At 49.5% G+C, this 115,343-nt stretch carries 110 protein-coding genes, 1 tRNA gene and 1 pseudogene (2 of these 112 only partly in view); 64 read left to right on the top strand and 48 right to left on the bottom strand.

Going from position 1 to position 115,343, the window contains the following annotated elements; all coding sequences use genetic code 11:
* Together K300_RS0108690 and K300_RS16580 are read right to left on the bottom strand one after the other, a co-directional pair.
* Positions 1 to 81: the start of a S8 family peptidase gene (locus K300_RS0108690; RefSeq protein WP_162139871.1), read on the bottom strand. 1,179 nt of this gene lie to the left of the window's left edge; 81 of the gene's 1,260 nt are visible here — the first part of the coding sequence; the start codon lies at positions 79 to 81; the stop codon falls past the left edge of the window.
* A 66-nt stretch (positions 82 to 147) separates the two neighbouring features.
* Positions 148 to 1,256 (bottom strand): annotated as a pseudogene (locus tag K300_RS16580) (IS3 family transposase).
* Positions 1,257 to 1,929: 673 nt separating this feature from the next.
* On the opposite strand from K300_RS16580, the gene gatC reads away from it, so the two are divergent.
* From gatC to K300_RS0108655, 6 genes are read left to right on the top strand one after another with little or no spacing between them, the layout of a single operon-like run.
* Complete coding sequence (gene gatC / locus K300_RS0108680) at positions 1,930 to 2,220, top strand: Asp-tRNA(Asn)/Glu-tRNA(Gln) amidotransferase subunit GatC (RefSeq protein WP_022851282.1); 291 nt, start codon at positions 1,930 to 1,932, stop codon at positions 2,218 to 2,220.
* Between the two features lies 1 nt (position 2,221).
* Positions 2,222 to 3,685: an Asp-tRNA(Asn)/Glu-tRNA(Gln) amidotransferase subunit GatA gene (gene gatA, locus K300_RS0108675; RefSeq protein WP_022851281.1), complete on the top strand. Its 1,464-nt coding sequence runs from the start codon at positions 2,222 to 2,224 to the stop codon at positions 3,683 to 3,685.
* Between the two features lie 12 nt (positions 3,686 to 3,697).
* A complete protein-coding gene (gatB, locus tag K300_RS0108670) occupies positions 3,698 to 5,137 on the top strand; it encodes an Asp-tRNA(Asn)/Glu-tRNA(Gln) amidotransferase subunit GatB (protein WP_022851280.1) in 1,440 nt (479 codons plus the stop codon).
* A gap of 14 nt (positions 5,138 to 5,151) precedes the next feature.
* Complete coding sequence (gene mce, locus K300_RS0108665) at positions 5,152 to 5,553, top strand: methylmalonyl-CoA epimerase (RefSeq protein ID WP_022851279.1); 402 nt, start codon at positions 5,152 to 5,154, stop codon at positions 5,551 to 5,553.
* Positions 5,554 to 5,555: 2 nt separating this feature from the next.
* On the top strand, positions 5,556 to 5,828 hold the full coding sequence (locus K300_RS15155) for a LysO family transporter (RefSeq protein WP_022851278.1): 273 nt from the start codon (positions 5,556 to 5,558) through the stop codon (positions 5,826 to 5,828).
* Positions 5,825 to 6,418, top strand: coding sequence for a LysO family transporter (locus K300_RS0108655; protein WP_022851277.1), 594 nt, complete (start codon positions 5,825 to 5,827; stop codon positions 6,416 to 6,418). The genes K300_RS15155 and K300_RS0108655 overlap by 4 nt, the downstream gene beginning before the upstream one ends.
* A gap of 1,310 nt (positions 6,419 to 7,728) precedes the next feature.
* Here the strand turns inward: K300_RS0108655 and K300_RS0108650 are convergent.
* Positions 7,729 to 8,700 carry an IS30 family transposase gene (locus tag K300_RS0108650; protein ID WP_022850132.1) on the bottom strand — a complete coding sequence of 324 codons (972 nt, stop codon included), beginning with the start codon at positions 8,698 to 8,700 and terminating at the stop codon, positions 7,729 to 7,731.
* A 501-nt stretch (positions 8,701 to 9,201) separates the two neighbouring features.
* Here K300_RS0108650 and K300_RS0108645 point away from each other — a divergent pair.
* Positions 9,202 to 9,387, top strand: a complete 186-nt coding sequence (locus K300_RS0108645; protein WP_022851276.1) for a hypothetical protein — start codon at positions 9,202 to 9,204, stop codon at positions 9,385 to 9,387.
* A 196-nt stretch (positions 9,388 to 9,583) separates the two neighbouring features.
* On the opposite strand, the gene tsf is transcribed toward K300_RS0108645, so the two are convergent.
* Together tsf and rpsB are read right to left on the bottom strand one after the other, a co-directional pair.
* Positions 9,584 to 10,456, bottom strand: coding sequence for a translation elongation factor Ts (gene tsf / locus K300_RS0108640; RefSeq protein WP_022851275.1), 873 nt, complete (start codon positions 10,454 to 10,456; stop codon positions 9,584 to 9,586).
* 2 nt (positions 10,457 to 10,458) lie between these two features.
* Complete coding sequence (rpsB, locus tag K300_RS15150; RefSeq protein WP_022851274.1) at positions 10,459 to 11,298, bottom strand: 30S ribosomal protein S2; 840 nt, start codon at positions 11,296 to 11,298, stop codon at positions 10,459 to 10,461.
* A 261-nt stretch (positions 11,299 to 11,559) separates the two neighbouring features.
* Between rpsB and lgt the strand changes: the two genes are divergently transcribed.
* From lgt to K300_RS0108600, 5 genes are all read left to right on the top strand, one after another.
* The gene (gene lgt / locus K300_RS0108630; RefSeq protein WP_022851273.1) at positions 11,560 to 12,528 is read left to right on the top strand and encodes a prolipoprotein diacylglyceryl transferase; all 969 of its coding nucleotides are present in this window, start codon (positions 11,560 to 11,562) and stop codon (positions 12,526 to 12,528) included.
* 147 nt (positions 12,529 to 12,675) lie between these two features.
* Complete coding sequence (locus K300_RS0108625; protein WP_022851272.1) at positions 12,676 to 14,274, top strand: outer membrane beta-barrel protein; 1,599 nt, start codon at positions 12,676 to 12,678, stop codon at positions 14,272 to 14,274.
* Between the two features lie 13 nt (positions 14,275 to 14,287).
* The gene (locus tag K300_RS0108620) at positions 14,288 to 15,061 is read left to right on the top strand and encodes a FecR domain-containing protein (RefSeq protein ID WP_022851271.1); all 774 of its coding nucleotides are present in this window, start codon (positions 14,288 to 14,290) and stop codon (positions 15,059 to 15,061) included.
* A gap of 448 nt (positions 15,062 to 15,509) precedes the next feature.
* A complete protein-coding gene (locus tag K300_RS0108610) occupies positions 15,510 to 17,909 on the top strand; it encodes a PKD domain-containing protein (protein ID WP_022851269.1) in 2,400 nt (799 codons plus the stop codon).
* A 517-nt stretch (positions 17,910 to 18,426) separates the two neighbouring features.
* Positions 18,427 to 20,406, top strand: a complete 1,980-nt coding sequence (locus tag K300_RS0108600; protein WP_022851267.1) for an ATP-binding protein — start codon at positions 18,427 to 18,429, stop codon at positions 20,404 to 20,406.
* Between the two features lie 98 nt (positions 20,407 to 20,504).
* On the opposite strand, the gene K300_RS15145 is transcribed toward K300_RS0108600, so the two are convergent.
* The 8 genes from K300_RS15145 to K300_RS16205 all read right to left on the bottom strand — a co-directional run bounded on the left by K300_RS15145 (position 20,505) and on the right by K300_RS16205 (position 27,149).
* Positions 20,505 to 21,359: a protoheme IX farnesyltransferase gene (locus tag K300_RS15145; RefSeq protein ID WP_022851266.1), complete on the bottom strand. Its 855-nt coding sequence runs from the start codon at positions 21,357 to 21,359 to the stop codon at positions 20,505 to 20,507.
* A gap of 5 nt (positions 21,360 to 21,364) precedes the next feature.
* Positions 21,365 to 22,588, bottom strand: a complete 1,224-nt coding sequence (coxB, locus tag K300_RS0108590) for a cytochrome c oxidase subunit II (protein ID WP_022851265.1) — start codon at positions 22,586 to 22,588, stop codon at positions 21,365 to 21,367.
* Positions 22,589 to 22,882, bottom strand: a complete 294-nt coding sequence (locus K300_RS0108585) for a cytochrome C oxidase subunit IV family protein (RefSeq protein ID WP_022851264.1) — start codon at positions 22,880 to 22,882, stop codon at positions 22,589 to 22,591.
* Between the two features lie 9 nt (positions 22,883 to 22,891).
* Complete coding sequence (locus tag K300_RS0108580; protein ID WP_022851263.1) at positions 22,892 to 23,491, bottom strand: cytochrome c oxidase subunit 3 family protein; 600 nt, start codon at positions 23,489 to 23,491, stop codon at positions 22,892 to 22,894.
* Positions 23,484 to 25,097, bottom strand: coding sequence for a cytochrome c oxidase subunit I (gene ctaD / locus K300_RS0108575; protein WP_022851262.1), 1,614 nt, complete (start codon positions 25,095 to 25,097; stop codon positions 23,484 to 23,486). The genes K300_RS0108580 and ctaD overlap by 8 nt, the downstream gene beginning before the upstream one ends.
* Before the next feature lie 3 nt (positions 25,098 to 25,100).
* Positions 25,101 to 25,976 carry an SCO family protein gene (locus K300_RS0108570; RefSeq protein ID WP_022851261.1) on the bottom strand — a complete coding sequence of 292 codons (876 nt, stop codon included), beginning with the start codon at positions 25,974 to 25,976 and terminating at the stop codon, positions 25,101 to 25,103.
* Between the two features lie 89 nt (positions 25,977 to 26,065).
* The gene (locus tag K300_RS0108565; RefSeq protein WP_022851260.1) at positions 26,066 to 26,371 is read right to left on the bottom strand and encodes a c-type cytochrome; all 306 of its coding nucleotides are present in this window, start codon (positions 26,369 to 26,371) and stop codon (positions 26,066 to 26,068) included.
* Positions 26,372 to 26,501: 130 nt separating this feature from the next.
* Positions 26,502 to 27,149 carry a class I SAM-dependent methyltransferase gene (locus tag K300_RS16205; protein WP_022851259.1) on the bottom strand — a complete coding sequence of 216 codons (648 nt, stop codon included), beginning with the start codon at positions 27,147 to 27,149 and terminating at the stop codon, positions 26,502 to 26,504.
* Between the two features lie 93 nt (positions 27,150 to 27,242).
* Between K300_RS16205 and K300_RS0108555 the strand changes: the two genes are divergently transcribed.
* Positions 27,243 to 27,593 carry a TraR/DksA family transcriptional regulator gene (locus K300_RS0108555; RefSeq protein ID WP_022851258.1) on the top strand — a complete coding sequence of 117 codons (351 nt, stop codon included), beginning with the start codon at positions 27,243 to 27,245 and terminating at the stop codon, positions 27,591 to 27,593.
* 178 nt (positions 27,594 to 27,771) lie between these two features.
* Here K300_RS0108555 and K300_RS0108550 read toward each other — a convergent pair whose 3' ends face one another.
* Together K300_RS0108550 and K300_RS0108545 are read right to left on the bottom strand one after the other, a co-directional pair.
* Positions 27,772 to 28,851: a KamA family radical SAM protein gene (locus K300_RS0108550; RefSeq protein ID WP_022851257.1), complete on the bottom strand. Its 1,080-nt coding sequence runs from the start codon at positions 28,849 to 28,851 to the stop codon at positions 27,772 to 27,774.
* Positions 28,852 to 28,862: 11 nt separating this feature from the next.
* Positions 28,863 to 30,179, bottom strand: coding sequence for a glutamine synthetase family protein (locus K300_RS0108545; RefSeq protein ID WP_022851256.1), 1,317 nt, complete (start codon positions 30,177 to 30,179; stop codon positions 28,863 to 28,865).
* 288 nt (positions 30,180 to 30,467) lie between these two features.
* On the opposite strand from K300_RS0108545, the gene K300_RS0108540 reads away from it, so the two are divergent.
* The 10 genes from K300_RS0108540 to K300_RS0108495 all read left to right on the top strand — a co-directional run bounded on the left by K300_RS0108540 (position 30,468) and on the right by K300_RS0108495 (position 48,267).
* On the top strand, positions 30,468 to 30,800 hold the full coding sequence (locus tag K300_RS0108540) for a hypothetical protein (protein WP_022851255.1): 333 nt from the start codon (positions 30,468 to 30,470) through the stop codon (positions 30,798 to 30,800).
* 288 nt (positions 30,801 to 31,088) lie between these two features.
* On the top strand, positions 31,089 to 31,583 hold the full coding sequence (locus K300_RS15135) for a YcjF family protein (RefSeq protein WP_022851254.1): 495 nt from the start codon (positions 31,089 to 31,091) through the stop codon (positions 31,581 to 31,583).
* On the top strand, positions 31,580 to 33,241 hold the full coding sequence (locus tag K300_RS15130; RefSeq protein ID WP_022851253.1) for a cyclic peptide export ABC transporter: 1,662 nt from the start codon (positions 31,580 to 31,582) through the stop codon (positions 33,239 to 33,241). Before K300_RS15135 ends, K300_RS15130 begins: the two co-directional genes overlap by 4 nt.
* A complete protein-coding gene (locus tag K300_RS0108525) occupies positions 33,238 to 34,116 on the top strand; it encodes a prohibitin family protein (protein ID WP_022851252.1) in 879 nt (292 codons plus the stop codon). Before K300_RS15130 ends, K300_RS0108525 begins: the two co-directional genes overlap by 4 nt.
* 12 nt (positions 34,117 to 34,128) lie before the next feature.
* Complete coding sequence (locus tag K300_RS0108520) at positions 34,129 to 35,304, top strand: ABC transporter substrate-binding protein (RefSeq protein ID WP_022851251.1); 1,176 nt, start codon at positions 34,129 to 34,131, stop codon at positions 35,302 to 35,304.
* 32 nt (positions 35,305 to 35,336) lie between these two features.
* Complete coding sequence (locus K300_RS0108515; protein ID WP_022851250.1) at positions 35,337 to 41,969, top strand: non-ribosomal peptide synthetase; 6,633 nt, start codon at positions 35,337 to 35,339, stop codon at positions 41,967 to 41,969.
* Positions 41,966 to 46,903 (top strand): beta-ketoacyl synthase N-terminal-like domain-containing protein, encoded by a 4,938-nt coding sequence (locus K300_RS0108510; protein WP_022851249.1) that lies wholly within the window; start codon positions 41,966 to 41,968, stop codon positions 46,901 to 46,903. The genes K300_RS0108515 and K300_RS0108510 overlap by 4 nt, the downstream gene beginning before the upstream one ends.
* A gap of 59 nt (positions 46,904 to 46,962) precedes the next feature.
* Positions 46,963 to 47,463 carry a YcjF family protein gene (locus K300_RS0108505; RefSeq protein ID WP_040463083.1) on the top strand — a complete coding sequence of 167 codons (501 nt, stop codon included), beginning with the start codon at positions 46,963 to 46,965 and terminating at the stop codon, positions 47,461 to 47,463.
* 3 nt (positions 47,464 to 47,466) lie between these two features.
* On the top strand, positions 47,467 to 47,628 hold the full coding sequence (locus K300_RS16890; protein WP_022851247.1) for a hypothetical protein: 162 nt from the start codon (positions 47,467 to 47,469) through the stop codon (positions 47,626 to 47,628).
* Positions 47,629 to 48,267, top strand: a complete 639-nt coding sequence (locus tag K300_RS0108495; RefSeq protein ID WP_022851246.1) for a 4'-phosphopantetheinyl transferase family protein — start codon at positions 47,629 to 47,631, stop codon at positions 48,265 to 48,267.
* On the opposite strand, the gene K300_RS0108490 is transcribed toward K300_RS0108495, so the two are convergent.
* From K300_RS0108490 to K300_RS15125, 3 genes are all read right to left on the bottom strand, one after another.
* Entirely contained in the window at positions 48,264 to 49,268 is a 1,005-nt protein-coding gene (locus tag K300_RS0108490) for a 2-hydroxyacid dehydrogenase (RefSeq protein WP_022851245.1), read from the bottom strand. The genes K300_RS0108495 and K300_RS0108490 overlap by 4 nt on opposite strands.
* A gap of 64 nt (positions 49,269 to 49,332) precedes the next feature.
* Positions 49,333 to 50,685, bottom strand: a complete 1,353-nt coding sequence (locus tag K300_RS0108485; RefSeq protein ID WP_022851244.1) for an NAD(P)/FAD-dependent oxidoreductase — start codon at positions 50,683 to 50,685, stop codon at positions 49,333 to 49,335.
* A gap of 12 nt (positions 50,686 to 50,697) precedes the next feature.
* Complete coding sequence (locus K300_RS15125; RefSeq protein WP_022851243.1) at positions 50,698 to 51,183, bottom strand: metallophosphoesterase family protein; 486 nt, start codon at positions 51,181 to 51,183, stop codon at positions 50,698 to 50,700.
* 25 nt (positions 51,184 to 51,208) lie between these two features.
* On the opposite strand from K300_RS15125, the gene K300_RS0108475 reads away from it, so the two are divergent.
* The 5 genes from K300_RS0108475 (at position 51,209) to coaE (ending at position 54,601) form a co-directional block, all read left to right on the top strand.
* Positions 51,209 to 51,799: a pyruvate kinase alpha/beta domain-containing protein gene (locus tag K300_RS0108475; RefSeq protein WP_022851242.1), complete on the top strand. Its 591-nt coding sequence runs from the start codon at positions 51,209 to 51,211 to the stop codon at positions 51,797 to 51,799.
* A gap of 86 nt (positions 51,800 to 51,885) precedes the next feature.
* Positions 51,886 to 52,962 carry a tRNA nucleotidyltransferase/poly(A) polymerase-related protein gene (locus K300_RS0108470; protein ID WP_022851241.1) on the top strand — a complete coding sequence of 359 codons (1,077 nt, stop codon included), beginning with the start codon at positions 51,886 to 51,888 and terminating at the stop codon, positions 52,960 to 52,962.
* Positions 52,949 to 53,707: a fumarylacetoacetate hydrolase family protein gene (locus tag K300_RS0108465; RefSeq protein ID WP_022851240.1), complete on the top strand. Its 759-nt coding sequence runs from the start codon at positions 52,949 to 52,951 to the stop codon at positions 53,705 to 53,707. The genes K300_RS0108470 and K300_RS0108465 overlap by 14 nt, the downstream gene beginning before the upstream one ends.
* Positions 53,691 to 53,957, top strand: coding sequence for a YkgJ family cysteine cluster protein (locus tag K300_RS0108460; protein ID WP_022851239.1), 267 nt, complete (start codon positions 53,691 to 53,693; stop codon positions 53,955 to 53,957). The genes K300_RS0108465 and K300_RS0108460 overlap by 17 nt, the downstream gene beginning before the upstream one ends.
* Before the next feature lie 2 nt (positions 53,958 to 53,959).
* Positions 53,960 to 54,601, top strand: coding sequence for a dephospho-CoA kinase (gene coaE, locus K300_RS0108455; protein WP_022851238.1), 642 nt, complete (start codon positions 53,960 to 53,962; stop codon positions 54,599 to 54,601).
* On the opposite strand, the gene K300_RS15120 is transcribed toward coaE, so the two are convergent.
* The 10 genes from K300_RS15120 to K300_RS0108405 all read right to left on the bottom strand — a co-directional run bounded on the left by K300_RS15120 (position 54,598) and on the right by K300_RS0108405 (position 62,890).
* Positions 54,598 to 56,550, bottom strand: a complete 1,953-nt coding sequence (locus tag K300_RS15120) for a LysM peptidoglycan-binding domain-containing protein (RefSeq protein ID WP_022851237.1) — start codon at positions 56,548 to 56,550, stop codon at positions 54,598 to 54,600. The two genes, coaE and K300_RS15120, sit on opposite strands and share 4 nt — an antisense overlap.
* A 506-nt stretch (positions 56,551 to 57,056) precedes the next feature.
* On the bottom strand, positions 57,057 to 57,842 hold the full coding sequence (locus tag K300_RS15115) for a glycosyltransferase family 2 protein (RefSeq protein WP_022851236.1): 786 nt from the start codon (positions 57,840 to 57,842) through the stop codon (positions 57,057 to 57,059).
* Entirely contained in the window at positions 57,839 to 58,294 is a 456-nt protein-coding gene (locus K300_RS0108440; RefSeq protein ID WP_022851235.1) for an Lrp/AsnC family transcriptional regulator, read from the bottom strand. The genes K300_RS15115 and K300_RS0108440 overlap by 4 nt, the downstream gene beginning before the upstream one ends.
* Positions 58,295 to 58,298: 4 nt before the next feature.
* The gene (locus K300_RS0108435) at positions 58,299 to 58,955 is read right to left on the bottom strand and encodes an endonuclease III domain-containing protein (RefSeq protein ID WP_022851234.1); all 657 of its coding nucleotides are present in this window, start codon (positions 58,953 to 58,955) and stop codon (positions 58,299 to 58,301) included.
* A 4-nt stretch (positions 58,956 to 58,959) separates the two neighbouring features.
* On the bottom strand, positions 58,960 to 59,211 hold the full coding sequence (locus tag K300_RS0108430; RefSeq protein ID WP_026836374.1) for a hypothetical protein: 252 nt from the start codon (positions 59,209 to 59,211) through the stop codon (positions 58,960 to 58,962).
* A gap of 19 nt (positions 59,212 to 59,230) precedes the next feature.
* On the bottom strand, positions 59,231 to 60,403 hold the full coding sequence (locus K300_RS0108425; protein WP_022851232.1) for an MFS transporter: 1,173 nt from the start codon (positions 60,401 to 60,403) through the stop codon (positions 59,231 to 59,233).
* 10 nt (positions 60,404 to 60,413) lie between these two features.
* Positions 60,414 to 61,565, bottom strand: a complete 1,152-nt coding sequence (locus tag K300_RS0108420; RefSeq protein ID WP_022851231.1) for a cysteine desulfurase family protein — start codon at positions 61,563 to 61,565, stop codon at positions 60,414 to 60,416.
* Positions 61,543 to 61,980, bottom strand: a complete 438-nt coding sequence (locus tag K300_RS0108415; RefSeq protein WP_022851230.1) for an RrF2 family transcriptional regulator — start codon at positions 61,978 to 61,980, stop codon at positions 61,543 to 61,545. The genes K300_RS0108420 and K300_RS0108415 overlap by 23 nt, the downstream gene beginning before the upstream one ends.
* Positions 61,964 to 62,632, bottom strand: a complete 669-nt coding sequence (gene cysE, locus K300_RS0108410; RefSeq protein WP_022851229.1) for a serine O-acetyltransferase — start codon at positions 62,630 to 62,632, stop codon at positions 61,964 to 61,966. Before cysE ends, K300_RS0108415 begins: the two co-directional genes overlap by 17 nt.
* A gap of 87 nt (positions 62,633 to 62,719) precedes the next feature.
* On the bottom strand, positions 62,720 to 62,890 hold the full coding sequence (locus K300_RS0108405; protein ID WP_022851228.1) for a 4Fe-4S ferredoxin: 171 nt from the start codon (positions 62,888 to 62,890) through the stop codon (positions 62,720 to 62,722).
* Between the two features lie 237 nt (positions 62,891 to 63,127).
* Here K300_RS0108405 and K300_RS0108400 point away from each other — a divergent pair, with 237 nt between their 5' ends.
* A complete protein-coding gene (locus tag K300_RS0108400) occupies positions 63,128 to 63,478 on the top strand; it encodes a hypothetical protein (RefSeq protein ID WP_022851227.1) in 351 nt (116 codons plus the stop codon).
* Positions 63,479 to 64,015 (top strand): NUDIX hydrolase, encoded by a 537-nt coding sequence (locus K300_RS15110; RefSeq protein ID WP_022851226.1) that lies wholly within the window; start codon positions 63,479 to 63,481, stop codon positions 64,013 to 64,015.
* Between the two features lie 111 nt (positions 64,016 to 64,126).
* On the opposite strand, the gene K300_RS16960 is transcribed toward K300_RS15110, so the two are convergent.
* The 6 genes from K300_RS16960 to K300_RS15105 all read right to left on the bottom strand — a co-directional run bounded on the left by K300_RS16960 (position 64,127) and on the right by K300_RS15105 (position 71,145).
* Positions 64,127 to 64,468 (bottom strand): hypothetical protein, encoded by a 342-nt coding sequence (locus K300_RS16960; RefSeq protein WP_022851225.1) that lies wholly within the window; start codon positions 64,466 to 64,468, stop codon positions 64,127 to 64,129.
* A complete protein-coding gene (gene hemW, locus K300_RS0108385; RefSeq protein ID WP_022851224.1) occupies positions 64,393 to 65,469 on the bottom strand; it encodes a radical SAM family heme chaperone HemW in 1,077 nt (358 codons plus the stop codon). Before hemW ends, K300_RS16960 begins: the two co-directional genes overlap by 76 nt.
* Positions 65,470 to 65,471: 2 nt before the next feature.
* Complete coding sequence (locus K300_RS0108380) at positions 65,472 to 66,542, bottom strand: glycosyltransferase family 4 protein (RefSeq protein ID WP_022851223.1); 1,071 nt, start codon at positions 66,540 to 66,542, stop codon at positions 65,472 to 65,474.
* Positions 66,543 to 66,544: 2 nt separating this feature from the next.
* Positions 66,545 to 67,357, bottom strand: coding sequence for a mechanosensitive ion channel family protein (locus K300_RS0108375; protein ID WP_022851222.1), 813 nt, complete (start codon positions 67,355 to 67,357; stop codon positions 66,545 to 66,547).
* On the bottom strand, positions 67,354 to 68,817 hold the full coding sequence (gene pap, locus K300_RS0108370) for a polyphosphate:AMP phosphotransferase (RefSeq protein WP_022851221.1): 1,464 nt from the start codon (positions 68,815 to 68,817) through the stop codon (positions 67,354 to 67,356). Before pap ends, K300_RS0108375 begins: the two co-directional genes overlap by 4 nt.
* Before the next feature lie 87 nt (positions 68,818 to 68,904).
* A complete protein-coding gene (locus K300_RS15105) occupies positions 68,905 to 71,145 on the bottom strand; it encodes an alkaline phosphatase D family protein (protein WP_022851220.1) in 2,241 nt (746 codons plus the stop codon).
* Positions 71,146 to 71,286: 141 nt separating this feature from the next.
* Between K300_RS15105 and K300_RS0108360 the strand changes: the two genes are divergently transcribed.
* The gene (locus K300_RS0108360) at positions 71,287 to 71,982 is read left to right on the top strand and encodes an aspartate/glutamate racemase family protein (RefSeq protein ID WP_022851219.1); all 696 of its coding nucleotides are present in this window, start codon (positions 71,287 to 71,289) and stop codon (positions 71,980 to 71,982) included.
* Between the two features lie 66 nt (positions 71,983 to 72,048).
* On the opposite strand, the gene K300_RS0108355 is transcribed toward K300_RS0108360, so the two are convergent.
* The 6 genes from K300_RS0108355 to rpsF are packed head-to-tail and all read right to left on the bottom strand — an operon-like array spanning position 72,049 to position 76,459.
* Entirely contained in the window at positions 72,049 to 73,278 is a 1,230-nt protein-coding gene (locus K300_RS0108355) for an LL-diaminopimelate aminotransferase (protein ID WP_022851218.1), read from the bottom strand.
* A gap of 4 nt (positions 73,279 to 73,282) precedes the next feature.
* A complete protein-coding gene (locus K300_RS0108350; RefSeq protein ID WP_022851217.1) occupies positions 73,283 to 74,224 on the bottom strand; it encodes a cation diffusion facilitator family transporter in 942 nt (313 codons plus the stop codon).
* Between the two features lie 4 nt (positions 74,225 to 74,228).
* Positions 74,229 to 75,128: a DUF2232 domain-containing protein gene (locus K300_RS0108345; protein ID WP_022851216.1), complete on the bottom strand. Its 900-nt coding sequence runs from the start codon at positions 75,126 to 75,128 to the stop codon at positions 74,229 to 74,231.
* Positions 75,129 to 75,174: 46 nt separating this feature from the next.
* Complete coding sequence (gene rpsR / locus K300_RS0108340; protein WP_022851215.1) at positions 75,175 to 75,405, bottom strand: 30S ribosomal protein S18; 231 nt, start codon at positions 75,403 to 75,405, stop codon at positions 75,175 to 75,177.
* Positions 75,406 to 75,427: 22 nt separating this feature from the next.
* Complete coding sequence (gene ssb / locus K300_RS0108335) at positions 75,428 to 75,886, bottom strand: single-stranded DNA-binding protein (RefSeq protein WP_022851214.1); 459 nt, start codon at positions 75,884 to 75,886, stop codon at positions 75,428 to 75,430.
* A gap of 33 nt (positions 75,887 to 75,919) precedes the next feature.
* Positions 75,920 to 76,459 carry a 30S ribosomal protein S6 gene (gene rpsF / locus K300_RS15100; RefSeq protein WP_022851213.1) on the bottom strand — a complete coding sequence of 180 codons (540 nt, stop codon included), beginning with the start codon at positions 76,457 to 76,459 and terminating at the stop codon, positions 75,920 to 75,922.
* A gap of 146 nt (positions 76,460 to 76,605) precedes the next feature.
* Between rpsF and K300_RS0108325 the strand changes: the two genes are divergently transcribed.
* The 16 genes from K300_RS0108325 to K300_RS0108250 all read left to right on the top strand — a co-directional run bounded on the left by K300_RS0108325 (position 76,606) and on the right by K300_RS0108250 (position 92,545).
* Positions 76,606 to 77,535, top strand: coding sequence for an RluA family pseudouridine synthase (locus K300_RS0108325; protein WP_040463636.1), 930 nt, complete (start codon positions 76,606 to 76,608; stop codon positions 77,533 to 77,535).
* A 138-nt stretch (positions 77,536 to 77,673) separates the two neighbouring features.
* Complete coding sequence (locus K300_RS0108320; protein ID WP_022851211.1) at positions 77,674 to 78,027, top strand: NADH-quinone oxidoreductase subunit A; 354 nt, start codon at positions 77,674 to 77,676, stop codon at positions 78,025 to 78,027.
* Positions 78,018 to 78,506, top strand: coding sequence for a NuoB/complex I 20 kDa subunit family protein (locus tag K300_RS0108315; RefSeq protein ID WP_022851210.1), 489 nt, complete (start codon positions 78,018 to 78,020; stop codon positions 78,504 to 78,506). The genes K300_RS0108320 and K300_RS0108315 overlap by 10 nt, the downstream gene beginning before the upstream one ends.
* Positions 78,506 to 79,003 carry an NADH-quinone oxidoreductase subunit C gene (locus K300_RS0108310; RefSeq protein ID WP_022851209.1) on the top strand — a complete coding sequence of 166 codons (498 nt, stop codon included), beginning with the start codon at positions 78,506 to 78,508 and terminating at the stop codon, positions 79,001 to 79,003. The genes K300_RS0108315 and K300_RS0108310 overlap by 1 nt, the downstream gene beginning before the upstream one ends.
* Positions 79,004 to 79,023: 20 nt before the next feature.
* On the top strand, positions 79,024 to 80,211 hold the full coding sequence (nuoD, locus tag K300_RS0108305; RefSeq protein WP_022851208.1) for an NADH dehydrogenase (quinone) subunit D: 1,188 nt from the start codon (positions 79,024 to 79,026) through the stop codon (positions 80,209 to 80,211).
* 11 nt (positions 80,212 to 80,222) lie between these two features.
* Positions 80,223 to 80,777, top strand: a complete 555-nt coding sequence (gene nuoE, locus K300_RS0108300) for an NADH-quinone oxidoreductase subunit NuoE (protein ID WP_022851207.1) — start codon at positions 80,223 to 80,225, stop codon at positions 80,775 to 80,777.
* Between the two features lie 13 nt (positions 80,778 to 80,790).
* Entirely contained in the window at positions 80,791 to 82,581 is a 1,791-nt protein-coding gene (gene nuoF / locus K300_RS0108295; protein ID WP_022851206.1) for an NADH-quinone oxidoreductase subunit NuoF, read from the top strand.
* Positions 82,582 to 82,590: 9 nt separating this feature from the next.
* Positions 82,591 to 84,867, top strand: a complete 2,277-nt coding sequence (locus tag K300_RS0108290) for a molybdopterin-dependent oxidoreductase (protein ID WP_022851205.1) — start codon at positions 82,591 to 82,593, stop codon at positions 84,865 to 84,867.
* A 31-nt stretch (positions 84,868 to 84,898) separates the two neighbouring features.
* Positions 84,899 to 85,882 (top strand): NADH-quinone oxidoreductase subunit NuoH, encoded by a 984-nt coding sequence (gene nuoH / locus K300_RS0108285; RefSeq protein ID WP_022851204.1) that lies wholly within the window; start codon positions 84,899 to 84,901, stop codon positions 85,880 to 85,882.
* Positions 85,883 to 85,892: 10 nt separating this feature from the next.
* On the top strand, positions 85,893 to 86,360 hold the full coding sequence (gene nuoI, locus K300_RS0108280; RefSeq protein ID WP_022851203.1) for an NADH-quinone oxidoreductase subunit NuoI: 468 nt from the start codon (positions 85,893 to 85,895) through the stop codon (positions 86,358 to 86,360).
* Positions 86,357 to 86,872, top strand: a complete 516-nt coding sequence (locus K300_RS0108275) for an NADH-quinone oxidoreductase subunit J (protein ID WP_022851202.1) — start codon at positions 86,357 to 86,359, stop codon at positions 86,870 to 86,872. Before nuoI ends, K300_RS0108275 begins: the two co-directional genes overlap by 4 nt.
* Positions 86,872 to 87,177: an NADH-quinone oxidoreductase subunit NuoK gene (gene nuoK / locus K300_RS0108270; protein WP_022851201.1), complete on the top strand. Its 306-nt coding sequence runs from the start codon at positions 86,872 to 86,874 to the stop codon at positions 87,175 to 87,177. Before K300_RS0108275 ends, nuoK begins: the two co-directional genes overlap by 1 nt.
* Before the next feature lie 9 nt (positions 87,178 to 87,186).
* A complete protein-coding gene (gene nuoL / locus K300_RS0108265; protein WP_022851200.1) occupies positions 87,187 to 89,100 on the top strand; it encodes an NADH-quinone oxidoreductase subunit L in 1,914 nt (637 codons plus the stop codon).
* 14 nt (positions 89,101 to 89,114) lie between these two features.
* Positions 89,115 to 90,614 carry an NADH-quinone oxidoreductase subunit M gene (locus K300_RS0108260; RefSeq protein WP_022851199.1) on the top strand — a complete coding sequence of 500 codons (1,500 nt, stop codon included), beginning with the start codon at positions 89,115 to 89,117 and terminating at the stop codon, positions 90,612 to 90,614.
* 13 nt (positions 90,615 to 90,627) lie between these two features.
* Positions 90,628 to 92,064, top strand: coding sequence for an NADH-quinone oxidoreductase subunit N (locus K300_RS0108255; protein WP_022851198.1), 1,437 nt, complete (start codon positions 90,628 to 90,630; stop codon positions 92,062 to 92,064).
* A gap of 19 nt (positions 92,065 to 92,083) precedes the next feature.
* Positions 92,084 to 92,545: a ferritin family protein gene (locus tag K300_RS0108250; protein WP_022851197.1), complete on the top strand. Its 462-nt coding sequence runs from the start codon at positions 92,084 to 92,086 to the stop codon at positions 92,543 to 92,545.
* Positions 92,546 to 92,915: 370 nt separating this feature from the next.
* Here K300_RS0108250 and K300_RS0108245 read toward each other — a convergent pair.
* Positions 92,916 to 92,989, bottom strand: a tRNA-Met gene (locus tag K300_RS0108245).
* A gap of 83 nt (positions 92,990 to 93,072) precedes the next feature.
* Between K300_RS0108245 and K300_RS0108240 the strand changes: the two genes are divergently transcribed.
* Genes K300_RS0108240 through K300_RS0108210 form a run of 7 tightly spaced genes read left to right on the top strand, consistent with a single transcriptional unit; the run spans position 93,073 to position 100,181 of the window.
* Complete coding sequence (locus K300_RS0108240) at positions 93,073 to 93,915, top strand: ATP-binding protein (RefSeq protein WP_022851196.1); 843 nt, start codon at positions 93,073 to 93,075, stop codon at positions 93,913 to 93,915.
* Entirely contained in the window at positions 93,912 to 96,785 is a 2,874-nt protein-coding gene (gene glnE / locus K300_RS15095) for a bifunctional [glutamate--ammonia ligase]-adenylyl-L-tyrosine phosphorylase/[glutamate--ammonia-ligase] adenylyltransferase (RefSeq protein ID WP_022851195.1), read from the top strand. Before K300_RS0108240 ends, glnE begins: the two co-directional genes overlap by 4 nt.
* The gene (locus K300_RS16200; RefSeq protein ID WP_081646933.1) at positions 96,760 to 97,302 is read left to right on the top strand and encodes a thiamine phosphate synthase; all 543 of its coding nucleotides are present in this window, start codon (positions 96,760 to 96,762) and stop codon (positions 97,300 to 97,302) included. Before glnE ends, K300_RS16200 begins: the two co-directional genes overlap by 26 nt.
* A 42-nt stretch (positions 97,303 to 97,344) precedes the next feature.
* A complete protein-coding gene (locus tag K300_RS0108225) occupies positions 97,345 to 97,752 on the top strand; it encodes a Fur family transcriptional regulator (RefSeq protein WP_022851193.1) in 408 nt (135 codons plus the stop codon).
* Positions 97,743 to 98,636: a metal ABC transporter solute-binding protein, Zn/Mn family gene (locus K300_RS0108220; protein WP_022851192.1), complete on the top strand. Its 894-nt coding sequence runs from the start codon at positions 97,743 to 97,745 to the stop codon at positions 98,634 to 98,636. The genes K300_RS0108225 and K300_RS0108220 overlap by 10 nt, the downstream gene beginning before the upstream one ends.
* Positions 98,633 to 99,388 carry a metal ABC transporter ATP-binding protein gene (locus K300_RS15085; RefSeq protein ID WP_022851191.1) on the top strand — a complete coding sequence of 252 codons (756 nt, stop codon included), beginning with the start codon at positions 98,633 to 98,635 and terminating at the stop codon, positions 99,386 to 99,388. Before K300_RS0108220 ends, K300_RS15085 begins: the two co-directional genes overlap by 4 nt.
* A complete protein-coding gene (locus K300_RS0108210) occupies positions 99,381 to 100,181 on the top strand; it encodes a metal ABC transporter permease (protein ID WP_022851190.1) in 801 nt (266 codons plus the stop codon). Before K300_RS15085 ends, K300_RS0108210 begins: the two co-directional genes overlap by 8 nt.
* Here the strand turns inward: K300_RS0108210 and K300_RS0108205 are convergent.
* From K300_RS0108205 to fmt, 4 genes are read right to left on the bottom strand one after another with little or no spacing between them, the layout of a single operon-like run.
* Positions 100,178 to 101,314 carry an RsmB/NOP family class I SAM-dependent RNA methyltransferase gene (locus K300_RS0108205; RefSeq protein WP_162139870.1) on the bottom strand — a complete coding sequence of 379 codons (1,137 nt, stop codon included), beginning with the start codon at positions 101,312 to 101,314 and terminating at the stop codon, positions 100,178 to 100,180. The two genes, K300_RS0108210 and K300_RS0108205, sit on opposite strands and share 4 nt — an antisense overlap.
* Before the next feature lie 11 nt (positions 101,315 to 101,325).
* On the bottom strand, positions 101,326 to 102,180 hold the full coding sequence (gene htpX, locus K300_RS0108200; protein WP_022851188.1) for a zinc metalloprotease HtpX: 855 nt from the start codon (positions 102,178 to 102,180) through the stop codon (positions 101,326 to 101,328).
* Complete coding sequence (locus K300_RS0108195) at positions 102,181 to 102,960, bottom strand: DUF116 domain-containing protein (protein ID WP_022851187.1); 780 nt, start codon at positions 102,958 to 102,960, stop codon at positions 102,181 to 102,183.
* On the bottom strand, positions 102,938 to 103,873 hold the full coding sequence (gene fmt, locus K300_RS0108190; RefSeq protein ID WP_022851186.1) for a methionyl-tRNA formyltransferase: 936 nt from the start codon (positions 103,871 to 103,873) through the stop codon (positions 102,938 to 102,940). The genes K300_RS0108195 and fmt overlap by 23 nt, the downstream gene beginning before the upstream one ends.
* Positions 103,874 to 103,976: 103 nt before the next feature.
* Between fmt and K300_RS0108185 the strand changes: the two genes are divergently transcribed.
* The 8 genes from K300_RS0108185 (at position 103,977) to K300_RS0108150 (ending at position 110,806) form a co-directional block, all read left to right on the top strand.
* Entirely contained in the window at positions 103,977 to 104,903 is a 927-nt protein-coding gene (locus tag K300_RS0108185; protein WP_081646932.1) for a DUF2860 family protein, read from the top strand.
* Positions 104,904 to 105,051: 148 nt separating this feature from the next.
* Positions 105,052 to 105,273, top strand: coding sequence for a 4Fe-4S dicluster domain-containing protein (locus tag K300_RS0108180; RefSeq protein ID WP_022851184.1), 222 nt, complete (start codon positions 105,052 to 105,054; stop codon positions 105,271 to 105,273).
* Positions 105,270 to 106,319, top strand: a complete 1,050-nt coding sequence (gene vorB / locus K300_RS0108175; protein WP_022851183.1) for a 3-methyl-2-oxobutanoate dehydrogenase subunit VorB — start codon at positions 105,270 to 105,272, stop codon at positions 106,317 to 106,319. The genes K300_RS0108180 and vorB overlap by 4 nt, the downstream gene beginning before the upstream one ends.
* Before the next feature lie 14 nt (positions 106,320 to 106,333).
* Positions 106,334 to 107,074 (top strand): thiamine pyrophosphate-dependent enzyme, encoded by a 741-nt coding sequence (locus K300_RS0108170; protein WP_022851182.1) that lies wholly within the window; start codon positions 106,334 to 106,336, stop codon positions 107,072 to 107,074.
* Positions 107,071 to 107,619: a 2-oxoacid:ferredoxin oxidoreductase subunit gamma family protein gene (locus K300_RS0108165; protein WP_022851181.1), complete on the top strand. Its 549-nt coding sequence runs from the start codon at positions 107,071 to 107,073 to the stop codon at positions 107,617 to 107,619. Before K300_RS0108170 ends, K300_RS0108165 begins: the two co-directional genes overlap by 4 nt.
* A gap of 203 nt (positions 107,620 to 107,822) precedes the next feature.
* Complete coding sequence (gene pta / locus K300_RS0108160; RefSeq protein WP_022851180.1) at positions 107,823 to 108,812, top strand: phosphate acetyltransferase; 990 nt, start codon at positions 107,823 to 107,825, stop codon at positions 108,810 to 108,812.
* Positions 108,813 to 108,835: 23 nt separating this feature from the next.
* Positions 108,836 to 110,086, top strand: a complete 1,251-nt coding sequence (locus tag K300_RS0108155; RefSeq protein WP_022851179.1) for an acetate kinase — start codon at positions 108,836 to 108,838, stop codon at positions 110,084 to 110,086.
* A 348-nt stretch (positions 110,087 to 110,434) separates the two neighbouring features.
* Positions 110,435 to 110,806 (top strand): hypothetical protein, encoded by a 372-nt coding sequence (locus K300_RS0108150; RefSeq protein ID WP_022851178.1) that lies wholly within the window; start codon positions 110,435 to 110,437, stop codon positions 110,804 to 110,806.
* Between the two features lie 71 nt (positions 110,807 to 110,877).
* On the opposite strand, the gene K300_RS16195 is transcribed toward K300_RS0108150, so the two are convergent.
* Genes K300_RS16195 through K300_RS16885 form a run of 3 tightly spaced genes read right to left on the bottom strand, consistent with a single transcriptional unit; the run spans position 110,878 to position 113,998 of the window.
* Positions 110,878 to 111,768, bottom strand: coding sequence for a GGDEF domain-containing protein (locus K300_RS16195; RefSeq protein WP_022851177.1), 891 nt, complete (start codon positions 111,766 to 111,768; stop codon positions 110,878 to 110,880).
* 5 nt (positions 111,769 to 111,773) lie between these two features.
* Complete coding sequence (locus K300_RS0108140) at positions 111,774 to 112,214, bottom strand: response regulator (RefSeq protein ID WP_022851176.1); 441 nt, start codon at positions 112,212 to 112,214, stop codon at positions 111,774 to 111,776.
* Between the two features lie 2 nt (positions 112,215 to 112,216).
* Positions 112,217 to 113,998, bottom strand: coding sequence for an ATP-binding protein (locus K300_RS16885; protein WP_022851175.1), 1,782 nt, complete (start codon positions 113,996 to 113,998; stop codon positions 112,217 to 112,219).
* A 127-nt stretch (positions 113,999 to 114,125) separates the two neighbouring features.
* On the opposite strand from K300_RS16885, the gene K300_RS0108130 reads away from it, so the two are divergent.
* Together K300_RS0108130 and K300_RS0108125 are read left to right on the top strand one after the other, a co-directional pair.
* A complete protein-coding gene (locus tag K300_RS0108130; RefSeq protein WP_022851174.1) occupies positions 114,126 to 114,575 on the top strand; it encodes a hypothetical protein in 450 nt (149 codons plus the stop codon).
* Positions 114,576 to 114,600: 25 nt separating this feature from the next.
* Positions 114,601 to 115,343 carry the beginning of a flagellar assembly protein A gene (locus K300_RS0108125; RefSeq protein WP_022851173.1) on the top strand. The gene runs 796 nt beyond the window's last position, so only the first 743 of its 1,539 coding nucleotides appear in the window; it begins with the start codon at positions 114,601 to 114,603; its stop codon lies beyond the right edge, outside the window.

Here is a 115,343-nt window from a genome sequence, read left to right as displayed (position 1 = left end):
CAACTCTTGAAATATAATATTTCCAATACCTTCACTTGAAATCACTAAGTAAAAAACAGAGAAGAATATGAGTATGCCCAAAACATTCTTATAATTCAATTTCATATTATCATTTCATAAATAGATGGAATTGTAATCCTCTCATTTTTAGCAGTAACTTATAGTAGAATATCTTTCTGTACTTTTTAGTTTTTGTATAGAAGTAATGCCTCCTATAGCAGTATTCAGCCTCTCATTGTTATATGTCCATAGCCAGTGAGTGGCATGATCTCTTAACACTTCAAGATTATCAAATATGTAATGTCCAAGCCAGTCATATCTCACAGTCCTATTATAACGCTCTATATAGGCATTCTGCTGAGGCTTGCCTGGCTGAATATGTTATACGTATATTACGCTTTTCTGCCCATACACGAAACTTGCTGCTCGTAAACTCAGAGCCATTGTCGCAGCGGATCATCTCCGGCTTTCCTCGCCACTCAATGATATTATCAAGGGAGCGAATAACTCTTTCAGTAGGCAAAGATAGATCGATCTCAATACCTAAACTTTCTCTATTATAATCCTCTAAAACATTGAGTAGCCTTACACTGCGACCATCTCCAAGCTGGTCATGCATAAAGTCTATTGACCATACCTTATTAACACTCTCAGGCTGAGATAACGGCTCCGGTTTCTCTCGCTGAATACGCTTTCTAGGCTTTATACGCATATTAAGTTCAAGCTCACAATATATACGATAAACATGCTTATGATTCCAGCCGAAGCCCCTTACATTGCGAAGATGACAAAAGCAAAGACCAAAACCCAGTTACGGTTGTTATGTGTCAACCGTATGAGCCAGTCTGCAATAAGACCATTCTCATCAGAAAGCTTTCTCTTATATCGATAACAACTTTCACTGATCCCGAATGCTTCGCATACCTGACGAATATTTAAGAGACCCTTATCAACCGCTGACACGGCCATCTCTTTCCGTTGAGACGGCCTTAAAACTTTTTTTCTAGCGCATCCTTCAGAATCTCTGTCTTGAGCTGAGATTCTGCGTACATCTTTTTGAGCTGTTTGTTCTCTTGCTCAAGCTCTTTTAGGCGATTCATCGCGGATACATCCATACCGCCATATTTAGAGCGCCATTTATAAAATGCTGCGCTGCTCATGCCATATTCTCGGCATAATTCAGGTACTGGTACACCATTCTCGGCTTCCTTTAAAATCTTAAATATCTGACTCTCGCTGAATCGTGACTTCTTCATGTAAAATCTCCTCCTTTTACTATAACGAGAAAATTCTACTTATAAATACTCCCTTTTTACGGGGAGATTACCGTGATGGCGGTGTCCTCATTTCGCTCTTTTTCCACCTGAAGTTTTGCTGATGCTGAGGAGTGTAACCGCATATCATACGTGAAAGTATTCAATATTTAGGATTACCTCATCTGTCACGTGCGGCCAAAACTTCCGGGCGGTTCCAAAAGAGCTCATTCGGCTGTAAAACATTCGGGGAAGATTAAGATCGTTTGTTGTGAAATCGGCAATTGGCTATTAGTAACAATCTAGCCGAAATACCTTTTCACGTCTCACGTTGTTTTCTCGTGTGTGTAAACGTTAGAGCTAGCTCGATTCAATTCTTACGATGAGGGTTGCTACCCAATAGGCTTCCATGGGTGGAAGCCTGTTAGGTATAGGCCTTTATCATTATCTTCAAAATGGGTTTTTAAGGGGATTCAAAGGGGAAAGTTTTCCCTAAAAATTTCCCCTTAGTCTTATTTTTAAATATTCACATTCGAAATACCTCACTAATTTTGAGTTAAAATATAGCTCTGTAAACCTCACTGCACTTGAAAAAACATTACATTTAACGCTATAATTCGCTTCGGCTCGTTTATTGGCCGAATTATTCAAACAAACTTCACAACGAGGTATTATCGTGTCAATCACAGATAGCGATGTTTTGCATATCGCCAATCTTGCCCGTCTTGAGCTCAAGGAGGGCGAGGTTAAGAAGTTCGCAGTTGAGCTGAACTCTATTCTCGGCTATATCCACAAGCTTGAGGAGCTTGATGTTACCGGTATTGAGCCAACATCCCATGTTCTTGAGCTGAGCAGTGTTATGCGTGAGGATGTGGCAAAACCCTCCCTTGGAACAGACAATGCCCTTGGCAATGCTCCCGATGCGGAACAGGGGCACTACAAGGTTCCCAGAGTGATAGAGGGCTGATATGAATATTATACAGATGAACCTGAACGAGCTCGCAGATGCTCTAAAAGATATAAAGCTTACCGCCGAGGAGATTGTCGGTGCATATCTGGATCGTATAAAGAGATACGATGAAGATGTTAAGGCGTATATCCATATAAATGAAAACGCCCTTGAAGAGGCAAAGGAGTGGGACAGAAAACGTCAGGCTGGCGAGGATGTACCCCGTTTTGCAGGCATTCCAGTTGCCCTTAAGGATCTGATCGTTACAGACAACATGCCCACAACCTGTTCGAGCAGGATCCTCGAAGGATTCAACGCACCCTACAGTGCTAACGTTGCTGAGCTGCTTAGAAAATCAGGCATGGTATTCCTTGGTAAGCTGAGTATGGACGAATTCGCCATGGGTTCTTCCAACGAGACCTCATACTACAAGCAGACCAGGAACCCGTGGGATCTTGAAAGGGTTCCCGGCGGTTCCAGCGGCGGCTCTGCGGCAGCTGTGGCGGCGAGGCTTGCCCCCGTTACCCTCGGCTCCGACACTGGCGGTTCCATACGTCAGCCCGCCTCCCTCTGCGGTGTTATAGGTATGAAGCCTACATACGGACGTGTTTCACGCTTCGGGCTCGTGGCCTTCGCCTCATCCCTTGACCAGATCGGCCCATTCAGCTGGAACGTATCCGATGCGGCGGAGGTGCTCTCCATCATTGGCCAGCACGATGAGAAGGATTCCACATCCGCACCTGTGGAGGGGGAGGACTACGCTTCCCTGATGCAGGGTGATGTAAAAGGGATGAAGATAGGTATACCGAAGGAGTTCTTCGCCGAAGGGCTTAACGAAGAGGTTAAGCAGAGGGTCGAAGAGGCTATCAGAAAGCTTGAGGATCTCGGTTGCGAAACCGTTGAAATAAGTATGCCCCATAACGATTATGCCGTTTCCGTGTATTACATCATTGCCACGGCGGAGGCCTCCAGCAACCTTGCAAGGTACGACGGCGTGAAGTACGGATTCCGCAAAGAGGCGGACAACCTCAAGGACATGTATTTCAGCACACGCTCCGAAGGATTTGGTGAAGAGGTCAAAAGGCGTATCATGCTTGGGACGTACGTTCTCAGTGCTGGTTATTACGATGCATACTACCTCAAAGCCCAGAAGGTGCGCACACTCATAAAGAAGGATTACGAATCAGCCTTTGAGAAGGTGGATGCGATAATCTGCCCCACTTCGCCCACTACGGCCTTCAAATTCGGTGAAAAATCCGATGATCCCCTTGAGATGTATCTAAGCGATATCTACACAATCTCCCTGAACCTGTACGGCGGATGCGGACTCTCCCTCCCCTGCGGGTTTGACTCAAAGGGGCTCCCCGTTGGATTCCAGATCCTCGGCGGACACTTCGAGGAAGGGAAGGTTCTCAGATTAGCAAAGGCATACGAAGACGCAGTCGGCGGATTCGGGCAGATACCCGGAACATTTGAAGGATAAGGCGGATATAAGATGAATTACGAAGCGGTTATAGGACTGGAAGTACACGTTCAGCTATCAACGGAATCGAAGATATTCTGCTCATGCTCCACAAAATTCGGCTCAGGCCCAAACTCCCAGGTCTGCCCCGTATGCATGGGTATGCCCGGTGTGCTTCCCGTTCTCAACAGGAACGTTGTGGACTATACGATGAAGGCAGGGCTTGCACTCGGCTGTTCCGTAGAGGAGAGGAGCATCTTTGCCAGAAAGAACTATTTCTACCCCGACCTCCCCAAGGGGTATCAGATAAGCCAGTACGAGCTCCCCATATGCCTCGGAGGAGAGCTTGAGGTTGAGCTTGAAAGTGGTGAGAAGAAGACCCTCGGCATAACACGAATACACATTGAAGAGGACGCCGGCAAATCGATACACGGTGAAAACCTCGGTTCGCCCGGCAACAGCTATGTGGATCTTAACAGGACAGGGGTGCCCCTCATAGAGATCGTCAGCGAACCGGACATGCGTAGCGGCGAAGAGGCCAGAGCATACCTCACCAAGCTGAAGACGATCATAAAATATCTCGGCATATCGGACTGCAACATGGAAGAGGGCTCGCTCCGCTGCGATGCAAATATCTCCGTACGCCCCGTAGGGCAGGAGAAGTTCGGCACAAAGGCTGAGATTAAGAACATGAATTCCTTCAAAAACGTGCAGAAGGCCATAGAATACGAGATAAAACGCCAGATCAAGGTTGTGAGCGAAGGGGGACACGTTGTTCAGGAAACAAGGCTCTGGGATGCGGCTCAGGGTATAACACTTTCCATGCGAGGGAAGGAAGAGGCTAATGACTACAGATATTTCCCCGATCCAGACCTTGTGCCAGTTGTTCTCAAAGCGGAGGATGTTGATAGGGCAAAGTCCGAGATGCCCGAACTCCCCGATGCTAAACGCATAAGGTTTATGGAGGAGTACTCCCTCCCCAAGGACGATGCTGTACTTCTCACAGGCGAACGTGCCTATGCGGATTTTTACGAGGCGGCAGTCTCCTCCCACAACAGCCCCAAAAGGGTTGCAAACCTTTTCACGGGAGATGTTCTCAGGGTTATAAACGAAAAGCAGTGCGAGATCAGCGAGGTAGGCATTTCGCCGGAAAGCCTTGCGGAGATCGCAAAACTGCTTGATGATAATAAGATAAGCGGAAACGCCGCCAAGAAGGTTTTTGAAGGCGTAATTGAATCGGGTAAAAGCCCGTCAGAGATCGTTGAGGAGCAGGGGCTTGCCCAGGTTTCCGATGAAGGGGAGATCGAGAAGATCGTTAAGGACATCATCGAAGCAAACCCCAACGAGGCGGAAAGGTTCAAGAACGGCGAGAAGAAGCTTCAAGGGTTCTTTGTGGGGCAGGTTATGCGAGCCTCCAAGGGTAAGGCGAATCCTAAGATCGTAAACGAACTGCTTAATAAACTGCTTTCCTAGTGCGGGAGGATATCATGCTGAATAAGATAGACCACATCGGCGTTGCCGTTAAAAGTCTCGAGGAATCCACCAAGTTTTACAAGATGATGGGCGTCGAACCCTACCATTTCGAAGAGGTGGAGAGCCAGAAGGTTAAGGTCGCCTTCATCAAGGTTGGCGATACAAACATCGAGCTCCTAGAGCCCACATCTGATGACAGCCCCGTGGCTAAGTTCATCGAGAAAAAAGGGGAGGGGATCCACCACATCTGCTACGATGTAGCAAGTGTACCCGAAGCACTCTCAACGCTCAAGGATGAAGGCCTGCGCCTCATCGATGAGGAGCCCAAACCGGGCGCCCACGGTAAGATGGTAGCCTTTGTGCACCCCAAGAGTGTCTGCGGTGTTCTTACAGAGCTGAGTCAGGACGCACATTAAACATGCTCTACTACGCTCTCGCCGTTCTGGCGGGGCTTGTACCGGCACTTCTGCTTCCCCAGGGCTGGTTTCTGAATGTGCGCAAGCACCTCTTTACAGCCAGCCTGGTAGCCCTCCTGTTTCTTATGGGAGTTGGCCTCGGGAGCGATCCGCAGATAATCGGCAAGCTCGGTAAATTCGGTATAGTCTCTTTTGTTATTGCACTATCATCAATAGTTTTCAGCGTTATCGCTGTGCTCATAATGGTGCGCCTTTTCGGGGGTAAGCAGAAATGATGGTACTGCTCATCGCCGCAGTTATCCTCGGTGCGGTTGCGTCATTCTTCGGTGTTGTGCCCGAAGTCCTTAATGCTAATAATGGTATACTCGTAGAGATAACCCTGTATCTGATGCTGTTTCTTATCGGTTTCGACCTCGGTAACAACCGGACATCATTCTCCAGCATGTTCAAAGCGGATAAGATGCTCCTCATCGTGCCTGCAGGAACTATACTCGGCACACTCTTCGGCGGATTCCTCTGCGCATCTATCGTGAACCTCTCCGGACAGGATGCAATGGCCGTTGCCGCTGGCTTTGGCTGGTACTCTTTCAGCGCAGTCATCCTTGCAAAAGTCAAAGGCGCAGAACTCGGAGCAATCGCATTCCTCGCAAACGTAATGCGTGAATCTCTCAGCCTGTTCCTGATACCGGTCATAGCAAAATACCTCGGTCCATACGCCGCCATAGCTCCGGGAGGTGCCACAACTATGGACGTAACACTCCCCATAATCGAAAAATACGCCGGAAGAAGAGCCGCTATCATCGGCTTTGTCCAAGGTGTTATCCTCACCGGCATCACACCATTCGTTATCGAAATGATCGTTTAGGCTTATTGAGGATAATTCTCTCCTTGGAATGAGAGCAAGGGTGGCATATATCTATGATTACTAGTGTTTTTAATTAATAATATAAAGGAAAATATTTAGGGGAAACTTTCCCCTTAGGATCCCCTTAAAAACCCATCTTGGGATTTTTATAAAGGTTGATATATAATAGGCTTCCAAGGATGGAAGCCCTGAAGGCGAAAGGAAGAACAGCTCTGCTGGTCTGACGTAGCCGGAAGTACGAGAGAGCGGTGTTCCCCCCGCTCGAACAACAATGAAATTTCCATGGACGGGATATTCCATAGATTAGTAAAACTAAGAACGCAGGGAACTTTTTAGGGAACAAAGTTCCCCACACCCCTCAAAAACCCATTTTGATGGAAATATAAATATTGAGATCTAACAAATTTCACCCATGAAAGCTCATGCTAATCATGCAAGCAAGGTTGAAATGCAACAGGGCTTCCATGGATGGTAAATTCCATAGGTTAAATCAGACAAGCTCTTAATCTTCCCCGAATGTTTTACAGCCGAATGAGCTCTTTTGGAACCGCCCGGAAGTTTTGGCCGCACGTGACAGATGAGGTAATCCTAAATATTGAATACTTTCACGTATGATATGCGGTTACACTCCTCAGCATCAGCAAAACTTCAGGTGGAAAAAGAGTGAAATGAGGGAATCACCATCTCTTACGAATTTATGAATATAAATGAGTAACAATGGGGGCTGGAAAACCCTGAGGGAATAGTTTTGCATACTTTTCTAAAAAGTATGTGGCGCATAAGCGCAAGACTAACAAATTAGTGCCTAATTTCGAATGTGATTATGTAAAAATTAAGACTAAGGGGGAAATTTTTAGGGAAAACTTTCCCCTTAGAATCCCCTTAAAAACCCATTTTGAAGATAAATATAATGATTCATGTGTAGTACTCTTTCATCCATGAAAGCTCATGCTAATCATGCAAGCAAGGTTGAAATGCAACAGGCTTCCATGGATGGAAAATTCCATAGGTTAAATCAGACAAGCTCTTAATCTTCCCCGAATGTTTTACAGCCGAATGAGCTCTTTTGAACCGCCCGGAAGTTTTGGCCGCACGTGACAGATGAGGTAATCCTAAATATTGAATACTTTCACGTATGATATGCGGTTACACTCCTCAGCATCAGCAAAACTTCAGGTGGAAAAAGAGCGAAATGAGGGCACCACCATCACTTACGAATTTATGATAATAAATGAGTAACAATGACGGCTGGAAAACCCTGAGGGAATAGTTTTGCATACTTTTGCGTGCGAATTGTAAATTGAATCTTATCACATCTCTATGCCCATGCTATCAAGTACTTCCATAGTTGTCATATACCCAAATCTTTTCTTAGGCCTATTGTTGATCTCTTCTACTGCCCTGTATACATCTTCACTCTTTACATCTTTAAAGCTTGTTCTCTTCGGAAAATACTGCCGAAGAAGCCCGTTCATGTTTTCGTTAAGTGCTCTTTCATTAGGACTCATCGGATTGCAGAAATAGAACTGTACTCCTACTGACTTATAACCGTAAAACTCTTTACCTCTATCTACTGTTATGGATTTAAACTTAGAGCTGCCAAAGCGCCTTATACACTCTATTGCTGAGCGGTTATATTCTTTTATAGACTTGTTCTCAAGTTTCTCAGCCCATATAAAACCAGTACTTCTCTCTACAAAAGTTGCTATATAACCGCTTTTGTTGTAACCACTTATAAGATCGCTCTCCCATACTCCAAAACCCTCTTCTGGACGGTCCTCAATGCGAGGAAGGTCTGTCTTGGCTGAACGACTTCCTGCCTTTATACCTATAGTGCGTTTACGACCTCGGTGTGTCCTGAAATACTTGTGGTAGCCACGTAAGGGAACATCCCTGTACTCATGGTCAATACCCTTGCGTACCCATAAATATATGCTCTTAAATGATATATGTTTATCTGACTCACACGGATAATCTCTCTTTAAACGACCGGATATCTGCTCCGGTGACCAGTGTTGTTCTAGTTTCTCTCGGACATAGTTTAACAAAAATCCCTTATCCTTACGAAATCCGCCCTTAGTCTTTTTGCGCCTACGTAAGGCTCGAGAGTGGGATGCTTTAGCTCGATATCTGTTACAGCAATCCTTATTACGACTGATTTCCTGACTTACAGCAGATTGTGTAATGCCTAATATTGCGGATATTTTACGTTGTGAGTATCCCTGGCGAAGTAGACGCTCTAGTATTTCTCGATCTCTAATGCTAAGATGCTTATGGCTCATTGCTGTGCTCCTCCTTCGGGAGAAAGTTTTTGTGGTGAAGACTGCATGGCATGAGCCTTTTTTATTTCATATTAGTGATAAGATTGCTATTACAATCTGCGCGCCAAAAGTATGGCGTGCTTTAGCACGAAGCCAAATAAATTAGTGACTAATTTCGAATATAAGTATGAAAGTAAAAGATCGCAGGGAACTTTTTAGGGAACAAAGTTCCCCGCACCCCTCAAAAACCCATTTTGAAGATAAATATAATGATTGATGTGTAGTACGCTTTAATCCATGAAAGCTTATGCTAATCATACGTTTGAGGTTGATATATAAAAGGCTTCCAAGGATGGAAGCCCTGAAGGCGAAACTAAATTGAATTGTATTCAATTTATGTAGCCGGAAGTAAGCGGAGCGAAGGCTTTGCCGAGCGTAGCGGCAGGGAAATTATCAGGATGATGAATTTCCCAAATATTAATTAGTTACTTCCTTCTCACTTACGCAAGCGAGCTTTCATCCATGAAAGCTTATGCTAATCACATGTTTGAGGTTGAAACTAATCAAGCCAACATGGATGTTGGCTCTGAAGTGAAGAATATGGAGCTATGCTTCATATTCTGTAACGGAAGTAAGCGAAGCGAAGGCTTTGCCGAGTGTAGTGGCAGGGAAATTATCAGGATGATGAATTTCCCAGATATATCGTAGCCGGAAGTACGAGAGAGCGGGGTTCCCCCGCTCGAACAACAATGGAATTTCCATGGATGGAAAATTACATAAATCAAATCAGCCATAAAAAAGGCGGCTGTCCGTATAAACGTGCAACCGCCTTCATTCTATCTCTTGTTTTGCAGTTTGGATATAGCGTTGAATGCAACACTAATGGAACAGCAAGAACCTTTGCTTAGCTCTTGATCTGCTTCATAACCTCTTCCGCAAAATTCTCCTGCTTTTTTTCGAGACCCTCACCCATTTCGAAACGGCTATAGGAAACGATCTCTGCACCCTTGTTGCTAAGGAGCTTTTCGATGGTTACATCGGGATCCTTAACAAAAGGCTGGTTCACGAGGCATACCTCTTGAAGAAGCTTGTTAACCTGACCTTCAACGATCTTGGGGATGATATTCTCGGGCTTGCCCTGCTCCTTGAGCTTGGCAACGAAGATATCCTTCTCTTTGTCGATGAATTCCTGGTCTACCTGATCCTTGTTGAGATACTTGGGGTTGGAAGCTGCAACATGGAGGCAGATATCCTTGGAAAGATCCGCATCGCCACCCTTGAGGGATGTGATAACGCCGATTTTGCCGCCCATGTGGATGTATGTGCTGATGTTCTCACCATCAAGGCGTACGAACCTGCGTATGCTGATCTTCTCGCCAATGGTTGCAATCTTCTCGGTAAGCTCTTCCTCTACTGTTGAGCCGTCTGCAGTCTTGCACTTCATGAGGGCATCAACATCTGCGGGGTTCTGCTCTGCAACTATTTTTGCAAGCTCTGCTACGAAAGCTTTGAAATCGTCGTTTTTAGCTACGAAGTCTGTTTCTGTGTTAACTTCAATAATAGCGCCGACATTGTCTGCGCTGTATTCTGCAACTACACCTTCGGCGGCGATTCTGCCCGCTTTTTTAGCAGCAGCGGAAAGACCTTTTTTACGGAGAAACTCCACCGCTTTTTCAATATCACCGTCGTTCTCGGCAAGGGCTTTTTTGCAGTCCATCATGCCGGCTCCGGTTTTTTCACGGAGCTCCTTCACCATAGAGGCTGTGATCTGTGCCATGATTAGTTGTTCTCCTTTTCTGTATCTTTTTCTGTTTTCTCTTCTTCTGCGGGCTTTGCCTCCGCCTCAGCGGGAACGGATTCGTCAACGATTTCCTCAACGGGAACATCGTCCTGATCCTCAGCCGCTTCGCGTACTTCCTGCACAAGCTCGTCCTCACGGAGCTGCTTGCCTTCAAGGATAGCGTCTGCGATCCTGGTGGAAATAAGCTGGCATGCCCTGATAGCGTCGTCGTTACCGGGGATGGGGAAGTCTACAAGGTCGGGGTCGCAGTTTGTATCAACGATGGCTACAACGGGGATACCGAGCTTGCGTGCTTCGTTTATTGCGTTCTGCTCCATCTTGATATCGATGATGAACATGATATCGGGAAGCTCACCCATATCTTTGATACCGCTGAGGTTCTTCTGGAGCTTTTCATACTCTCTGCGGAGCCTTGCGATCTCTTTCTTTGTGAATCTGTCAACGAATCCGCTGGCGAACATCTCTTCGAGTTCCTTAAGCCTCTGGATACGTGTTTTAATAGTTTCGAAGTTTGTGAGCATTCCGCCGAGCCATCTCTGGTTTACGTAGTAGCAGCCGCATTTCTCAGAAGCATCTCTGATAGCTTCCTGGGCCTGCTTTTTAGTACCGACCATAAGGAAGGTGCTACCAGCTTTTGAGGCATCTCTGATGAACTCGTATGCGAGGTTGAAGCACTGCACAGTCTTCTGCAGGTCGAGAATGTAGATACCGTTTCTTGCACCGAAGACGTACTTTGCCATCTTCGGGTTCCAGCGCTTTGTCTGGTGTCCGAAATGCACACCTGCTTCGAGCAGGTTTTTCATAGAAATGTAAGACATGTTTCCTCCAAATTTGTTTATCCTCCGCCCCTGCCAAAGGGCACCGCAGCGTTTCATGTAGCGGCACATGCCCATATGGACGCAACTGGGGCGTGCGAAGTGGATCAGTTTTCTATCACTAACAAGGAGAAAGATCAACAGCTAATACGTCGGATAATGCCAAATTTTTGTAGAATTGATGTTATCCGCTTCACAGCACTTTACAAAGTACTTAGTTACGTTAATAATCAGAACCTCAAAGCTTATCGCAGGAGGTTGGGTTTGTTCCCCTATTTATTCAAGATCGGCTTCTTTGAGCTGCGAATTTACAGCCTAATGTACATTATCGGTCTTCTGCTCACAATATACTTCACCAGAAAAAGGGCGGAGAAGTTCGGTATAAAGCCAGCCGAAACCGAAAACTTTATCATATTCACCTTCATAATCGCCCTGCTCGGTGCAAGGATGTACTACGTCGCCTTCCGGTGGGACTACTACGGTGGCAACCCTTTAGAGATGATAGCCATATGGCATGGCGGCCTTGCAATCCACGGCGGTATAATCGGCGGTTTTATCGCCGCACTCTCCTACTGCTGGTACAAGAAGATCAACCCACTCATCCTCGGCGATGCCATGTTCCCTTTCCTTCTCCTGTCGCAGGGGCTGGGGCGTTTTGGCAATTTTGCCAACGGCGAGGCCCATGGTGTTCCCACGATGACGCCGCCTGATATTATATTCAGACTAAAAAACGTATTCCCCGAATTCTGGAGCAGTGTACTCTCCCAGGTGGGCCTTCAGGATACACCGAGGAGTGTTTCTATTCTATCTGAAATAATAAAACGGAAAGGGGGGGAGCTTATAGTTAACTTCGAAGGTAAGGCCTACTACCTCCATGAGTACTTCCCGTGGGGAATCAGCTTCCCCTCTAAATATAGAGGCCCAGCATACATGGATTTCGGCACGCTCCCTGTCCACCCCACATTCTTCTACGAGATGATCCTTAATTTCATAGGTTTTGCACTCCTCCTATATTTCTGGAAGAAGGATAAAATCATCGGTACAGGAATGATTACTGGAGGATACCTGATCCTTTACGGTGTTATAAGGGGCTTTGTAACAACATTCCGAGCGGATGATCTAATGCTCGGCGCTTTCCGTGCTCCGCATCTTCTTAGCGTCATAATGGTAGTTGTGGGCATCGGGTTCATCCTTAACTCCAGAAGACTGAAAGGCAGTAAAACAGCGGGGTAATTCACTTTACTTTGGACTCCCCCCCCTATAAAATAATGGTATAATGGAAAACGCAGTCGGAATGTGCCCTATGAGGTGCTCAGACCGTTGCGCTAAAGACAATCAGATCCCGCAAAGGGTGCGTTTCCTTTCGGGAGGGGGATCGTTATGTATTTTAAGAGAGCCGCAAAGATATGTCTGGCTGCCTCTGTTTTACTTACCGCTTCGCTGGCATATGCGGCGTATTATCCCGTTGCAGGGGAGTATTCACCCGCATATGAAAGGGTATTCAGTAAAATAAAGGCCGGAGAGTGTTCCGGCATGGATTCAGAACTCAGCAACCTTGAAGAGAAAGAGGGCGTTTCACCCGACCTTTACCTTGCAATATGCTACTTCGAGAAAGGCGACCAGGACGAAGGATACAAAACCATCAACAGAATGGTGGAGAACGAAGAGTACGACGAGGCCTTATACGTCCTTAACGAAATAGAAGGTAAGAGCTACCGTGATAACCGCCTTGCCAAGTATAAGGGTATAGCACTGTACAGCATGGGCAACCTTGAGGGGGCCCTTAATAACTTTAAGTCATACCTTGAAAAGGAGGATGACCCCGAGGTCTCCTATCAAATCACAGATATTTACACCAATACAGGTGAGCTTGAGTCAGCCAAAGAGGCACTTTCAAATATTCCTCAAAAGGATGACAGGTATCGTTACCGCAGTGGTGTAATAGCAATCAAAGAAGGGAAACTCCAGACAGCACTCTCAAACTTCCGTTACGTTTCAAAAGAGCCCTACCCTGAACTCTACAGGAAAGCTCAGTATTTCATAGCTGAGATATGCTCAGCCAATAAACGTTTCGGCTGTGCGGAAAAGGCCTATGGAAACATGGGTGAATCACCCTTCACCGCCGAGAAAAAGGAAGAGCTGGCCAAAAAGAAAAGGTTATTTTCCGGTCTCATAGGACTCGGCGAGCAGTATGACACAAACGTTACTGCCGTTGATGAGGACAAGGTTGAGAATGTTTCCGAAGAGGACAGCTTCAGGACCTACATAATCGCAGATCTCCGCTTGAACTTCTATGACTACGCCTACGATGAAATCAGAGCAGGGATGACAAACTACAAGTCATGGAACCACAGCGTTGAGGAATACAACGCCAGCAGCCATAAGTTCTATGGCTCTTTCTATAAGAGATACGACAGCTTCGAGCTCCTCCTGCCCAAGCTCAGCTACGCTAAAACCTACCTGGACGGAGATGAATACTCCGATGTCTTCAGCATTGAGGCAAAGGGTACATATAAGATGGACTCATGGAAGTTTATGCTCCCACTCAGGCTATCTGTTAAGGACTACCACTCAGACGTCCCCGAGGATTATAACAGGGATGGAAAACTCTACAAGGGTGGCTTAGGGGTTTCCAGAGCCTTCGGCGGCAAGTTTATTGCCGAGCTCACAGGCTACCTCGCAAAGGAGGATACGGACGGCGAATACAGAGAAAACACACAGACTGAGCTGAAGCTAAGCCTTGCCGCAAGGATAACCAGAAGCATCAACGCCCAGGCTGTTTTCGATACGATCCTCTACGATTATGACAATCTCGACCGCTCCGACAGATACAACAGCTTAAGCGCAACATTGATCTACAAGCTGAACGAGTCTGTTTTCTTTAATGGCGGATACACATTTAACAGCAACGACTCCGATGACGATATTAACGATTACACCAAGCACGTCTTTGAAGTCGGCGTAAACTACAGCTTCTAGGAGGTAAAAAAGTATGAGACTCCTTATATACACACTTTTAGCTACTATGCTGGCTATTCCTGCTTTTTCAGCCGACAGGGCCGGAGAGGTCAGCGACCTCCAGGGGCGTGTGGAGATTCTGCATGATCAGGAAGTCATGGGCAAGAGAGCAAGAACAGGCGCAGAGCTTGTGGTAAAGGATCTTCTGCGTACCAAAAGAAAAGGGTACGCCGAAGTTTCATTAATTGATGGCTCAGTGGTCAAGGTTTATGAAAAAACCCGGATGAAGATTAACGGAATCGAAAGGGGCGACGACTACAATGCCGATATCCAGAAAGGACGTGTGCTTTTCGATATCGCAAAGGTTGAGAACGTCACCGGAGATTTCCGTGTTAAAACAACCACATCAATCATCGGCGTAAAGGGTACAGCCTTTCGCATCGATGTTCTCCCCGAACTCACCAAAGTTACTGTAACCGAAGGTGTTGTTGAGGTAAGCAGGATCGATGCACCGGATGTTTCGGTTCTCGTTAACCAGGGAGAATCAGTGCTTATCCGTGAAGGTGATGAAAATCTCAACGTGCAGGAAGAACAGGTTGAGGACGAGGAAGAAGTCGGCGGATTTGAAGAACAGCCTGGAGACGATGTTGAGGAAATAACTGACAGCGAAGATATTACACAAACTATTGAAGACATTGAAGACAACACCGGTGATGTAGATGACATATATGAAAAACCGGAAGATAGAGAAGACCTTGTTGAAGTTCTCACAGGAACTGTTAAAATTAACATAGACTTCGAAAAATAAAGAGTAGTCTGTTCATAAAACGTCCTGTGTAAATGCCGAAAAAGGGGATCCCTATGGGGTCCCCTTTTTGGTGTCATAGTAAAACTAAGAACGCAGGGAACTTTTTAGGGAACAAAGTTCCCCACACCCCTCAAAAACCCATTTTGAAGATAATTATAAAGGTAGAAGTGAATCAAGCCTACAAGGCTATCGTTCAAAGCTGGAGTGAAACTCCAGATTTATACGTATACCTATTATAAGTGGTCATACCACTTGGCACTTTTCACCTGATTTTGATTGAATGTTAATATCAATTGCCGATGCAGCAAGGATATTTACGCAACCTATCAGCCATTAATCGCTGAGAAACGCCCATTCGCAGATCTTTTGAGCAGAGGATGTTTTATTGCATTGATCTATAGCGAGGGGTTAATATTAATCACCTAAATACCTACAGGAGGATCTTTTTATGAAGCGATTTGAAAGCAGACTTATCCTATCACTTCTGTTTGCCTTTCTACTCGTCTTTGCCGTGGCATGCGGCGGCGGTTCTGGAGACGGAACCACCGATGATGACGGCGGAACTGAGCAGACAGACAATGATACCGATGACAATGTAACAGCAGATGTACCCGAGATGAAGACAGCGGATGTATCTGTCACATTTACGGATCTTGATGGCAAAGGCCTTGACATGGACAACTACACAGTTACAACCATGTTCTCAGAGGCTTCAGTGGCAGGCGGAACAGCCAGAGCCGCAGAAGGTGTTACCGTCGTTGATACAGAAAAGGGACAGCTTATTTTCCTCGGTGACAACGACACGCCTATCGCACTCGCATATGTAACAGCCTCGGATGTTGCCGCAGGTTCAGCGGACTTCACAGTGGACTCCATCGCAAAGGGCCTTATCATGACCTCACCACTTATGGTTGGCTACAGCTCCGATGACAGAGATGAGATACTCAGCGCCGCTGTTCAGGATGCCCTTTATGACAACCTTACATCCGCAATCACAAGCGCTCTTGACACCGAACCTGAAAGCCTTCTCAACGAAGCCGTATTCCCCGAGGTTTATGAATATTCAATACTCCTTGTTTCAAAGGTGATTGAAGAGAAGACTGGTGTAAACGTATTGGCCGAGCCCAGCGCTGCCCCCGAAGTAACAGTCGGCTCCTCCTATGCGCCCTACCTTAGCGACATCAGCGGCGATCCCTTCTATCTTGTTAACCCGACTATGAACTTCTATGGAGCGACACTTGATGGAGAGTCATATCTTGTTCCTGGACGCTCAAAGGCATGGGTTCTCTGGGGTAACGAGGATGATCCTGTTACCAAGCAGGTTTCCGTTGGTGATGGTAACTACGACCTCAACTTCGTTAAGTTCGGCACAGATACCACAGCAGCCAAAATGGCGGCTACAGCGAACGTAATGAAGACGGCATGTCTCGTTTTCGACCTCTTCGTATGGTGTCCCGTAGAGAATCCTACAATCGCTACAGTAGTTGAGGGTGACAGCGGATTATACGATCTTGCAGGTCTGCTCGGAGGAGATATCCTTAATGCCTCACCCAAAGAGGTTTTCAGTATTCTCATAGAAGAGTTTTCCGACCCTATAGTTCTCGGTAAGCTCACAAGAGCACTCTACAAAAACGCAGACAACCCCGACGGAGCAGTGAAGTTCTTCAAGAGAGGGCGCAAGCTCCTCAAAGCCGCCGGCGCTATCATGAAGGTTATGAAGGCGTATGATGCTGCACAACAGCACATACCTTTCGCGCTTGATCTTGCCATCAAGCCCCTTAATGTGGACTTCTGCATTAACAACAACGGCGGTGTGCTCGGTGCAACATGCCAGTATGTTCCTCCCGTCGCAGATATTGACGCCAGCAATTCAGATAACGTAACAGTCGGTGATTCTGTAAACTTCACTGCTGAAGGCTCTACAGATATCAACTACGGCACAGTGGATCTCATGGCACGCTATGACTTCGATGGGGATGGAACCTATGATACAGACTTCTCCTCAACGCTCACAGCAAGCCATACATATAATAATGCCGGAAGCTATGATGTCAGGGTAGAGGTGAAGAACCCCGACAACCTCACCGGAACAGATGTTGAGACGATCATCGTTGAAGCTGTTGCAGCTGGCGGTGCGGCGAACCATATCAAGGCGTTCGGCGACTACTCACCATGGCAGACATCATCCTTCGAGGATGCTATGGCAGCAAACGGCTACACAGCAGGTACAGGCGAAAACCAGTATGAGATACTCCCATCTTCCGCCCTCGCCTCAACCACCCTGTATCCCGGCAAGGATCTGGTTATCATCCAGAATGATCAGGATCAGAACTACTACAACAACCTTGCCGCAAGCTACGACCGTGTTAAACGATTTGTAGATAACGGAGGAGTTCTCTTCTTCGAGGCATGCGATCAGGGCTGGAACGCTGGCTCACTCGCTAATGCAGGCATAACCTACCTCCCCGGCGATGTGATAACATTCAGTGCATACTACGACCCCACAAACTACAACGTTAATCCCACATCTGCACTCATGAGCGGTGTGCCTGAGACACTTACAGGTAACTATGCAAGCCACGAACGATTCCATAACATACCCGAAAGTGCAACTGTCTATATGACCGATACAGACAGCAGCGCAACACTATTCGAGTACGGCTTTGGCGACGGATGGGTTGTGGTAACCGGTCAACCCCTTGAGTACAACTATGTGTACAACACGGGCGAAACTGAAATGGGACAGATGTTCCCCAGAGTATTTAACTATGTTCTGGGTAACCTTACACAGGGAACAAATGGATACCAGTGTGTGCCCCTTGAACCCGCAAGGACATCTGCTCAATAACTTTTTATAATCAATTGAATGTTCTACAAAGGGCCCCCTTTTCGGGGGCCTTTTTTTGCTTAATAAGATGAGGTAATAAGAATTGAGTGGAGAGAAAAGCCTGAAATAATAACTAGTGACTAATTTCGAGTATAAATATTAAAGCAAAGATCGCAGGGAACTATTTAGGGTCTGGATTCAAAGAACTGCTCTTGGATAAAAGCTTCAAGGTTAGCTTTATCGCTGGGTATCTGGAGGATGAGAATCCGATGCGTACCGAGATTGTTTATGAAAAATGGTGAGTTTAATCAAAAAAAGCCCCCGAAAGGGGCTTTTATTTGATTACGCTACGTGCTCTTAAGCAAAACGGCATACCTTAGATAAACAAAAACCCATATATGCCTTAATAACATTCTTGCTTACAAAAGTTTCGCACACAGAATACGCAATATTAAATTTAATACTGCCTTTCATTTGACAGTAACATTAAGATTCCGTATATTACATGCAATATATTCACATAAGGTGAGGTAATGTTGTGGCAAATGATAAGGGAATTAAGCCTAGTGTTAATCTTTATGGATTTACAGATGAAGAACACAATATTATAACAAGCGCATGGGCTAACGAGCTATCAATCACGTACACCAAGAGTGATATTGATGTCAAAGGCTCTAAATATAAATGTTTTCTAATAAACCCAACAGAACACTACAGAGATATGTTCAACTTCAATAAAGAAATTGCTGTAGTTTTTTCTCCTTATAAACAGACCGACAGTAGGTTGCTTGAAGCAATTGCCATAATTAATAAGTCACACTCAAACCGTATTGATAAAATATGTTTAGTTGTAATAACAAAAGATATGAACCCTGAGGAATCTATAAAAGACATCGTAGATGACGTTGAGACACAAATTATTGTGCCTTTCTCCTACCAAGAATTTCAATTTCATGATGACTTTAGAATTAGAAATCGATTTATAAAGTACCTTTACAGTAGAGATCTATTTGCTTTCGAATCGCCACTGAAAACTGAAAGGTTTTTCTTTGGCAGAAAAGAAATTGTGGCTACGTTATTTAATAGATTCAAATCAAAAGAGCATTCTGGACTTTTTGGCCTTAGAAAAACAGGTAAGACTTCAATAATTTACTCTTTGAGAAGGCATTTAGAAAATGATAGCTATCCATATATCCATATTGACTGCCAAGATCCGGGCTTCCACCAAAGACGATGGAATGAGGCTCTCAGCTATATTTTCAGAAAGCAAGGATCTGAAGGGAAATATGAAACAATATATGATGACTCTCTATTCTCTGAAAAGGATGCTTCCTTTTATTTCGAAAAATCGTTGGTGGAGATATCGAAAAAGCACCAAAATAAACCCGTGCTTTTAATTTTTGATGAAATTGAGCACATGTCAAATGGGCTATCTCCTTCATATCATTGGAATGAAGGCAATGACTTTGTACTTTTCTGGCAATCAATAAGAGCAACTCTGCAAAGCAATCATAACTTAGGTTCTTTTTTAATTGCTGGCACAAACCCCACGTGCATTGAAAGTACTAAAGTTAATAATATTGATAATCCACTATATAATATCGTCCACCATGAGTATGTTGCTTCTTTTCAGCACAACGAAACAAGAGATATGGTTAGAACACTAGGACGCAGAATGGGACTTAAATTTGAAGAATCAGTTTTTCATCTTCTCAATGACGATTATGGTGGGCATCCTTTTTTAATTCGCCATATGTGTAGTCACCTCTTTTCTTCTTTCAAAAACGATACCAAGCCATTGACTATAACTAAAGACCATTATAAAGACAGCAAAGAGACTTTCCTGAATAATAGTAACAAATATTTCCAACTGATTCTTGAAGTACTTAAAACTTCGTATGATTTTGAATATGAATTACTGGTATTACTTGCTGAAGATGATATAGAAACTTTCAATGATTTTTGTAATCAACAACCTGATATAATTGGCCATTTATTAGGTTATAATGTCATCAAAAGAGGTAACAATAAATATGTCTTTAATATTGAAAGTATGAAAGAATACTTGCTAAAAGATACTCAGTCTCAACCATTAAAGTCTGATATGGACATAAAGCATTATATATTGGGAGAAAGGACTTATATTGAGGAGAATTTACGACAATTTGTAAAAAGCATTATTTACACAGCCTATGGTTCAGAATCAAAGAATATCATTTCCAAACATATGGATAAGAAAAGTACTAGTTCACTCTCATACAGAGAGTTATTTGATCCAAACAAAAATAAAATATACTTTAACATCTTGATCAAAATAATTTGCTCTGAATGGGACAAGTTTAAAAATCATATAAGTCTCGAAAAAAGTGATTTTACTTTTCACTTAGGAAACATAAATAAACTAAGAAAAGTTGACGCCCATGCATCGAAGATTAGCAAAACGGACTTAGAACAACTAAAACTATCTTTCAAGAAAGTTAAAGAAGAATTAGATAATTATAATTCATCCATTAAGTAACAATTGTGCTAAGCTATCAACATAATATTTTTTGAAAGAATGTCGACAACATTGTTCAATAACCCCCAAGGAATCAAGGATAGCTACATGTTCAAATATTAATAACCAAACAGGCGCACGATTAAATCGCCATTATTCATTAGTATCTTATCCACAACCGCCAGTGCGCAGACGATCATTATCGAGGCGTTGAGGACGGCGAAGGTTTTTCGTCCGTCTATAGAGACGTAAACAGCAGAGCCGATGGCGGTTACCCCGGCGAGGATGCGCACGGCATCGTTTGTTAACACTCCTCCAGCGGCGGCGAGAGCTATCATGCTTGCGTATGCGATCGTCCAAACGAGCATGAGCCTTCGTTTCAGGTATCCAGATGCGGTTTTCTGGGTCAAAAAACCTGCCTTTTCGTATTCATCGTAGTATCTTGCGGCGAGCAAAACAAAATGGGGTGTCTGCCATAAAAAGAAGAGAATCACAAACACCATGATCCGATAGTCGAAGGGTGCGCCGCCGCTTCCCGCCCATCCGATATAAAACGGTGCCGCTCCAGCTGTGGAACCGATCAGTAGTGCATATGGCGTTATGCGCTTCAGGGGAGTGTATACAAAGTTATACACTATCGTAACCCCTGTACCCGTAAGGAATGCGGGCAATCCGCCGAAGACATAAAGACCGCACAGTGAAAGCAGGATAAGCACAACTGCTATCCCCAGACCTATACCCGGAGCAAGCCTTCCAGAGGGGATAGGCCTATCCATGGTGCGCTCCATGAGGGCATCCGCATCCCGCTCCTGATACTGGTTCAGAGCCGAACAACCCGCTGAGAGTAAAACAGCACAGAGGCATACCAGATATGCGGAAAGATTGAGCGGAAAAATGTGGTACATCGACCCCGCAAGGGCCGCCAGACCCACCGCCAAACTGACGGCGGGCCTGTACAGCTTTATATGATTCATTTCACCTACTTAAGCGTGCTGAGGTACTCGATGAGCGCCTTCATCTGCTTCTCTTCAAGATAATCGTAGGCTGGCATTATGTTGTCATACCCTTTTACGATGTGCTCGCCGGGATTGTTGATGGAGCTGATAATATAGCGCGCATCGGCGGTCAGGGTCATATCCTTACCATCCTTTTCCACAAGGACCTCTCTGTCCATGAGTCCTTTGAATGTGGGTCCTGCGTAGATCTCTCCATTGGTGGAATGGCAACCGGTACAGCCTTCGTTTTCGGCTATCTGTCTGCCGAGCTCCACAAGGTTCGGCTCCTGTTTCTCCTCTTCCTGCTTACCTGTGAGAACATCGATCATGCGCTCGAGATCACCCTCATTGAGCGAGCCTTCATAGGATGGCATCATCGGGTCGTAACCCTTAACAACCTCTGCATTTGGTTGGAGGATCGCCCGTTTCAGGTATTCCTCATCCGCTTTGACGGTTTTCTCTGTCCCGTCCTCAAGAACCACAACGGTCTCCCGGTTGTAGATATCCTCAAAGGTAGGGCCCACAAGCTCGGAACCGTCCATGCTGTGGCAGTCAACACAGCCGTAATCCATCAGAACGGAGATGTCGGGACCTTTCTTTTCGGGCTCCTTCCCTTCCTCTTTCCATTCCTGGTATTCATCCTCGGGGAGCACATACACCTTGCTGAGCATAAAGGCATGACGCACACCGCAGTATTCCGCACATTGTATGTCATACTCATCCGGCTCGCCGGAACGGAACCAAGTGTATGTCTCCATCCCCGGGACCGTATCCATCTTGATGCGGAAAGCTGGCACATAGAAGCTGTGTATAACGTCGAGTGATGTCATCTCCAGCTTAACGGGTGTATGGGCTGGTACGTAAAGGTCACGGCTGGTTTTGCCGTCCGGATAGATAAACTTCCAAGACCACATCTTTGCCTCGACCTTAACGTTCATCGAATTCTCTGGAGCCTCACGCAGGGCTTTGTACCCCTCCCAGCCGTAGTAGAACATCGCCGCAACGATAAAGATGGGGATCACGGTCCAAAGGGTTTCTGCCAAAACATTGCCTTCTATATCGGCAGGTTCCGGATGGCGGCTCTTGTGGTATTTGAAAACAAAGAACACCATAAGGAACGTTATTATAAAAAGTATTATAAAGGACACGCTGAAGATGAATATAAACGCCGTGTCCACCTTGCTTACAGTATCTGCAACTGGATTCATCTATGAACCTCCCCTGAAAGACACATCGAAGAAGGTGAATCCGATGAATATCGCAAGCAGAAGGAATGTCATGAAAACAACCCCCTTAAGGTACGGCCTCTCATACTGTAGGTGCATGAAATACATGATAACCAGAAGTGACTTGCTTGTTGCGAGGGCAAGGGCAACCACGACGTTAAGATAGCCCAGGTCCACCTCAGCCATAACCACCGTTAGCCCGGTGAGGATGAGAAGCAGGACAAGGACGATAAACGCCTTCTTGTAACTAAGTATATGCTGTTCGTTCGCACTCATATAATCACCTCACAACACAAGATAAAACAGCGGAAAAAGGAATATCCAGATAAGATCCACAAGGTGCCAGTAAAGGCCACCGTTCTCGAGGAATACAAAATCCTCCTTATTGATCTTATCCCGCTGAATAAAATATACGGCAAACCCCAGAACAACGGCACCGATTATTACATGCAGGCCGTGGAGGCCGGTCATCAGGAAGTAAAGGCCGTAGAATATATTCTCACCCTGGCTCAATTCCTTAAGATGCTCCGAATCGGGGTATATTCCGTGGCTGAACTTTGCCTTCCATTCGAAAAATTTATTTACGAGGAAAATAAGCGAGCAGGCTATGGTTATATACACATACCTGAGACACGCCTTTTTATTACCAAGACGTATGGCCGTTATCGATATAGCCACAAAGAAGGAGCTTATGAGAAGGACAACGGTATTGACCCCGCCGATAACAACATCCAGCTCATCCCCCCCTTTATGGAACTCCGAGGGGAATTTGGCGAGATATATGGCATAGAGCAGAAACATTCCGCCGAAGAGTAGAATCTCCGTAAACAAGAAGAGCCACATACCGAGCTTTGCGCCTTCGTAATCCTTATGAATATTACTCATCAGGCTCTACCCCCTTGTAGTTATAGGGGCTTCTGGTGACCTCCGGCTCCTCTTCAAAGTTGAGAAGCGGCGGCGGAGATGGAACAAACCACTCGAGTGTTGCTCCGCCCCAGGGGTTTCTGCCCACCTTGGGCCCTTTACGCATTCCATGGAAGATGTTCACAAACATTATCAACAGTCCCACAGCAACTATCCATGAGCCAACGGTGGAGATAAAGTGTCCTCCGGTGTACTGGGGGAGATAGTCGTAGTATCGCCTTGGCATCCCCTGCAAACCTATGACGTAAAGTGGGAAATAGAGAACATTAAAGCCCACAAAAAGTATGAGCCATGCGATATTTGCGATCCGCTCGTTATACATGCGACCGTAGATCTTCGGAAACCAGAAGTGCATCGCCGCAAACAGTCCGAAGCCCGTTCCACCAAAGATTACGTAGTGGAAATGGCTGACAACAAAGTACGTATCGTGCAGGTGCACATCCGTTCCAGCGGAGCCGAGTAGAAGCCCTGCCAGACCACCCACGGAGAAAAGGAATATAAAGCTGAGGGCATAGAGCAGAGGTGTTCTTACGGATATGGAGCCCTTATACAGCGTAGCGGTCCAGTTAAAGACCTTGATAGCCGATGGTATCGCAACGATAAACGTCAGGAACGAGAAGATCAGTACCGCCGTATCGCTCATTCCACTGGTAAACATATGATGCGCCCACACGAGGGAACCGGCAAAGGCGATGGCGAGGCTTGAAAACGCTATCATCTTGTAGCCGAAGATATGCTTCCTTGCGAAAACGGGGATGATCTCGCTTATAACACCCATGGCGGGGAGGATCATTATATAAACCGCCGGGTGCGAGTATATCCAGAAAAGATGCTGATACAGGATCGGATCACCACCCTTGGCGGGATCGAAAAGCCCGACGCCGAGTATCCTTTCCGCCATAACGAGCAGTACGGTTATACCCAGAATAGGCGTGGCAAGAACCTGTATCCAAGCAGTTGCGTAGAGTGACCATGCGAAAAGTGGAATCCTTGTCCAGTTCATCCCCGGTGCACGGAGGCGGTGTATCGTTGTGATAAAGTTAAGCCCTGTCAAAATCGATGAAAAACCGAGGATAAATACTCCAAACACCGCCACGCTCACGTTCGTTGTGGTGAATTCGCTGAACGGCACATAGAACGTCCACCCTGTATCTGGGGGGCCCTGCCCTGTGAAAAGGGAGATGAGGGCAAAGACTGTACCTATGACATATAGCCACCACGAGAGCAGGTTCAGCCTCGGGAAAGCGACATCCTCCGCTCCAATGTGTATGGGGAGCAGAATGTTGCCGAAGGCCGCCGGTATACTGGGGATAACCACGATGAAGATCATGATCACCCCGTGCAGGGTAAAGACGGCGTTGTAGCTCTGGGCCTTCATTATCGTTTCGCCGGGTGCAATAAGCTCCATACGGATAAGAAGACCAAGAACCACGCCGACGATGAAGAAGGCGAGTACGAGGTAAAGGTACATAAGCCCGATCCGCTTATGGTCGGTGGTAAAAATCCAGGAGAGTATCCCCCGCTTCTCCTCGAAGAAGTTTGGTTGCGCTTTCACAGCATTATCCATAAACTATTTCCTTCGTTTACTTTTTTTGCCGCCGAAATAGAGGAATGCGACAAATATTATAATAAATCCGATAACGGCCACCGCCGTTACCCTCAGTATGTTAAAGACGTATGTCTGCCCCTGCGGGTCGTAGCTGAAACAGAAGCGGACAAGCTTCTGAACAGAAAGCCCCACCTTCCCCTCAGCCGCCTCGGTGGCTGCCAGGGTAAACTCAAAGGGGAGCACATCGGTACCGTAAAGATACCTTGCTATCTTCCCCTCTGGTGATATGGCAACGGTTGTCACTGCATGGACAAAATCCTTACCCCTCCTGTCGAAACGGAAGCCGATGGAATCCATAAAGAGGTCGATATTCTCTTTATCACCGGAGAGAAACAGCCATCCATCCTTGGGATAGTTGTTGTCCATAGCCTTGAAGTAGTTCTTCTTCTTGTTGGCGGCAATCTCCGGTGTGTCATACTCATCGAAGCTAATGGAAATCATCTTATAATCCTCGATGGGCTCCAGCTTTATATCAGGAAGGATCTGTGCCAGCCGGCTCTGCAGAAAGTTGCAAACGTTTGGGCAGGAATAATAAACAGGGGCCACAAGAACGGGCTGCTCCAGAAGATCTCCAAAACGAATCTCATTACCTTCGGAGTCCTTGAATACAGCATCAAGAGCCGCCTGCTGACCCAGCTTTTCCGTAATGCCAACGTTGAGCTCCTTCTTTTCCTCCTCGGTTATCTCTTGATGGACATGCCCTTCATCCTCCATATCCATGCCTTCATGACCTTCATGGTCCATGTTTTCGTGCTCCATCGCTTCATGGTTCATGTTTTTGTGTTCCATTGAAGCGTTGTCCATGGTGCTATGCCCGTCCATTGAGGTATTGTCCATAGCATGGTCATGCTCTTCTGCTGGTGAGGACACAGCTATAAGGAGAAAAAGCAGGAAAGTGCTCAATAAGAGTTTAGGCTTCATGGCTATCAGAATGTGGCGATGTAATCGGCGAGTGACTTAAGCTCCTCTTCGCTGAGCCTGCCCACTTGCCCTTTCATGATAACCTTCTTGCTTCCTCCGTAGCTTCCGTCAGCATAGCCCTTAAGCTTGCTAAGGATATCAGAGGCGGACTGTCCCTTAAGGGGCGCACTGGTTCCTAGGGCTTCCTTTGTACCATCTGCACCGTGACAGCTCATGCATTTGCTCTTGTAGAGTTCTTCTGCTCCGCTGGCGGCGAAGGCTGAAATACCAATAAAAATAATGAGGGCTGTTGCAATTAATAAATGTTTCATAGCACACTCCTTTTCAATAACCTTTATCAATCTTAACATGGCGTGTCACTCAGTCAATGAAAGCTATGTAAAGTAAGTAAATTGCTACAATTCTAATCGGATATAAGCATCCTCAACAATACTTTATGGGTTAGAGTCTTCCTGAAATAAGTGTCAGCCTGTCATCGAGCAGTAGGGGAGAATCTTTCACTTTATCACCGAGCAGCCTGTCCACCTCAAGGTGCTGTTCCTCCGTTCCGCCGTAATAATCCTCCAGCCAACGGTGCAGCTCATCAGCATCGGCGAATTCCCAAACGGGCTCAAAGGTTCGTAGCGGGTAAAAATCCGCATCATAGATACTCATGCACTTCTTCGCTTCGTAAAGCCGTCTGCTCTCTTCTATGTCAAATACAGCGCAGATCTTCATCAGCTCGCAGTTCTCCTCCGGCTCGATCAATACTATCTCGCCATCGGTGCGCAAAAGCCGGAACGCCTCGGAAAGGGCAGACTCCATATCGCTGACATGGTGAAAGCTAAGGCTGAAAAGCACAACATCGAACGAGTAGCTGTTAAGCCCTGTATCTTCGGCACTTCTACAGTAGAATTCGATATCAGGGAGAACAGCCTTCGCCTTTTCAATGGCAGAGCGATCTGGCTCAACGGCTTTCAAACCACGGCTGATATCCGCAAGAACACGGGTCATCCGGCCTTCACCGCAGCCGATCTCAGCCACATCACCCTTCAGAGGGGTATAATCCATCAAAACAGTATCAGTTATAGAGAATTTATCCTTGTCCATCACGCCAATATACCAAATCACCCCGAATAATCAATATCGCTGAGCCCGTGCATTTCAACTTGCATAGGCGGATATTTCCACTAAACTGTGCCGATGGACGAATTAAGCAAGGAACAAAAAGAGGAAATCCGAAGTATCATCGTAGAGATGATCGAATCCATTGAAAACGAGATCAACGCAGGGAAGGACGGCCAATCACCCATCGTGCCCGATACCGCCATCGGCAGACTCTCCCGCCTCGAAGCGATGCAGGCCGCCGGAGTCGCAGAACGTAGCCTCAATACAAAAAAAGCACGCCTCGGAAGACTCAAGGAAGCACTCAAGCGGGTCGACTCAGACGAAGATTTCGGCCTCTGTACCGAGTGTGAAGAACCGATACCTATGAAACGACTCCGCCTCGTACCCGAAGCAGTCATCTGCATACAATGCATGAATGAGCGTTAACATTATCGGATTCATCGCTTATTTCGTGTTTGACTGTTTATAGTAAAAACTTATGGGGTGCTTTTGGGGTCAAACCACCTCTTTTGACCACTACTTAAAAGTTGCACTTAATTATTGAATCCAGGTGAAAAAATGGTGAGTCTAATCAAATAAAAGCCCCCTTTCGGGGGCTTTTTTGTTATTCGGGTATGTTAGGTATCTTCGTTGTTTCACCTTTGTAGTTGCAGAGGGTATAGAACTCGTCGTCCTTCCCTTTGATATAGTAATCGGGCATGAGCGGAATCTTGCCGATATTAGTTGCGATGGCGTACATCGGCTGTGCGAGCCCTGTGGTGTGCCCTCTGATGGCATCCCGTATAAGCTCAGCGCCTTTCTCCACGGGGGTACGGAAGTGGTCGATACCGGGTGCGGGTTCGCAGTAGAATACATAGTAGGGGCGTATCCTTGTGCGGAGCAGTTTCTGGTGGAGCTCTCTGAACGTGGGTACGTCATCGTTGATCCCTTTGAGCAGAACCGCCTGATTACCCACGTTAACGCCGCTTGTCATAAGCCCGTAGACAGCCTTCTTTGTCTCCTCGGTGATCTCCTTCGGGTGATTAACCTGCGTGTTGAGCCAGATCGGCACACGCCTGTTTCCTTCGAGAACCTTCTTGAGACCGGGTGTTACCCTCTGGGGGAGCACAACGGGTGCCCTTGAGCCGAAGCGTATCATCTCCACATGGGGGATCTCCTCAAGCTTGCGGATGAGGTATTCCAGCTTATCATCGGAGAAGAGCAGGGGATCGCCGCCTGTTACGAGAACGTCTCTGATCTCCTCATGCTCTGCGATCCATCTGATCCCCTCGTCCACATCGAAGCTGAACTTGAGATCCTGATCCACCACAAGCTCCTTGCGGAAACAGTGACGGCAGTATATGCCGCAGAACTGGGATACGGTGAAGGCGACCCTGTCCGTATACTGTCTTGCGATGGTGTCGGGGCGTTTCTCCTCCGTTGCACGGTTCTCCTTCCAGACGAGATAGTCCTGCATTCCGAAGGTGTTTTCCATCTCGAGACGGTTGGGTACGATCTGCCTTCTTATGGGGCAGTTGGGGTCATCCTTATCCATGAGTGAGGCGAAATAGGGTGTTGTTCCCCATGTTGTTTTCATGTTGTCGATGGCCTCTTCCTCAGCCTCGGTGAGGTTGATGAATTTCTGAACCCTTTCCTTAGTATTAACAAAGTTCTTTAATTGTTCTTTCCATTCAGTATCAGGCATATTTTCCTCCCTTAAATACTTAGATATTTGTTATGCTCAAAATCAGTGATAGTGGTCCGGTATTCCTCCCACTCATTAACCTTGAGCGTCATATAGTTTTTGTAAAGCTCCTCGCCGAGCATCCCTTTGAGGAAACCGCTTCTCTCCGCCTCCATGAGCGCTTCGAAGAAGTCCCTGGGGAGATACTTTCTGTCGTAAACCTTCCTGCCCGATGACTTCTTATACGTACTGCCGGAGTCTGGCTTTCCTGCGCCGGTTCCTTTCCGTATGCCTTCAAGGCCGGCATTGATTAGCCCGGCAAACTGGAGATACACATTCCCCGCAGGGTCTGCACAGCGCAGTTCCATGCGTGTGGCTTTGGTGCTTTTCGCATGGGGTATCCGGACCATAGAGCTGCGGTTTCTAAGCCCCCACCCACGGATCACAGGTGCTTCCTTGTCCAGCACATAGGCTTTGTATGAGTTGACTGTGGAGGCCAGCAGGATGGAGATCTCCCTCGCCTTATCCGTTACCCCGCCGATGAAGTGCATGAGTGTTTCGCTTAGTCCATATTCCTTGTCTGGATCATGGCATATGTTGTCCCCGACATTGTCGAGTATGGATAGATGGATATGAAATGCGTTTCTATTCTCACCTGTGAAGGGCTTTGACATAAACGTTGCATGCAGACCGTGTCTAGCGGCCACCTCTTTGGTTACAAACTCGAAAAGGAGTGTCCTGTCCGCCATGCTGAGAGGATCGCCAGCTTCAAGGTTAACTTCATGCTGGGATGAGGTTACCTCGTGGTGGGTTTTTTCGTATTTTATCCCGCATTCAGCAAGGATGTTGACTATATCCTGACGTACAGCATCCCCCGCATCTGTGGGTGCGGAGCTGAAATAGCCGAGTGCGTCTGAGTGGATATCCTCTCCGAATTCATCATCCTGTAAAAGGAAGAACTCGTGCTCCGGTCCTGTTATAAACCTGAACCCGAACTCCTCAGATGCAGTATCTACTGCCTTTTCGAGGATGTATCTTGGGTCCAGTCCGGAGCGTGAGCCGTCCTGTTCGTACACGGAGCCGGCGAAGAAGCCTATCTTAACATCGCCGAAATCCACCAAACGGAAGCTCTCGGGGACGGGCTTCAGCACTCGATCGCTGTTATCAACAGTGGCAAGGCCCGGTATGGAGCTGCCATCGATACCTACGCCGTTTTCAATAATATCGCCGATATCATCGGGATTAATGTTTACAGTTTTCATCCTTCCGTGCAAATCCTTGAAGAAGATGCGTGTGGAGAAGGCGTCCTCCAGCTGGTATTTGATTCCGTCGTAATCATTTGCATTCATCTTTCAGCACTCCTGCTTAGATTAAAATAATAATGGGTTAAAAACCCTGTAAACAATAATCATAACACGATATTTCATATATGCAAAATCAACGGGTTATTAAAAAGGGTGCTTAAATATAAATAATTGTGTACACAAAACACTATTCAGGGAGAGATAGAGGTAAAAATGAGATTATCCAGGCGTTAAATGAAGGCATTTGTCAGAAAATATGGTTGCAGAAACTCCTATATTCTAGGCAATTACGCCGTTATATAGTTAATAGTCGTATGCTTGGGGTGAAAACCCATGAAGTATTGTAAAAATCACACTATGTTTCGCTTCGTTCATTTCAGTACGGTCGGATTGGTGGTGCGGATAGAAATTATCGTGATGAAAAGTGATTTAAAAAAAATTAAAAAAATCAGTGCTGGCACACTCTTTCCCGCTGATGAGCAGTATTCGTTTTATACCTCGCAACTGGAATGCATGGGCTTCTTCAGCCGGGAGGGTGTTCCTCCGGCTCCATTACTTGCCGGGTTTGTGAGAATCTATGGCAAAAGTTATGATGACTTTCGAATATATCTGGATTATGCGGCTACCATGAAAAAACAGCGGCGGAGAAATGGGATTAAGGCATGATGGGGCTTAACAAAACGAATACTGCTGAAAATGGGTGTATGCCGTATAGTGCTATATAGCTAGAAATTAAGCAGTATCGTCATGCTTGATTGGTCTGACCTTTAGCTTATCTTATTGATAACAGTTGTAAACATGCATTATTGAACGTAGTTCACGGAATCACACCGCAGGGAGTGCTCCGATCGTATACCGCTCGTATTTCTGTATATTCTATGACAATTTCGGGTTTTCTTCTTGATAATAAGTGCTACAATAAAAAGCAGTCAAAATCAAAAAGGAGTTTCAGACATGGACAAGCAGTTTCAGGCTATGAAAACGGTTCGTAATTATATGTGGTGGTCAATGGGCGCAGGGCTCATCCCCGTACCCTTTGTTGATCTCGCCGCAGTGACCGGCGTTCAGCTCAAGATGCTCTCCGACCTTTCCAAATACTATGATGATGTGGAGTTCTCCGAGTCCAAAGGGAAGGCGATAATCGCATCGCTCCTCGGCTCCATAATCCCCAACTCACTCTCAAGAGGGTCTGTGGGAAGTATTCTTAAAATGGTTCCCGTTGTGGGAAGCATACTTGGCGGTCTTTCCATGTCCATCTTCTCCGGTGCTTCGGCCTATGCTCTTGGCAAGGTTTTTATCCAGCACTATGAATCCGGCGGAACCCTCCTCTCCTTCGACCCCGATAAGGTAAAGGACTACTACAAAGAGTATTTCGAGGAAGGAAAGAAAGTCGCAGAGGATCTTGAGAAGGAGAAGAACCAGGAAAGCGGAGAAGAGAAGCAGGCTTGAAAGACTACTTTGCCAGTAAATCCGTAGAGTTCCTTCAAAGAGAATCGAGCGGGGTAGACAGGAAGCTGGTCATTATGACCGCCCTGTCGGGTATATCCAACGCTCTCCTTCTCGCTGTGGTCAACAAGGCAATCTCTCCGGATTTCCTCCAAAAGCCTGATCCTAAATACTTTTTGTACTTCGCACTATGTATAGGGATGTTCATTTACTCCCTTCGCTACCTCCTCTATCATTCCAGCGAAATCATAGAGGAGGCGGTGGACAAGGTCCGCACGAGGCTTGTGGACAAGGTTCTCAAGTGTGATCTAAGAACCCTTGAGACCATTGGCGATTCGGATATTTACACACGAATAAGCAGGGAAACCTCCTCCATATCCCAGAACATGCGCTCCATCTTCATGGCGGCACAGTCCTCGGTTATGGTTATGTTCACAGTGCTTTATATCGCCTTTATCTCCATTCCGGCCTTTTTGATAAGCATGTCCATGATCCTTTTCGCTACATATATATATCTGCGCAACCGGAAGACACTGGAGCAGAACCTGTATGAATCCTCCCAGGAGGAGGATGCGCTCTTTGACACGATAACCGATGTCCTCAGCGGCTTCAAAGAGCTTAAGATGAACAGGGCGAAGAGTGTTGATGTTCGCAGCCATTTCCGTAAGCGTTCAGGGGGTGTTCGGCGCACCAGAGCGAACGTGATGCTTGAGTTTGCAAATAACTATGTTTTTGCAGAGACGTTCTTCTACGTACTAATCGGAACGATAGTCTTTATCATGCCCGCCGTATCAAACGAGTTCGGCGATACCGTCGTTAAGGTGGTTACAGCTATACTTTTCCTGATAGGACCGCTAACCAACACGGTTATGCAGATCCCCATCCTTTCCGAGGTTCAGTTGTCGGTGAATAATATCTACGGCCTTGAGGACAAGATAGATACTCTTGTGAAGGGAGAGGATATTGATTCCGATGATAAGATAGAGAATGCGGAGAACTTCGATAAGATCAAGCTTAAGGAGCTGATCTTCTCATACAAAGACCCGGACGGTGCACCCTCCTTCACAGCAGGCCCCTTCGATTTCGAGATAAACAGGGGTGAAGTGCTCTTTATTGTCGGAGGAAACGGAAGCGGTAAGACAACGCTGATGAAGCTCATGACTGCCCTTTATTTCCCCGATGAGGGTGAAATTCTGCTTGATGATACGAAGGTTACGAGGCAGAATTCCCAGAGCTACAGGGAACTCTTCTCCGTGATCTTCGCCGAGTTCCACCTTTTCAGCAAGCTTTACGGCATGCAACAGGTCAACCCAGAAAAGGTGAAAGAGCTTCTGGAGCTTATGGAGATAGATCATAAGACGGATTTCAAAGACAGCGGCTTCACAAACTTGAATCTATCCACAGGGCAGCGCAAGCGTCTGGCTCTGATTGTTACATATCTGGAAGACAAAGAGATCTATGTGTTTGACGAATGGGCGGCGGATCAGGACCCCCACTTCAGGAGATATTTTTACTATACACTTGTGCCGGAGCTTAAGAAGCGTGGTAAAACAGTTATCGCCGTTTCCCATGACGATCGCTATTTCAGCGAAGCGGACAGGGTTCTCTCCATGGACTTCGGTCAAGTTACCGAGATTAGCAACGGACGGAGTGAAGGATGAACGAAGAAAGAATGGATGAAATAGCAGAGATAAAGGAGGGGGCCTTCAAAAGGTTCAGGAAGTTTATGAAGAACCAGAAGCCCTATTTTGTAATACTCCTGTTTATCGCCATTTTCGTCGTGATCTTCTACTTTGATATGATATTTATATCCATAAAGCCTGGTGAGCAGGGTGTTCTCTGGCGGCGTTTCGGCGGCGGTACTGTGGTGAACCGGATATACGGCGAGGGGTTGCACGTTATATGGCCCTTCAATAAGATGTATGTTTACAGCGTCCGCAAGCAGAAGATAAGCGATACCATCAAGGTGCTCACCCTCAACGGCCTCACCATTGAGGTTGAATACTCCGTTATATACTATCCGAACATACCGCTCCTCCCCATGCTACACCAGCGTGTGGGACCGGATTACCCGAAGACGATCATATTCCCCGAGGTGCGTTCGGTTATCAGAACAGTGATAGGCCAGAACAAGCCGGAGGATATATATACGACCCAGAAACTTATCCAGGACAGGGTCTCCGCACTCTCCAAGGCGAGGCTGGAGTCAAGGTTCATCGCCCTGGATTATGTACCCATAGAGCGGATAAGTCTTCCGATGAAGATCTCCGCAGCTATCGAATCGAAGCTGGCCCAGCAGCAGCTGGATCAGGAGTACGAATACAGGCTCTCCGTTGCCAAGAAGGAGGCGGCGAGGAAGCAGTTCGAGGCTGAAGGTCTTAAGAACTACAACAGACTACTTTCAGAGAGTATCGATGATAAGATCCTGCAGTGGCAGGGCATTATGGCAACGAAGGAGCTTGCAAAGTCCGACAACTCCAAGATCGTTGTTATAGGTGCGGGTGACGAAGGTCTGCCCCTTATCCTGGGGAAATAGGTTAGTCAGCCTATGAGGATAACTGCATACATACTCGGTCTGGTTCTGCTCTATTTTATAATAAGCGATCTCAGAACGCCTATGGATTATGGCGAGATGAGGACCCAGGCATTAAAAAACGACAACCTCACAGAGTTTAAAGTGGGTGTAGTCTGGCCTTTTTCAACCAATAACGACCTCTTCCTTGAGGGTATACAGCTGGCGGTGGAGGAGATCAACTCCATTGGGGTTCTCGGCAGGAAGATGCGTCTTGTGATAAAGGATACCGCCTCAAACAAGAACAAGGCGAGAAGTGCTGCGGATGGATTTATCCGGACAAAGGATATGCTTGCTGTGATAGGGCACTACGACAGCTCCATAGCGGCGGAAACATCCATAGGGTATGAGAAGGCCAAGCTCCTTTTCCTGGACACGGGAGCATTCGGCGCCTTTCTTTCCGGTCACGACTTCGAGTATTTTGTCCGTACCAGCGTAAACACCAAAATGATAGCTGAGAAGATGGTCAAAACCTTGGCGGAACAGGGGTATAAACGTATCTATATAGTGACGCAGGAGGATGAGTACGGTCAGGATCTCGCCTTTCATTTCAAATACTATATGGATCTTTACGATATGGACATCTGCCGGAACAGCTCCTATTTCCGATGGGAGTATGATTTCCACGAAATAATTCATGATATGAAGAGCGAGGATTGCGATCTCGTGTTCCTCACCGGCTATGAGCCATGGGCAGGCTATTTTATCCGTGATATGCGTGATATGGGGGTAACCCTCCCCTATGCGGCGGCGTTTACTGCCGTTGATAAGATGAGGGGGATAGCGGGGAACGCCCTCGATGATTCCATGTATTTTACATACTACGACCCCTATTCAGATGACCCTGAAAATGAGGTATTCGTCAGAAAATTCAGGCAGAAATACGGCGTAAAACCCGATGCATATGCAGCAACAGCCTATGATACTCTGCACATGCTTGCCGATTCCATAAGAACCACAGGCTCCTTCGAGCCGCTCAATCTATCATACTTTCTTAGATATATAGAGATGTATAACGGTGTGAACGGTTTTTACCGCTTCTCCCCCAATGGCGAGGTTCTAGAACGTCCATTCTACCTTATGCAGGTTAAGGGGGACAGGGAGATTATTCTGAATGAGCTGAAGCCGGAGTATAACCGCTCACTAAACTAGACACCCTTTTTTAATATGACATGGAGGCTGATATGTCCGGCAACTACAGGCTTTCCTCTCCGCAGGAGGCTATCTATGTTGACTCACTTCTGTACGGTCCCACTCCGAAATATAATATGGGAGGCTTTGCGCCCATAAGGGGGCACGTAGATGTCGAACTTTTCAAGAAAGCACACAGGCTTGCCCTGGGTGTTCACGATGCGTTTCTGACCAGACTTGAGTACACGCCTGACGGTGTTATGCAGAGTACTGGACACGAGCTTTATCCTCCTACGATTATCGACTTTTCCGATTCACCCAGTGCCTACAGGGAGGCCATCGACTGGGTTATGGACGATTTTAAGAACCCCGTTCCCATCGACGGTTACCCCCTTGGAGCGGATGTTCTCATAAAGGTGGATGAAGAGCTTTGGGTATGGTATCCAAAGTTTCATCATATAATAAACGACGCCTTCGGTCACATGCTCTTCACAGACACCCTGACCAGCTTCTACAATACTCTATTGGCAGGAGGGACACCCGAAAAGGATATCCTCAACTACCGTGATTTTGTGGAGGATGATGAGAAGTATTTCTCATCCCCGGGTTTTGAAAAGGGGGCAAAGTTCTGGAACGATAAGTTTGCCGATCTACCTGAGCCCATCTCCTTCACAGGTTCCAAGAGCGGCCTTAGTGAACGGGATACCCTCGGGACCAAACGTCTCACACTAAGCATGAAGCGCTACTGCTACAACGACATGCTCCGCATCTGTGCGGAGAACGATATAACTTCCTTCCATTTCCTTCTGGCTGTTAGCTATGCCTATTTTTACCGCACCAAGGGGCAGGATGATATTGTTATCGGCATGCCTATCCTTAACAGGAACAACCGGAAGTTCCGAAACACTTCAGGTATGTTTATGAGCATGATGCCCCTGCGCATAAAGATAGAGCCGGACTGGAGCTTCCTTGAGCTTGCACTGGCTGTAAGCAAGGAGCTGAGAGCATCCTATAGATACCAGCGCTATCCGCTGGGGCAGATCATTAAGGATTGCCGTACAAAGGAGGGCTTCACAGGGAACCTGTTTGACATAACCTTTGTTTACAGAAAGCTTAGCTATAACCAGAACTTCGGTGGCTCACCCATGAGCATGTTCACTCTGGACACGGGAGCGAGGGAGGAGAGCCTCTCCATAGAGGTGGATGAATACGATGACGGTGATGTAAACATCTTCTTCAACTACAATCCTTTTGTTATCCCCGACGAGGAGGCGGAGCATCTGGCCAGAGGTTTCGAAGCGTTGTTTCTGGATGTGTCCCTCGGCGGCGACAAGGCACTGGACGAGCTAAGGATCATGCCGGAGAAGGAGTACTGCGCAATCATAGGGAGCAAGAAGAGTATCCCCGATAAGCGTTTCGAGGAGATTTTCTTTGAGCAGGCTGTAAAAACGCCCGATGCGGAGGCTGTACGATGTGTCGGCCTAGGGCTTACATATAAAGAGGTAGAAACGCTCTCCTCCGGAATAGCGGGTGTGCTGGCCGTGGAATACGGAGTTAAGCCCGGTGACAGGGTCGCCTATCTTTCCGAGAGGAACGCCGTCTCCCCTGCCGTAATACTGGGCATATTCCGTTGCGGCGGTGTGTATGTCCCCATAGATCCCGTTTATCCCGAAGAGCGGATAAAGTACATACTGGAGGACTGCGGGGCAAGGTGTATAGTTGCGGACAGGGATCTCGACACAGGCGGGGTGCCCGTATATACCCCCAACATAACAGAGAACCGTTACGAGAACTTCATTCTGGAGGGTCTCAGTCCTGAAGACCCGGCATATATAATTTACACATCAGGAACCACAGGAAGACCGAAGGGTGTTTGCATACCCCACAGGGGGATCGTAAACACAGTAACTGCCCAAGCTGCTGCATGGGGAGCCGGAGCCGGAGAGCGCGTTCTGCAATTCGCCTCCCTCGGTTTCGATGCCTCCATGTCCGAGATAGGCATGGCGCTATTGTCCGGTGCCTCCCTCATAGTTGCAGACAGGGAGACAATTCTCGAACCGGAGCGATTCATAAGGCTTATGAGGCACGAGAAGGTGAGCGTTGCTACCCTCCCCCCATCCTACCTGAACAGCCTTGAAGGTGCAGATTTCCCATGGCTTAAAACGCTTATTACGGCGGGTGAGGCTCCCATTGAGCGGGATGTCCACAGGTATTCCTCCCGTCTGAGATATATAAACGCCTACGGTCCGACGGAAATTTCCGTCTGCGCAAGCTGGCATGAGGTTCCGGCGGACTACGAAGGTGGACTCATTCCCATTGGGCGTGCCATACCCAACGGAAGTATCTACATACTGGATAAAAATCTCCAGCCCCTCCCCCCAGGCTCGGTGGGGGAGATATGTGTCGGCGGAGCTGGTGTGGCACTCGGTTACCTTAACCGAGATGAGCTGACTGCAGAGAAGTTTGTGCCCGATCCCTTCTTTGAAGGGGGTAGGATGTACCGAACTGGCGATACGGGTCGTATGCTCCCCGACGGCAGCCTTGTTTTCACTGGCCGAAGGGATGCACAGGTTAAGATAAGGGGGCACAGGGTTGAACCCGAAGAGGTGGCTAGAACCCTTGAAACTGTTGAGGGAATCGATTCCGCCGTTGCGGATGCCCTTGGTGAAGATGGGGCAAAGTATCTCGCCGCCTGGTATACAGCTCCGGAGGAGCTTCCTGCTGAGGATATTAAAAGAGCCCTTGGCCGCAAGTTACCCCCTTATATGATCCCTTCAGTTTATACGCACATGCAGTCCTTTCCACTGAATGCAAGCGGGAAGATCGACCGGAACGCTCTGCCTTACCCCGAGAGGGATAAGCATGGTGGAGATACCGAGAAGCCTTTGGAAGGTGTAGATAAAACCGTTGGAGAGATCTTCGCCGATGTGCTGGGCATTGCTGTATCCTCCGCTTCTGCAAACTTCTTTGAGCTTGGCGGGCACAGCCTCGGCGCTGTTCGTGTCATGGGCAGGATACAGAAGGAGTTCGGCACTAAGGTGGGGCTCAAGGAGTTCTTCGCAAGCCCTACAGTGGGCGGAATCGCAGATATAATAAAGCAGAGGAACGTCCGGATGTTCAGCTCTATCCCATCCATTAAGTATGGAGCGGAGCGGGATATGACAGCCTCCGAGAGGAGGGTCTGGGTTCTTTCCCGAATGGAGGGGGGGAGCTCTGCATACAATATGCCTCTACAGTTCAGTATAGAGGGGGAGCTGGATCCCGCCCTTCTTTCCGAGGCGTTCACCGGTGCGGCTAGGAGGCATGACGCACTTCGTAGCTTTGCAGACCCCCATGAGCCCATTATGCATGTTGCAGAAAAGTGCGTTATAGATGTTAAGGTTATACATACAGAAGAGCTGGATCTTGAAACAAAGGAAGAGACAGCGAAGCCCTTCGATATAACAAAGCCCCCCCTGATAAGGGTTAACATATTCAAATCCTCCGAAGAGAGCGTTCTCTCTGTGGTTATGCACCATATTATATCCGACGGCTGGTCGCTCCAACTTCTTATAGAGGAGGTTCTTGAGAGGTACACAGCCCTGTCCATGGGGGATGAGCCTAAGCTTAAGGAATTAAAGGCGGACTACGCCTCCTTTGCCAGTTGGCTAGGGGATGAGATGCTGAGCGGTTTCGCCGCCAGAGACAGGGATTACTGGTTGGAACGATTCTCCGGCGATATTCCTGAGCTTGAACTCCCTGCGGATTTCCCAAGACCGGAGGTTATGGGCTTTAAAGGAAGATCCATTCACAGGATATTCGAGTCAGTAAGCTGGAAGGAACTTGAGGAGAGGGCTGCCAGACTGGGAGCGACACCATATACCCTCCTGCTCACAGCGGTTTACGGTCTTTTGTACAGATACACAGGAAGCAGGGATACGGTTATCGGCACACCCGTTTCGGGCCGGCTCCACCCCGATGTGGAGAACACCATCGGGATATTCATAAATACACTCCCGCTGAGGGTGGCCTTCAGCAGGGATGACAGCTTTATGAACCTGCTAGCAAGGGTTAAAAACACCGTGGCGGAGGCGCAGGATCACCAGAGCTGTGCCTTTGATGCCATTGTGAATGAGCTTGATATACCAAGAAAGGCAAACCGTCAGCCCCTCTTCGATACCATGATGATCCTGCAGGATACCGTTTCTGAAGAGATGCAGGGGGACGGCTTCAAACTGAAAACGAGGGGGCTTGAGACCTCCTCTTCGCTCTTTGATATGACATTCTTCTTCAGCCGTTCGGGTGATTCCCTGAGGCTGGACATTGAGTTTTCCACCGAGCTTTTCAAGCTCTCCACTGCAGAACGGACTGCGCATCATCTTGAGATTTTCCTGAGATCCGCCCTTAATGCACCCGAAAAACGCACCGCCTTCCTAGACTACATTCCCGAGGATGAGCTCGAAAGGCTCAGAGGTCTTTCCGTTGGCAGGCCTGCACAGCTCCCTGTACTCGATTTCCGCAACAGGTTCCTGGAGAACGGGCTGAAGCACCCCGATCGACCGGCCGTTGTCACTACCGAACGAACCGTAACCTACGGCGAGCTATGCTCAGATGCGATGGCAGTTTGTGCGGAGATAGTCAAAAGGGGGTTTGGAACCGGCGACACCGTGGCTCTCATGGCGGAGAGGGACGAGATCCTCGCCGCAGGTATGCTCGGGATACTTATGAGCGGCGCCTCCTATACATTCATGACACCGTACCACCCCGAGGAGCGACTTGCTTATATAGCAAAGACCGCAGGGGTGGAGCTGATAATAGCCGGAACCGATGTTCCGCTGAGCTTCAGGCAGATGGCCGTAAACTGCCGGGAACTGCCTAGGATAAATGCCGAACCGGTAGAGACGGGTGACTGTGCATACTATATATTCACCTCTGGAACCACTGGTACGCCGAAGGGGGTTCGTGTTTCCCATGACAACCTGCGAAACCTTGTTTATATGACAGAGCTGGAGAGCTATGCAGGTATTGAGTCACCCGTAAGGGAGATGGTCAGCGTTTCCGGAGCCTTTGATGTCTCTGTGAAGCAGGTGTGCTCTGCCCTTGCATGCGGTCACACTCTGTTGATGCCCCACGACGACCTTGTGCTAAATGCGGAGCTTCTCCTTGAGTATATACGTGATAAGGGTGTCACCCTTATGGATAACTCCCCCTCACTACTCTCCATGCTGATCTCAGCTGGGACATGCGAAACGGAACTCCCCGCACTCAGGCGTATGCTCATCGGCTCGGAGGCCGTTTCCTCAGGGCTTGTGGAGCAGTTTATGAATGCTCATCCCGATGTGGAGGTTGTTAACTGCTACGGACCAACCGAATGCACCGTGGAGTCTGTAAAGCTTCAGGCGGAAAGAGGCGTGGATTATCCGGCGGTGCTCCCCATTGGCACACCCTCGATAAACACAACTGCAGAGATTCTTGATGAGAACCTCAACCCCTGCGGGACAGGGATATACGGTGGTATATACCTCGGCGGGGCATGTGTGGGCATGGGCTATGCCGGGCAGAGCTCCACAGCTTTTATCGAGATAGACGGTAAAAGAGTATACCGTACAGGTGATGTGGGTCGCTGGAGCGAGCGTGGAGAGATAGAGTTCGCCGGAAGGAGCGATGATCAGGTTAAGGTTCGGGGATACCGCATCGAACCGAACGAGGTGGAGAACGCACTCCTCAATATTAAAGGTGTTTCCTCCGCCGCTGTTGTCCCCTTTGAAAGGGGTGGTATGACTGAGCTCGCCGGTTTCTATGCGGGTGAGCCGGAAACGACTGCCGTAAAGGATGCCCTGTACTCCCTTATCCCTGGCTATATGGTGCCGGCGGCGCTTGTTAAACTGGAAAGAATACCCCTTACCCCCGGGGGAAAAGCGGACAGGAAGGCTCTTTCGAAGATGCCCGTTGCCGCTGAAGAGGGCAGGGGGGAGCCGCTGGATGATAAATACCAGCAGGCTGTCTTCGATATATGGAAAGGTGTTCTTGGTCATGATGATCTCTCTGCCGAGGAGACCTTCTTCGAGGCAGGGGGTAACTCCGTTCTCTTGGTCAGGCTCCACAGCAGGCTCCAGAAGGAGTACCCCGATCTTTTCCGCCTTGCGGAGCTTTTCCGTTTCAGCACAATCGCATCTCAGGCTGATAGACTGCGATTAAGTATTGAGGGTGAGAAGATTCGTATAGAGGGTATCCCCCTTAGTGATGACATTAGAGAAACGAGGGCGGGCGGCCTCCTCCGGCTGAGTGCTCCTATGAATGGAAGGGCGAATCTTAGCGAAGGGGAAGGGGTTGCAACTCTGGCATACCTTTTTGCCGAGCTTTACGGTATGGAGCGGGCTCCTGCCGGCTCCGTAAAAGGGGATGTCCTCTGTTGGAACAACGTCGATTTTGATGATGCAGAAAGCATGGACGGCCTGATAGCCTCCGTAGAGGAAGGTTTAAAGAGGTGCCTGAGATACGGTGATGCAGTTATTGAGGGTATCCTGCCCGTTGTCCTCATAGGTGATGGAGATATGGACAGGCTGGCGGAGGTATTTGGTATCGTTTTTAAGCCGGAACAGAGCAGTATGCGGGCGGTTTTCTCCGAGAGGATCAAGCGTGACGAGGCTCTGCGGATGTGTGATGTATACGTCAGGATCCTTGATGCGGCAGGTAAGGTTATATGAAGAAGCTTCTGGATATAGATAAGAGTGAAAAACCTGAATTGATAATAGAGAACGAAGAGCAGAGGGGCGAGGTTGCCATTATCGGCATAGGCATCCGCATTGGTGACTGTACCGGCCCGGATGAGTTTTGGAAAGCCCTGATGGATAGGCGTGATTTTGTAACACCACCCAGCATTGAGAGGGTTCGTGATACTAAGATGATAGTAGACACAGCCGGTTGCGATTTTCTGGAGCTTGCCTATCTCAAGGACCATGACAAGTTCGACAGCCGCTTTTTCAGGATCCCTCCGCAAAAGGCCTCCCTCATGGACCCGCAGGAGAAGATCCTTCTGGAGACAGCGTGGCACGCCGCAGAGGATGCGGGCTATGCAGGTAGAGCCATATACGGGAGTAGGACAGGGGTTTTCATCGGCGGAAACGGAAGCTTCAACACATATGAGCGTGTGGTTTCGGATATTGATGATCCGAACACGCTTCTCGAGCTTCTCACCCCCTCCATGACTGCGGCGAGGATCTCCCATTTCCTCAACCTGAAAGGTCCGGCATCTGTGGTGGACACCGCCTGCTCTTCATCACTCACAGCTGTGCATAACGCATGCGTTTCCATATCCAGGGGTGAGTGTGAGACTGCCATAGCGGGTGCATGTAAGCTGGTTCTGGCCCCTTTGAGGAGCATAAACAGAACAGAGGTCGAATCCGCAGACGGCAGAACCAGGCCCTTCGATGAGATGTCTGACGGCACAGGGGGCGGGGAGGCGGCGGTGGCCGTGTTCCTTAAGCCCCTTGATAAAGCCGTTCGGGATAACGACAGCATATATGCCGTAATCAAGGGGAGCGGGATAAACCAGAACGGTCGCTCCCAGAATATAACCGCACCCGATGCTGAGGTGCAGGCGGATGTTATACGTGATGCATGGAAACAGGGGGGGATAGACCCCTCCCGGATGTCTTTCATAGAGGCCCACGGAACCGGAACGAAAATCGGAGATGTCATAGAGATAGAGGGGCTTGCAAAGGCCTTTGAAACATATACGGATAAAAGGGGTATCTGCCCCGTGGGCTCGGTTAAATCTAATGCAGGACACACAGATAACGCCGCCGGACTGCTGGGGCTTATAAAGGGGGCACTCTCACTGTACCACAGGATATATCCCGGAACTGTACATTTTAGCCGCCCGAACCCCCAGATTGATTTCGATAACGCACCAGTGTATCCAACCGGCGAACACACTGGGCTTGGTGACGGTGAGCTTTATGCAGGGGTGAGCTCCTTCGGTCTGAGCGGTACTAATGTGCATGTAACACTTGCAACCCCTCCGGAGAGGCGGAGGATTACGGAGGAGAGTAAACCCTATCTGTTCACCTTCTCCGCAAAGACACCGGAAGCCCTTCAAAGGCTTACGGAAAGTATGGATAGGTACGTAAAAGAGCATGATCTCCACCCCGCAGAGGTGTCGGCAACCCTCCTTGGCGGAAGGGAGCACTTTGAGCATAGATATATCTATGCGGACAGGGAGTATAGAAGCACCTCTGATACCTTCATGAATATTGATTATCAGCAGGCTTCCGGTTCACACCGCATCGTTAGGGACAAGAGGCGCAATGAGGATGGTTGTATAACCCCGGCAAAGGCCAGAGAGAAGGGGGAAGAGCTTGCGGCCATGCTCAGGGACGGACAGCTTCATTCAGTAAGGGAGATTCTTGATATCTATGCGGGCGGAGCCGAACCCCTCTTCCCCGCAGAACTCACCAGTGCCGGAAGGGTTCATCTCCCCCTTTACCCCTTCGAACGTGATAGACACTGGTTCGGCAGAAAGCAGAAAAGTAAACGTTTCAGCCTCTTTGACCACGAGGTAATAAAAACAGGAAGATTCTCCACATACAGGGCGAGCGCCGGATACTCCTCATCATGGATATTCAGTGACCACGAAATAGGAGGGAAACGGGTTCTCTCAGGGTCTTCAGTAGTGGACCAGGTATTTGAGCTGGCATGGCGGATATACGGAGACAAACCGAAGCTTGTGAGGGATCTGCGCCTGAACCACTTCCTTGAGGTTCCTAACGAGGGTGAGGTAGAGATTGTGGTCACAGTCCATCCCGGGGATAGGGGTGAGCACTGTGTGCTGGAGTACTGCCACAACGGCGAATGGCGCACAGTGGCGGAGTGGCGCATAGAAGTGCTTGATGAGAAGCCCAGCCGGATGCCCCGTACCGATATAAAAAAGGAATTTCCAAAGCCCTATGCCCTGAGGGAGGAGTTTAACCAAATGTATGGGGATGTTTCTGTAAGCGATAAATGGGACTGCCTTGAGTACGCAGGAGAGGGTGCGGATGGATGCGGATGCATAATCTCAGTTTTTCCCGAGTACAGACCCCTTGCGCAGGAATACCCCTGTTATCCTCCAGTCTCGGATATCGGCTTCAACTTCCATAGGGAAGCAAGAGAGTGTATACCGCTTCTCTTCCCGAAGATGAAGGTCTTCGGCACGGTTCCGCCCGACTGTCTGGCGTTCTCCCGCCTGAAAGGCTCGGATGACAGGTATGCTTATTTCGATGTAAAAGTTACGGACACCGATGGCAATGTCGTTGTGGAAATAGATGATTATACGATGATGCGAAGCCGTGGAGGGGCGGCGGGTTACTTCCATGTCAAGCAGTGGTGCGATGCCGGAGCCTTTGAACCGCAGGGAGATACACAGCCGGTACTCTGCTTTTTCGGAGGTGAGCCCGGTGATGTTGGAGAGGATGTGAAATCTGTTTGCTGGGATGACTACGAAGCACCCGTAGGGGTGGAGCGCATCTCCAAAGACAACCTCCAGAGCTTTGTGAGAAAATTCTATGCAACCCGGAACAGGCGAATCGTATATACGCTCCCCGATATTTTTATCGAGCCGGAACATACACTGGACAGGCTTTTTATGTTTCTCTCCTCCCTTGCATCTACGGGTGACGGTGAGCTGGAACTCATCATCGCCGGAAGGGAGCCCTCAGCTCCTCTGCATTCCTCTGCAGCTGCCATCGGCAGAGCCTTTGAGTTGGAGAGACCAAACACAAGGTACAGCTTTGTGCAAATACAGGATGAGAAACCGGAAGACCTATTCCAGCTCCTTGATGTGGAGGGTTTTCGCCTTCGTGTTAACGGTGACCGTATTGAGCGGGAGATACTCGCTGAAGAGCAGTCAGGTGGCCCTCTACCACTGAACGATGGGGAGAGGTATCTTATAACTGGCGGACTTGGCGGGATAGGGCTGTTCATGGCGGAATACATATCCGAAAGGGCAAACTGCGACATTGTGCTCGCCTCACGCTCCGGCTTTGCGAATGAGAAAGAATGGGACGCTCTGCTTACCCTCGAAGATGGATCATTCAGGATTGTTTCTGCACTGCGCAGGATTCAGAAGAACGGATGCAGAATCTTCACCGAAGCGGCGGATGTGAGCGTTATCAGAGATGTACAAAAACTCAAAGATGGCTACGGCCGCTTTGCCGGAGTATTTCATTTCGCAGGAACAGCAGAGGACAAGTTCCTTAGCTCGGCAGATATAGATGCGTTCAGAAAAACCCTTGCACCCAAGGTAAGGGGTGCGCTTAACATATGCGAGGTATTCAGCGATACGGATTTCACAATACTGGCCTCCTCCCTTTCCGCCATCACGGGAGCACCCGGACAGGCGGGGTATGCAGCGGCAAACGCCTTCCTAGATTCCCTTGCAGAAAGGGATGAAGCCGGAAGGATAAAATCACTGGCGTGGACAGAGTGGAAGGATGTTGGTATGGCCGCAGGCGTTGAGGTGGTGCGTGATGAATCCTTTGCCCCTCTTAGTAATCTGGAGGCGAAGCTGTGCCTCGACAGTATACCCGAATCGTCATACACCGCCGTTGGGAAAAGCACGGATCCCAACAAGACCCTCCTGATGGAGGGGAGCAGGATAAGGGAGACGTACTTCACCTCCGATGAGATTGCCGGGGATGAGCTTGGGGATATTGAGCTCACGGGTGCTGAGGAATTCACAAGTACCCAGAGGATAATAGCCGCCGTATGGGGGGAAGAGCTTGGGTATGATACGCTGGATCTTTACGATGATTATGAGGATCTTGGCGGAGATTCCATTACATCCCTCGGCATCCATGAAGACCTGCAGAAGCGGTTCGGCATTAAGTTCTCTTTCAATGAGCTTTTCGAGAAGCAGACCATTGCCGATATGGCCAGATATATAGATAAGCTTTTGTTTCAGAAGGAGAAAGTGAGCACCGGCGAGGATGATGATATCCTTGTCCTCAAGGAGGATGGGGAGCGGAAGGTGATCTGCTTTCCTCCCGGAACTGTATACGGCTACACCTACTATGATATCGCAAAGCTTATCGATGGCTTCAGCTTCTATTCCTTTAACTATAAAGCATTTGACAATCCGGCCGAGGCCTTTGCGGACATTACGGAATCGATTCAGCCCGAAGACGGGCTCATACTCCTCGGGTTTTCCGTTGGGGGGAATCTCGCCTACGAGGTTGCACGTGTTTTGGAGAAGCGGGGAAGGGAAATAGATGCTATGATCTTCATAGACAACTACCGCAGGTATGAGACGTTCAGCTTCAGCGATGAGGAGTACCGTAATAACGCGCAGGAATATCTTGCGATGGTGGATGAACGATATCTTAAGACGGAGAACAGGGAAAGCCTCCTGAAAGCGATAGAGCACTTCGACAGGTATATGGACTCCCGATACGAAGAGGAGCCAGTAAACGCCCCGATACACTACGTTAGAGGAAATGAGATGGAGCTTGATATTCCCTTTAAGGTATCGAAGGAGGGGTGGGAAGAGCTTACCCCGAGCTTCACGGTTTACGAAGGGAGCGGAGAGCACCCTGAAATGCTCAGGAGCGGTCACATAGAAAAGAATGTTGGCATATTGCAAAGTATACTGGTAAGGTTGTAGAGATATTAAAAAATATAATAGACGGATTGTTGCTTAGAATAAAAAAATCGGAGGTTGTTATGGAAACAGCAGAAAAAACAGTATTTGAGACCCTCAGCTTTGAGGAGCGCAAGGAGAAGGCGGACGAAACTGTCAAGAAGCACGTTTATGCCGCCATGGGTGTTGGTCTCGTCCCTATTCCCGTTGTAGACTTTGTTGGTGTTACGGGCGTTCAGATCGATATGCTCAACAAGCTTGCCAAGTTCTACGGCATCCCCTTCAAGAAGGATCGTGTTAAGAACATCCTCAGCTCCCTCGTGGGCGGACTCATCCCCGCAGGCCTCGGTTTACCCGTAGCAAGTCTTTTAAAGGCGGTTCCCGTTGTGGGTACAACCGTTGGCGCACTCGGAATGCCTATCGTTGCCGGCGCTTCAACGTATGCAGTGGGCAGGGTTTTTGTTCAGCACTTCGAATCAGGCGGAACATTCCTCAGCTTCGACCCCGGCAGTGTAAGGGAGCATTTCGAAGAGGAATTCAAAACCGGGCAGAAGGTTGCAAGAGCCGCGGCGGACAAGAAGTAAGATATGAGCTTCTTTCTCTATCTATGCATATGTATCGCTGTGGGAATGTTCGGTATTAACAAAAAGTTCGGGTTCTGGGGCTATTTCTTCGCCTCCCTGCTTCTAACCCCTGTTATGGGGGTTATCCTTCTTCTCGCTTCGGGCGACAAGAAGGTCAGGGCCTGAATGGAAAAACCGGCACTAGCTTTAATCAGAGGATACAAAACATCGCTGAACGGGGAGCTTGTGAAGATGCTGGAAAAGCTCCCCCCATCGGCACGCCAGAGGTGCGCCCGCTTTAAGAGGGATGCCCCTAAGATTAACTACGCCTCCTCCAGGCTCCTTTTGACCCATATACTCAATGGTGACACTTCAATATTAGACAAAATCGAGAAAGGGGAATCCGGTAAGCCCTTTATCCATGGCTTCCCCGATTTCAGCATTACCCATACCGAAGGATTTGCCGCTGCAGGGTGCGTTAATAAAGGGGAGATTGGCATTGATGCGGAGCGGATACGGGATATTGAACTGGAGGATTTTGAGGACTATCTCACAGAGATGGAACTGACCCACATCCTGGCAGAGGGGGAGGGTGAGGCAGGCCTCCGGTTTTTGAGGCTATGGACAGCGAAGGAAGCCGCCATGAAGGCAGCCGGAACGGGGCTCAGGGAACCGCTGTCCGATGCCTGTGTCTATCCCGGCTATGTCCGCTACCTGGACACAGACTACAAGCTCACCCACCTTGACATTGACGGGTATATAATAACCCTCTGCACAACTGAAGATGCCGCTGTGGATTTCAGGATTCTCGGGAGTATCCTTTAGGCTGTCTTCTCCGTTGTAACACTGTTTTCGAGTTCCCTTCCTACCTCAAGACTCTTTATGTTCTGTGCTGTTGTTTCTGCGATCGCCTCCATGGCATTTGTAGTAAAGAAGGCCTGGTGCCCTGTTATCAGAACATTTGGGAAGGTGAGCAGGCGCATGAAAACGTCATCCTGTACGATGTAGTCTGAGAGGTCCTCAAAGAAGAGATCCCCCTCCTCCTCGTAAACATCAAGGCCTAAGGAGCCTATCCGGCCGCTCTTGAGTGCTGAGATAACGGCTCTAGTATCCACTAACCCTCCACGGCTTGTGTTTATGAGCATTATGCCCTCCTTCATCATGGCGAGGGTGTTCTCATTGATAAGATATTTCGTTTCGGGGGTCAGGGGTGTGTGCAGTGTTATAATGTCCGATTCTTTGAATATCGTTTCAGTATCCGTATAGGTGATGCCCAGCTTTTTAAGCTCCTCATCCTCGTATATATCATATCCCAGCACCTTCATGCCGAAGCCGTTGAGGATTCTACAGACCACCCTTCCGATGGAGCCCGTTCCGATAACGCCAACGGTTTTGCCGTGCATATCAAATCCCATGAGTCCGTCGAGGGAGAAGTTTGCCTCCCGCACACGCCAGAACGCCCTGTGGAAGTGCCTGTTGAGGCTGAGCATTAGGCCGATGGTGTGCTCTGCCACGGAGTATGGGGAGTAGGCCGGAACACGGGTAACCTTTATCCCAAGCTCCTCTGCCTTCTTGAGATCCACGTTATTGAATCCGGCACAGCGGAGGGTTACAAGCTTTATTCCGAAACCGCTGAGCTCCTCAAGAACCTCAGCATCCGCCGTGTCGTTCACGAAGATACACACAGCCTCGAAGTTTCTGGCAAGCTTTGCCGTCTTCTTCCTCAATCTCGCTTCGAAGAATTCATGCTCGATACCGGCATCCTGAAATGCTCTGCCGAGGTACTCCATATCGTAGGGCTTGGTGCTGAATACCGCTGTTTTCATCGTTCACCTCTCATGGTTATATAACATAAAAACGTGCGGTATTCAGTCAAGGTGATGTCAGGTATTATTCCCCGATTATATCCTTCGCCGCAATAAGGCCGGAGACCGATGCCTGTATAATGCCCCTTGTGAGTCCAGCTCCGTCCCCTGTACAGTAGAGGTTTTCAAGATCCTTGGAGCGCATGTTGGAGCCGACCTTAAGGCGAACGGAATAGAACTTGACCTCCACACCGTAGAGGAGCGTGTTGGGATCGCTCATCCCCGGCATAACTGCGTTGAGGTGGTCGATGGTTTCGATGAGGTTGTGCAGATACCTGTATGGGAGCACGAAGGAGAGATCACCGGGCATCGCATCCTTGAGGGTTGGGGTTACGAAGTTCTTGCGTATCCTGCTGTCCGTGGAGCGGCGCCCTCTGGTTAGATCACCGAAACGCTGAACGATAACGCTGTTGCCCCCTGCGAGCATGTTTGAGAGTGCGGCGATGTGCATGCCGTACTTAAGTGGCTCGTCGAAGGGTTCGGTGAATTTTGTAGATACGAGCAGGGCGAAGTTGGTGTTCTCGCTCTTTTTGTTCTTGTAGCTGTGTCCGTTAACGGTGAGCAGATCGTTCTTATTCTTCTCTATGGAGACAAATCCACCGGGGTTAACGCAGAATGTGCGGACCTCATCCTCGAATTCTCTGGTGAAATACTTTATCTTGAACTCATAAAGTTCGTTTGTGAAGTTGTCCGTAACAGCCCTGGGGACCTCGACTCTGACGCCGATATCAACGGGGTTCAGCTCGTAGTCCATGGTGTATTTGCGAACCATCTCCTGCATCCAGCTGTTTCCGCTTCTGCCCACTGCGCTGATTACCTTGTCGTAATGCTTTTCCTTCTCCTCGCCGTCCTCAAGGACACGAAGACCCACAACCCTGTCGTCCTCAACGATGAAATCGAGTACCTCGGCGTTGCAGATAAGGTTTACGTTCTCCGACTCACGGAACATCTCGGACATGCGCTGGATGAAGAGGAGGCAGTTGTCCGTACCGAGGTGGCGTATCTTTGCAGGATAGAGCTTCAGGTTTTCACGGCTGCACTGGTACTGGAGATCCTTGATCTTTTCATAGTTTCCAGCTGAATCTATCTCGTGGACGCCGCTGATCGTCTTCCATATATCATCCGCTTCATCAATAAGCCTTTCCAGCTTGCTTTCAGCCATGTAGTCAGTAAGCCAGCCGCCGTATTCTGTGGTGAGTGTAAGCTTTCCATCGGAGTATGCACCGGCGCCGCCGAATCCGCTCATAACCTCTTTGCGGTCCCTTACTGTTATATCGTTTCCTTTTTCGTAAAGGTCAACCTGAATGCCGCCATGCTTCATCAGCATGTAGGCGGCAGTGATTCCGGAGCTGCCCGCTCCTATAATAGCAACTTTCATTATCATTCCCTTCTATTCAATAATATGGATTACAGCGTTGAACCCGTTTTCATCAATGGTGAGAACGGCGTAGCTTCCGCTGTTCTGGTATCTGTTTGCTGTGGGGCTTCCGGGGTTAAGCATATATACACCGCCGATTTCACCCCAGAATGGTTTATGGGTATGACCGTAGACGATTATATCCGCATCGGGGAAAAGATACAACAGCCTGTTTTCAAGGCCGAAGGGGCTACCGTGCCCGTGGGCAATGCCTATTAAAACCCCTTCAAAGCTCATCTGCCTCGTTGCGGGGAGCGAGCCGTCACCCAGTCCCTCGTCCATATTGCCTCTAACTGCATAGACCGAAGGGTTAATACTTTTCAGTTCTCTAATGAGCTGGTAGTTGTCAATATCCCCCGCATGCAGGATTGTATCGGCCTTTGCGGCCTCCTCCAGAATAACCTTCGGGAGTTTTTCTGTTGAATCTGTGTGGGTGTCGGATATAATCAGGATCCTCATAATATTATTCTCCCCGGAGGTTGGTATGTTTGAAACCAAAGATACAGTTTATTTTAGCGAGGCGGGGGCTGTCAATACGGAAAAAGCCCTTGAAACAGCTGTGCAGACCGCTGTTAAGGAATCTGTGCAGGCCATCGTTGTGGCAACGTCCACAGGCGAAACCGCCTTTAAGCTAAAGGATACGGCAGACCGCCTCGGCTACGGCGGCAAGCTTATCGCCGTAAGATACCACGAAGGGTTCCATAAACCCAACGAACACATGATGAATGAAGAAAATTTAACAAAGCTGCACAGCATGGGCTTCGATGTGCATACAGGGACCCACGCCCTCAGTTCCATAACTAGATCCTTCCGGATCAAGTGGCAGGGGATAGGCGTTCCGGAGATCGTTGCCGAAACCTTGAGGCTCTTCGGAAGAGGGCTTAAAACCTGCGTTGAGGTGGCCGTTATGGCGGCGGACGGCGGGAGGATACCCGATATCCATGAAGACGTTATAGCAATAGCCGGAACCTCCAAAGGTGCGGATACCGCTCTGCTTCTCAGGGCGGCTTATCAGAATACATTTATACAGGACATGAAGATCCGGCGGATTATCTGCAAGCCGGAGGTGTTCTGATATCCCTCGACAATCTTCCGCTCTCGGGTGAAATAGTTAGTGCGGCGGCGGATTTCGGAGCGGATATATACTTTGTGGGGGGATGCGTGCGTGATGCCCTCTCCGGCTGGGAGGCATCGGATATCGATACCGTTCCCTTCGGGTGTTCCTATGAAAAATTCGCATTCTTTCTTAAGAAAAAGCTGAAATGTACCGCTGTAAAGTTTAAGGACAACGTGCGTCTCTCGGTTAACGGTCTTATAATCGATGTCTCCGCCCCCCGTGGAGAGAATATCGAGGAGGACCTTGCGCTGAGGGACTTCACCATAAACAACCTAGCCTATAACTCATCGGGTGAGCTCATTGGAGATAGAAGCGATCTGGACAGGGGGATACTCCGCCGTGTCTATGATAGAGCCTTTGATGATGACCCGGTACGCATAATACGGGGCTTCCGATTCCTCGCCCAGCACGGGCTGTCCCTTGAGGAGTCCACGCTGGCGATGATGACGGAGAAGGCCGAACTCATAGGGGATACGGCCAGTGAGCGCATATTCGAGGAGCTCCGCAAGCTGTTCTATGGTGATAATGCACCGGAGGCTCTGCGGGGGATGCTTGCCGGCGGTCTGATGGGGGAGCTTGTATCCGAAGTTTCGAAGGATGATGTGGAGACAGCCTGCGCCGCCTTTGAGCTGGCGGATAGAGCTGAGCGGTTTGATTATGTATCAGCTGCGCTCTTTGGTAGTCAGCGGAATGGAAAGGATATAATGCAGGGGCTGAGCTATCCGGTGCGTTCCATGAAACGGGCTGTTATGCTTGCGGAGAGAGCTAAGGCGCTTCTTAAACTGAGAGAGGATGGTTTAGATGTGGCGAAGTTGAGGCGCTTTGTGTATAATAACCGCCGTGAAACGGCCGGTATACTGAATATCTGTTTCAGTATGAACGGGTTTGATGAGACCCTCAGCAGTGAGCTAAAAAATGCTGAAGAGGATATAAAGCCTGAACTGGCGGACTCCTTCGGCGGCGAGGAGCTTATGAAGCTCGGCGTGGAGAGGGGTCCTCTTTTCGGCGAGATCCTGCAGGATGTTAAGGAGGCACTGGCCTCCGGTGAGCTTGAGGGTCGAAGTAAAGCCGAAGGCTACATTAGAAAGGAATACGGGAGCAGGATAGATGAAACTTCTTAGATTCAGAGATGGAAAGGTGGAGAAAAAGGGTGCTGTGGTGGACGGCAAGGTTCGCCGTGTTCAGGGCTCATTCTTTGAGGAATACGTAATAACTGAGGAAGAACACTCGCTTGATGATATCGAGTTCCTCCCCCCTGTGCTCCCTTCAAAGGTTGTTTGCGTGGCGAGGAACTATGCCGCCCATGCGAAGGAGCTAGGCAACGAGGTTCCCGAAACTCCGCTTATATTCCTGAAACCCTCCACGGCTGTGAATAGCCACGAGGGTGTTGTCGAGTATCCCCCCTCAAGCTCCCAGGTGGACTACGAAGGTGAGCTCGGTGTTGTGATCGGGAAGCATTGCAAGAACGTTAAACCTGAGAAGGCGGAGGAGTTTATCTTCGGCTATACCGCACTGAACGATTTCACAGCAAGGGATATCCAGAAGGAGGAAGGGAAGTTCACCAGAGCGAAATCCTTTGACACCTTTGCCCCCTTCGGCCCCTTTATTGAGACGGATATGGATTGGCGAAGCAAAAGGGTGCAGACCAGAGTTAACGGCGAGACGAAGCAGGACGGTACGACGGAGCAGATGATCTTCGATATACCGACACTCATCTCCTTCATCTCAGAGATTATGACCCTTCTGCCGGGTGACGTAATAGCCACGGGTACACCCCCCGGAGTCGGCGCTGTTCAGGACGGCGATGTTGTTGAGGTTGAGGTGGAAGGAATCGGCGTATTAAGGAACCATGTCCGCAAGGGATGACAGCAGAATAGAGTGCCTTATGTGCGGTGCGTGCTGTATCGCCTTTGATATAAAAGAGATTGGGAAGAGGGCTGGTGAGCCATGTTCCCACCTTACATCGGAGCGCAAATGCTCCATATACGAAAATCGCCCCTGGGGATGCCGGGGGTACAGACCGGATGAGCTGTGTGTTCTCCTCTCTACTCTGGATGAGGAGGAGAGGGTTGGTATAATGCGCAGAATCTACGGCTGTGATGAACAACCGGAGTAGGAATGTATCTTGGACTAACTGGTAATATCGCCACAGGGAAAAGCACCGTGGCGAAGATGTTTGAGGAGCTCGGCTGCTACAGTATTGATGCCGATGCCATAAGCCGTGAGGTAATGGCGAAGGATGGAAGGGCATACGCCGGGGTTGTCGAGGAGTTTGGTAGCGAGATCCTTGACGAGAACGGTGAGATAGACCGTGCCGCACTTAAGGGTATCGTATTCGGCAACGAAAAGCGCAGGCTCGCACTTGAGAAGATAGTTCATCCGCATATCCTCCGCAGGGAGGACGAGCTTGTGGGGGAGATAAAGGGTAAGGACGATAAGGCTTTTATCATAACCCAGGCCGCCCTCAGTGTTGAGAAGGGAACCTATAAGAGGTTCGATGCGCTGATAGTTGTCTACAGTGATCCGGTAACCCAGCTCGAAAGGCTTTCGGAGCGGGACGGGATTAACGAAAGGGAGGCACTTAGAATAATGGCCTCCCAGATGCCTATGAGCGATAAAATCCGCTATGCGGACTATATTATAAACAATTCAGGAACCCTCGATGAAACGAGGGAGGACGTGAATAGGGTTTACACCCTTCTGCGTATGATGGAGAAGGCTGTAAACCGTATTAAGCGAGACAATCCGGAAGCTGTTTAGTCTATGACGAGCACGCTTCCGGGCTGTATCGTGTTGCTCTGCAGTCTGTTTGCCCTGCGTATGGCGCTGATAGTTGTTCCGTAGCGCTGGGCTATCTCCCAAAGGGAATCCCCCCTTCGAACGGTGTGCATCCTCTGCTTTATGGAGTTACCCTTAACATTCAGCTTTTGACCCGGCTGTATAGTGTTTGTACGAAGCCCGTTCTGCTGTTTTATGTCGTTTACGGTTGTTCCGTAGGCGGTGGCGATATCCCAAAGGCTCTCACCCCTTCTTACGGTGTGGTTCACAACTGTCTTGGGTGCTGAGTCCTTTGTGCTTGCGATAACGAGGGTTTCGCCGGGCTTGATGGTGTTGCCAGCAAGGCCGTTCAGGCTCTTTATGGAGCTTACGGAGGTTCCATAGGCTCTGGCGATATTCCAGAGATTCTCACCGCTTCTGACCCTGTGAACCTTCTTTTTACCGTCCACGTTCTTTTTTGAGGCTGTGTAGTTGTAGCTCTTTTTGGATGGTACGTAGTGCTTTTTGGGCCTTTTGTAGTCCACTGATACTATTACAGCCTGTCCGGGGCGGATCCTTCGGGGGTTGATATTCCTGTTCATGGACATCAGCTCGTACAGGGAGAGGCCGTATTTATGGGCAATGCCGTACATAGTGTCCCCACGGCGTACGGTGTGTACCCTGGGGTTGTATCTCTTGAGATCCTTTACGAAGTTGCGGTTAAGTTCGGGATCGAAATGTTCTAGTACAGGGATGAACAGGGGGGTGCTTACCACTATTCTGTTGTAGTATATCCCGTTTGCCGCCTGAATGTCCTCAACCGGCATGTTGAACTTTCGTGCTATGGTGCTTAGTCGCTGCCCCCTTTTTGCGTAGTATACCCTGTATTGAAGGAGCTCTTCGGGGCTCATTTTTGCGATCTGTTCCTGTGTTTTTTCTTCGGTTCCGTAGGGCACGCGGATGTAGTATTCATCCATGGGTGGTGTTACGGGGGTTTTGAGTTCGGGGTTGAGATCAGTAAGGACATCGTAGTCCACACCGGCCAGCTTTGCGATAACGTACATGTTGGCCTGGGAGTTTACCTTTACCTTACGGAAGTTCAGCGGTTCTTCCACGGGGGTTTCAAATCCAAATTGCTTGTAGTTGCAGAAAAGGTAACGCTGAGCCATGTATTTGGGCACGTAGTCCTTAGTTTCACGCTTAAGGTAACGGTAGCGTACGAGTTTGTAGTAGTCTCTGGTGCCGTATCTGCGGATGGCACGTAGAACCTTCCCCATGCCGGCGTTATAGGCGGCCATGGCGAGGTACCAGTCGCCAAGGTCTTCATGCAGATCACGAAGATGCCTTGCGGCAGCTGTGGTGGCTTTTTCGAAGTCCCTGCGTTCATCCATCCAGAAGTTATCGTCCAGTCCGTAGACCTTGCCAGTGCCCCTCATGAACTGCCACATGCCGCTTGCGCCGGCTCGTGAGCGTGCAGTGGGGTTGAATCCGCTTTCGGTGAAGGGGAGGTAAGCCAGCTCGTCCGGCACACCCTCACGGCGGAGGATTTCTTTAACAAGATAAAGATAGCGGTTTGAGCGTTCGAGCCATTTCTGGAAAACATTAGGTATATCCTCGGCGAAGCGCTTCACGTAGTAGTCGAAGCGGCTGTTCATCACGAGTGGGATCTCATCGTAGTCGTAGCGGTCGTGGGTGATATTCTCTATACTGAAGTCGGGCTTGCCCGGTTCAAGGAGGGCGTAGTCCAGCTCCCTGTTCCTTAACTCCTCTCCGAGGAATGTGAACTCAGGGAACTCAATCTCTATCTCGGCCCTCTGCTCGGTCTCATTATCAGAGGAAACCTGTTTTACAGGCTCCGCTTGGGGAGCTTTATCTGATGCGTCATTTTTAACGCCAGTTGTTGCACATGAAACAGAGAGCAGCACAGCTGCAATAATACCTAATCTTTTCATAACCTTACCAATACCCGGGATTTCTCCCTATACTAATCGGCCGAAAGCTCTTTTTGTTAAGCTCTGATAAGTATAATTATTTTCTCCGCAAAGCCTGCTGTTGACGGTGGCGGAGGCTGAGTTTCTGAGAAAGCTAGCCAGAGAAAATAGAGTAGCATCACAAGTTGTTTTAATTCGCTTTGCAAGAGGCCTTCTATTTCGAGACACCCGACCCTACGAAAACCTTCGCACCCGCTGATCCGCCAAGATGCCCGGACTCCCTAAGATGCCGTCATAGCCTTCGATATGCCCGACCCTACGAAAACCTTCGCACTCGCCGATCCGCCAAGATGCCCGGACTCCCTAAGATGCCGTCATACCCTTTAGTATGCCCGACCTTAAGAAAACCTCCGCACCCGCCGATCCACCAAGATGCCCGGACTTCCTAAGATGCCGTCATAGCCTTCGATATGCCCGACCCTACGAAAACCTTCGCACCCGCCGATCCGCCAAGATGCCCGGACTCCCTAAGATGCCGTCATACCCTTCGATATGCCCGACCTTACGATGCCCCACTTGCGGTTAACCTCTTGCATAGCCTTGCGCTTTAATGAGCTCGGCAATTCCCCATTATGGTTTAAAAAATTGAGAAGTGCAAGTAAGCGTATGGATTCTATGTGTTTGATGGTGGTGGAAAGTTGATCATTTGTTACAGCTCTTTTAATAACCGCAGGAAGTTCAAGGTAGGAAACTTTTTCTTTTGCACAGATGCGAAGGAAGAATTCGTAGTCCTCGCAAACTCGCATATCCTCATTGAACATCCCACATCGCCTGAAGGCATCCGCCCGAACACAGAGGGATGAAGGGCTGATCCGGCAGATATCAAGGATCTTGTCGAATATAAAGCCTCCGTATCGTTTGAACTTATTACCCTGATTGATGAAGCGGTCCTTTCGGAACCAGAACTCGTTCGTATGGGAGATGGCGGTACCCTCCTGCTCCATGAGGGGTATCTGATTCCTGAGCTTGAAGGGGAGCCAGAGGTCATCGGAATCGAGGAAGGCGATGTATTCACCATTTGCCTCGACTATGCCGGCATTCCTTGCTGCGCTTACACCGGAGTTCCTGTCGAGCCTGATGTAGCGCAGGAGGGGGAGATAGGGCTTGAGGGAGCGGTATACACCTGCATCGGAGGCATCATCCACAACGATTATCTCGTTATCTTTGTAATGCTGGGCGAGAACTGTCTCAACGGCATCACGAATGTGGAGGGGGCGGTTGTATACGGGTATGACTGTACTTACTTTCGTCAAACCGGACGCGACCTTTCGACTATGGTGGAGAAAACTATCATCGTGTTTGTCTTGGTAACACCCGGCATATCCCTTAGCTTTTTGATCATGTCGCTGAGGGTTTCGGTGTTCTTTGTGGCCACCTTGAGGATCATGGTGTACTCACCTGTGACGTGATGGCATCCCACCACCTCTTCGAGCTGGGTGTTGAGTGTGTTTTCGAATTCTTCGATGTGTTCGGCGTTGTCGATATATACGCCTATAAAGGCGAGAATGTCGTACCCGAGGGCTTTGTAGTCTACGGATATGTTGTAGTCGGAGATAATCCCTTCGTTCTCAAGACGTTTTATGCGTTCGATAACTGAGGGTGATTTCATACCCATCTTTTTCGCTATATCCGCATAGGATATACGGGCGTTTTTCCGGAGTATATTTATGATCATGCGGTCTTTTTCGTCTATTTTATGGCCCAATTAACTACCTCCACCGTGTAACGCCGATTTTAGCACAGCTCTTTTCCAGTTTACAAGATGAACAGAGTGGTGATACCGGTTTGCATATATATTTACCGTAGGTGACCATCATCTCGTTCACATCTATCCAGTATTCCTTTGGTAGTTTCTCTCTTAGTGCGGTTTCGGTTTGGTCGGGATTTTTGGTGCTTACGTAGCCGAGGCGGTTGAAGATTCGGTGAACGTGGGTATCCACGCATACAGCGGGTATCCTGAAGCCCTCCACAAGGACAAGGTTTGCCGTCTTCCTTCCAACGCCCTTGAGCTTAACCAGTTCATCTATGGAATCGGGCACCTCACCGCCGTAGTCTTCAATGAGTCTTTGGGAGATCTCCCTGATGGATTTTGATTTGTTACGGTAGAAACCGGCGGGATAAATCAGCTCTGCTATATCTTCCTCGCTGAGTTTCAGCATCGATTCGGGTGAATCTGCGTGCTCGAACAGTTTTCGGGAGGCTGTTACGGTGACCTCGTCCTTGGTGCGGAGTGAGATCACTGTACTTATGAGGACACGGTAGGGGTCACCTTCGTTGTCTTCGGATATCTGCGTTATGGATGGTTTTTCAAGATCCTTATAGGCGGATCTCAGTGCCTCGTATATCTCTTCGATGGAGGGGTGCATGGCATTAATCGGCTGTTTCTATGGCTTCTCGTGCTCTCGGGCTGAGGAAAACATCGTCCAGATCGAAGCCTCTCAGGCATTCGGCTATAACCTGCGTTTTGTAGATGGGTGATGCGTTGCGGTCTATGATAATTACTGTTTCATCGTTTATACGGCATAGACCGCCCCTTGCTTTGGTTTTTTCGTATCTAAGGCGTATATTAAGCTTCCCTGCCGCCTCTTCGAGTTCCTTGAGAAGTTCGTTCTGCTTCTTCATAAGAGAATTATAGCCTTTTTTATGAGCTTGGCAAGGGCTCATCACGCCTGCAGTACATAACGCTGAAGGCGGATATGAGGGCTATTACGGAGGCTGCTGCGAACACTCCTGAGCTTCCGGCGATGTCGAAGATTCCGCCAGAGATGAGGGAGCCGAGAACAACGCCGAGTCCAAAGCCGTAGCTTACGTATAGGGATTGCGCCCTGAGCTGTTTCTCCCGGGGGAGTACCCTGCGCAGGTATGTGAGGACGCCGAGGTGGAATGTTCCGAAGGTGAAGGCGTGGAGGCTGTTTGCGAAGTAGAGCAGGTAGAGGTCCTGTGTATATGCTATTATCCCGAAACGCAGAGCGGCCATAAGTATGGAGAATGCGATTATATCCCTTGCGCTGTATTTCTTAGTGAGCCAGCCGGAGAAATAGAGCGCCACCACCTCGAAGGTTACTCCAACTCCCCACATATAGCCGCCATAGGCCTGTGGGTAGCCCGCCTCATCCATCAGAACGTTGAAAAAGTTGCTGTGGAAGGAGAATGTGAGCATGTACGCCACAAGAACGAAGAGGAGCAAACGGATATTGTTGTCTGGATCGAGGCGCACCCTTGTTCTGGAGGTGACGGACCATACCTGCAGGCTCAGCATGGGAACTGTTATGGATGAGAGTATCCCGAGTCCTGCGAAGACAAAGATGAAGGCATCTGCGCCGTAGATGTCTAATGCTTTGCCCGTCAGTACAGCGGAGAAGATGAAACCGATGGAGCCGTAAAGACGCATCTTTCCGTAGGGTGTTCCGGTAACCTCGCTGTAGGTCATGCTTATGTTGTCCACAACGGGCACAACTCCGACCCTGTTTATGGCAAAAAAGGCCAGGCAGAGCGCTGTGAGCACAGGGCTCATCACGAATTTGAGGGGTATAATGGCAACAGCGGAGAGGAGTACCGAGCCCATGAAGAAGGCCTGCTTGTGGTTGGATGCCGTGTACAGATCCGTCCATTTGGATGTGAACAGGAAACGGATCAGTGGGAAGATGGACAGATATAGACCAATCTCCGTACCTGTAAGCTCACGTGAGCGGAAGAAGTAGCCCGCATAGGGGAACATCGTGCCCAGCGTTGCGAAGTGGAGGAAGTAAAACGAAACAAGCCCGGCGTATATCCTGCGCCGGGCCTTAGGGTCTTCTATATGTTCTTTTGTCATTGATCTCTTGTCAGGCGAGGGGGGACATAGCCCTCAGCTTCGCTGCGCTGTCTCTGAGTATGTCGCATGCCCTGTTTATCTCATCCTCGGTTGTGAAGCGTCCGAAGCTGAATCGGAGGCTTCCGTGGGTGTCTACGGGGTCTATATCCATGGCGTAGAGCACATGGGAAGCGTCCACGCTGTCGGAGGTGCATGCGCTTCCAGTGGAGCAGCATACCTCGCTTGCGTAGATCATCAGTGCCTCACCTTCGATATGGCGGAAGGCTATGTTTGAAACACCGCATACTCTGGGGGCTCCGCCGCCGTTGATGTATGTATTGGGGATTTCATCGGTAATACGTTTTTCGAAGAGCTCTCTGAGTTTTTGAACCCTTTCGACCTCTTCCTTCATCTCGCTTTTGAGAATCTCGCACGCTTTTGCTATTCCCACGATGTTGGGAACGTTCTCAGTTCCAGCACGTAGTCCGTATTCCTGGGAGCCACCGCAAACGATGGGGATTATCTCATCCTTAAGGTTCTCTTCGATGTAAAGAACGCCTATACCTTTGGGAGCGTTGAATTTATGGCCTGAAAAAGTGAGCATGTGAACACCGAGCTCGCCCACGTCGATGGGGAGCTTACCGAGTGCCTGCACGGCATCGGTGTGCATGATGATCCCTTTTTCACGGCATATTTCCGCAATCTCCTGAACGGGCTGTATGGTTCCCACCTCGTTGTTCACCATCATGACAGATACGAGGATGGTGTCCTCACGCAGGGCATTCTTGAAATCCTCAACGGAGACAACACCCTCTCTGTTTACGGGGAGGAGTGTCACTTCGAAGCCTGACTTTTCGAGGTTTTTGGCAGTTTCAAGGACAGCCTTGTGTTCGATGGAGGAGGTTATAATATGCTTCCCCTCTCCCTTCTTCGCTTCGGCCATACCTTTGATAGCGAGGTTGTCCGAAGCGGTTCCGCTTGCAGTGAAGACTATCTCATGTGCTTCGCAGTTTATGAAGTCTGCCACGGTCTTCCTTGCTTTTTCCACATCCTCGCGTATCGCCCGACCCATCTCATGTATGCTTGAAGGGTTGGCGAACTTTTCGCAGAAGTAGGGAGCCATAGCGTCAAATACACGCCTGTCAGTGGGTGTGGTTGCGCTATAGTCTAGGTAAATCGCCATAATTTCCTCCGACAGATTGTTTCTTAAGGTCGTCTATCGTAATACTTTCGAGGTAATTATCAACATTTTTTTTCAGTCCCATCCAGAACCAGTTAATAGCGCATGTTGAATATTTGTCGCAGTTTTCGCTGTCCGTACAGTCTACGGGGTTTATAGGGCCGTCCATGGCGATGACGATATCCTTGCATGTGATATCCTTAGCATCCTGGGCGAGAACGTAGCCTCCGCCTGCGCCTCTTGAGCCTGTAACGATATTTCCTTTCTTGAGTTGGATAAAGATCTGCTCAAGGTATTTTCTGGATATGGTTTCATGCTCGGCTATCTGTGTCAGTGCAACCGGCTCAGTGTCCCCTCCGAGCATTACCAATGAGTATATGGCACGGATTGCATACCTGCTTTTAGTCGTTATCTTCATAGTCTTTCAGCCTGTCTCTCAATACATTGATCTCTTTTTCAAGCTCCACAACCCTGTCCACAACGCATGATATCGCCTTTGCTACAGGATCTGGGAGGTTGTCGTGATCGAGGGCCTCCTGTACGGCGTCCTTCTTCTGCCCCACAGCTCTTCCGGGGATTCCCACCACTGTTGTGTTCGGGGGAACCTCTTTTACCACAACGGAGTTGGAGCCGATCTTGGCATTTTCGCCCACGGTGAAGGGTCCGAGGACCTTTGAGCCGGCACCCACGGTAACGTTGTCTCCGATGGTGGGGTGGCGCTTCTCCTTCTTGAGGCTTACTCCGCCAAGGGTGACGCCCTGATATAGGGTTACATCGTCACCGACCTCCGCTGTTTCGCCAACCACAACACCCATGCCGTGGTCGATGAAAAAGCGCTTGCCGATGGTTGCTCCGGGATGAATCTCAATGCCGGTGAAGAATCTACCGAGGTGGGAGGTAAAACGTCCCAGGAAGTATAGCTTTCTTACCCAGAACCAGTGGCCGAGACGGTAGAAAAGTATTGCATGAAAGCCCGGATAACAGAAAATTACCTCCGGAATACTCCTCGCCGCAGGGTCCCTCTGAAATATCGTATCTAGTTCTTCTTTAATGGTTTTTATTAGTCCCATATCCTACTTCCAGTGTAGTATTTTTGGTTCAAAAAAAGCCCCGAACATAAGAACGGGGCAGTTAAATCCGTCGTTCGAAAGTACCGCTTAGGGTCCCTCTATAGCGTCAACGGGACATACGTCCACGCATGCTCCGCAATCTGTGCAGGTATCTGCATCGATTACTCTTGCATCATCAGCTTCAGAGATAGCGCCTACAGGGCACTCGTCTTCACATACACCGCAGTTGGTGCAAGCGTCATTGATAGTATGAGCCATAATTACACCTCCATTTGACTTTTTTGAACATAGGGTTTTGGTCTTATCCTGTCAACAGAAAAATAATCTGTATCCACCCTATCTTGCATTTAAAGATACCCCCGAATCGGGGTAAATGCGTTGAAATTTTATTCAAATATATATATAAACGGTTGCGGAAGCGAACTGTACGTTATTTATTGTTTCTTCTATAAAGAGCCTCCGTGCTTTTTTCCATATAAATATTAAGGAGTGGACATGAGTGAAGATATCAAATTCGTAAAACTTGTTAGCGGCGATACAATTATTGCCCAGTATGATGAAGAGAATAATAAGCTCACAGAGGTTGTGAGTGTACAGGCTATCCCAGCTGGCAACTCCGGCATGCAGATAGCTCTTCTCCCCTTCGGCTTCCCCTACGAGGAAGAGGCGGGCGGAAGTATCGATGCGGACAAGATACTCTATGAGTACAACAGCCTTCCTGAGGATCTTAAAAACAAATACATCGAGACAAAGAGCAACATCCGCATTACCCCCAGCATGGACAATCTTGGCGGAATGAACCCCGGACAGGGGGGAGACAGCGGCGGAAGCGGAATAGTATTCTAGATGAGAGAAAGATGGAAGCTCCTCGGTATAGAGGAGAAGTTTTCCGATAGAGTTTTGAGTGTGGAACACCGGCGTTATCACTTCGACGGCGCCGGTGATTCCATGCCCTTCTCCGTTGTTCGTATGAAGGACTGGGTAATCGTTGTGCCCGTAACCGAAGAGGGGAAGCTTGTGCTTGTTCGCCAATACAGGGTGGGAACCGATGAGGTAACTCTGGAATTCCCCGGCGGAGCGGTTAATATGGGAGAGGACCCGGCGGAGGGTGCCCCCAGAGAGCTGGAGGAGGAGACGGGTTATATATCCGGCAGATTAAGCCGCCTCGGCTCTGTTAAGCCGAACCCTGCCTTTCTTACCAACGACTGCCACGCATATCTGGCCGAGGGTTGCGAAGCGAAGGGGATGATGCAGCCCGATCCCTTTGAGGATGTGGAGCCCGTTGAGCTCAGCCTTGATGAGGTTAAGGAGCTCGCCAGAAACGGCGGGATAAACCACAGTATAACCCTTGGTGCACTGGCAATATACCTCAGCACGCTTTAAAGAAACATCCCCCAGAGTACTGTCCCGCTTCAAGGGATGGAGCGTTGCCTTACTCCCTCAGATAAAGGGAATAATAGTTTCTTGGATATTTCTGCAGAGTCTATCCGGCGTTTAACGGGGAGGGTGGCATTTTATGCAGTTTTCGAGCTCCGCATGCCAGCCGTCCTGGGGCCATTGGCTATGACAGTCGAAACAGCGTGTTCCGCATCCGTCCGATGATGCCATGCCGGGGAGTGCCGGTTTTGAATCGGCGGGTTCGTGGCACTTGATACAGGTTTCAAGGACCTTGTGTTCGGGTGTACCTTTTAGTTCGGCGTGGCAGGTCATGCAGTCACCAGCACAGCCCGCATCCACAGAGCCTGATAATGCAAAGAAAACTACCAGAGCCGCTCCAGCACAGAGTCCAGCAAAAGCTCCCCTTTTTCTGTTACGGCTAGATTTTCTTCCTTCCATTGCAGCAGCTCCTCCTTGATAAGTTCGTCTATCCTCTGCTTGAAAAGACCATCGAAGTCCCCCCAGCGTTCAGTAATTTCTGCGATATTTACACCGTCCAGCATCCGCAGTCCGAAGATGACATTCTCCTTAGGCAGGTCTGTCCCTTCGGTTGTGCTGACTTCGCCGAAGTTGAGGGGGTCATTTATGTAGTCCTCCACGCTCTCCTGCCTGCCCGAGTGGACACGCCTGTCCGCTTTGTTATGAAGCGACCACGCCGATGCCCCGATGCCGCAGAAGTCACCCAGATTCCAGTAGTTTATGTTGTGCAGGCTTCTGTGCCCATGCTTTGCGAAGTTTGATATCTCGTATTTTTCGTAGCCTTTGTCAAGAAGAAACGACTTAGTAGCAAGGTACTGTTCCTCGGTTTCCCAGCCGGGGAGGTTCTGCAGGTGGCCTGTGTCGAAGGAGTACGAATAGGCGGATATGTGCTCCGGCTCCATGGATGTTATGTCATTTAATGAGGTGCTGATTATACCCTGGGGCACTGAGGGTATGTCGTATATAATATCGAGGTTAAGATCCGCCTTAGAGGTCAGGCTCCTTACCATGTCAACCGCTTTGAATATATCGTCACGATCATGCACCCTCCCAAGAAGCTTCAATACCTCGTTATCCGTACTCTGACAGCCTAGGCTAATCCGGTTTACGCCATGATCACCGAGCATTCTGAGCGTATCCTCATCGGCTGAATCGGGGTTCATCTCAAAGGTGAACTCCTCTGCTCCGTTGCCCGGCAATGCCTTGAGGAGGCGTTCCAGATCCTTGTATGGGAGCATGGAGGGAGTTCCGCCGCCGATGTACAGGGTGTCGAAGTCCTTGTTTTCTATTGACTCAAAGTCCCTTATGAGAGCATTGGTGTATTCCCCGGCCAGCTGCCCGGTGAATCCATCGATGGAGTAGAACGCACAGTAAGGGCATTTGCTACGGCAGAAGGGAATATGGACGTAAAGACCACGCATTGTCAGCCTCCGTTTACGAGCTCACGGTAATATTCAGCGTATTTTGAAGCCATGGCATCAGCGGAGAAATCCGCCGCAGTGGAGGGGGCATTGTCTGCAAGCTCCCCTCTGAATCCTTCGTTGTTCACCAGTCTCTCCATTGCCGAGGCGAGACACTCAGCATCCCCCACGGGGCAGAGGAGCCCGTTTACCCCGTCCTTAACCAGTTCCGGTATGCCGCCGGCTTCAGTGGCGAGGACGGGGAGGTGTGAGTTCATGGCATCGATGATCGTGGTGCAGAGTCCTTCGGTTTTAGAGGTTATAACAAAGAGATCCATAAGCGACAGCATCTCATGTACGTGAGGGGAGAAGCCTGTGAAGATCATCCTGTCAAACCCCGGAAGTGTTGAGGCCAGCTCCTTCATTTCATCAAAAAGAGGGCCGTCACCCACGAGGAGTAGTTTACCTTTATCGCTTTTTTCTGCGTATAGGGAGAATGCTTTTAGGAGTGTGGGGTAATCCTTATGATCGGCGAAGTTGGCAAGGCTTCCGAATGTGAAGTCAGCATCCGGTAGCCACAGCTGCCGGAGCTCTTCACGAAGAGCTTCATCGATGCCGTGGTTCAGCTCTACACCGCTGTGGATTATCCGCAGTTTTTCCCTGTCTACCCCCCCGTTTATCATTATATCCGCCACAGCTCGGGATATGGCAACGGGGTGCACTCTGGGATGCAGGTATTTGTTGAACATCTTCTTCTTTAGGGGGAAATCCACTCGTCTTGTATGTACCAGCTTCACCGAAGGGCTCAGGTATGTACACGCAATGCACGGGGTGAGGGAGTGGCTGTCGTGGGAGTGTACAATATCCGGTTTGAGCTCTTTTGTGAGCCTGTTCAGCTTGAGTATATACGAAGGGTCCGCCTCGCTCCTGAAGGGGAGAGGGTATGAGCCGGGCTCCATCCTTGCAAGCTCCCCACCGGTTCTCGGTGCGAGGAAGCTTTCTATTCCCAGTGCGGGGAGTCTGCGGTGGAGGAAGAGGGCCTGCCTCTGTCCACCCCGCCATTCCCTCCCCGTGTCAACGTGGAGAACTCTCAATGTCAGACTTCCTCTTTCTGTATATGAACATCCATCTGGGGAAAGGGTATTGTTATGCCGCCGGCCTCAAGGTTCTCCTTGATCTGCTGGAGGAGATCGGTCTTGGTCTGCCACCAGTTAGGTGTGTCCACCCAGGAGCGTGCAAAGATGTTTACGGAGCTGTCGCCAAGCTCAAGAACCCCTGTTACCGGTGCGGGATCGTCATGGGTGTTTTCATGGGCGGCCATGGTTTCCATCATAATATCACGGGCCTTCTTGATATCGTCATCGTAGCTTATGCCTATGATAAGGTTCACCATGCGGGTTTCTCTGGCGGTGTAGTTAACGATCTCCGTTCCCATAATGGTGGAGTTGGGGATGTAAATAGTCAGGTTGTCGAATGTTTTAAGCACGGTCTGGAAGACCTGTATATTTTCCACAACACCCATCTGGCCGGCTATATTAACGAAGTCGCCAGCCTTGAAGGGGCGGAGCATTATGATAAGAACGCCGGCACCGAAGTTTGACACGCTGTCCTTAAGGGAGAGGCCGATGGCCAGACCTGCGGCACCGAGAACAGCAACAAGGGAGGCGGTGGGTATGCCCAACTTGTTAAGGGCGGCGATTATTATTGCGGCAAAGAGTATTGTATAGAGTATATTCTTAAGGAATATCGCCAGTGTTTCATCGAGCTTGCTCTTCTGCATCATTTTGTATACCAGATCGGATATCTTCCGTATGAGCATCCTTCCGATAAAAAAGATCAGCAGTGCAGCGAGGATGTCCACAGCGTAGGGGTATACATAAACCTTCAAATAGTCGATATAGGTGTTCACAGTGATCCCTCCAGTTTTTCACAAAATGTTTCCATTACCTTTATTCGTGCATATCTTTTATCATCTCCGGCAACGAGTGTCCAAGGGGAAAAGCCTGTGGAGGTTCTGGCGATCATCTCGTTCGCCGCATCCTCGTAGAGCTCCCATTTCTCTCGGTTCCGGTAGTCTTCTTCGGTTATCTTATACTGCTTCCAGGGGAGTTCCTCCCTCTGCTTGAAGCGTTTCAGCTGTTCCTCGGGGCTTATGTGCATCCAGAATTTCAGAAGGATAATCCCCGATTCGGTGAGCTGTTCCTCGAAGTCGTTGATCTCCTCGTAGGACCTCCCCCACTCCTGCGGAGAGGCAAAGCCTTCCACACGCTCCACAAGAACACGGCCGTACCACGATCTGTCGTAGATGGAGATGAAACCCTCTCTCGGTATATCACGCCAGAAGCGCCAAAGATAGTGGTGGGCTATCTCCTCTCGGGTGGGAGCGGCCACCGAATGTACGCTTACCAGTCTGATATCCATACCCTGAACAAGCCTGCGGATGGCGCCCCCTTTTCCGCCGGCATCCCACCCTTCGAACATGGCGATGACCGATTTCCCCTGGTTATAGACCTCCCATGCGAGGGTGTTAAGCCTCTCCTGATGCTTGGCGAGGGATTTCTTATACTCCCCTTTATCGAGGGAGTTGCTGAGGTCTATACGGGAGAGCACGGGGGGTGCACTGTTTATATTGCCTGGGGGCTGTGCGGAGACCCCTGCCTCCTCCTTCTTGAGGGCGGCCTCCATGGTTCCGGTGAGAATCTCCAGAACCTTCTTTGTACGGTGCCATTTGTCATCCGCTTCCACAAGATGCCATCTGGATGAGGCGGAGTCTGTTATTCTGATCCCCCGCTCGGCGGCGTTCACAATGGCGTCGTACTTCTCCCTGTGCCACATGGCACGGTCATATATATCACCTTTTCCGTACTTCTTCTTGAGTACATCGAGCTTACCCTTGGCCGATTTTTTGCTGAGATGGAACCAGAACTTGAGTATTATAGCACCGTCATTGGCGAGGGTTTCCTCGAAGCGGGCGGCCCTTTTCATCTGCCTCTCAAAGACGGGTATATCTGTTTCGTTCTTAACGAGGGAGAGCATCGGCCCTGTATACCATGCGCCGAAGGAGAAGCTTATGTGCCCCCTTTGGGGTATGGACATCCAGTATTTCCAGAATGGGGGACGCTTGCTCTCCGCCTCGGTCTCCTTCCAGAAGGTGTTAATCTCGATATCTCGCAGATCCATCAGCCCGCCGATATAGTTCATGAGCTCACCCTTACCTGCGCCGTCCAGCCCGTGGAATATGACCATAAGAGGGCCTTTATAGGACTGAAAGGCGTTCTGGGCTCTTATCAGACGTGTGCGGAGTTCGGGAAGCTCCTTTTCGAAAGTTTTCTTGGAAACCTTTTGTCCAAGTTCTACAGCTTCAAACATAAACACCCCCTTTATCATAATGATAGCAGGGGGTGTGCATGATTATCCACAAAAAGAGCAGGGGAGGTCTACTCCCCTCTGTCAGAATCAGATCTCGGTTACATTATTGTCAGAGAAAAGGAAGCTCTTCTTTGCGATCATATCTTCAAGTTCGTCCATTCTGCTGTAGTAGTTTTCCGTAATCGCATCCTTGCTGATGAGTACATAGTCCGCCTGAACACCTTCGCCGTTTGCTGTTACGGTTACATAGCCGTGGTCGTAGGAGTTTGCGTAAACCATTGAGGGGTTCGCCGTCATCATCGTCTGGTCGAGGTTTGTTATCAGTGTTTCACGCACAGCATCACCCTGTTCCTCTGTGAAGGCGCCGGAGGAGAGGATAACCTCGGCAACATTCTCCACCATGCCCACAAAGGTTTTGGAGGATACGGAGGTTCCTGTGAAATCAGCAACGGCTGTTCCGTTGGTTCCGGTATGCTTGCCTACGTAGGAGGCGTGGATATCCCCTGCGATTATGAAGGTGTTGGGGCTGAGCATGCTGAGCTGTTCGATGAGAGCTTTGCGTTTATTGGGAAAGCCGTCCCAGTGGTCGACGTTGGCGTAGAACATCTGCTTGAAGTCCGCAGGGATATCGAGGGATGTGAGATCCCATACGAGTGAGTTTGTGGAAACGGAGCTTGCGAAACATATGTTTGAAGCATCGCTTGCGGTGAGTGTGGAATCTATCCATGCCTGCTGGATGTCGCCGAAGACGTTTTCGGGTGTTTTGCCTGCCATCATATCGCTCATGTACGCATATGCTGTGTAAAGGTCGAAGGTTGCCTTGAGAACGCCGTAGCGTGAGCCGATGTCGGAGAAGTTACCCTGCTTGCCGAGGTGCAGGTATGCCACTCCTCTGTCGAGGATGTTGTTGTAGGTGTTGTCATCTATTTTAGGGAGGGGATCAAGTCCGAGCTGAGCCGCCTGGGAGTTATATGCATCTACCAGCATGTTGAATACATAGGCGCTCACCTTTTCGGAGAGATCCGAAGCCGCCTTTGTGTCCGCCTCTGCCTGGGCAAGGCCTTCGAGCTGGTATGAGGCGGAGAGAGTGGGGATCAGTGCGGGTGCGTATGCGTCCCATGGAGAAAGGGTCATATCCACATAGGGGCCAAATCCCGCTTTCATGCTTTCGTATACACCTTCACCTGCTCCCGCACCGTATATACCATCGAAAACGGAGATGAGGGCGGCCTTGTCCATAACGATCTTTCCGGGGAAGGCATCCTCGGGGATGAGGTGGTCTGGGCGGAAGGAACGGTAGTCTGTAAGAACGAGATGAAGGTGTTTGCCGAAGCGGAAATCACGGTAGATACCCTTATGCTCTGCACCGCCGATAAGCTTTGCATCGGAGGTTTCGAACTGTCCGCCACTCTCCGTATTGTCCACGGGTATGAATTCGTAGAATACCTGCTCGGCGTTCTGCCTGCGGAGGAGGTCCTTTTCATCCTTGAGCCCGTCGAAGTAGGTGGCTGTTTCTGCATGGCAGTCATCGGAGTATTCGTGGTCGTCCCAGATTACGATAATGGGGAAGAGCTCGTGGAAACGCTGGAGAACGGAGTCTGTACGGTATGTTTTATATATGTCGCGGTAGTTTGAAACGGAGTATGCACCGTAGTATGAGCTCTCCCCGCTGCCCAGCTGAACGGATTCTGATGTGTCGCTGAAGTTTATTTTGCGACCTTCAAGTGCCTGAAACTGGGGGTCGCCGGTGGTTTCATAGATGTAGTCGCCGAGGTATACAACGAAATCGATATCTGTGAGGTTGTCCACATGGTGCTTGAGGGAGTTGTAGTATCTGCCTATATAGTCCTGACAACTGAGGAATGTGAACTTAACCTCAACGTCTGCATCGGCGGAGGGGGCTGTCTTTGTGCGGGCTGTTCTAGTGGTGTATTTCTTGTACTGGTCGTCCTTTGCGTATATGAAGCGGTAATAGTATGTGGTGTAGGGGGAGAGGCCGGTCACTTTAACCTTAACGCAGTGGTCGGTATCGGCGGATGTTGAGAGACCGGAGGTGTTAAGTACGAGGTTGTCGAACTTGCTGTCCGTTGCTACCTGCAGGGAGAGCTCGGGTGCATCCTCGCCGGTTTTGGATGCGTCTATCCTTGTCCAGAGGATAACGCTTGATTCCCTGGGATCTCCGGAAACCACCGACTGGGGAAAGAGGGAGGTGTCCGTTTCGTACTCATCACCCGAGCCGCCGCAGCCGGTTAGGCTGAGGTTGAAGGCTGTTCCTGCTGCAGCTACGCTGACTGTCTTGATAAAGGATCTTCTAGAAAGCTTAATCATGGCATCTCTCCATATATTAACGGTTTTCAAATCCTTTACTTATAGGACGGAGTTGTTATCAAAAATCCAGAATATTGTCAGCAATACGTTAATGCTTTATCCGCTTCGGACTGTTATAATATCTGATAATAAGGAGAGACCATGAAGAAGATAGGTATGCTCGGGGGGATGAGCTGGGAGTCCACTGTAAACTACTACAAGCTTATCAACGAAGGTGTGCGTGAGCGTCTTGGCGGTCTGCATTCGGCAGAGATCCTCATGTACAGCGTAGACTTCCATGAGATAGAACGCCTTCAGAACGAGGGGCTCTGGGGGAGGATGGGTGAGATGCTCAGCCGCTCGGCCATGAAGCTGGAGCGTGCCGGGGCGGACTTTATCGTTATATGCACGAACACTATGCATAAGGTCGCCCCCGCCATAGAGGACAGCGTTGATGTACCGCTTCTTCACATAGCCGACGCCACAGGAAGGGCTGTGAGAAGGCAGGCGATCAAGACTGTGGGTCTTCTCGGAACAGCCTTCACCATGGAGCAGGAGTTCTATAAAGGGCGCCTTGAAGATGTCCACGACCTTAACGTTATAACACCCACCAAAAACGACCGTAAAATTGTGCACGATGTTATATACAAAGAACTCTGCATGGGGATAACCAGGGATGAATCACGCAGAAGGTACATAGATATTATTGACGACCTTGCCGAGCGTGGGGCGGAGGGTGTGATCCTCGGCTGTACGGAGATAGGCATGCTGGTCAATCAGGAGGATACCAAGCTGGATCTTTTTGATACCACGGCGATCCATGCCGATGCGGCTGTGGAGTTTGCTCTGGAAGACTAGGGTCGCAAAAAGAAAAACCCCGGCCTTTCGACCGGGGTTTAACCCGTTTTATGAACTAAAGCACTTTTAGAATACGAATTCTTCGTCGGAGAGACGCTTGTCGATCTCGCCGATGATCTTCTGCTCCTCTTCTACGGTGTCTGCCGTGAAGGTTGCGGAGAAGCGGAGGAAGTTGCCCGCATCATCCCACGGAACGGAGCTTATGAGCTTCTCTCTGATGAGATAGTCGCAGAACTCCTCTGCACTCTTGAACTCACGCCCCTTCTTGGTTGCCTTGGGGATGCCGAAGTAGAGGTAGAATGTTCCCTTGGGCTCATCCACATCGAAACCGTTCTTTCTGAGAACTTCAGCGAGCCCCTTAAGCCTTCTTGCATACTTCTCCCTCGTCTCTTTGATGAGCTCGGGATGCTCAAGGGCGTATGCGGATGCTTTCTGTATCGGGATAAACTGGCCGGAGTCGTTGTTGTCCTTCACTGTGGCAAACGCCTTAACAAGGTGCTCGTTACCGCATACGAAGGCCATTCTCCAGCCTGTCATGTTGTAGCTCTTGGAGAGGGAGTGGATCTCGATACCCACATCCTTTGCGCCGGGGACGCTGAGGAAGGAGGGCTGGTCCTCGCCGTAGGTAAGCTCTATGTAGGCCGCATCGGAGATAACGGCGATATCGTTCTTCTTGGCGAACTCAACAACCTTCTCATAGAAGGATACGGGAGCAAGTGCCCCTGTGGGGTTGTTGGGGTAGTTGAGGTAGAGGAATTTAGCCTTCTTGAGCACGTCCGCAGGGATTGCGTCGAGATCGGGGAGGAAGCTGTTCTCCCTTGTGAGGGGGAGGTTATAAACCTCGCCGCCGAGGTATTTTGTTATGGACCCTGCAACGGGGTATCCGGGGACGGTCATAAGTGCAACATCGCCGGGGTTTATCATAGTGAAGGGAACGAAGGCGAAGGCGGGCTTGGAGCCTATGCTGTGGTTTATCTCGGTTTCAGGGTTTATTTCAACACCGAAACGGTCCTTCATATACTTTGCTGCGACGTCCTTGAACTCCTGTATACCGTTGTCGGAGTAGAAGCGGTTCTCTCTCTTGGCTGCTTCCTCGCAGAGGATCTTGCGTACATCCTCATGGGCCATTTGATCGGGCTCGCCCACACCCATATCGATGAGCTCGGTGCCGGGATTTGCATCCATTGCTGCACGCTTCGCTCTTTTGATCTTCTCAAACTTGTAGATGTTCGTGTCTTTACCGAACATTTTTCCGCCGAGTCTTTCGGCAATAAGGTTTTCCATGAACTGACTCATTGAGTTACCCCCTTGATTTTCTTAGTTTTTCTATACTTTCATGCATTTCATCACTGCATACAGTCTCACAGCGCTCATTCCCCTCTTCGGGGATGCACGGTTCGATATGGATTGTCACATCCGCTCCGCCCAGCTGTTCTGATATATCCTTTTCGATGCAGTCCGCTATGAAGTGGGCGTCGTCCACTGTGAGATATTTACTGACGTTTATATGCATATCCACAAACTTCTCAGGGCCGCTGCTACGGGTTCTGATGTTGTGGTGACCGACTATAACACATTTATAAGACCTGAGTACACCGATTATTTTATCCATATCCTCAGGGCTTAATGCCTCGTCCAGAAGATCTTTAGAGACCGTTTTTCCGAGTGAGGTCGCCGAGTACATAGTTTTCAGGGCGATGATTACGGAGATGAGCGGATCGAAGAAAACGAGCCCGGTGAACTTCACAAGGAATAGTGAGGCGAGTACCCCGCCCCCTGTGAGCAGGTCGATTTCATAGTGTATCGCCTCCGCCTTGAGGATAGGCGATTTCTCTCTCCTGCCCACCGCACGGAGCATAATCACAAGGGCAAGGGTGGCGGCGAGAGAGAATATCATTATATATATGCCGTAGTTCAGGCCCTTGATTGGCTCATCGCCGGTGAACTTTTTGTAAGCCTGATAGAGTATGTATGCGCCGGAGAGGTTGATAATAATAGACTGAAAGAAGGCGGCGAAGGGCTCGTATTTGCCGTGGCCGAATCGGTGGTCCTTATCAGGGGGCTGTTCGGACTTTCTGATGGCGAAGAAGTTTATGGTGGAGGAGCCGATATCAAGCAGAGAGTCCATGGCGGAGGATAGTACGGATACAGAGCCCGTCCAGAATCCGCCGATGAGCTTGATTACTGCAAGTAGAAAGGCCGTGTTTACGGAGATGAGGGTTGCGGTCTTCTTGCCGATCAATTCTCTAGTCCTCCTCCGTTTTTTCTTCCTCCGGCCTTGGGTACATGTTTAACCAGATACTGAAGAGCCCTTGAAGGGCTATTAGGATTATAAGGGTAAACTGGCTGAATATCAGTATATAAAGGATAGCCTTTATCAGGGGGAACACATTAAAGCGGCCGAGCCAGAAGCGGACAATCTCAAACCCCTGAAAGAAATATAGGGATGTGAATATGAGCAGGGTGTTCATCCCGATAGAGCGTGGTATCTCGCCTCCTATAAAGAAGCACGCCACTCCTGCGATCATTATCCATACGGCGTTGTCGGGTAGCCTGAAGGGGATATGCTCGCTTTTCTTCATCTTGAGGAAGAAGTTCATGGTGAAATAGGCGATAAGTGACACAAAGGAGTAGTTCAGGCCCGGAAATATAAATACAGCGGAACGAGCGGCCTGGTCTATGTTCTGCTCCAGGACGGCTATATAGTGCTCTGGAACCTCGTTATTCGGCGACTGTTTAACCGCCTCGGTCATGTTTGTGAGCAGCTGCTTGACGATATCTATGAGCATATCACGGCTGTCGGGGAGCAGATACACCACAAAGGCCGCCACAAGGAATATGGGTATAGGGGAACCCGCCACAGGGAGCCAGTTCGGGTAAAGGTTGTTCCGGTTGCAGTAGAGTATGAAGTAGGCAGTGAAGAGAACCATAACCGCATAATATCCCGCCATGATGGGGAAGAAGTAGGCCGATACTATGAGTGCGGTGGCGGAGATAATGTCTGAAAGCTTCTCCCTGCGCTCATCCACAAGATATAACAGGAGGAGCAGGGGTGCAAACAGACTGAGAAGTATCCCCATACTGGGGTAAAATATGTTCGCTCCGAAAAGAGCCAGGCTTGCTAGCGGAAGGTATATTATGCTCATATCTAATTAAAAAAGGGGAGCTTGGCAAAGCTCCCCGTATATCTGTTTACTTATCGAGTGCGAAGGGGAGAAGCGCAATGGAACGTGCTGTTTTAACAGCGGAGGCGAGTTGCCTCTGGTGCTTTGCGCATGTTCCTGTAAGCCTTCTGGGCATAATCTTGCCCCTTTCGGTTACAAAGCTTCTGAGAAGCTTGGCATCCTTGTAGTCGATATCTATCTTTTCTGCACAGAATCTGCAAACCTTCTTTCTCTGAAATCTTCTTTTCATTACAGCCATTTCTATATCTCCTTAAATGGTGTTAAAAGGGTATGTCGTCTTCGTTGAAGTCATCACCGCCGGAACCGCCTGAGCCTCCAGAGCCGCCTGAACCGCCGTAGCTGCCTGAGCCGCCGGATGAGGAACCGCCTCCGTAAGAGCCGCCGCCACCGCCGGAATCACCGCCCCGGCTGGAAACAAACTGGACATTCTCAGCAACAACTTCGTGCTTGCTGCGCTTCTGCCCTTCCTGCTCCCAGGTGTTGAAGGAAAGACGACCTTCGATGAGAACAGGGCTTCCCTTGCTGAGATATTCGCCGCAGATCTCACCGGTTTTACCGAAGGCGACGATATCAATAAAGCAGGTTTCTTCTCTCTCTCGAGTTCTTCTGTTTACGGCAAGACCGAATTTCGCCACGGCAAGATCCTTACCGGGGACATACCTGACTTCAGGGTTTCTCGTTACATTGCCTAGCAGGATAACCTTGTTCAAAGAGCCCATGTTTCACCTTTATATAATGTGTGTTGTGCGGGATTACTCCGCGCTCTTTTCCTGGGAAGCCTCTTTCTTTTCGGGAGCTTCTTTCTTTTCCGTGTTTTCAGCAGGTCTCTCGGAGGGTCTGTCAGCTGATCTGTTGTCTCTGCTGTCGTTGTCATCTCTGGGTCTTCTGGGGTTTCTGTCCCTGTTGTCCCTGTTATCTCTTCCGTCTCTGCCGTCACGTCCTCTTCCGCCGCCTCTGCGGTCGGGTCTGGGGGTCGGGTCCTTCTTGGGCTTAAGCTTGAACTTCTTCTCGTCGATCTTGACTACAACGCTTCTGAGGATGTCCTCGTTGAAGCGGTAACGCTTTTCGAGTTCATCGTTGAAGTCGTGCTCTGCGTTGTACTGGATGAGGAAGTAGTGTCCTTCCTTGGAGTTTCTGATTTCGTAGGCGAGGTGAAGCTTGCCCCAGGGCTCGACCTTGATGATCTCGCCGCCATTCTGCTCAATGAGTCCTTTGTAGAACTCAACGTTTTTGTCCAGTTCTTCCTGAGATGCGTCAGGGCGAACTATGAACACAGTTTCATAGGTATTCAATTTTTCCTCCTTATGGATTATAGCCGCAGGTCTATTCTTCCTGCAGCAAGGCAGTTGACCTTTTTATCAATACATATAGTATATGTCAACGTAAAAAGGGACGGGGCTGTTTTATATGCAGTATATAAATGTATGGGGAGCTGGATTTGCGTTTTTCGGATGACATAGATGAAACATTCGAGTTCACCGCCGAGGAGCGTGGTGTCCGCCTTGACGTCCTTATCGCATCGAGGATCGGCAGAAGCCGGAGTCTTGCCGCAGAGCTTATTAATGAGGGTTTTGTGGAGGTGAACGGCCGGATCGTTTCAAAATCCGCCAAGATCAAGGGGGGAGAGAGTGTAAGGGTAGAGATACCCCATGAAGAGCTCCCGCACCTCGAACCCCAGGATGTACCTTTTGATGTGGTCCATGAAGAGGAGAACTTACTGATAATCAATAAGCCACCCGGAATAACCGTGCATCCCGCCCCGGGATCGCCCGATAATACCCTTGTTAATGGAATACTATACAGGTACAGTATCAATGATGAAAACGAATTCCGCCCCGGTATAGTCCACAGGCTTGACAAGGACACCTCGGGGCTGTTAGTTGTGGCGAAGAACAGGGATGCCCGGGAGAAGCTCTCCGCCCTGTTCCTCAATAGGGAAGTGGAGAAGCTGTATACTGCTTTCTGCTTCGGTAATCCCGGTTTCATTGAGAAAAGGGTGGATGCGCCCATAGGCCGGCACCCCGTGGACAGGAAAAGGATGACTGTCCGGGAGGATGGAAGAAACGCACTCAGCGACATAACTGTTGTTGAAAAATACGGTAAAGCCTTTAAGGCTCAAGTGAAGATCCACACCGGGAGAACCCATCAGATAAGGGTTCATATGCAGCATCTGGGCTTCCCTATACTGGGAGATTCGGTGTATGGCCCAAAACATAACACCGGTTTCAAAATGCCGAGACAGGCTCTGCACTCGGCCCGGCTGATCTTCAGAAACCCGTTTGACAAAAATATGCTTGATTTTTCGGCCCCCCTGCCCGAAGATATGGCGGTTCTGGAAGGCGCCCTGAAGCGCTCCTCTAGCCATTGAGATAACCTATAGGCATTATAGGTTTATCGCTGTAGGCCGATGTGTCTGTCGACGCTTGTTAAAACAATGTTTCTTGTTGACAGGTATGTCGGGGTGTGATAAGTCTTGCATACTGTATACAAAATACAGAGGTGTGGTATGAACGAATATTTGCCAGTAGCTTTAATGTTTTTGATCGCCGGTCTTATTGGTGCCGTCACTATGGTAGTTGGCGGTATTGTGCGTCCCCGTAAATACGGTAAAGTTAAGAACTCAGTGTACGAATGTGGTATGCCCGAGTTCAGTGACGCCCGTAAACGGTACAATGTCAGATTCTATATAATAGCCATGCTTTTCGTCATTTTTGACGTGGAAACGGTCTTCCTGTTTCCCTGGGCAGTGTCATTTGACATGATTGGCCTGTATGGACTGATAGAGATGATACTGTTTCTTGTAATCCTCATTTTCGGATATTTCTATGCCTGGAGGAAAGGAGCTTTAGAATGGGTCTAATAGACAACAAACTGCCAGATAATGTGCTAACAACTACGGTTGACAATGTTATCAACTGGGCGAGGAAGTCTTCGCTCTGGCCTGTAACCTTTGGTCTTGCCTGTTGCGCCATTGAGATGATGGCTACAGGTGCTGCAAAGCACGACCTCGACCGTCTTGGTGTTATCTTCCGTGCGACGCCCCGTCAGTCCGATGTTATGATCGTTGCCGGTACGGTTACCAGAAAGATGGCCCCCGTTGTAAGAAAGGTTTACGAGCAGATGCCCGAGCCTAAGTGGGTTATCGCCATGGGCAGCTGTGCCACTTCCGGCGGTATATATGATACCTACTCAACTGTACAGGGTGTTGACGAGGTTATCCCCGTGGACTTCTTCATTCCCGGATGCCCCCCCAGACCCGAAGCGCTTCTTGATGCCATCGTTGCTCTGCAGGATAAGATTATGACCGAAAAGGTTGTTAGAAAGCAGGGGGATGCGTAATGACATTCGAAGAACTGAAAAGCAGTCTTGAACAGGACTTTCAGGGTAAAGTGAACTGCTACGAGCAGTTCGGCTGTAACTTCATCAGGGTTAAGGACGAGGCGGACTACCTCGATGTTCTTACTACACTCAAGGAAAAGTACAGCTTCAAGTATATGGTGGATGTTGTTGCTGTGCACTGGCCCAAGAAAGAAGATAAATTCGAAGTTACAAACAACATCTTCTCCATCGAGAACAAGCTCAGAGTTTTCGTAAAGCTCTCCAAGAAGGATAATGTTTACCCCACAATCACAGGGATCTGGAAGGGTGCAAACATCATGGAGAGAGAGCAGTATGACCTCGTGGGAGTCGAGTTCGAAGGACACCCCGACCTCAGAAGGGTTCTCCTCCCCGACTTCTTTGAAGGACACCCGCTTCGTAAGGACTTCCCCCTTAAAGAGAGGAAGTGGTTCAACAAAACCGACGAGCAGGGCCTCGGTATCAAGTACTCTAAGTAAGGAACGGATTGGAGAAGGAAATGGAAGATATAAAGAACAAAGTATCCGAAGTAGTCACGGTGAATATGGGGCCTCAGCACCCCAGTACTCACGGTGTTCTCAGGCTCGTTGTCGATCTTGACGGCGAGACTATTGTGAAAGTTGATCCCGATGTGGGATACCTGCACAGGGGTACGGAGAAGCTTGCGGAAAACAGAACCTATCATCAGTTCATACCTCTTACCGACAGGCTCGACTACCTCTCACCCCTTTCAAATAACCTTGCGTACTGTCTCGCCGTTGAAAAATTCTTCAACGTTGAGATACCCGAGAGAGGGGACTATCTCAGGGTTATCCTCACAGAGCTCTCAAGAATAGTGAGCCACCTCGTATGGATCGCCACCCACGCCCTCGATATCGGTGCGATGACAGTCTTCATCTACGCATTCCGTGAGCGTGAAAGGGTTCTCGATATGTTCGAGTGCGCCACAGGGCAGAGGATGACATCATCCTGGATCCGCATAGGCGGTATCCGTCAGGATATGCCCGAGGAGTTCTTTGAGCTGGCAGAATCCTTTATCAAGGAATTCCCCAGTCTTATAGACACCTACGAGAGGCTTCTTACAAACAACAGAATATGGAAAGGCAGAACCATCGGCATCGGTATCCTCAATGCAGAGGACGCTATGGACTACGGTACCAGTGGTCCCCTCATGAGAGGCGCCGGTATCGACTTCGACCTCAGAAGGGACGAAGGCTACTGCTGCTACGATAAATTCGATTTCGAAGTTCCTACACAGCCCGAAGGTGATACCTATGCACGCTACAAGGTGCGTATAAAGGAATTGCGCGAGTCCAACAGGATCGTTGAACAGGCTCTTGCAAACCTTCCCGAGGGCGAGGTTATGACCGATGACCCCAGGCTTTCAATGCCCAAGCATGAGGACGTTTACGAGAGGATGGAATCCCTCATCAGACGTTTCTACCTCATCTCCAAAGGTTTCAAACCCCCGAAGGGTGAAACCTATCAGGGTATTGAGGCTCCCAAGGGTGAGCTCGGTTTCTATATCGTGAGCGAAGGGGAAGAAAGACCCTACAGGCTCAAGATACGTGCTCCCTCCTTCATAAACCTCGGCGTTCTTAACCATATGGCAGAAGGACACATGCTTGCAGACCTCGTTGCAATCATCGGTACGAACGATGTCGTACTCGGTGAGATCGACAGGTAAGGGGGAATACAATGGCTGAAGATAAGACAGCTGTAGAAGAAACAGCTCAACAAATAGAAGAGGAAGAGCCGGAGCGTACAGCAGAAGAGCTCGACTGGACCAAGTGCGATGCGATCTGCAAGGAATACGTAGGCATGAAAGGTTCAACTATCCCGGTTCTTCAGAAGGTTCAGGATGCCTACGGATACCTCTATCCCGAGGTTGTGGAGCGTATTGGAGAGAATCTCAACATCTCCTCACACGTTCTCTACGGCGTTATAACCTTCTATGCACAGTTCTACACCAAGCCCAGAGGAAAGTATGTCATCAGGGTTTGCAGAGGAACTGCATGTCACGTTAGCGGCTCCGGACGTATCTCCGAGGTTGTTAATGAGGAGTTCGGAATCCACGATGGTGAGACTGATCCGGACAAAATGTTCACCCTTGAGGAAGTTTCCTGCATCGGCGCATGCGGTATGGCACCGGTTATCATGGTTAACGACAACACCCACGGTAACCTTACCCCCGAAGAATCCAGAAAGATTTTCAGGGACTACGCCGCAGGCAAATACGAAGAGGAAGAATAGTAGGGGTTATTAGATGAGCGAATATAAAACAGATCAGATTGAAGTTCATGTTTGTATGGGAACCGCTGGAGTAGCCTCCGGCGGTCAGGCTGTTATGGACGCCCTTGACAGGGAGTTTGAGAAAAGAGGCCTTACTAATACAGATGTGAAAGAGCGTAACTGCAAGGCAAAGCAGACCGGTTGCCGGGGTCTTTGCGCACGTGACGTTCTTATTGATGTATACATACCCGGACAGGGCCCCGTCACCTATGAGCATGTCACCGATGAGATGGTTCCCACCATCATCGAAGAGCATATTGTGGGTGGAGAGGTTGTTACCAAGTGGGCCGCAAAGAAGGACTACTTCGCTTTCTACGACAAGCAGAAGCGTTATGTCCTTAACGACTGCGGTAAGGTAGACCCCGACAGCCTCGAGGACTACATAGCCCACGGCGGTTACGAGGCCCTTAAGAAGGTTCTCGAGATGAAGCCCGAAGATGTCATCGAAGAGGTTAAGAAAGCTGGCCTTAGAGGACGCGGGGGCGGTGGTTTCCCCACCGGTCTTAAGTGGACCTTCTGCCGAAACACACCTGGCAAAACAAAATACCTTATCTGTAACGCAGATGAGGGTGACCCCGGTGCCTTCATGGACCGTTCCATCATTGAGGGTAACCCCCACGCAGTTATAGAAGGAATGCTTATATCAGCCTATGCCATAGGCTGTACAGACGGATACATATACTGCCGTGCTGAGTACCCCCTTGCAATCAAGAGGGTTCGTAAGGCACTTATCGATGCCGAAGAGGCAGGATACCTCGGAGACAGTGTTCTTGGAAAGGAATTCGGTTTCCACCTTAAGCTTAAAGAGGGTGCGGGAGCCTTCGTTTGCGGTGAGGAGACAGCTCTTATCGCATCCATCGAGGGTGAAAGGGGAATGCCCAGACCCAGACCCCCCTTCCCCGCAGTTAAGGGACTCTGGCAGAAGCCCTCAAACGTTAACAACGTTGAGACCTTTGCGAACCTCCCTCTCATTATCCTTAACGGTTCAGAATGGTACGCAGATATCGGTACAGAGAAGTCCAAGGGAACAAAGATCTTCGCACTCTCCGGAAAGGTGAAGTCCACAGGTCTTGTTGAGGTTCCCATGGGTATTACCGTAAGGGAGCTTATCTTTGAGGTTGGCGGCGGTATCCCCAAAAAGAGAAAGTTCAAGGCTGTTCAGCTCGGCGGGCCCTCCGGCGGATGTCTCACTGCGGATCACCTTGATACTTCGATAGATTATGACTCACTCATCGCAGCTGGTGCGATGATGGGTTCCGGCGGTGTGGTTGTTCTTGATGAGACCAACTGCATGGTGAACGTTGCCCAGTTCTTCCTCACATTCACCCAGAGGGAGTCCTGCGGTAAATGTATCCCCTGCCGTATCGGAACGAAGACGATGCTTGACATCCTTGACCGTATTACGACCGGAAACGGGCGTGAGGGTGATATCGAGAAGCTTGAGTCCATCGCTCAGGATATTAAGGTATCATCACTCTGCGGTCTCGGACAAACAGCTCCCAACCCCGTTCTCACTACTATCCGCTACTTCAGGGATGAGTACGAATCACATATCTATGAGAGCGAGTGCCCCGCAAGGGAGTGTGCTGAGCTTATCAAGTTCATCGTGGCCGAGGACAGATGTAAGAAATGCGGTCTCTGCAAGAAGGCCTGCCCCGTTGATGCTATAACATGGGAAAAGGGCCAGCTTGCATACATACACCATGACAAGTGCGTTAAGTGCCGTGAGTGCATTGTAAACTGCCCGTTCAACGCAATAGACTAACGAGAGGATATGCAGATGGTAAATCTTAAGATAAACGGAATAGAGGTAGAAGTACCGAAGGATTCCACCATCCTCCAGGCGGCTGAGAAGGCCGGGGTGCATATCCCCGTGCTTTGCCACGATGCACGTCTGAACCCCTTCGGAGCGTGCAGGGTATGTCTTGTCGAGGCTGTGGGTAACCCCAGACTCATGACTGCATGTACCACTCCCGCCGCACCGGATATGGAAATCCTTACAAACACAGAGAAGCTTCAGAAGATCAGAAAGACCGTTATGGAGCTTCTTCTCATAAACCACCCCCTTGAGTGCCCCGTATGCGACAAGGGTGGTGAATGTACACTACAGGATCTCACCTACGAGACCGGGCTTACAAACGTTCGTTTCGATGCAGAGCCTAACAACACCGAGGTCGATCACACAAACCCATTCATCGAAAGGGATATAGACCGCTGTGTTCTCTGCGGACGCTGTGTGCGTATCTGTGACGAGGTTGTCAATATCCAGGCGATCAGCTTCGTTAACAGAGGTACGGAGACGATGATCGGAACCGCCTTCGACCAGCCTTGGAACTGCGAATTCTGCGGACAGTGTATCAGCGTATGCCCAGTGGGCTCGCTGAACAACAGGGTTTATCTCTTCAAAAACAGACCCTGGAACCTTGAATCGGTAGACTCTGTATGCGGCCTCTGCTCCTGCGGATGCTACATAAAGCTCGACCACGAAGGTAACGAAGTCTTTCGTATGAACGAAGCACCTGAAGAGGGAGCCAACCATGGTTATCTCTGCGCTAAGGGTCGTTTCGGATTTGAATTCATCAACAGCATGGAGCGTGAGACAGAGTGCAGGATCAGAAAGAACGGCGATTTCGAGACTGTGGATTTTGAGCAGGCACTCGATACCGTTTCCGAGAAGCTCGGAGCCATCAAGAGCGAGTATGGTTCGGATGCCATCGGCGTTCTTGTTTCACCCAGACTTACCAACGAAGAAGCCTTCCTTGCACAGAAGTTTGCAAGAGAGGTTATCGGAACCACAAACGTATACTCACTTGAGCCTACCACATCGCTTCCTGAGGCTACCTATGAGGATGTCGAGAACAGCGACTGTGTTGTTACGCTCAATATAGATGTAACCGAATCAAACCCCATCCTTGGTCTTGCAGTGCGCAAGGCGGCGAGGATGAATGATGCGGGTCTTTACGTGTACTATCCCAGCGAAACCGCTCTTAAGCGTGTGGCTACTGAGATGCACACCGGAACCCCCGACGCTGTTTATGCAGCAATGGACGAGCTTGTTGCTGGAAAAACCAAAGCTGCAGAAGCTCTCAAGGGAGCCGAGAACCCCGTCGTTGTTTACAGCCCTTACAACACTGCGGATCTTTACTACGCACAAGAGCTTAAGAAGGCATATCCCTCTCTTAAGCTTGTAGCCGCAAGGAGCAAGAACAACTCCCAGGGTGTTCTTGATATGGGAGCTAAAAACGGATTTGGCCCTGGCCTAAAAGAGACCGAGAGGGGTGTTAACCTCAGAAAGGGTCTTGAGAATCAATCAGTAAAAGCACTCATCTGCCTCGGTGAAAACGTTGCCGTGCGCACAGGGTGGAGCGAGATTGAGCGGGCGTACAGCCACCTTGAACTCTTTATGGTTACCGACCCCTTCATGAGCGAAACGGCAAAGAGAGGAAACGTATACATTCCCGTTGCCACCTACGCTGAGAAGAACGGAAGCTTTACAAACCTTGAAGGAAGGGTTCAGGAAGTACAAAAGGCAGTAGACAAAGGCGTATGTACTGATTCAGACGTTATCGCCGCACTCTCCGCAAAGCTTGGCAAAGAGCTTACTGCGGATGTGGACGAGATAAGGGAGATGATCAGGAAGGAGAATCCCCTTTATAAAGATGTGGACTTCAACGGCGGACTAGTCAAGTATCCCTATGCAATCAAAGGGGAATTTGAGAAAGAGACCGTTGCGGCAGGAGAGGGAAGCTTCTATCTTTATCCCGCTGCTCTCAGGCTGCACAGCGGTTCATACACAAGATGGTCCCATGACCTTGCCAAGGTTTACGGCGATGCGAAGCTTATCATTAATGATAAGGATGCCGAAGCTGCCGGTATAGAGTCAGGGAATGAGGTTGCGGTTAAGGCCGGTGATGTAATCCGGGTTTTTGCAGCTGAAGTGGATAAGAACATGACAAAGGGATGTGTATCCCTCCCTGAAGATTACGCCGATACGGCGGACCTCTTCACCAAGGGCAGAGTTCTTAAGGTCTCCATCGAGAAGAGTGGTTGAAAGTAAACATAATGATATATGAGGTAGGGGAATGTTGCTCGCTATAGTATTCACAATCATCAAGATTCTGATCGTGATTACCTGCACCCTGCTCGGTGTCGCCTACATGACATGGGCAGAGCGTAAGGTAATCGGTGCTATGCAGGTGCGTCTTGGACCCACCCACGTTGGATGGAAAGGTTTACTCCAGCCCATCGCGGATGGTCTCAAGCTCGTGGTTAAGGAAGACCTTACCCCGGATATGGTTGACAAGCCGGTGTTTATTATTGCACCGCTTCTCGGCATGGTTCCGGCGCTTGCATCCTTCGCAGTAATACCCTTTGCCGAGACCTTTACGGTTTTCGGCATGGAGATACAGCCCTATATAACAGACCTTAACATCGGTCTGCTCTATGTACTGGCACTCTCCTCTGTGGGTACATACGCACTCATCATGTCCGGCTGGGCATCGAACTCCAAGTACGCACTTCTTGGTAGTCTTCGTTCATCCGCACAGGTGGTAAGTTACGAAACAGCCATGGGTCTCTCCCTTGTTGGCCCCGCACTTCTCGCAGGCTCACTCAGCCTTAGAGATATAACGCTGGCTCAGCAGGGTCTCTGGTTTGTAATTCCGCAGTTTGTGGCTTTTATAGTCTACATGATTTCAGCGGTTGCAGAGACAAACAGAGCCCCCTTCGACCTTCCCGAGGCGGAGACGGAGATCGTTGCAGGTTTCCATGTGGAGTATTCATCAATGAAGTTTGCTCTCTTCTTCCTGGCAGAGTATGCAAACATGTATCTTGTTTCAGCACTCGCAGTGGTAATGTTCCTCGGCGGCTGGAACGGTCCCATACTCCCCCCGCTTGTCTGGTTTATCGGAAAAGTTCTGGTGCTCATGTTCTTCTACCTCTGGCTCAGGGCTACACTCCCCAGACTTCGTTTTGACCAGCTCATGGGACTTGGCTGGAAGATACTCATACCGATTGCGCTTGCCAATATCTTGGTGACTTCAATCGTGGTTTACATAGTAAGGTAAGGGGTGAAGCATGAAGAACGTATTTGATACATTCTTTTTTACCGAGATTCTTCAGGGACTCGGGGTAACCATGAAACACTTCTTCAAGAAGAAGGTTACCTACAAGTATCCCTATGAAGATACACCGGTGTTTCCCAGATTCAGGGGAATACAGTATATCAAAACCGACGAGGAGGGCGTCACTAAGTGTGTGGGTTGCTACCTCTGTCAGGTTGTCTGTCCCTCCGAGTGTATCCACATTGTCACCGACTGTGGTCACAAAGGGCAGAGGCTTATTAGAAAATACGAGCTCGACCTTTCCCGCTGTATATACTGCGGATACTGCGAAGAGGCGTGCCCTGTGGATGCCATCCACATGGGACGCGACTATCACACCGTGGACAACACCAGAGACAATTACGTTGTTAACATGAAGACTCTTACGCAGAACTACAAGAAAGAGCAGAAGATGGCAGAAGCCAAAGGAGAGCAGTTATGATGGCTCAGATAGCATTCTATATCCTTGCCGGCCTTGCCGTTATCTCAGCTTTAGGAGTGGTCACGAGGGAAAACCCCGTGCATTCGGCACTCTGGATGCTGCTTACATTCTTCACCGTGGCAGGAATCTTTGTTCAGCTGGATGCAGAGTATGTGGCCGCTATTCAGGTTCTGGTTTATGCAGGTGCGATTCTGGTTCTCTATCTTTTCGTTGTTATGCTGCTTAACCCGAAGACAAGCGGATTCATGAGGCTTCCCGTACGGTTTGTTATCGCCGGCGTTGCGGCTGTTATCGTCTTCCTTCAGATTATCACCACTATCTGGAGCTCCGATGTTCTTAAGAGCGGAGCCATAGAAGGCATCCCCTACGCAGAGGGTATAAGTAACGTTAGTGCCTATGGAGCCGTTCTCTTTACAAAATATCTGGTACCCTTCGAAATCGCCTCACTGCTTCTTCTTGTTGCGATGATTGGTGCCATCGTAATAGCGAAAAGGGACTCAGGAGGGGAATGATGGAACTCACACTAGCACACTATCTGGTTCTCAGTGCGATCATCTTCACCATCGGCATGTTTGGTGTGATGGTTAGAAAGAACCTGATTGTAATGTTCATGTCGTTAGAGCTTATGCTCAACGCAGTTAACATAAACCTTGCGGCATTCTCCAACTACCTTAAAGACATGAGCGGACAGATATTCATCGTGTTCGTCATGGCTGTGGCAGCTGCGGAGGCCGCTGTTGGTCTTGCACTGATTATTAGTCTGTTCAGAAACAAGCAGACCGTTAACGCAGACGAAATTAATATCATGAGAGGATAGGGGTAAGATATGCATTTGGAGGTCTTAATTCTTCTCGGACCGTTAGCAGCTCTGCTTATTAACGGTCTGTTCGGAAGACTCTACATTAAAAATCAGGCGCATATCATTGCGATCGCCGGTGTAGGTCTTTCATGGCTGGTTTCACTTATCACCTTTGCCAGGGTGATGGGGGGACACAGCGTGGATGCCACCCTATACAACTGGGTTGTGGCAGGGGACTTGACGGTGCCTTTCGGCATACTGGTCGACCCCCTTACAGCGATTATGCTTGTGGTTGTTACCACTGTCAGCACCATGGTGCACATCTACTCCATGGGCTACATGCACGATGATCCCGGATACTGGAGATTCTTTACATATCTCTCCATATTCACACTTTCCATGCTCGTGCTCGTGCTCGGTAACAACTTCCTTATGCTCTTCGTGGGCTGGGAGCTTGTGGGTCTTTCTTCCTACCTGCTCATCGGCTTCTGGTATCATAAGAGAAGCGCAGCGCTGGCAAACAAGAAAGCTTTTGTAATGAACCGTATAGGTGACTTCGGATTCTATATCGGACTCCTCCTTGTCATCTTCACATTCAAGAGCCTTGATTACAGCGATGCTTTCAACTACGAAGCTATACATCACATTAAAGAGAGCACATTCAATGTCTTCGGCATGAACTTCAGCCTCATAGACCTTATGACTCTCGGCCTTTTCTGCGGTGCGGTTGGTAAATCAGCCCAGTTCCCGCTTCACACATGGCTCCCCGATGCGATGGAGGGTCCCACCCCCGTTTCCGCTCTTATCCACGCGGCAACGATGGTTACTGCAGGTGTCTACATGGTAGCACGCTGTAACGCTCTCTTCTCCCAGGCGGAACTCACAAGCCTTGTGGTTGTTTATGTGGGTATGTTCACCGCTCTGCTCGGTGCGACGATCGGTCTCACCCAGTATGACCTTAAGAGGATTCTTGCTTACTCCACAGTCAGCCAGCTCGGTTACATGATTATGGCCACTGGTGTGGGTGCTTACATTGCAGGTATATTCCACCTCTTTACCCACGCTTTCTTCAAGGGCCTTCTCTTCCTCTGCTCCGGTTCCGTTATGCACGCTATGCAGAACAACCTGGACATCAGAGAGATGGGAGGACTTAAGAAGAAGATGCCCATAACATACTGGACTTACCTCATAGGCTGTATCGCCATTGCAGGTATTCCGCCCCTTGCGGGATTCTGGTCCAAGGATGAGATCCTTGCCATGACCTTCGCAAGCGGACACACTTTCCCCTGGTTTGTGGGTACGGTAGTAGCGGGTATGACCGCATTCTACATGTTCCGCTCATTCTTCATGACCTTCGAGGGAACACCCAGGAATCAGCATCTCCACGACCACGCACACGAGTCACCCTGGTCCATGACCGGTCCCCTCGTGTTCCTCGCAATCCTCTCTGTATTCGTAGGTGCGATATTCGGATATCCCCTTGAGCACGGCTACATTCACCATTTCCTTGGTAGTGTCCTTGTGCCCGAGCATTTCCATATCGAGCATCTCTCCAAGGGGCTTGCGACCGGGCTTATGCTTCTTTCAATAGTTGTTGCCGCTTTCGGTATCTTCCTCAGCTACCTTTACTACATAAAGATGCCCGAGCTTCCCGGCAAGACTGTAAAGGCATTCAAGCCTGTACATAAACTCTTCTTCAACAAGTGGTACTTCGATGAGATATACGATTTCCTCTTCGTTTACCCCTTAATCACAATCTCAAACTTCCTCTGGAAGGGCTTCGATGTGAATGTGATTGACTTTATCGTAAACGCCTTCGGAAAGGTTCCGATGTTCCTCGGCGGCGTTATAAGACACGTGCAGACAGGGCGCATGCAGACATACATCTTCACGATGGTGGTTGGCATGTTCGCGCTTCTCGCAATATTCTACACGGTTTAAGGGGGAGTTAAACAATGATGGAAAACATCCTTTCAATACTGATTTTCTTCCCGCTTGTAGCCGCCCTGTTCATATTTATATTCTTCAGGGACGGTAAGTCCACAATGTGGGCCGCCTTTGTTGCGAGTGTTATCGAGTTTATCCTTACGATGCCTCTGATGACTTCCTTCAACAAGCAGTCTGCCCTTATGCAGTATGTGGAAAAGGCGGACTGGATACCGGCCCTCGGTATTCAATACTATGTCGGTGTTGACGGAATCTCCATTCTGATGGTGTTCCTGACAACACTGCTTACGGCAATCGCGATACTCGGCTCCTTTACATATATAAAGAAGAGACAGCGTGAGTTCTACATAGCCATGCTGGTTCTCGAAACTGGAATGGTGGGTGTGTTCCTCGCCCTTGATTTCTTCCTCTTCTATATATTCTGGGAGGCGATGCTTATACCCATGTACCTCATCATCGGTGTGTGGGGAGGAAAGCGCAGGATATATGCTGCGGTTAAGTTCTTCCTCTTCACCCTTGCAGGTTCCGTACTTATGATGCTTGCGATTATCGCACTCTTCTTCAAGCACGGTGACATTACGGGTACATATACATTCGATATACTTGCGATTACATCCCAGGCTGTTAAGTACACTGCCGGATTCCAGACAATTGTGTTCCTCGCGTTCTTCTTCGGATTCGCCATCAAGGTACCCATGTTCCCGGTACACACATGGCTTCCCGATGCACACGTTGAGGCGCCCACGGCCGGTTCTGTTATCCTTGCCGGTGTTCTTCTTAAGATGGGTACCTACGGCTTTCTCAGGTTCTGTCTTCCTATGACACCGCTGGCCTCTATAAACTTCATGCCCTTCGTAGCAGCCATTTCAGTTGTTGCGATAGTGTACGGAGCCCTTGTAGCAATGGTTCAGGAGGATGTTAAGAAGCTTGTTGCCTATTCATCAGTAAGCCACATGGGTTTTGTTACCCTCGGTATCTTCGCAATCAACCAGCCTGGTGTTGAAGGTGGTATCCTTCAGATGTTCAACCACGGTATAATCACCGGTGCGCTCTTCCTTATAATCGGTGCGATATACGAAAGAACACATACCAGGATGATCAAGGACTACGGCGGTATCGCAAAGAGTGTTCCTCTTTTTGCCACGATATTCCTTATCTTTACCATGGCCTCCGTAGGTCTACCCAGCATGGGCGCATTCATCGGTGAATTCCTCGTGCTTGTGGGAGCCTTCGCAGCCTTCTCAGACTATGCAATACTCGCCGCAAGCGGTGTTATCTTCGCCGCTGTATATATGCTCTGGATGTATCAGCGTGTGCTCTTCGAAGGGCTTAACACCACTTGGGAAAACCTTAGGGACATGAATCTCAGAGAGGTTATCTACCTTATGCCTCTGATAATCATCGTCTTCTGGGTCGGTATGTATCCCGAGACCTTCACATCCTACATGCACGAAAGCGTTGCCAGGCTCGTTGAGCAGGTACACAGCGCCGGCGTGGCGATGAAGTAGGGAGGATTAACGAATGAACCAAGAAGTTATACTGAACATACTTTCAATCTACCCCGAAGCGCTGATGACAATCTTCGCACTCGTGCTCATTGTCATCGACGTTATGGCCGGGGATAAGATGAAGTCCGGTGTAGGGTACTTCGGAATTGCCTTCCTCCTCTTCACCGCAGTCATCGGAATCCCCTCACCCACACAGCACTTTGTCGGCTTCGACAACATGCTTGTATGGGACAGGTTCTCATATGTATTCTTTATCATCTTCATGTTTGCGTACTCGCTCACGACCCTCGGGTCTGTGCAGTACCTTCAGGACAAGAAGATGCTGAAGGGAGAGTTCTACATCATCATGTTCTTCAGCATCATTGGTATGATGTTCATGGTGAGTGCCCTTGACCTCTCCATCTTCTATGTGGGCCTTGAGACAATGGCCATAAGCATGTACATTCTTGCCGGATTCAACAAGCGCGACCTGCGTTCCAACGAGGCGGGCGTTAAATACTTCCTTATCGGTGCCTTCTCCTCCGGTATCCTTCTTTACGGTCTTACCTTCGTATACGGATACACCGGAAGCCTCGGCTACATGGAGATCGCCCAGGCGATTCAGGCCGGTGAGGGTGGTATGGCGCTTAAGTTCGGTCTCGTGCTTATGCTTATAGGATTTGCGTTCAAGATATCTGCTGTTCCCTTCCACATGTGGGCTCCCGATGTTTATACCGGTTCACCCACGCCAGTGGCAGGTTTCATGACAGTTGCACCCAAGGCAGCAGCCATGGGCGCACTCATCCGTTTTGCGATGGTAGCCCTTGCACCCGCAGCGGACCAGTGGACGCTCTTCTTCTCCATCCTTGCAGTGCTCACAATGACCTACGGTAACCTTGTGGCCCTTGCACAGGACAACGTAAAGAGGATGCTTGCATACTCCGCAATCTCCCACGCCGGATATATGATGATCGGTCTTGTGACCATGACTCCCGAAGGCTTCAAGGCGATTGCTGTATACATGCTCATATACAGTTTCATGAACATTGGTGCATTCACTATCCTTGGTCTTCTTAAGAACAAGGGTATGATCGAGAACGAGCGCATCGAGAGTTTTGCGGGTCTTTCAAAGAAGAGCCCCATGGCAGCACTCGCAATGCTTCTGTTTATGTTCTCTCTTGCCGGCATTCCCCCTCTTGCGGGATTTGTAGGTAAGTTTTACATATTCATGTCGGCGATTAAGGCAGAGATCTACTGGCTTGCTATCGTTGGTGTGCTTAATAGTGCACTTGCATGTTACTACTACATGAGGGTCACAATCTTCATGTACTTCAAAGAGTCCGAATACGATGTGGAGCTTAAGTTTGCACCAGCAAGCTTCGTGGCGACCTTCATAGCAGCTGTTGTGGTTGTTATGATTGGCTTCTTCCCCTCCATCTTCGTAAACATAGTACAGACCATAGCTGTATAATCGATAAGGAGCGGAACTGATGGATGCTGATGTAAGAAAAGCTCTTGAAGAAGCAAAGGTTAAGAAAGAGCTGTCCTTTGAGTTTTATGAGAAACTGCTTAACGTGGTTTCGGATCTCAGCACCAAAGCTCTTATCAAAGACCTTATGGAGCAGAAGGACAAGCACACCAAGGCAATCAAGGAGGCCCTTGAGCAGGGCAGCCTCGATGGACTCGGTCTTGATGTGAGCTGCCGCTGGAAGGGTCTTGGGATTGGCAAAAACGCTAAACCTGAGGTTGTTACCGGAGAGCTTACCGTGCAGGATGTTCTTCTAATCGCTATAAGGTACGAAGAGAACTCGGTGAAGTATTACGAGGATCTCGCTGAGAAGTTCAAGGGTCAGCCCGCAGGGGATGTCTTTGACAGACTCGCCAGTGACGAGGCTTGCCACCGGAATGATATACAGCGCATGTACGATGATATAGTAAATATGGAGAACTGATCCAGAATCAGAACTCAACTTAATAATACGATTTACCCATAAAAACCCGCCCTTTGTGGCGGGTTTTTTTATGGGAATATGCAGTGCTCAGATTTGCTTAGCAGCACCCCCATCTTCGCCGAAGTTATTAAATTATCTGATGAAGTTGCCCAAAAGGGTTTAATAGTTGTATTATTAGTAATAAGTTTTCACCATTAGGCTTGGTTCTGATTGATGGGTACTAAGTCATTGGGAGTTTAGTTTCAGATAGACTCATTCAACGTTTGATATAAAAAAGCAAAGGTTGCTGCCAAGGCCTTACATAATAGCATATTTTGAATTCGGCGGGTTATATCATAAAAAAACCCGGCTCAAATAGCCGGGTTTGAAATAGCGGGGGCTGGATTTGAACCAACGACCTTTGGGTTATGAGCCCAACGAGCTACCAAGCTGCTCTACCCCGCGTCAAGGGATTTGAATAATAGACCTGAGGCGGTTATATGTCAACATATTATTTTAAAAAAAATTGAATAAATTTGAGGTTTGTTATGAAACTCTTTATCCTACTGCTCGGAATCCTCTCTGCGACAGCTATTGGCGGTGTTTTCCTTACTCTACCCGGCAGTTACAGCATGGGCGGGTACCTCATCCCCTATGTAGGAGCAATACTGTTTATATCGCTTGCCGCATGGTTCAGTGTTTTTCTGATTGTTAAGAGAAAGTCAGAAAAGGTGGACTACTACCGCAAGCTAGTGACTGAAGAGCTTAAAACAGGGCTTAGACTGCATATCCATGAGTTTCGCAACGATATTCAAAACCTTCTACTTAAAGCTGATTTGATAGAGAGGGGTAAGGAAAGCGGCGGAGATATAAAGGATATAAGGTTTCTGCTGAATGAGGCAACAGGTAGGCTTAATGGGTACTCGGCTAATATTAAGGGTGGAGAGAAGGGGCGTATCCGGCTTAGCAGGATAACCTCTGCCGCTGTAGGAAGAGCTGAGAGAATTGCTGAGAAGGGAAGCATCAAGGTTGTTAAGCATAGCTCAAACATGGCAGTGAAATACCCGCCAGAGATGCTTGGCTTTGCACTGACGATTCTCATGGCAAACGCAGCAGAGTATTCGGGGGGTGAGCCTGTGGAGGTTGAAATAACCGACAGGAAGCTCGGAACAGCGGAGTACATAGATATACGTATTACCGAAAGGGGAGTACCTTACGATGACGGGGTTGAGGATGTCTTTTCCCCGTACTATAATGATATACCCGGATTGAGGGACAGGATTGGTCTTGCAACGGTAAGGCGCATTGCGACGGATCTCGGCGGGTATGTAGAGATGGACAAAACAGGGGATGCCACAGAGTTTCTCATCTCCATTCCGGTGGTTAAATGACAGATAAGTATGAAACGATATTAAAGAGAACACCTGAAGCGGCTGATTTTGACGGCTTTGAAAAAGTTTGCAGACATTCAAGATTCATTGCGGACTGGTATATACGTTATCCGGGCTATCTGAAACATGCAGTTCAGAGTGTGGATGACCCGAGGGATACGGATTATATCCTAAACTCTCTCTGCACCGACCAGTACCTGGAAATGAGCGAGAAAGAGTTCCTCCATCATCTTCGTATGATCAAGATGAGGGAGTATACGATAATAGCACTTAACGACCTCCACAGAGAGAGGCCGGTTGAGGAAATCACGGCGCATCTCTCCAGCCTGGCTTCGGCCTCCCTAGAGGCGGTTTACCGCTACTGCACCCACCACCTGTACAGAGAGTATGGAAAGCCCCTTAATGAAGAGGGGGAGCTTATCGGCATGTCTGTGATAGGTTTGGGCAAACTTGGCGGCTGGGCGCTAAATTTCAGCTCTGACATTGACATAATATACGTATACGGAACGGAAGTTGGCAAAACCGAAGGCTCGCCGATGCGTAAGCCTGTGGACAACCACGTATTCTTCACCAAACTGGCAGAGAAGATAACCCATTATATAGGAACCCGCACAGAGGACGGCATAGTTTTCCGTGTGGATCTCAGGCTAAGGCCGGACGGTGACCGTGGAGCCATCACACTGCCTGTACACAGCTACGAGCTCTATTACGAATCCTACGGACAGGGATGGGAGCGGATGATGCTTCTGAAGGCCCGCCCAGTGGCTGGTGACAAGGATGTGGGTTCAGCATTCCTCAAGGCTGTACGCCCCTTTGTTTTTCGAAGAAGTCTTGATTATAAGCTCCTTGATGAACTGCAGGCTATCAAGGGTAAGATAGACCGGAGGGAGGAGCTTCGGGGCTCCCATAAGAACGTAAAGCTTGGCTACGGCGGTATACGTGAGATCGAGTTCATCGTACAAACTTTCATGATTCTCTACTACCCCAAAGACAATTCGATATATCATCCCAACACGCTGGAAGGGCTTGCAAGGGTAGTTGATATGGGGCTTATCGACGAAGAGAAGGGGGAGCGTCTGGCGGAGGAATACCGTTTTCTGCGAAAGCTTGAGCATATGGCACAGATCGAGGATGAGAAGCAGACACATATAGTCCCCGAGGAGTCGGACACATTCGATTTGTATCTTGAACGATGCGGCTTCACCGATGAGGAGAGCTTCAACAAACGCTTCCGTGAGGCGGCGGATTTTGTTCACGGGGTTTTCAGCGGGATCTTTGAGGAGCGTAAGAGTGTGAGCAAGCTCACTATCCTTTTCGATCAGGAGGTTCCCGAGGAGGATACTATCCCGCTCCTTGAGGATATGAATATAAATGAGCCTAAGAAGTGCGCAAAGATCATCCGCAGCATCATCAGCGGCAGGGGAAAGGCTCCCAGAATGCGGGATGAGAGGAAGATCCTTGAGCATATCATCGGAAGCGTGGTGGAGAAACTCCCCGAAAGGAGCGACCCGGTCACTACGCTGATGAACTTTGAGAAACTCCTTTCGCATCAGACTAATGTTTATCTCATATACGACATTATCAGCAGTGCGCCTGCGATATTGGATCAGATGGAGAATATATTCTCCTACACACGCTACCTTGCGAATATGATACTCAGCGACAAGGTGCTCCTCGATTATCTCTACGATCCTAAGAACCCTGTCTACAACCATGTGGAGGTTTATGAGGATCTTGTGGAGCGTACGGAGAAATACAAAGGTGATACCGAGTATGAGATGGAGATAGCACGTCAGAGGCACAAGGCGTACATCTTCAACATCGGCTACGCATTCCTTAACAATACTATTAATATTATCAAGGTAATGCGCTCACTGACACAGCTTGCGAGGGGAACGGTAAACTTTGCCTACGAACGTGTTCTCGAGACACTGGAGGAACGCTACGGGAAGCCCATGCTTGAGGATGGGGTTGAGTGCTCCTCCATCGTTGTAGGGATGGGTAAACTCGGCAGCTACGAGATGAGCTTCGGTTCCGACCTCGACCTGATAGTACTTTATGAGGGTAACGGCAAAACGAATGGTGAAAAGCAGATAACTAACCATGAATTCTTCTCCAAGGCTGTGCAGAGAACAATATCCTTCCTTGGAACATACACCACCAATGGCATCCTCTATAAGATAGATATGCGCCTGCGCCCCAGTGGAGCAAGCGGCCCCCTTGTTACAACTCTGCCCGCTTTCAGAGAATATCAGAAGAAGAACGCCATGCTTTGGGAGAAACAGGCGCTGGCACGCTCTTGTGTATTGAATGAAACCTCGAAGCTCAAGAACGAGTTCCTTGAGATTAAGAAGGAGGTTCTTTTTACCGGTACGCTGAACAGGAAGGAGATCGCCGAGGTCAGGGAGATGCGTGAGCGTATAGAGAAGGAGAAGGGCTCCCCGCCGGAGAAGAACGATATAAAGGCAGGTGTGGGCGGATTGCTGGATATAGAGTTCTGCGTCCAGATGCTTCAGCTGCACCTCGGTCATAAGGAGCCCGGCCTTCGAAGGCCGAATACCCATGATGTTCTATCTAAGCTGCGTGATATGAAGGCTATCAAGGAGAGGGACTACTACGCCCTGCACGACAGCTACCACTTCTACAGAAACCTTGAGAACATCCTTCGTGTTTATGAGAACACATCAACATCCCGGCTTCCTTCGGACGAAGAGGTTCTTAATAAGGCTGGTGTTTTCTTCTGCTATGAGAAGAACTCAGCCGAGTGCCTCCATGAGAGGTATCTGTATGTTAGAAAAACTGTCAGGGCGGCGTTCAACAGGATCTTCGATCGTTATCTGAGTGATGATGAAATTCCTTCCGGTGATTGATTACCAGACCTTCGGCGATGAGTGGAGCGAATTCGCAATGAAAGCGGCGGAGGTCACGGATATCATATGGTTCCGCATCAAGGGTTTCGATGCCGCATTGATATACAGGGAGGCGTGCAGGATGCGCAGGCTCCTCCCCGACCATAGGCTTGTCCTTTCCGAACGTGCTGATATAGCGGAGGCCGCTTCCTTTGATGGCGTCCATCTCGGTGTTGCGACTATTCCTGTGGATGCAGTCAGGAAAGCCTTTCCAGAGCTTTTGACCGGATACTCAGCCCACAGCGTTGAAGAGGCAGTGAGGGTTGATGCGGACTACTGCACCCTGAGCCCCATATTCCATACGGATAAGCCGTACCCTGTTAATCCGTTAGGGCCGGTGGACGTCGCAGATTGCGGCAAAGATATCTATGCTCTCGGCGGCGTAAATGCGGACAATCTGCACCTGCTAGAGGGTAAGGGTTACGCAGGATTTGCAGGCATTGGCCTTCTTTACGATATTAACAACCTTCCTTTATGATATTTACTTGCGAATGATTCGCATCTGATCTATCGTTAATCCATGAGCACTTGTATAGCCCGTGATCTTCTGCGGGGAAAGAATCTTAAGGTAACACAGGCGAGGGAGAGGGTTCTGGATGTCCTCCTCGGGAGTGAGCGCCCGCTTAATGCGAAGGAGGTTCACAGCGAATCGGAATCGGATCAGGCAACGGTCTACAGGGCATTATCGGTGCTAAAGGAGTCGGGCTTGGTTCGTGAGATTCTTGGTGAATCGGGCGTTTCATTCTACGAGAAGGCGTGCAGGCACAATCCTGTGCATCCACATTTCCACTGTGAAGTGTGCGGTATGGTTTACTGCCTCGATCCCCTGAGTTTTGAGGATGGTTTAATCCTCGGGAAAGTGGGGGAGGGGTTCACCGTAAAGTCTGTGTCACTTGATATAAAGGGGGTTTGTTCGAAATGCGGTTAATAGTCTTTCTTTCGATATTCTTGCTTGCGGTATCCGCCATGGCGGAGGTTAAAACAGTTGTGAGTGTGCTCCCGCAGCATTATATAGCCTCAAAGCTTTCCATGGGAGAGGTTATGGTTATGGTGGAGCGGGGTGCAAGTCCGGCGGTGTATGAGCCTAAACCTAAGCAGATGGCATACGTTGCGGGTGCGGATCTTTATTTCCCCGTGGGTGTACCCTTTGAAAAAGCTTGGCTGGAGAGGATAGCCTCTGCAGGGAAGGAACTCCGTGTGGTGAAGTGCTATGAAAAGGTGGAACGCAGGCCCATCGCAGCACACCATCACGAGGGCGAAGCGCATGACCATGGTGGTGAAGAGCACGGACACGAGGGCGAAGCGCATAGCCACGATGGTGAGATTCTGGATCCGCACATATGGCTTTCACCCCCGATGATGATAAAGCTTGCTGAGTGCATGCGGGATGCATATATAGAGGAAGACCCTGCCATGAAAGTACAGTACCAGCTTCGTTATCAGGCTCTTAAGAACAGCATCGCAGATACGCATATAAAGGTTCAGAATATACTTACGGAGCTGAAAAGCCGTGAATTCATGGTGTTCCACCCCAGTTGGGGATACTTTGCCGATGAATACGGTCTTGAGCAGGTGGCGGTTGAGGTAGATGGTAAAGAGCCGAAGCCCGCAGAGCTTGCCGAGCTTATCAGAAGGGCGAAGGAGCATGGTATAGATACGGTTTTCGTACAGCCGGAGTTTTCCAAGAAGAGTGCTGAGACGGTGGCCAAGGCTATAAATGGACGTGTGGAGGTTCTTGATCCCCTCGATGAGAATTGGTCGGCAAACATGATACGATCGGCGGAAAAGATTAAGGAAGCGCTTAATCGATGAAAGCTGTGGAGATACGGGGGCTCGATTTCGCCTATAACGGCCGGAACGTCCTTGAGGATGTGGAACTCGACATAAACGAAGGGGAGTTTCTCGGAATGATAGGCCCCAACGGAGGTGGTAAGTCCACCCTTGTTAAGCTGATCCTCGGCATTCTTCTTCCGGACAGGGGAGAGATACGTGTCTTCGGTGAAGAGCCGAGGAAGAACACCGGATGCGTAGGCTACGTTCCCCAGAACCTCGCAGGCTCCGCCGGCATTCCTGCCACTGCCTTTGAAACAGCGATGATGGGGCTCTCACTCCGCAAAGGGAGGCTCAAGAAGCCGGATAGAGAGGATGTCGGTTATGTGGAAGAGCTGATGGACTATCTCGATGTCAGCTCTATCCGTGATTCGATGATAGACAACCTTTCCGGCGGACAGCGTCAGCGTGTCTTCATCGCAAGGGCCCTTGCCATGAGGCCGAAGGTTCTTTTTCTGGATGAACCCACTTCCAGTGTCGATACCAAGGGACAGCGTGACCTCTTCGATAAGCTCAAGGAACTTAACCGTGATATGACAATTGTTGTTGTCAGCCATGACCTCGGCGTTCTGCCAAGATTCGCCTCAAGTATCGCCATGGTGAACACATACGTACACAAGCACGAGCATTCCTGCATAACCGAAGACATGATGAAGGATATCTACGGCGACTCCCACCACACCCACGACTGCGCCCACTGCGGCGGCATGGGTATAGGGGCTGTCCATGATTGATGCACTCTCCCTTGAGTTTATGCAGAACGCTCTTATAGCTGGGCTCCTCGTCAGTGCGGCGTGCGGGATAATCGGAACCCTTGTAGTGGTGAACCGTATAGTCTTCATCTCCGGAGGCATCGCCCATGCGGCTTACGGAGGCATAGGTCTTGCATTCTTCATGGGTTTTGCGCCCATATACGGTGCACTGGGGTTTGCGCTTGCGGTGGGTCTGCTGGTTGCGTTTATTACGCTGAATAACAAGAAGCGTGCGGATACGGTTATCGGTGTGATCTGGGCGCTCGGTATGTCTGCGGGGATCATCCTTGTGGATATGACACCGGGTTACAACGTGGATCTGATGAGCTATCTTTTCGGAAGTCTGCTCGCAGTTCCGGACAGCGATATATACCTGATGATGGTGATGGATGTTATAATCCTCGCCTCGGCGGGTTACTTCTATAAAGACCTGCAGGCGATGAGTATGGACGAGGAGTTCGCAAGGAGCGCAGGTGTACCCGTGGGCTTCCTTCATGTTGCACTTATCGTGCTCATATCCCTCACGGTGGTTATGACGATACGTGTGGTGGGGCTTGTGCTGGTTATAGCACTGCTCACCATTCCCCCTTATATAGCAGAGATGTTCAGCAGATCCCTTAAATCAATGATGATTTTATCATTCCTTCTCGGAGTGTTTTTCACCGTTGCAGGGCTCGCCCTCGCCTATACGCTCAATCTTACTGGGGGCGCATCGATCATCGCCGTTGGTGGAGCTGTCTTCTTCATAGCTCTGGGTGTTAAGAGGATCGTCTAGCCCTTCCTCAGTACGGCGGCAAAGAAGCCGTCGCAGTCGGTCTCGCATGGGCGAGATACGAAGTAGTCCTCCCGCTTGAAGATATCCTCGCACACAGGTTCAATGAAGTCGAATCCGGTGTTTCTCGCAACGAACTGCTCAACGACGTCCGTAGTCTCCTCCGGCTCAAGGGAGCAGACGGAGTATATAAGCCTGCCGCCGGGTTTCAGCATTGTGGAGACCTTTTTGAGCATCTGCCTCTGGATGCGGGCACGCTCTTTTATCTGCTCTTCGGTTCTCAACCAGCGTATCTCTGGATGTTTGCGGAGTGTTCCGAGGGCTGTGCATGGAGCATCCAAAAGGATCAGATCAAAGGCCTCTTCCCCCTCCATCTCCATGATATCACTGTTCACTGCGTTGATATTCGTAAGCCCTCTTTCGTCCAGTGTGGACTTCATCCGCTCGAAACGATCGGGGTCAAGCTCCACTGCGAAGATGGTAGATCCGGGATATCTGTGTGACAGGACTGTGGTTTTGCCGCCGGGTGCGGCGCAGCAGTCGAGTATGGTTTCAGGCTTCACATCCCCGGCCAGCATGGCAACGGAGGATGAGGCCTTGTCCATATAGATACGTCCCGGAATAGGCTCGTCGAAATCCTCTTCGATGTAGGATTTGAGCTCATCGGTATCGAAGTACCATGTCGGGGGTGCTGTGTTGAGGCATGAGAGAAACTTTTTATACGAGGCACCCAGGTCATCCTTCCAGCGGTTTACAAGCCAATCTGGAAAGTTATCCTCCATGGGAGGACTCATTGGAAGCTTGTTCTTGTTCCGGATAATGTTACGCAGTACAGCGTTCACGAAGCCCTTGTTTTTACCGCTGACGAGATTAACCGATTCATTCACCGCCGCATAATCTGGCACATCTCGCATGTAGAGAATCTGGGCAGTACCCAGTACGATGGCGGCCATTATCTCAGGTTTAGGTTTAAACTTGAGATAGGGTTCGATGGCTCCTTCAATGGTGCCGAGCTTGCGGAAGGTTTCGAAATACAGAGCACGGTAGAAACGTCTTCCGGGGGAATCCTGGAAGTAGTCCTCCCCCGGGGTGTGATTGTAGAAGTCTGTCAGAAGGTTGTAGAGTCTGACTCTCATACGGTCAGACATTATCTTGCCATATCCTCCAGCCTTTTCACACGCTCCTCAACGGGGGGGTGCGTGGAGAAAAGGTTCATCGCCTTTCTGGCGGAGAAGGGGTTCATGATAAACATATGCGCCGTTGCAGCGTTACCCTCACGCATGGGGGCTTCCTGGGCTCCTTTGCTTATCTTGCGCAGTGCGCTGGCAAGGGCCTGGGGCTTTCCGCAGAGTGCCGCTCCTCTGGCATCCGCCTGATACTCACGGGATCTGGATACGGCCATCTGAACAAGCATGGCAGCTATGGGTGCCACAATCATGGCGACTATGGCGCCAGCCGCACCGAGGGGGTTGTCCTCTTCATCGCCGTTCATTCCGCCGAAGATAAAGGACCATCTCGCCCAGTCTGCAAGGAGCATAACAGCTCCAGCCATTGTGGCGGCGATGGTTCCTATGAGTATATCCCTTCCATATATGTGGGCAAGCTCGTGGGCAATAACACCCTCGAGTTCGTCGTCGTCAAGCATGCGCACGATACCTGTGGTAACGGCAACTGCGGAGTTCTCAGGGTTGCGTCCTGTGGCGAAGGCGTTGGGATTTTCGTTGTCGATGACGTAAAGCCTCGGCATGGGGAGTCCCCCTTTCTGGGTGAGCCTGTGCACGATGGCATAGAGGCCGGGAGCCTCCTGCTCGCTTACCTCGGTGGCCTTGTACATCTTAAGGACGATCTTGTCGCTGTACCAGTAGGAGAAGAAGTTCATTCCAAGGGCGATGATGAAGGCTATCATCATGCCTCCCCTTCCTCCTATGGCGGCTCCGCCTAGTATGAACAGAATCGTTAAAAGCGACATCAGAAGTACAGTCTTCAAACTGTTAGTGGTCATTTATTCTCCCTCTTTAGTGTTGTTTTCCTTTATTATGCGCAAGGTATCTTCTATTTCCGAACACTCGACACGGGTGTTTCTGCAAGGTCCTTCCGGTCGGGTGTTGCAGACGCCGATAACGGGCATGGGGTATGTATCCTTAATCCCGCTCAACAGATCCCTCTCGCAGGCCACCGCTATAATAACTTCGGGGCGAAACTCCTTAACCAGCCTTCTGGCCATAGTTCCGCCGGTGGCGACCCTTATATTCATATTATAATTTTTCCCTAACTGCGCAAGATTTTTGATATCGCATCTTCCGCACTCTATACATTTATAGATATCGTTTGTGAGCTTGAGTTCACAAGTATCGAGCTGGAGGCAGTGGGGTAACAGAACGATGGCACTGCTGAGCCCCTTCCTTTGTATGTTGCGAAAGGCAACGCTGTTGTTCAGGTTTATGAACGCCCTTATGAGGCGGTTCCTGTCAACCTTGAGAAGCTTGCCCGCCATCATGGTCATGGGTAGCAGGATATTCATCGCCGCCCAGCTTGTTCCCGGAGGCATAAGCCCGGCTCTGCCCGTATAAAGGCTCAGGGAGAACAGCAGTACAGCACCGATACTCCCTGCGAGAAGAGCAGTGAAAATTGCGGAGACTATCCAGACGGCAGGTCCGGGAAGCCCCTCTGCACCATAAACAGCCAGATACCATATGATAAGGAGCAGGCAAATTCCGACTGCGGATGCCAGAGCAAAGAGCCCCCAGAAAATCTTTTGTTCAGGACTCCTCTTTTCCTGCAAACCTTGAACCCTCCTCCAGCTTAACTCCGGCAAGGAAACTGCCCGCAGGCATACGTTTCTTACCTTCCATCTGGAGGTCCTTTATCTTGAGGGCGCCGTCACCGCATGCGATGGAAAAGCTCTTCTTGTTTATATCGAAGATCGTGCCCGGTTCAATGCTTTTCCCTGAAACGGGATCGGCGCCATAGAACTTAAACATCTTCCCTTCAAGGTATGAATGGGCCGCTGGCCATGGCTGAAACCCTCTGATGAGCCTTTCGATCTCCTCTGCGGGTTTGTTCCAGTCTATGAGTCCGTCCTCTTTCTTCATCATGGGGGCGTAGGTGGAATCCTCATCCTTCTGCTTCTCGGGCGTTATGGAATCGAATTCCTCGACGGTCCGCACCAACAGCTCTGCGCCGGTGACGGCGAGCTCCGAGAGCAGGTCCTCGGTGGTTTTTCTATCTATGGGTGTTGCGGCGGTTTTCAGCATATCTCCGGTATCGAGGCCCACATCCATAAACATGGTGGTAACCCCCGTCTCCTTCTCTCCGTTTACGATAGCCCAGTTAACCGGCGCGGCTCCCCTGTATTTGGGGAGGAGGGAGAAGTGTACGTTTATGGGAGCCTTTGCGGGGACATTAAGCACACGTTCGGAGAGGATCTTGCCGTAGGCCACGACGACGAGGAAATCGGGCTTTATCGACTCCAGCTTTTGCATAAACTCTTCGTTGTTTTTGAGCTTTTCGGGCTGGGCAACCTCCAGCCCCTGCTCAAGGGCATATTCCTTAACCGGGGGAGGGCTCATCCTGCGGCTTCTCCCTTTGGGTTTATCCGGCTGGGTGACCACAAGCGGAACCTCATGTCCTGCTTCAACAATTGCTTTCAGTGTAGGAACCGCCGTCTCGGGAGTTCCCATAAATACTATCTTCATCTTGCTTTTCACCTTAAAATTACATACATATTGAGAGCGTTTATTATGCAGTCCAGATTCGTCCCTGTAAAGGGTAATCGGACAATTTACGGAGGGATTTTCCATGAGATTATTGAGCCTTATTATTGTTGTTGCACTCTCTGCTGTGCCTGTTTTTGCTCAGGAGGGACGGTTCTATGCGGATATTTCCGCAGGTGCGGCTGTGTTTAATATCGAAAGCAACCTTTACACCGATAGCGAGAACGAGGAGATAGATTCCCTCGATGCCGATGCTGAGAGCATCTCCACCACAATGCCCGTTCTTGTTTTTGATGCAGGTTACAAAACCAAAGATACTACATACTACATAAAAACCCCCTTTGATGAAGGTGACTACGGTCTTGCCGCTGGCGTTAAACACGACTTCGGTGAGGCGGGGGATATCGATGTAAGCGTTTTCACAAAGCTGGGAAGCGAGGTTTGGGAAAACCCCTACGTGCTCGATCGTGACGCCACCGATGCCGATGTTGCAGGTATCGATGTGACCTATAGAAAGATAGGCGGAACCGGCTTTGAACTTGATTATGCCCTCACAACCATAAGCGTTGATGAGGATAAGGCTGCGGATGCTTATGAGGAGCTGGACAGAAGCGGGCTTGTCCACGACATCAAGCTTGGCTATGCATACTCCGTTGCACCCGGTACAGCCATCGTTCCAGGCATCCGTGTGGAGCGTGGACAGCTTGAGGGTGAGGCGGAATCGTGGCAGGGTTTCGGAGCAGGGCTTGAGCTTCGCCGCTTCTCGAAGACCTATTTCACCAAGATGTCCCTTAATTATAAGAAGGATAACTTTGACGAGGAAAACCCCTACTTCGGCGAAACCAGGGAGGATTCCTCCGTTTCCGGCTTTTTCATGTTCTCATACAGGGGCTTTTCCAACAAAAGGGTGAGTGCAACGCTTCTTGCGTACTACTCTGTGAGCGATTCCGAGATCGACTTCTTCGATTCTAAAGCCTCTGCCCTTGCGGGTGTTCTCGGCTACAGCTTCTGATATTTTTCAATATTGTTAACCCGAAGGGGGGCCGAGGCTCCCCTTTTTTATTTATTTTCCCAATCCCTTCAATTTAAAAAGCTGTTTTTTTATATTGCATAATTATTTTTTTTATTTACAATTTTCATCTTAAACTGGAGGAGTGCCTATGTTGAAAGTTGTTATAAACGGAGACAAATGTAAGGGGTGCGGCCTGTGCATTGAGGTCTGCCCGAAGAAGATTCTCCGTTTTTCCGAAAAGATAAACGCCATGGGCTACACGATGGTGGAATGCACGGATCAGGATCTCTGTATCCTCTGCAAGAGCTGTGCACTCGTGTGCCCCGATCTGGTTTTCACTCTTAATGACGGCAAAGGGGGTAGCGAATGAGCAACAAGGTTCTTATGAAGGGGAACGAAGCCATTGCGGAGGCCTCTATCCGTGCCGGACTTGAGGGATACTTCGGTTACCCGATCACACCCCAGAACGAGTTCACCGCTTACATGTCCGATCATATGCCCAGAAGAGGCAGAGCCTTTGTTCAGGCGGAGAGCGAGGTTGCGGCTATCAATATGGTCTACGGCGCATCCGCCACCGGAGCAAGGGTTATGACATCCTCCTCAAGCCCAGGAGTAGCTCTTATGCAGGAGGGATTCTCCTACATGTGCGGTGCGGAGGTGCCGGCGGTTGTTGTCAATATAATGAGAGGAGGCCCCGGCCTCGGAAATATTGGCCCGAGTCAGGGGGATTACAATCAGGCCACTAGGGGTGGAGGAAACGGCGACTACAGGTTTATAGTTTACGCACCCTCAACCGTTCAGGAGGCTGTGGATCTCACCTACGAGGCCTTCGATGTTTCAGACAGATATAGAAACCCCGTCCTTATCCTTGGCGACGGCGCATTGGGACAGATGGCCGAACCCGTTGTTCTTCCCGAGGATCGTGAGCCAGGCAGGAAAGAGGATGAAGGGTGGGAGCTTACAGGCCCTAAGGATAGAGACCCCAGAGCGGTTATGTCGCTCCGCCTTGCTGAAGGGGGGCTTAAGAAGCATAACTGGGATCTGGCTGAGAAGTTTGAGCGCATTGCGGAGAATGAAACACGCTATGAGCTCACTGGTGAGGATTATGACACCCTCGTCGTCTCCTTCGGTACAGCAGCAAGGGTTGCCAAGAGCTCCCTGCGTGCAGTGAAGGAGAAGGGGGAAAAGGTGGAGCTTTTCAGACCGATCACAGTGTCCCCGTTCCCCTACAAACAGCTTGCCGAGGCCGCCTCCAAGGCTAAAAAGGTGCTTGTGGCGGAGATGAACCTCGGCCAGATGCTCTTTGACGTAAAGGTGGCTGTAGAGGGAAGGGTTCCTGTGGAGTTCATAGGAAGCCCCGGCGGTGAATCGTTCACACCAGAAGAGATCGAAGAAAAGATCCTTTCCATGAAATAAGCGAGGATATATAGATGGCTGTAGTATTTAAGAAACCGGAAAGCATGACGGATAAGACCACCATATACTGCCCCGGATGCAACCATGGAACCATCCACCGCATCGTCGGGGAGGTTCTGGACGAGCTTGAGCTGAGGGAATCCACCATAGGCGTTGCGCCGGTGGGATGCTCCGTACTGCTCTATGAGTATTTCAAAACAGATATAGTCGAAGCCCCCCACGGCAGGGCACCCGCTCTTGCCACGGGGATAAAGAGGGTTCGCCCCGAAAACACCGTATTCTGCTATCAGGGTGACGGCGATCTCGCCTCCATCGGCATGGCGGAGATAATGCATGCGGCAAACCGTGGGGAGATGATAACCGTTATCTTCGTTAACAATGCAAACTACGGGATGACCGGCGGCCAGATGGCCCCCACAACACTCCCCGGACAGCGCACAACAACCACACCCGAAGGAAGGGATGTGGGCTACCACGGTGCACCTTTCCGCATGGCGGAGATAATGGCTGGGCTCGATCCCGTTGTTTACAGCGCCAGAGTGAGCGTCTCCGCACCGGGTAAGATAAATAAGACCAAGAAGGCGATAAAGAAGGCCTTTGAGAACCAGAAGAATAATACCGGCTTCTCCTTTGTGGAGGTTCTTTCCTCCTGCCCCACAAACTGGGGGATGACACCCCTTCAGGGGATCGAGTTCGTTAAGAACGAGATGGAGGGCTACTACCCCCTCGGCGAGTTCAAAGGGGGTAATAAATGATGTTCGACAGCGTTATGGCGGGTTTCGGCGGTCAGGGTATCCTGAGTGCAGGGATGATGCTCGCTCACATGGCAGCCTCCCAGGACTACCATGTTACATGGTTCCCATCCTACGGCGCCGAACAGCGTGGCGGAACGGCGAACTGCAACGTGGTTATCTCCGACATGGAGATCGGTTCCCCCATCGTAACCAGACCGGGGCACGGCATAATCATGAACATGCCCTCATTCCAGAAGTTCGAGCCCCGCTTTGCAGAGGGTGCGAAGGCCGTTCTGGACACCGCTCTGGTGGGTAAAGAGGCGATTACAAGGCAGGATGTCAAGTTTTACGGTATCGGCGCTTCTGATATAGCAAGGGAGCTGGGCAACATAAAGGTTGCCAATATGGTCATGATTGGCGCCCTTCTCTCCGTATCGGAACTTTTTACTCTGGAAACCGCATGCAGTGCCCTTAAACATGCACTTCCCGAGAAGCATCACCACCTTATACCCCTCAACGAAGAAGCCCTGAGAAAAGGGTTTGCTCAAAACTCACTTCTGAACTAAAATAAAACGGGGCGAAGGCATTTCAGGTGCTTTCTCCCCGTTTGTTTTTCACTAATATTCAATAGAACGTCCTTATAAAGGGGGCAGATATGGTTTTTATTGTCAGCATGTTCCTTGTATCGGGATGCTTTGAGAATATTTAACTTGCGCATTTTATGTTAATTACATAAAATCAAAAACTATTCTATTTTCGGAGGTATCCTATGTCTCTCATGAACAAGTTCTGGGATATAGCCAAGACCAGAAACAAGACTATCGTCCTCCCCGAGGGGAACGATGAGCGCACCGTGGATGCGGCGAATGCCATCGTCGAAAACGGTCTTGCAAAAGTAATCGTACTCGGCAAGGTGGACGAGGTTGAGTCTCTGTTCAAGGAGAAGGGCTACGAGGTTAGATGCGAGATCATCGATCCCGAGACAAGCCCCTATCTTCAGGACTTTGCAAGAGCATATTACGAGAAGCGCAAAGCCAAAGGTATGACAGAGGTTGAGGCCCTTGAAGCAATGAAGGATGTTCTCTACTTCGGCTCCATGCTTGTGGAATCCGGCAGGGCGGACGGCGCCGTCACCGGAGCATGCCACACCACAGGGGATGTACTCAAGGCGGCTATCCGTGTTATCGGAACCAAGGCCGGCATGAAAACCGTTTCCAGCTGCTTCATTATGGTAACGCCCAAACCCGAATTCGGCAAAGAGGGTGCGGTGCTTTTCGCAGACTGTGCGGTTAACCCCAATCCCGATTCAAGAACACTCGCAGAAATCGCCAACGCCACAGCGGACAGCTGCAAGGCATTCCTCGAAGTTGATCCCAAGGTAGCCCTTCTCTCCTTCTCCACAAAAGGGAGTGCGGCCCATCCCGATATCGACAAGGTAACCGAGGCGCTCAAGATCGCAAAAGAGATGAACCCAGAACTCGCCATTGACGGTGAGCTTCAGGCGGACGCGGCTCTGCTTGCCAACGTGGGTGCGAAGAAGGCTCCCGGAAGCGACGTTGCCGGACAGGCAAACGTTCTTGTATTCCCCGACCTTGATGCGGGCAACATCGGCTATAAGCTCGTGGAAAGGGTTGCAGGCGCAGAGGCGATCGGACCGATCATCCAGGGTCTTGCAAAGCCCGTTAACGATCTCTCCAGAGGATGCAAGTATATGGATATCGTTAACGTTGCCGCCATCACCGCTGTTCAGGCGGATTAATTAACAGTTCAGGAGGAAGTAAGATGTTTATCCTTGCACTTAACTGCGGAAGCTCTTCCGTTAAATACCAGCTTTTCGACTGGGAAAAGGGCTCTGTGGTGGCGAAGGGAGTTGTGGAGAGGGTCGGAATCGGCGATTCCTTCATAGTCCACGAGGTTCCCGGAAGAGACACCCACAGAGATGAATACGAATGCCATGACCACAGCACAGCTATACAGCTCATCGTTAAAACGCTAACAGGCTCCGACTGCGGAGTTATCAAGCAGATGAACGAGATCAGCGCCGTTGGCCACAGGGTTGTCCACGGTGGAGATAAGTTCGTAGGAAGCGTTAAGATCACCGATGATGTTCTGAAGACCATTGAGGATGTTCAGCACCTCGCACCCCTGCACAATCCCCCCAACCTTGCGGGAATCAGGGCTGCCCAGGGCGTTCTCCCCGATGTTCCTCACGTTGCCATCTTCGACACCGCCTTCCACCAGACCATGCCCGACTATGCATACATGTATGCCGTTCCCCATGAGTGGTACGAGGAGCACGGCGTAAGACGTTACGGTTTCCATGGCACAAGCCATCTCTATGTGTCTAAAAGGGCGGCAGTACTCCTCGGTAAGGACCCCAAGGAGTGTAACATTATCACCATGCACATCGGTAACGGTGTTTCCCACACAGCTATCAAGAACGGCGTCTCCGTGGATACCTCCATGGGGCTTACACCCCTCGAAGGTGCTGTTATGGGAACAAGATGCGGAGATCTCGACCCCGCCATCCCCCTCTTTATGCAGACCCAGCTCGGCGTTGATGCCAAGCAGATGGACAATATCCTCAACAAGAAATCAGGTATGCTCGGCATAACTGGTAAATACACCGACAGGCGTGACATCCTCTCCTGCGATGCTGCGGATACGAAGGACAAGTGCCGCCTCGCCACAGAGATGGAGGCTTACAGGCTCCGTAAATACATCGGCTCATACTATGCAGTTCTCGGCCGTGTGGATGCCATCGTCTTCACCGCTGGTGTTGGCGAGAACGCAGGCGCCATCCGCCAGATGGCACTGGAAGGGCTCGAGGAGATGGGCATCGTTGTGGATAAGGAGAAAAATCTTGCAACATTCTCCAAGCACGGCGAAACCGAGGTTTCCACACCCAAATCGAAGGTTAAGGTCTATGTTATCCCCACAAACGAGGAACTCGTTTTCGTGGAGGACGTTGTGGCCATTCTCAACGACCAGTACAAAGACCATACGGAATACGGATACAGCTTCCTTAAATAGGGAGTGAATGTTTTTTAACGATTAAAGGGGAGCGTTCTGCTCCCCTTTCTTATTCCCAGTATATCAATAGTTTAAATAATTATGGGTTAATTTTCACTTGAATATTTCTCTGCCCGGCGCATCTTTGAGATATGACCCTGAGATGACAGACACCATAAATTGAATATAGATACATAAATCAGCTTATATTTAATTATGAATAAACAGGTATGGAATCATATAAGTGATATGAATACCACTCCAGTCTGGCACAGGGTTTGCATGTAGATAGGCAGGCGGCAAAAGTTAACTCAGATCTTTTCAACCCCGGCCGATTGGTATGTTATAATAAAACTGGAGGGTAAAACTATGAGAGTGAAAACACTGGCCCTGCAGGAAACGAAACTTGAGCAGAGAGCAGAGATAGGGCGGCTCAGTGTTCACATAGATGACAGATTCGGAAACTGGCGAATCGTCAGCGAGAGTGCTGATCCCTACGTTATAGAATCAGGCGGTGTCCGCCTTATCGCAACAAAGCTCGATTTCCTTTTCGATGACAGAGCGTCCTTTGAATGGTTCCACGATAAAGTGGAGGAAGGTTTCGGCGTTGTCCTTGAGCGTTATGAGGACCAGGGCTTCAACCTTGATGACATCTTCGATGTTGCCCATATTGTAAACGGCACTGGTGAGATTATAGATATCCCGGACTATGTAAGTATGGGTGCGGCGGTATCTAGATAATCACAGTTTAACGAACACATATAAAGAAAACCCCGGCGTTGGTTCATCCGGGGTTTTTTTGTTTCTATAATCTATCTCTGCTTATTCTTTTTCTTCTTTTCCTCATACATCAGATCGTCCGCATGGTCCATAAGCTCTTCCAGGCTTTCGAAGGAGCTTTGGTTGTAGAAGGCGACGCCGATGCTTATGGAGAGGGTGTAGTCCCGTTTTCCCGATTCGTTCAGCCGTTTCACACGCTTGTCGAATCTGTCACGAACAAGCTTAACCGCCTTGTCGTCATCCACAAGCATGGCGGCGGCGAACTCATCACCCCCCAGCCTCGATAAAATATCCGATTCGCGGAAGGTCTGCATCATGATATCCGCAGTGTCTATGAGGGCGTTGTCACCCTCTTTATGGCCGAGGTTGTCGTTAATCCATTTCATACCGTCCAGATCTATGAAGAACACCGCAAACTTTTTGTTTGCCCGCCTGCTAACCTTGAGCAGTTCCTCTGCCTGGAGCATGAAACCACGCCGGTTGTTAAGCTTGGTGAGCTCATCACGGAAGGACATTTTATGCAGTTCGGCGATGGTCTTTTGTCTCTCTATGGCATAGTTTACCGAGCGGTTCAGCACCTTTTCGTCGATCTGGCCCTTCACAAGATAGTCTTGAGCCCCTTCACGTACGGCGCTTAACGCTATGCTTTCATCATCGTTACCGGTAAGCACCACAACGGGCACATCGGGGTAGGCCGCAGAGAGTCTGTAGAAGCTGTCCATGCCGAAGCTGTCGGGCAGAGCCAGATCAAGGAGGACAACATCGAACTTCTCCTTGGAAAGGTACTGCATCCCGTCCTCGAGCTTATCGGCGTGTATAGGAGCAAACTCGCACCCTTCCACATCCTCCAGCATAACCTCTATAAGGCGTGCATCGCCGGGATTGTCCTCGATAATAAGTATCTTTACAGGTTTTTCGCTCATTGTGTTTAATCCTCCGGCAGCCGCACAAGGTTCAGCCAGAAGGCCTCGATTGTTTTGACCACTCTGTCAAAATCGTCCAGATCAACCGGTTTCTTAATATAGCAGTTTGCATGAAGGCTGTAGACCTTCCTTATATCATCCTCAGATTCGGAGGTTGTAAGCACTACAACGGGGATCCTCCGAAGGTCTGAATCCTCCTTTATCTCCTGCAGAACCTCACGCCCGTCCTTCTTTGGCAGGTTGAGATCGAGCAGGATGAGATCGGGGCGGGGTGCACTGAAGTACTCATCCTTTTTGGTAAGAAATTTTATCGCAGCGTTACCGTCCCGCACAATAGTAATATTGCAGGGGGTATCGCTCTCCCGGAAAGCTTCCTGGGTGAGGCGTGCATCCCCGGGGTTGTCCTCCACAAGAAGTATCTCTACTGGTCTGGTTCTGTCCGCCACTTCTACTCCTTACCCGGCAGTGTGAAAAGGAATGTGGAGCCCTCGCCGCTGATGGATTCCACAGTTATTTCGCCGCCGTGCCGTTCGACGATCTTCTTGCATATCGCAAGCCCTATACCCGTTCCGGGGAACTCATCCCTTGTGTGCAGTCTCTGGAAAATTACGAAGATCCTCTCCAGATACTTCTCCTCTATGCCTATGCCGTTATCCTTAACACCGAAGCGGAAGAACTTGCCCTTCTTTTCGGTGAAGATCTCAATCTTCGGTGTCTCCCCCTCCTTGCGGAACTTGATGGCGTTGCCTATAAGGTTCTGGAAGAGCTGTACCATCTGGGAGCTGTCCGCCATAATTGTGGGGAGCTTTCCGTGCTCTACAACAGCACCCGTCTCTTCTATGGGAGCCTTGAGGTTTGCCTTCACCATATCAAGGACATCGTTCATATTTACATGGGTAAACTCTTCACCCTTCGTCCCGACCCGGGAGTATTTGAGGAGATCGTTTATAAGAACCTGCATCCGGTTTGCACCGTCCACGGCGTAGTCTATGAATTCGATGGCGTCCTCGTCCAGCTTGTCGGAGTATCGTTTTTTGAGGAGCTGGGTGTAGCTTGCTATCATGCGGAGGGGCTCCTGCAGATCGTGGCTTGCTATGTATGCGAACTGTTCAAGCTCTTCGTTGGAGCGTTCCAGCTCGTCCGTTCTTTCGCCGAGCTCCTCCTCCCTCTGCTGGAGTGATTCCGCCATGGTGTCAAAGGCTCTGGCGAGCTGTCCCAGCTCACCCATACCGTATTTGAGTCCTGTTCTTGCGGTCAGGTCACCCTCGGAGATCTTCTTTGTCGCCTTAACAAGGGCGTTTATCCTTCTCATGACGAACATACCACCCCCTATCCATGCGGATATGAGGAGAAGTACGCTGAATGCCACCCATACGGTTATATAGAAGAAAACCTTGTCCACTGCACTGTAGGCGGATTCCTTCGGGATACCCACCAAGAGCCGGACGTTGGTTTTCAGGCTTGAAAGGGTGGTGAACCCGAAGAGGCGTTCCACTCCGTTCAGCCCTATGGCGGTGAACATGCCGTCACGTTCGTTCTTCAGCTTATCCATGGCACTCTGGCCTATCCCTTTGCCAATGAGCCCTTCGGCGTCCGGATGCCTCGCCAGTATCTTTCCATCGCTGTCCACAACGGTCATGGTCGCCCCTTCGGGGAGTTGGGATTCCGCCGCTATCCGGTTGAACCATGAGAGGTTGAAGGAGGCGGCCAGTATCCCGTTCAGCTCGCCGCTTCTTCCCGTTACGGGGTAGGCTAGGGTGAACTCTGTGGCGCCTGTCACGAGGCCGAGCTTATATGTGCCGAAGTAGAATCCGTCCGCAGAGGCGGCCTGGGTGAACCATTCGGTGTTGGTTGGTATGCGTGATATCGTTATCGGTCTGCCGGAGCAGACGATGCGTCCAGAGTTGTCTACGTAAATGATGTTCTCGTATCTGCTGTATACATCGAGGAGGCCGGAGAAGAGATCCGAACATTCCTGCTCACGTTTATCTGTTATCTGAGGGAGCCTCGAAAGCCCTATGAGCAGGTGCCTTGTTCCGTTTACAGCTCCGTTGTTGTGCTCCGAGGCAAACATGGCAAGCCTGTGTGCCTCCTCCAGAGCCCTGTCCACCTCGTAGCGCACCTCGGACATCGCCGTAAAAAGAAGAACGGCAAAGGCGGGCACAACAGCAAAAAGAACAAGGGCGAGCAGTCTGATGCGTATTCCCGAAAAACCTTTTATGAAAGCCAAATGGACCCCTCCGCAGCTGATAATGAGAGTCTACACGACCACCCCGCACAATTCAACACCCTTGACACTGTGCGCAATCAAAGACTACACTTTAAAACCCGTTCAGGGGTATTATTATGGAAGGTATATGAGAGCAGAAGAGAGCTGGTATTTTCACAGAGCAGTAACACTCTCCCGGGCTATGTTTCCGGGGGTTTTTCTATATTTCCTTTTTGCAGTGGCGACGGAAGCCTTTGACTGGAATATCTTTATCTATACAGCAAAGGATACAGTCACCTCCACGGGCTATGTTCTGACGTTTTTCGCCGTGCTTACTTTTCCTGCGGCCAGAGTTATCGAAAGGCTTATGAGCAGAGGTACACCCGGAGGGGATGCACTTTTTAAGAAACTCTACTATGCAACCCTTATCAATCTGGGTATCGGTGAGATACATTCGGTTTTCGGCATAGTTCTATACGTTATGAGCGGGGATGTAAGGTACTTTTTCCTTTTCTTCAACCTAGGCCTGCTACATATTATAGTTAGTTCCCCCAGAGAGAAACGCTGGGACGCATATACAGAAGATATAAACAAGTAGAACACCTTATTCAGCGGAGAACGGTATGGCCGTTTCTGGAAAGACAACTATCCGATCCTATTCCAAATGCTCCCGAACGGAGCTCAAGCGTATTATCGCCTATAACTACGGCTGTGACCCTGAGAAATGTTCCATTCGTGATATCGAAGGGGGAAGGCTTGAGGCGGAGCTCCCCGAAATACTCCCCATCGATTCAAAGGTTGAGGTGAAGAAGGGGAAGGACTCCATGTCCGCCGAGATCTATCTGTATCCGGCCCTTGCCGGTGGTGAATGCTTCACCATAGACGGTCTCACAGATATCCTCGAATACGATGAGGGGCTTTGCCGTGAGCTTTTTGATATGGAACTTCTAGAGAACCTTGCCGAAGCGGTTGCCGAGGGCTTTGTTGTGCAGGGTGAGGTTTTCATCCGTGGATACGATGCGAAGCACGGCATTAACGGCTGGTATGAGAAACACTTTGCCGATCTTAAGCCCGTTCCCGAAGAGGATGAGCACGGGAGGGTGGATTTCCGCAACCTCCTGAGCATTATAAACGTAAGGGAAGGTGAGCCTCTCATAACTCTGCATCCTCCCACAGACGGTGAGGCGGGTAAGAACATCTTCGGCAAGGAGCTCCCGGCACTGAAAGGAAAGGCGGAGTATATCAGCGGTGTCCGGGGTGTCCGTATGGATGAGGAGACGGAGACGCTGGTGGCCGATCGTGACGGCCATGTGCTTTTTGACGGTGAAGAGGTTATTGTCAGCCCTGTTTACGAGGTTAAGGGTAA

Source organism: Limisalsivibrio acetivorans (assembly GCF_000421105.1).
Taxonomy (GTDB): Bacteria; Chrysiogenota; Deferribacteres; order Deferribacterales; family Geovibrionaceae; genus Limisalsivibrio; species Limisalsivibrio acetivorans.
Note: the sequence above shows the minus strand (reverse complement) of the source record. Positions and strands in the feature narration are given on the sequence as shown.

What these genes read in the sequence shown, in the direction of transcription:
- coxB (WP_022851265.1), bottom strand. Translation starts at nt 22,588, where the DNA reads ATGAATCCAGTTGCAGATACTGTAAGCAAGGTGGACACGGCGTTTATA.
- K300_RS0108655 (WP_022851277.1), top strand. Translation starts at nt 5,825, where the DNA reads ATGATGGTACTGCTCATCGCCGCAGTTATCCTCGGTGCGGTTGCGTCA.
- K300_RS16890 (WP_022851247.1), top strand. Translation starts at nt 47,467, where the DNA reads ATGAGCTTCTTTCTCTATCTATGCATATGTATCGCTGTGGGAATGTTC.
- K300_RS0108555 (WP_022851258.1), top strand. Translation starts at nt 27,243, where the DNA reads ATGGACGAATTAAGCAAGGAACAAAAAGAGGAAATCCGAAGTATCATC.
- K300_RS0108275 (WP_022851202.1), top strand. Translation starts at nt 86,357, where the DNA reads ATGATGGCTCAGATAGCATTCTATATCCTTGCCGGCCTTGCCGTTATC.
- K300_RS0108515 (WP_022851250.1), top strand. Translation starts at nt 35,337, where the DNA reads ATGTCCGGCAACTACAGGCTTTCCTCTCCGCAGGAGGCTATCTATGTT.
- K300_RS0108540 (WP_022851255.1), top strand. Translation starts at nt 30,468, where the DNA reads ATGAAGTATTGTAAAAATCACACTATGTTTCGCTTCGTTCATTTCAGT.
- K300_RS0108290 (WP_022851205.1), top strand. Translation starts at nt 82,591, where the DNA reads ATGCAGATGGTAAATCTTAAGATAAACGGAATAGAGGTAGAAGTACCG.
- K300_RS0108220 (WP_022851192.1), top strand. Translation starts at nt 97,743, where the DNA reads ATGCGGTTAATAGTCTTTCTTTCGATATTCTTGCTTGCGGTATCCGCC.
- nuoF (WP_022851206.1), top strand. Translation starts at nt 80,791, where the DNA reads ATGAGCGAATATAAAACAGATCAGATTGAAGTTCATGTTTGTATGGGA.
- K300_RS0108625 (WP_022851272.1), top strand. Translation starts at nt 12,676, where the DNA reads ATGTATTTTAAGAGAGCCGCAAAGATATGTCTGGCTGCCTCTGTTTTA.
- ssb (WP_022851214.1), bottom strand. Translation starts at nt 75,886, where the DNA reads ATGGGCTCTTTGAACAAGGTTATCCTGCTAGGCAATGTAACGAGAAAC.
- K300_RS0108165 (WP_022851181.1), top strand. Translation starts at nt 107,071, where the DNA reads ATGATGTTCGACAGCGTTATGGCGGGTTTCGGCGGTCAGGGTATCCTG.
- K300_RS0108420 (WP_022851231.1), bottom strand. Translation starts at nt 61,565, where the DNA reads ATGGCGATTTACCTAGACTATAGCGCAACCACACCCACTGACAGGCGT.
- K300_RS0108170 (WP_022851182.1), top strand. Translation starts at nt 106,334, where the DNA reads ATGGCTGTAGTATTTAAGAAACCGGAAAGCATGACGGATAAGACCACC.
- K300_RS0108565 (WP_022851260.1), bottom strand. Translation starts at nt 26,371, where the DNA reads ATGAAACATTTATTAATTGCAACAGCCCTCATTATTTTTATTGGTATT.
- K300_RS0108495 (WP_022851246.1), top strand. Translation starts at nt 47,629, where the DNA reads ATGGAAAAACCGGCACTAGCTTTAATCAGAGGATACAAAACATCGCTG.
- K300_RS16960 (WP_022851225.1), bottom strand. Translation starts at nt 64,468, where the DNA reads ATGGAAGGAAGAAAATCTAGCCGTAACAGAAAAAGGGGAGCTTTTGCT.
- K300_RS0108610 (WP_022851269.1), top strand. Translation starts at nt 15,510, where the DNA reads ATGAAGCGATTTGAAAGCAGACTTATCCTATCACTTCTGTTTGCCTTT.
- K300_RS0108400 (WP_022851227.1), top strand. Translation starts at nt 63,128, where the DNA reads ATGAGTGAAGATATCAAATTCGTAAAACTTGTTAGCGGCGATACAATT.
- K300_RS0108490 (WP_022851245.1), bottom strand. Translation starts at nt 49,268, where the DNA reads ATGAAAACAGCGGTATTCAGCACCAAGCCCTACGATATGGAGTACCTC.
- pap (WP_022851221.1), bottom strand. Translation starts at nt 68,817, where the DNA reads ATGTTTGAAGCTGTAGAACTTGGACAAAAGGTTTCCAAGAAAACTTTC.
- K300_RS0108545 (WP_022851256.1), bottom strand. Translation starts at nt 30,179, where the DNA reads ATGAATGCAAATGATTACGACGGAATCAAATACCAGCTGGAGGACGCC.
- gatB (WP_022851280.1), top strand. Translation starts at nt 3,698, where the DNA reads ATGAATTACGAAGCGGTTATAGGACTGGAAGTACACGTTCAGCTATCA.
- rpsB (WP_022851274.1), bottom strand. Translation starts at nt 11,298, where the DNA reads ATGTCTTACATTTCTATGAAAAACCTGCTCGAAGCAGGTGTGCATTTC.
- K300_RS15120 (WP_022851237.1), bottom strand. Translation starts at nt 56,550, where the DNA reads ATGAAAAGATTAGGTATTATTGCAGCTGTGCTGCTCTCTGTTTCATGT.
- K300_RS0108465 (WP_022851240.1), top strand. Translation starts at nt 52,949, where the DNA reads ATGAAACTTCTTAGATTCAGAGATGGAAAGGTGGAGAAAAAGGGTGCT.
- K300_RS0108570 (WP_022851261.1), bottom strand. Translation starts at nt 25,976, where the DNA reads ATGGACAATACCTCAATGGACGGGCATAGCACCATGGACAACGCTTCA.
- K300_RS0108525 (WP_022851252.1), top strand. Translation starts at nt 33,238, where the DNA reads ATGAACGAAGAAAGAATGGATGAAATAGCAGAGATAAAGGAGGGGGCC.
- K300_RS0108430 (WP_026836374.1), bottom strand. Translation starts at nt 59,211, where the DNA reads ATGAAGAAGCAGAACGAACTTCTCAAGGAACTCGAAGAGGCGGCAGGG.
- ctaD (WP_022851262.1), bottom strand. Translation starts at nt 25,097, where the DNA reads ATGGATAATGCTGTGAAAGCGCAACCAAACTTCTTCGAGGAGAAGCGG.
- cysE (WP_022851229.1), bottom strand. Translation starts at nt 62,632, where the DNA reads ATGGGACTAATAAAAACCATTAAAGAAGAACTAGATACGATATTTCAG.
- nuoK (WP_022851201.1), top strand. Translation starts at nt 86,872, where the DNA reads ATGGAACTCACACTAGCACACTATCTGGTTCTCAGTGCGATCATCTTC.
- K300_RS0108645 (WP_022851276.1), top strand. Translation starts at nt 9,202, where the DNA reads ATGAAAGCTTATGCTAATCACATGTTTGAGGTTGAAACTAATCAAGCC.
- K300_RS0108415 (WP_022851230.1), bottom strand. Translation starts at nt 61,980, where the DNA reads ATGAAGATAACGACTAAAAGCAGGTATGCAATCCGTGCCATATACTCA.
- K300_RS15105 (WP_022851220.1), bottom strand. Translation starts at nt 71,145, where the DNA reads ATGATTAAGCTTTCTAGAAGATCCTTTATCAAGACAGTCAGCGTAGCT.
- K300_RS0108250 (WP_022851197.1), top strand. Translation starts at nt 92,084, where the DNA reads ATGGATGCTGATGTAAGAAAAGCTCTTGAAGAAGCAAAGGTTAAGAAA.
- K300_RS0108360 (WP_022851219.1), top strand. Translation starts at nt 71,287, where the DNA reads ATGAAGAAGATAGGTATGCTCGGGGGGATGAGCTGGGAGTCCACTGTA.
- K300_RS16205 (WP_022851259.1), bottom strand. Translation starts at nt 27,149, where the DNA reads ATGGACAAGGATAAATTCTCTATAACTGATACTGTTTTGATGGATTAT.
- K300_RS0108240 (WP_022851196.1), top strand. Translation starts at nt 93,073, where the DNA reads ATGAAACTCTTTATCCTACTGCTCGGAATCCTCTCTGCGACAGCTATT.
- K300_RS0108185 (WP_081646932.1), top strand. Translation starts at nt 103,977, where the DNA reads ATGAGATTATTGAGCCTTATTATTGTTGTTGCACTCTCTGCTGTGCCT.
- K300_RS0108460 (WP_022851239.1), top strand. Translation starts at nt 53,691, where the DNA reads ATGTCCGCAAGGGATGACAGCAGAATAGAGTGCCTTATGTGCGGTGCG.
- K300_RS0108505 (WP_040463083.1), top strand. Translation starts at nt 46,963, where the DNA reads ATGGAAACAGCAGAAAAAACAGTATTTGAGACCCTCAGCTTTGAGGAG.
- vorB (WP_022851183.1), top strand. Translation starts at nt 105,270, where the DNA reads ATGAGCAACAAGGTTCTTATGAAGGGGAACGAAGCCATTGCGGAGGCC.
- K300_RS0108550 (WP_022851257.1), bottom strand. Translation starts at nt 28,851, where the DNA reads ATGCCTGATACTGAATGGAAAGAACAATTAAAGAACTTTGTTAATACT.
- K300_RS15155 (WP_022851278.1), top strand. Translation starts at nt 5,556, where the DNA reads ATGCTCTACTACGCTCTCGCCGTTCTGGCGGGGCTTGTACCGGCACTT.
- gatA (WP_022851281.1), top strand. Translation starts at nt 2,222, where the DNA reads ATGAATATTATACAGATGAACCTGAACGAGCTCGCAGATGCTCTAAAA.
- K300_RS0108520 (WP_022851251.1), top strand. Translation starts at nt 34,129, where the DNA reads ATGAGGATAACTGCATACATACTCGGTCTGGTTCTGCTCTATTTTATA.
- K300_RS15085 (WP_022851191.1), top strand. Translation starts at nt 98,633, where the DNA reads ATGAAAGCTGTGGAGATACGGGGGCTCGATTTCGCCTATAACGGCCGG.
- K300_RS0108205 (WP_162139870.1), bottom strand. Translation starts at nt 101,314, where the DNA reads ATGAGAGTCAGACTCTACAACCTTCTGACAGACTTCTACAATCACACC.
- K300_RS0108255 (WP_022851198.1), top strand. Translation starts at nt 90,628, where the DNA reads ATGAACCAAGAAGTTATACTGAACATACTTTCAATCTACCCCGAAGCG.
- K300_RS0108180 (WP_022851184.1), top strand. Translation starts at nt 105,052, where the DNA reads ATGTTGAAAGTTGTTATAAACGGAGACAAATGTAAGGGGTGCGGCCTG.
- nuoL (WP_022851200.1), top strand. Translation starts at nt 87,187, where the DNA reads ATGCATTTGGAGGTCTTAATTCTTCTCGGACCGTTAGCAGCTCTGCTT.
- htpX (WP_022851188.1), bottom strand. Translation starts at nt 102,180, where the DNA reads ATGACCACTAACAGTTTGAAGACTGTACTTCTGATGTCGCTTTTAACG.
- nuoI (WP_022851203.1), top strand. Translation starts at nt 85,893, where the DNA reads ATGAAGAACGTATTTGATACATTCTTTTTTACCGAGATTCTTCAGGGA.
- K300_RS0108485 (WP_022851244.1), bottom strand. Translation starts at nt 50,685, where the DNA reads ATGAAAGTTGCTATTATAGGAGCGGGCAGCTCCGGAATCACTGCCGCC.
- K300_RS0108345 (WP_022851216.1), bottom strand. Translation starts at nt 75,128, where the DNA reads ATGAGCATAATATACCTTCCGCTAGCAAGCCTGGCTCTTTTCGGAGCG.
- K300_RS0108155 (WP_022851179.1), top strand. Translation starts at nt 108,836, where the DNA reads ATGTTTATCCTTGCACTTAACTGCGGAAGCTCTTCCGTTAAATACCAG.
- nuoD (WP_022851208.1), top strand. Translation starts at nt 79,024, where the DNA reads ATGGAAGATATAAAGAACAAAGTATCCGAAGTAGTCACGGTGAATATG.
- K300_RS0108620 (WP_022851271.1), top strand. Translation starts at nt 14,288, where the DNA reads ATGAGACTCCTTATATACACACTTTTAGCTACTATGCTGGCTATTCCT.
- K300_RS0108260 (WP_022851199.1), top strand. Translation starts at nt 89,115, where the DNA reads ATGATGGAAAACATCCTTTCAATACTGATTTTCTTCCCGCTTGTAGCC.
- K300_RS0108585 (WP_022851264.1), bottom strand. Translation starts at nt 22,882, where the DNA reads ATGAGTGCGAACGAACAGCATATACTTAGTTACAAGAAGGCGTTTATC.
- K300_RS0108310 (WP_022851209.1), top strand. Translation starts at nt 78,506, where the DNA reads ATGACATTCGAAGAACTGAAAAGCAGTCTTGAACAGGACTTTCAGGGT.
- nuoH (WP_022851204.1), top strand. Translation starts at nt 84,899, where the DNA reads ATGTTGCTCGCTATAGTATTCACAATCATCAAGATTCTGATCGTGATT.
- tsf (WP_022851275.1), bottom strand. Translation starts at nt 10,456, where the DNA reads ATGGCACAGATCACAGCCTCTATGGTGAAGGAGCTCCGTGAAAAAACC.
- K300_RS16195 (WP_022851177.1), bottom strand. Translation starts at nt 111,768, where the DNA reads ATGAGCGAAAAACCTGTAAAGATACTTATTATCGAGGACAATCCCGGC.
- rpsR (WP_022851215.1), bottom strand. Translation starts at nt 75,405, where the DNA reads ATGGCTGTAATGAAAAGAAGATTTCAGAGAAAGAAGGTTTGCAGATTC.
- K300_RS0108315 (WP_022851210.1), top strand. Translation starts at nt 78,018, where the DNA reads ATGGGTCTAATAGACAACAAACTGCCAGATAATGTGCTAACAACTACG.
- K300_RS15125 (WP_022851243.1), bottom strand. Translation starts at nt 51,183, where the DNA reads ATGAGGATCCTGATTATATCCGACACCCACACAGATTCAACAGAAAAA.
- K300_RS0108580 (WP_022851263.1), bottom strand. Translation starts at nt 23,491, where the DNA reads ATGAGTAATATTCATAAGGATTACGAAGGCGCAAAGCTCGGTATGTGG.
- K300_RS0108130 (WP_022851174.1), top strand. Translation starts at nt 114,126, where the DNA reads ATGAGAGCAGAAGAGAGCTGGTATTTTCACAGAGCAGTAACACTCTCC.
- coaE (WP_022851238.1), top strand. Translation starts at nt 53,960, where the DNA reads ATGTATCTTGGACTAACTGGTAATATCGCCACAGGGAAAAGCACCGTG.
- K300_RS0108320 (WP_022851211.1), top strand. Translation starts at nt 77,674, where the DNA reads ATGAACGAATATTTGCCAGTAGCTTTAATGTTTTTGATCGCCGGTCTT.
- fmt (WP_022851186.1), bottom strand. Translation starts at nt 103,873, where the DNA reads ATGAAGATAGTATTTATGGGAACTCCCGAGACGGCGGTTCCTACACTG.
- glnE (WP_022851195.1), top strand. Translation starts at nt 93,912, where the DNA reads ATGACAGATAAGTATGAAACGATATTAAAGAGAACACCTGAAGCGGCT.
- nuoE (WP_022851207.1), top strand. Translation starts at nt 80,223, where the DNA reads ATGGCTGAAGATAAGACAGCTGTAGAAGAAACAGCTCAACAAATAGAA.
- K300_RS15145 (WP_022851266.1), bottom strand. Translation starts at nt 21,359, where the DNA reads ATGAATCATATAAAGCTGTACAGGCCCGCCGTCAGTTTGGCGGTGGGT.
- K300_RS0108405 (WP_022851228.1), bottom strand. Translation starts at nt 62,890, where the DNA reads ATGGCTCATACTATCAATGACGCTTGCACCAACTGCGGTGTATGTGAA.
- K300_RS0108150 (WP_022851178.1), top strand. Translation starts at nt 110,435, where the DNA reads ATGAGAGTGAAAACACTGGCCCTGCAGGAAACGAAACTTGAGCAGAGA.
- K300_RS16200 (WP_081646933.1), top strand. Translation starts at nt 96,760, where the DNA reads ATGATGAAATTCCTTCCGGTGATTGATTACCAGACCTTCGGCGATGAG.
- K300_RS0108510 (WP_022851249.1), top strand. Translation starts at nt 41,966, where the DNA reads ATGAAGAAGCTTCTGGATATAGATAAGAGTGAAAAACCTGAATTGATA.
- K300_RS0108475 (WP_022851242.1), top strand. Translation starts at nt 51,209, where the DNA reads ATGTTTGAAACCAAAGATACAGTTTATTTTAGCGAGGCGGGGGCTGTC.
- K300_RS15135 (WP_022851254.1), top strand. Translation starts at nt 31,089, where the DNA reads ATGGACAAGCAGTTTCAGGCTATGAAAACGGTTCGTAATTATATGTGG.
- K300_RS0108210 (WP_022851190.1), top strand. Translation starts at nt 99,381, where the DNA reads ATGATTGATGCACTCTCCCTTGAGTTTATGCAGAACGCTCTTATAGCT.
- K300_RS0108650 (WP_022850132.1), bottom strand. Translation starts at nt 8,700, where the DNA reads ATGAGCCATAAGCATCTTAGCATTAGAGATCGAGAAATACTAGAGCGT.
- hemW (WP_022851224.1), bottom strand. Translation starts at nt 65,469, where the DNA reads ATGCGTGGTCTTTACGTCCATATTCCCTTCTGCCGTAGCAAATGCCCT.
- K300_RS0108225 (WP_022851193.1), top strand. Translation starts at nt 97,345, where the DNA reads ATGAGCACTTGTATAGCCCGTGATCTTCTGCGGGGAAAGAATCTTAAG.
- K300_RS15110 (WP_022851226.1), top strand. Translation starts at nt 63,479, where the DNA reads ATGAGAGAAAGATGGAAGCTCCTCGGTATAGAGGAGAAGTTTTCCGAT.
- K300_RS0108435 (WP_022851234.1), bottom strand. Translation starts at nt 58,955, where the DNA reads ATGCACCCCTCCATCGAAGAGATATACGAGGCACTGAGATCCGCCTAT.
- mce (WP_022851279.1), top strand. Translation starts at nt 5,152, where the DNA reads ATGCTGAATAAGATAGACCACATCGGCGTTGCCGTTAAAAGTCTCGAG.
- K300_RS0108355 (WP_022851218.1), bottom strand. Translation starts at nt 73,278, where the DNA reads ATGAGTCAGTTCATGGAAAACCTTATTGCCGAAAGACTCGGCGGAAAA.
- K300_RS0108425 (WP_022851232.1), bottom strand. Translation starts at nt 60,403, where the DNA reads ATGACAAAAGAACATATAGAAGACCCTAAGGCCCGGCGCAGGATATAC.
- pta (WP_022851180.1), top strand. Translation starts at nt 107,823, where the DNA reads ATGTCTCTCATGAACAAGTTCTGGGATATAGCCAAGACCAGAAACAAG.